This window comes from Polyangium sorediatum, from assembly GCF_029946465.1.
GTDB lineage: Bacteria > Myxococcota_A > Polyangia > Polyangiales > Polyangiaceae > Polyangium > Polyangium fumosum.
The window spans coordinates 115117-215360 of the sequence record NZ_JARZHI010000014.1; the positions used below are offsets into that span (position 1 = coordinate 115117).

The 100244-nt window shown below is 69.7% G+C and carries 70 protein-coding genes and 2 pseudogenes (1 of these 72 running past the window's edge); 34 read left to right on the plus strand and 38 right to left on the minus strand.

The window, feature by feature from the left end; all coding sequences use genetic code 11:
• On the minus strand, positions 1 to 864 hold the 5' portion of the coding sequence (locus QHF89_RS18200) for an iron-containing redox enzyme family protein (RefSeq protein ID WP_136970690.1). 579 nt of this gene lie to the left of the window's left edge; 864 of the gene's 1443 nt are visible here — the first part of the coding sequence; its start codon is at positions 862 to 864; its stop codon lies off the left edge, out of view.
• 30 nt (positions 865 to 894) lie between these two features.
• Complete coding sequence (locus QHF89_RS18205) at positions 895 to 2028, minus strand: 50S ribosomal protein L11 methyltransferase (RefSeq protein ID WP_136970689.1); 1134 nt, start codon at positions 2026 to 2028, stop codon at positions 895 to 897.
• 327 nt (positions 2029 to 2355) lie between these two features.
• Here QHF89_RS18205 and QHF89_RS18210 point away from each other — a divergent pair, with 327 nt between their 5' ends.
• From QHF89_RS18210 to QHF89_RS18245, 8 genes are all read left to right on the plus strand, one after another.
• Positions 2356 to 3636 carry an ATP-grasp domain-containing protein gene (locus tag QHF89_RS18210; RefSeq protein ID WP_136970688.1) on the plus strand — a complete coding sequence of 427 codons (1281 nt, stop codon included), beginning with the start codon at positions 2356 to 2358 and terminating at the stop codon, positions 3634 to 3636.
• A 1-nt stretch (position 3637) separates the two neighbouring features.
• The gene (locus QHF89_RS18215) at positions 3638 to 4960 is read left to right on the plus strand and encodes an MFS transporter (protein WP_136935436.1); all 1323 of its coding nucleotides are present in this window, start codon (positions 3638 to 3640) and stop codon (positions 4958 to 4960) included.
• Positions 4961 to 5908, plus strand: a complete 948-nt coding sequence (locus QHF89_RS18220) for an alpha/beta hydrolase (RefSeq protein ID WP_136970687.1) — start codon at positions 4961 to 4963, stop codon at positions 5906 to 5908. It abuts the gene before it with no gap.
• Positions 5895 to 7172, plus strand: a complete 1278-nt coding sequence (locus tag QHF89_RS18225) for an ATP-grasp domain-containing protein (protein ID WP_136970686.1) — start codon at positions 5895 to 5897, stop codon at positions 7170 to 7172. Before QHF89_RS18220 ends, QHF89_RS18225 begins: the two co-directional genes overlap by 14 nt.
• Positions 7169 to 8116: an alpha/beta fold hydrolase gene (locus tag QHF89_RS18230; protein WP_136970685.1), complete on the plus strand. Its 948-nt coding sequence runs from the start codon at positions 7169 to 7171 to the stop codon at positions 8114 to 8116. Before QHF89_RS18225 ends, QHF89_RS18230 begins: the two co-directional genes overlap by 4 nt.
• 190 nt (positions 8117 to 8306) lie before the next feature.
• The gene (locus QHF89_RS18235) at positions 8307 to 10283 is read left to right on the plus strand and encodes a patatin-like phospholipase family protein (RefSeq protein ID WP_136970684.1); all 1977 of its coding nucleotides are present in this window, start codon (positions 8307 to 8309) and stop codon (positions 10281 to 10283) included.
• Between the two features lie 46 nt (positions 10284 to 10329).
• Positions 10330 to 11052, plus strand: coding sequence for a hypothetical protein (locus QHF89_RS18240; RefSeq protein ID WP_136970683.1), 723 nt, complete (start codon positions 10330 to 10332; stop codon positions 11050 to 11052).
• The gene (locus QHF89_RS18245; RefSeq protein ID WP_136970682.1) at positions 11049 to 13616 is read left to right on the plus strand and encodes a cytochrome P450; all 2568 of its coding nucleotides are present in this window, start codon (positions 11049 to 11051) and stop codon (positions 13614 to 13616) included. The genes QHF89_RS18240 and QHF89_RS18245 overlap by 4 nt, the downstream gene beginning before the upstream one ends.
• A gap of 166 nt (positions 13617 to 13782) precedes the next feature.
• On the opposite strand, the gene QHF89_RS18250 is transcribed toward QHF89_RS18245, so the two are convergent.
• Positions 13783 to 17208, minus strand: coding sequence for a serine/threonine-protein kinase (locus QHF89_RS18250; RefSeq protein ID WP_136972672.1), 3426 nt, complete (start codon positions 17206 to 17208; stop codon positions 13783 to 13785).
• A 102-nt stretch (positions 17209 to 17310) separates the two neighbouring features.
• Complete coding sequence (locus QHF89_RS18255; protein WP_136972671.1) at positions 17311 to 18102, minus strand: hypothetical protein; 792 nt, start codon at positions 18100 to 18102, stop codon at positions 17311 to 17313.
• Between the two features lie 436 nt (positions 18103 to 18538).
• Between QHF89_RS18255 and QHF89_RS18260 the strand changes: the two genes are divergently transcribed.
• Positions 18539 to 19327 carry a sensor histidine kinase gene (locus QHF89_RS18260; RefSeq protein WP_284720643.1) on the plus strand — a complete coding sequence of 263 codons (789 nt, stop codon included), beginning with the start codon at positions 18539 to 18541 and terminating at the stop codon, positions 19325 to 19327.
• Here QHF89_RS18260 and QHF89_RS18265 read toward each other — a convergent pair.
• Positions 19236 to 21146: a sigma 54-interacting transcriptional regulator gene (locus QHF89_RS18265; protein WP_136972669.1), complete on the minus strand. Its 1911-nt coding sequence runs from the start codon at positions 21144 to 21146 to the stop codon at positions 19236 to 19238. The two genes, QHF89_RS18260 and QHF89_RS18265, sit on opposite strands and share 92 nt — an antisense overlap.
• 158 nt (positions 21147 to 21304) lie before the next feature.
• Here QHF89_RS18265 and QHF89_RS18270 point away from each other — a divergent pair, with 158 nt between their 5' ends.
• The 4 genes from QHF89_RS18270 (at position 21305) to QHF89_RS18285 (ending at position 28336) form a co-directional block, all read left to right on the plus strand.
• Entirely contained in the window at positions 21305 to 25078 is a 3774-nt protein-coding gene (locus QHF89_RS18270) for a serine/threonine-protein kinase (protein WP_136972668.1), read from the plus strand.
• An 82-nt stretch (positions 25079 to 25160) separates the two neighbouring features.
• On the plus strand, positions 25161 to 26702 hold the full coding sequence (locus QHF89_RS18275; protein WP_284720644.1) for an FG-GAP repeat domain-containing protein: 1542 nt from the start codon (positions 25161 to 25163) through the stop codon (positions 26700 to 26702).
• A gap of 36 nt (positions 26703 to 26738) precedes the next feature.
• Positions 26739 to 27311, plus strand: coding sequence for a hypothetical protein (locus tag QHF89_RS18280; RefSeq protein WP_136972666.1), 573 nt, complete (start codon positions 26739 to 26741; stop codon positions 27309 to 27311).
• Positions 27308 to 28336: a hypothetical protein gene (locus tag QHF89_RS18285; protein ID WP_136972665.1), complete on the plus strand. Its 1029-nt coding sequence runs from the start codon at positions 27308 to 27310 to the stop codon at positions 28334 to 28336. Before QHF89_RS18280 ends, QHF89_RS18285 begins: the two co-directional genes overlap by 4 nt.
• Before the next feature lie 889 nt (positions 28337 to 29225).
• On the opposite strand, the gene QHF89_RS18290 is transcribed toward QHF89_RS18285, so the two are convergent.
• Entirely contained in the window at positions 29226 to 30515 is a 1290-nt protein-coding gene (locus QHF89_RS18290; protein WP_136936472.1) for an Hsp70 family protein, read from the minus strand.
• A 105-nt stretch (positions 30516 to 30620) separates the two neighbouring features.
• On the opposite strand from QHF89_RS18290, the gene QHF89_RS18295 reads away from it, so the two are divergent.
• Complete coding sequence (locus tag QHF89_RS18295) at positions 30621 to 31643, plus strand: DUF2804 domain-containing protein (RefSeq protein ID WP_136972664.1); 1023 nt, start codon at positions 30621 to 30623, stop codon at positions 31641 to 31643.
• Between the two features lies 1 nt (position 31644).
• Here the strand turns inward: QHF89_RS18295 and QHF89_RS18300 are convergent, their stop codons facing one another.
• On the minus strand, positions 31645 to 33426 hold the full coding sequence (locus tag QHF89_RS18300) for a hypothetical protein (protein ID WP_136972663.1): 1782 nt from the start codon (positions 33424 to 33426) through the stop codon (positions 31645 to 31647).
• Positions 33427 to 33551: 125 nt separating this feature from the next.
• On the opposite strand from QHF89_RS18300, the gene QHF89_RS18305 reads away from it, so the two are divergent.
• On the plus strand, positions 33552 to 36917 hold the full coding sequence (locus QHF89_RS18305; RefSeq protein WP_284720645.1) for a hypothetical protein: 3366 nt from the start codon (positions 33552 to 33554) through the stop codon (positions 36915 to 36917).
• A gap of 10 nt (positions 36918 to 36927) precedes the next feature.
• Here QHF89_RS18305 and QHF89_RS18310 read toward each other — a convergent pair whose 3' ends face one another.
• Positions 36928 to 38556: a DUF4419 domain-containing protein gene (locus QHF89_RS18310; protein WP_284720646.1), complete on the minus strand. Its 1629-nt coding sequence runs from the start codon at positions 38554 to 38556 to the stop codon at positions 36928 to 36930.
• Positions 38557 to 38662: 106 nt separating this feature from the next.
• On the opposite strand from QHF89_RS18310, the gene QHF89_RS18315 reads away from it, so the two are divergent.
• Positions 38663 to 39676: a hypothetical protein gene (locus tag QHF89_RS18315; RefSeq protein ID WP_136972661.1), complete on the plus strand. Its 1014-nt coding sequence runs from the start codon at positions 38663 to 38665 to the stop codon at positions 39674 to 39676.
• Positions 39677 to 40194: 518 nt separating this feature from the next.
• On the plus strand, positions 40195 to 40956 hold the full coding sequence (locus tag QHF89_RS18320; RefSeq protein WP_284720647.1) for a hypothetical protein: 762 nt from the start codon (positions 40195 to 40197) through the stop codon (positions 40954 to 40956).
• 24 nt (positions 40957 to 40980) lie between these two features.
• Here QHF89_RS18320 and QHF89_RS18325 read toward each other — a convergent pair whose 3' ends face one another.
• The 4 genes from QHF89_RS18325 to QHF89_RS18340 form a co-directional block, all read right to left on the minus strand.
• Positions 40981 to 42411 (minus strand): hypothetical protein, encoded by a 1431-nt coding sequence (locus QHF89_RS18325; protein ID WP_136972659.1) that lies wholly within the window; start codon positions 42409 to 42411, stop codon positions 40981 to 40983.
• A 47-nt stretch (positions 42412 to 42458) separates the two neighbouring features.
• Positions 42459 to 44393 carry a tetratricopeptide repeat protein gene (locus QHF89_RS18330; RefSeq protein ID WP_284720648.1) on the minus strand — a complete coding sequence of 645 codons (1935 nt, stop codon included), beginning with the start codon at positions 44391 to 44393 and terminating at the stop codon, positions 42459 to 42461.
• A gap of 179 nt (positions 44394 to 44572) precedes the next feature.
• Positions 44573 to 45091: a tellurite resistance TerB family protein gene (locus QHF89_RS18335; RefSeq protein ID WP_136972657.1), complete on the minus strand. Its 519-nt coding sequence runs from the start codon at positions 45089 to 45091 to the stop codon at positions 44573 to 44575.
• A gap of 406 nt (positions 45092 to 45497) precedes the next feature.
• Positions 45498 to 46307, minus strand: coding sequence for a tRNA(His) guanylyltransferase Thg1 family protein (locus tag QHF89_RS18340; RefSeq protein WP_136972656.1), 810 nt, complete (start codon positions 46305 to 46307; stop codon positions 45498 to 45500).
• A gap of 416 nt (positions 46308 to 46723) precedes the next feature.
• On the opposite strand from QHF89_RS18340, the gene QHF89_RS18345 reads away from it, so the two are divergent.
• Positions 46724 to 47002 carry a hypothetical protein gene (locus QHF89_RS18345; RefSeq protein ID WP_136972655.1) on the plus strand — a complete coding sequence of 93 codons (279 nt, stop codon included), beginning with the start codon at positions 46724 to 46726 and terminating at the stop codon, positions 47000 to 47002.
• 2 nt (positions 47003 to 47004) lie between these two features.
• Here QHF89_RS18345 and QHF89_RS18350 read toward each other — a convergent pair whose 3' ends face one another.
• Positions 47005 to 48822, minus strand: coding sequence for a hypothetical protein (locus QHF89_RS18350; protein WP_136972654.1), 1818 nt, complete (start codon positions 48820 to 48822; stop codon positions 47005 to 47007).
• A 211-nt stretch (positions 48823 to 49033) separates the two neighbouring features.
• On the opposite strand from QHF89_RS18350, the gene QHF89_RS18355 reads away from it, so the two are divergent.
• Positions 49034 to 49720, plus strand: coding sequence for a hypothetical protein (locus tag QHF89_RS18355; RefSeq protein WP_136972653.1), 687 nt, complete (start codon positions 49034 to 49036; stop codon positions 49718 to 49720).
• Between the two features lie 6 nt (positions 49721 to 49726).
• On the opposite strand, the gene QHF89_RS18360 is transcribed toward QHF89_RS18355, so the two are convergent.
• From QHF89_RS18360 to QHF89_RS18375, 4 genes are all read right to left on the minus strand, one after another.
• Positions 49727 to 50218 carry an ATP-binding protein gene (locus QHF89_RS18360; RefSeq protein ID WP_136936441.1) on the minus strand — a complete coding sequence of 164 codons (492 nt, stop codon included), beginning with the start codon at positions 50216 to 50218 and terminating at the stop codon, positions 49727 to 49729.
• A gap of 17 nt (positions 50219 to 50235) precedes the next feature.
• Complete coding sequence (locus QHF89_RS18365; protein ID WP_136972652.1) at positions 50236 to 51144, minus strand: hypothetical protein; 909 nt, start codon at positions 51142 to 51144, stop codon at positions 50236 to 50238.
• Between the two features lie 4 nt (positions 51145 to 51148).
• On the minus strand, positions 51149 to 52009 hold the full coding sequence (locus tag QHF89_RS18370) for a hypothetical protein (RefSeq protein WP_136972651.1): 861 nt from the start codon (positions 52007 to 52009) through the stop codon (positions 51149 to 51151).
• A gap of 224 nt (positions 52010 to 52233) precedes the next feature.
• Positions 52234 to 52377 (minus strand): hypothetical protein, encoded by a 144-nt coding sequence (locus tag QHF89_RS18375; RefSeq protein ID WP_284720649.1) that lies wholly within the window; start codon positions 52375 to 52377, stop codon positions 52234 to 52236.
• Between the two features lie 75 nt (positions 52378 to 52452).
• Here QHF89_RS18375 and QHF89_RS18380 point away from each other — a divergent pair, with 75 nt between their 5' ends.
• The 4 genes from QHF89_RS18380 (at position 52453) to QHF89_RS18395 (ending at position 56337) form a co-directional block, all read left to right on the plus strand.
• On the plus strand, positions 52453 to 53046 hold the full coding sequence (locus tag QHF89_RS18380) for an SMI1/KNR4 family protein (RefSeq protein ID WP_284720650.1): 594 nt from the start codon (positions 52453 to 52455) through the stop codon (positions 53044 to 53046).
• Positions 53047 to 53105: 59 nt separating this feature from the next.
• A complete protein-coding gene (locus QHF89_RS18385) occupies positions 53106 to 54299 on the plus strand; it encodes a glutathionylspermidine synthase family protein (protein WP_284720651.1) in 1194 nt (397 codons plus the stop codon).
• Complete coding sequence (locus QHF89_RS18390) at positions 54296 to 55096, plus strand: hypothetical protein (protein WP_136972648.1); 801 nt, start codon at positions 54296 to 54298, stop codon at positions 55094 to 55096. The genes QHF89_RS18385 and QHF89_RS18390 overlap by 4 nt, the downstream gene beginning before the upstream one ends.
• 200 nt (positions 55097 to 55296) lie before the next feature.
• The gene (locus QHF89_RS18395) at positions 55297 to 56337 is read left to right on the plus strand and encodes an STAS domain-containing protein (protein ID WP_136972647.1); all 1041 of its coding nucleotides are present in this window, start codon (positions 55297 to 55299) and stop codon (positions 56335 to 56337) included.
• A 560-nt stretch (positions 56338 to 56897) separates the two neighbouring features.
• On the opposite strand, the gene QHF89_RS18400 is transcribed toward QHF89_RS18395, so the two are convergent.
• Positions 56898 to 57284 carry an MmcQ/YjbR family DNA-binding protein gene (locus QHF89_RS18400; protein ID WP_136972646.1) on the minus strand — a complete coding sequence of 129 codons (387 nt, stop codon included), beginning with the start codon at positions 57282 to 57284 and terminating at the stop codon, positions 56898 to 56900.
• A gap of 107 nt (positions 57285 to 57391) precedes the next feature.
• Between QHF89_RS18400 and QHF89_RS18405 the strand changes: the two genes are divergently transcribed.
• Entirely contained in the window at positions 57392 to 57832 is a 441-nt protein-coding gene (locus QHF89_RS18405; protein ID WP_136972645.1) for a DUF2267 domain-containing protein, read from the plus strand.
• 320 nt (positions 57833 to 58152) lie between these two features.
• Here QHF89_RS18405 and QHF89_RS18410 read toward each other — a convergent pair whose 3' ends face one another.
• The 3 genes from QHF89_RS18410 to QHF89_RS18420 form a co-directional block, all read right to left on the minus strand.
• Positions 58153 to 59580 carry a hypothetical protein gene (locus tag QHF89_RS18410; RefSeq protein WP_136973418.1) on the minus strand — a complete coding sequence of 476 codons (1428 nt, stop codon included), beginning with the start codon at positions 59578 to 59580 and terminating at the stop codon, positions 58153 to 58155.
• A gap of 216 nt (positions 59581 to 59796) precedes the next feature.
• Positions 59797 to 61701, minus strand: a complete 1905-nt coding sequence (locus QHF89_RS18415; protein ID WP_136972705.1) for a carboxypeptidase regulatory-like domain-containing protein — start codon at positions 61699 to 61701, stop codon at positions 59797 to 59799.
• A gap of 30 nt (positions 61702 to 61731) precedes the next feature.
• A complete protein-coding gene (locus QHF89_RS18420) occupies positions 61732 to 62697 on the minus strand; it encodes a D-2-hydroxyacid dehydrogenase family protein (protein ID WP_284720652.1) in 966 nt (321 codons plus the stop codon).
• Positions 62698 to 62873: 176 nt separating this feature from the next.
• Here QHF89_RS18420 and QHF89_RS18425 point away from each other — a divergent pair, with 176 nt between their 5' ends.
• From QHF89_RS18425 to QHF89_RS18440, 4 genes are all read left to right on the plus strand, one after another.
• On the plus strand, positions 62874 to 63839 hold the full coding sequence (locus QHF89_RS18425) for a hypothetical protein (protein ID WP_136972706.1): 966 nt from the start codon (positions 62874 to 62876) through the stop codon (positions 63837 to 63839).
• A 58-nt stretch (positions 63840 to 63897) separates the two neighbouring features.
• A complete protein-coding gene (locus QHF89_RS18430) occupies positions 63898 to 64473 on the plus strand; it encodes an RNA polymerase sigma factor (RefSeq protein ID WP_136972707.1) in 576 nt (191 codons plus the stop codon).
• Positions 64470 to 65336, plus strand: a complete 867-nt coding sequence (bamD, locus tag QHF89_RS18435; protein ID WP_136972708.1) for an outer membrane protein assembly factor BamD — start codon at positions 64470 to 64472, stop codon at positions 65334 to 65336. The genes QHF89_RS18430 and bamD overlap by 4 nt, the downstream gene beginning before the upstream one ends.
• A 112-nt stretch (positions 65337 to 65448) precedes the next feature.
• Entirely contained in the window at positions 65449 to 67257 is a 1809-nt protein-coding gene (locus QHF89_RS18440; protein ID WP_136972709.1) for a hypothetical protein, read from the plus strand.
• A gap of 19 nt (positions 67258 to 67276) precedes the next feature.
• Here the strand turns inward: QHF89_RS18440 and QHF89_RS18445 are convergent, their stop codons facing one another.
• The 7 genes from QHF89_RS18445 to QHF89_RS18475 form a co-directional block, all read right to left on the minus strand.
• On the minus strand, positions 67277 to 70033 hold the full coding sequence (locus QHF89_RS18445; RefSeq protein ID WP_136972710.1) for a PAS domain S-box protein: 2757 nt from the start codon (positions 70031 to 70033) through the stop codon (positions 67277 to 67279).
• 177 nt (positions 70034 to 70210) lie between these two features.
• Entirely contained in the window at positions 70211 to 72436 is a 2226-nt protein-coding gene (locus tag QHF89_RS18450; RefSeq protein WP_136972711.1) for a PAS domain-containing sensor histidine kinase, read from the minus strand.
• Between the two features lie 128 nt (positions 72437 to 72564).
• On the minus strand, positions 72565 to 73299 hold the full coding sequence (locus QHF89_RS18455) for a glutathione S-transferase (protein ID WP_136972712.1): 735 nt from the start codon (positions 73297 to 73299) through the stop codon (positions 72565 to 72567).
• 21 nt (positions 73300 to 73320) lie between these two features.
• Complete coding sequence (locus tag QHF89_RS18460; protein WP_136972713.1) at positions 73321 to 74754, minus strand: glutamate synthase subunit beta; 1434 nt, start codon at positions 74752 to 74754, stop codon at positions 73321 to 73323.
• A complete protein-coding gene (gene gltB / locus QHF89_RS18465) occupies positions 74747 to 79360 on the minus strand; it encodes a glutamate synthase large subunit (RefSeq protein ID WP_136972714.1) in 4614 nt (1537 codons plus the stop codon). The genes QHF89_RS18460 and gltB overlap by 8 nt, the downstream gene beginning before the upstream one ends.
• 156 nt (positions 79361 to 79516) lie before the next feature.
• Positions 79517 to 80305 carry a hypothetical protein gene (locus QHF89_RS18470; RefSeq protein WP_136972715.1) on the minus strand — a complete coding sequence of 263 codons (789 nt, stop codon included), beginning with the start codon at positions 80303 to 80305 and terminating at the stop codon, positions 79517 to 79519.
• 144 nt (positions 80306 to 80449) lie between these two features.
• Positions 80450 to 81046: a prolyl hydroxylase family protein gene (locus tag QHF89_RS18475; RefSeq protein ID WP_136972716.1), complete on the minus strand. Its 597-nt coding sequence runs from the start codon at positions 81044 to 81046 to the stop codon at positions 80450 to 80452.
• An 80-nt stretch (positions 81047 to 81126) separates the two neighbouring features.
• On the opposite strand from QHF89_RS18475, the gene QHF89_RS18480 reads away from it, so the two are divergent.
• Positions 81127 to 82089, plus strand: coding sequence for an NmrA/HSCARG family protein (locus QHF89_RS18480; RefSeq protein ID WP_284720653.1), 963 nt, complete (start codon positions 81127 to 81129; stop codon positions 82087 to 82089).
• A gap of 9 nt (positions 82090 to 82098) precedes the next feature.
• Here QHF89_RS18480 and QHF89_RS18485 read toward each other — a convergent pair whose 3' ends face one another.
• Positions 82099 to 82704, minus strand: coding sequence for a TetR/AcrR family transcriptional regulator (locus tag QHF89_RS18485; RefSeq protein ID WP_136972718.1), 606 nt, complete (start codon positions 82702 to 82704; stop codon positions 82099 to 82101).
• 160 nt (positions 82705 to 82864) lie between these two features.
• On the opposite strand from QHF89_RS18485, the gene QHF89_RS18490 reads away from it, so the two are divergent.
• The 3 genes from QHF89_RS18490 (at position 82865) to QHF89_RS18500 (ending at position 88097) form a co-directional block, all read left to right on the plus strand.
• Entirely contained in the window at positions 82865 to 84160 is a 1296-nt protein-coding gene (locus tag QHF89_RS18490; RefSeq protein WP_136972719.1) for a glycosyltransferase, read from the plus strand.
• Positions 84161 to 84164: 4 nt separating this feature from the next.
• A complete protein-coding gene (locus QHF89_RS18495; protein WP_136972720.1) occupies positions 84165 to 85904 on the plus strand; it encodes an MDR family MFS transporter in 1740 nt (579 codons plus the stop codon).
• A gap of 108 nt (positions 85905 to 86012) precedes the next feature.
• The gene (locus tag QHF89_RS18500; RefSeq protein ID WP_284720654.1) at positions 86013 to 88097 is read left to right on the plus strand and encodes a DUF2169 family type VI secretion system accessory protein; all 2085 of its coding nucleotides are present in this window, start codon (positions 86013 to 86015) and stop codon (positions 88095 to 88097) included.
• 949 nt (positions 88098 to 89046) lie between these two features.
• Here the strand turns inward: QHF89_RS18500 and QHF89_RS18505 are convergent.
• From QHF89_RS18505 to QHF89_RS18535, 8 genes and pseudogenes are all read right to left on the minus strand, one after another.
• Positions 89047 to 89604, minus strand: coding sequence for a DUF4123 domain-containing protein (locus QHF89_RS18505; RefSeq protein WP_284720655.1), 558 nt, complete (start codon positions 89602 to 89604; stop codon positions 89047 to 89049).
• Positions 89605 to 89622: 18 nt separating this feature from the next.
• Positions 89623 to 89892, minus strand: a pseudogene (locus QHF89_RS50195) (FHA domain-containing protein); the annotation flags it as partial.
• Positions 89893 to 89945: 53 nt separating this feature from the next.
• A pseudogene (locus QHF89_RS18510) lies at positions 89946 to 90212 on the minus strand (PAAR domain-containing protein); the annotation flags it as partial.
• A gap of 16 nt (positions 90213 to 90228) precedes the next feature.
• Positions 90229 to 92265 carry a type VI secretion system Vgr family protein gene (locus tag QHF89_RS18515; RefSeq protein ID WP_136972723.1) on the minus strand — a complete coding sequence of 679 codons (2037 nt, stop codon included), beginning with the start codon at positions 92263 to 92265 and terminating at the stop codon, positions 90229 to 90231.
• Position 92266: 1 nt separating this feature from the next.
• Positions 92267 to 92995: a hypothetical protein gene (locus QHF89_RS18520; RefSeq protein WP_136972724.1), complete on the minus strand. Its 729-nt coding sequence runs from the start codon at positions 92993 to 92995 to the stop codon at positions 92267 to 92269.
• Positions 92996 to 93004: 9 nt separating this feature from the next.
• A complete protein-coding gene (locus QHF89_RS18525; protein ID WP_136972725.1) occupies positions 93005 to 93775 on the minus strand; it encodes a tetratricopeptide repeat protein in 771 nt (256 codons plus the stop codon).
• Between the two features lie 13 nt (positions 93776 to 93788).
• Positions 93789 to 95096, minus strand: a complete 1308-nt coding sequence (locus tag QHF89_RS18530) for a serine/threonine-protein kinase (protein ID WP_136972726.1) — start codon at positions 95094 to 95096, stop codon at positions 93789 to 93791.
• A 198-nt stretch (positions 95097 to 95294) separates the two neighbouring features.
• Positions 95295 to 96221, minus strand: coding sequence for an AraC family transcriptional regulator (locus tag QHF89_RS18535; protein WP_232380119.1), 927 nt, complete (start codon positions 96219 to 96221; stop codon positions 95295 to 95297).
• A 109-nt stretch (positions 96222 to 96330) separates the two neighbouring features.
• Here QHF89_RS18535 and QHF89_RS18540 point away from each other — a divergent pair, with 109 nt between their 5' ends.
• A complete protein-coding gene (locus QHF89_RS18540) occupies positions 96331 to 97275 on the plus strand; it encodes an NmrA/HSCARG family protein (RefSeq protein WP_136972727.1) in 945 nt (314 codons plus the stop codon).
• 112 nt (positions 97276 to 97387) lie between these two features.
• On the opposite strand, the gene QHF89_RS18545 is transcribed toward QHF89_RS18540, so the two are convergent.
• Positions 97388 to 99268, minus strand: a complete 1881-nt coding sequence (locus tag QHF89_RS18545; RefSeq protein ID WP_284720656.1) for a 4-alpha-glucanotransferase — start codon at positions 99266 to 99268, stop codon at positions 97388 to 97390.
• A 271-nt stretch (positions 99269 to 99539) separates the two neighbouring features.
• Here QHF89_RS18545 and QHF89_RS18550 point away from each other — a divergent pair, with 271 nt between their 5' ends.
• Positions 99540 to 99779 (plus strand): hypothetical protein, encoded by a 240-nt coding sequence (locus QHF89_RS18550; protein ID WP_136972729.1) that lies wholly within the window; start codon positions 99540 to 99542, stop codon positions 99777 to 99779.
• Positions 99780 to 100244 lie beyond the last annotated feature (465 nt).

Consider the following 100244-nt stretch of genomic DNA (forward strand, 5'->3'; position numbering starts at 1 on the left):
GGCCTGGAAGAGCGCGCCGAGGTACCGGAAAAACCGGCCGTGGTTGCGGCAGACATAATTGTAGTAGTTGTTCAGGAGGAGCGACGATCCCAGGTAAAACTGCCAGTACGTGTGTGGCGTCGAGGCAAGGCCGACGCTCTCCAGGGCGCCTTCGTAGAGCGAGCTGTGCCGGGTCTGGTGGACGCCGTAGCCGAGCTCGTCGATGAGGATCTTGAACATCTCCGACTGGAGCGGCCCGTAATGGCCGCCCGCGTTCCGCCCCATCGCCGACGATTCGAGGAGGAAATCCCCCGCGAGCTGGAGGAGGCACGTCCGGGCCGCGTGCGCTGGGTCCGCGGAGGCGAGGAGGGTGCTCGCCATGGGACACTCGGTGCGCCGCCGCTCCTCGGCGAGGAAGCTCTCGAAGTATTCTTTCATCGAGGCGAGCGTCCAGCGCCCGGAGACCGAGATCGTGTCGTCCAGGAAGCTGAACAGATACGACTCGAGCCACGGCCGCACGACGGCGCCGAGGACCTGCGCGCGCCGCCCGTAAAACTCCTCGAGATCGGCGCGCTTCGAGGCGAGGTCGCGGCGCGGGAGCAGGACGAAGTCGCTCTCGTACAGGGTGAGCAGCGTGCGGCTCGCCGTCAGGCTCGTGTAGGTGAGCAGCTCCTCGCGGGTGAGCGGCTTTCGGAAGTCGAGGTACTTGAACACGTGCGGTCGCAGCGGGCGGCGGTACGGGTTGTCCTCGACGAGCCAGGTCTCGATGTCGGCGTAGAGGTCGCTCTCGCCGTACGCCTGCAGGCATTGGGCGAAAACGTCGTAATCTTCGACGACAGGGGATTTCGAGCGTTCGTCCAAGGGGATGTGTTTCTTGTGCTGCATCGTCACTCCGTGGGGAATCGGCTTTGGGTATCAAGAGAGCGAGAAGCGAAGGCTCGTGTCGTCGTGCCTGCACGTGACGTTCACGACCTCGGCGCGCTCGACGTCGATCGGCGCCTCGAAACATTGGACGGCCTGCATCCAGTGGCTCTGGGGGTTCGTCGGGGCGTTCGTCAGGACGACCCCGCCGCCGAGGTCGAGCTCGAACCAGAACGCGATGCCGTGGACGCGGCCGCGCCGGCTCGTCGTGACCGAGACCGCGCGGGTGCGCGGATCCAGGGGACCCCGCGCGAAGTCGAATTCGAAGGCCTCGGCGGCGGAGCTCAGGAAGACGTGCGGGTGCGCGCGCAGGCGCACCGGAAAATACGATTTCGTCGAGACCTGGTTGAACAGGCTCACGTCGAAGCCGCCCGCCTCGAAGGCGAAGTTGTTGCGGTGGACGGCGTCGCTTTCGAGGAGCTGGAAGCGGACCTTCGCCCGCCCCGGGATGATCGTCGCCCCGGGTCGCAAGAGCTTTTCCCGCGCATGGCGGACGATCGGAAGAATCCCTTCGCCGAGCAGCCCACAATCGACGGTCTCGGTCACCAGCACATCGGCGCGCCTCGGCATGTCCCGGCCGACGACGAGGTCGGTCGATGCCTTGGGGATGACCGAGATGTGAGGGTCGAGCTTGTTCTCCGTGATGATCCGCCGCGCGAGCCGCGCGATCGCCGCGACCGACTCGCAGGTGAACACGGCGCCTGCCCCCGCGCGTGCCGCCATCATGGAAAGGAGCCCCGTCCCGGAGCCCACGTCGAGCACCGTGCAATGCGAGTCTCCGATGGCGGTCCCGAGCGCTCGCTCGAAGGCCTGGTTGCGCTCGTGATCGTTCAGCATCGCGAAATGCCAGCGCGGAATGAGCTTGCGCTGGAGCCCGTTCATCGTCAGGAGGAGGGCCTCGTTGCCTTCGTCGAGCGTCGAGGCCTCCTCGAATCGTTCGAGGGCCCGCTCCAGTTGAAAACTCGCGGCGAGGCGGCGGCCCTCTTCGACGAGGGCGCTCGCGCGCGCTCGATCGGCCACGACGCGTAGCTTCGCGCGAGGCGCTCGCCGTTGCTCCCTGCTCGACTGCGGGCCGGCAGCGGACGCGGTCGGGTTTTCCTGCGCGCCCATTCCATTGTACAACTTCACGAGGTGTCCTCCTTTGGGGCAGTGTGCCGCGAGCCTCCCCACAGCATTCCGTGTGCCAGACACAACTCGCGGCGTTCCGGGCCGTGCGACGCGCCGCCGCCCGCGCCGCCACGCCGCGTGCCTGCCGAGCCCGAGCGTTCCGCGGCATTGCGTTCCCCTGCAGGGTTTTGCGTGACCGTGCAAGCAAGCCCCGTTCGTCCGACCGACAATCCCCGCGACAAATGCGCTGGATCCCGCGCCGCGAAGGGATCCGGGCCCGATGGCACGAGGCTTGAGGGAGCCGGCGCCGAGGGGCTCGACCCCACGACGAGAAACCAGGAGACCACGATGCCCACGACCCGCCCAAACGCAGACCCGAACGGCCGCCCCACCATCCTGCTCGTGAGCAGCGGCTATCACCTGTACCGCGAGTACCTTCTGCGAATGATCTCCGCGTCCGCGCGGGTCTTTCTTTTCCTCGACCGGGAACCCACGTGGGAACGGTCGTACATCGCGGATCACCAGATCGTCGACACGCTCGACGCGGAGGCCATGATCGCCGCCGCCCGCGAAGTCGCGGCGCGCATCGCGATCGACGGCGTGATCTGCTGGGACGAGATTCGCATGGTGCACGCGGCCCGCGTCGCGGAGGCGCTCGGCCTGCCGGGCACCTCGCCGGTCGCGGTCGGCCGGTGCCGTGACAAACATCAGACGCGCAGTGCGCTCGCCGCGGCCGGCGTGCCGCAGGCGATCTCCAAGCTGGTATCGTCCGTCGAGGAAGCGGCGAAGACGGCGTGGCAGATCGGGTATCCGGTCGTGGTCAAGCCACGAGCGCTCGGCGCGAGCATTGGCGTGAGCCGCGTCGAGAGCCCCGACGAGCTCGCCGCCGCCTATCACCACGCGAGGACGTCCACGGAGGACGGCGTACCCCATTACGATGCGAGCGTGCTGATCGAGGAATACCTCGAAGGGCCGGAGATCAGCGTCGACGCCGCGTGGGTGAACGGCCGTCTGGTCCCGCTCTTCATCGCGCGCAAGCTCCTCGGCTTCCCCCCGCATTTCGAGGAAATCGGGCACGTCGTGGACGCGCGGGATCCGCTGCTGCTCGACCCGGCGCTGCTCCGCGTGCTCGACGCGGCGCACCGCGCGGTCGGCTTCCGGACCGGGATCACGCATACCGAGCTGCGCCTCACCGAGGCCGGTCCCAAGGTGATCGAAATCAACGCCCGGCTGGGCGGCGACCTCATCCCCTACGTCGGCTGGGTCGCCACCGGCATCGATCCGGGGCAAGTCGCGGTGGACGTCGCTTGTGGACGCCCGCTGCGCATCACGCCGACCCGGCTGCGGGTCGCCTCGGTGCATTTCCTCTATCCGGCCGAGGACACGACGGTCTCCGCCGTCGAGGTGGACCAGAGCGCGCTCCCGGTGTCCGTGGACGTCGCGGCGACCCTCGCGGCGCCCGGGCAACACCTCGAGTTGCCGCCGGCCGGCCATGTCACGAGCCGGTATGCGTATGTGGTCCTGTCCGGAAAAACGGCCATGGAGTGTGCCGTCGGCGCCCAGGTGGCCGCGCACGCGATCAAGCTGCACGCCAAGGTGGCATCCAAGGCTGCGGGAGGAGGACAATGACATGACGACACAAACGAGCGACGCCGCCGCCTCGGCCCGGCGTGATTTCCGCGTGTTATGGGCCGGCCAGTCGCTGAACCTGCTCGGTGATCACTTCATGGTGCTCACGCTGCCGCTCTTGGCCGTCACGGTGATCGGCGCCTCGGCGGCGGAGGCGGCGCTGCTCCCCTTTGCCCTCTTCGTCCCCTTTTTGCTGTTCGGCCTGCCGGCCGGGGCCGTCGTCGATCGATTGCCGCGGCGCCGCACGATGATCCTCTGCGACGCCGCGCAAGCCGCGATCTTCTTGACGATCGCGGCGCTCGCCGCCACCTCCGTGCTCTCGCTGCCGTGGCTCCTCGTGCTCGTCGGCCTCGCCGGCACGGCGACGCTCTTTTTCCAGGTCGCGTACACGTCGTATCTGCCCGAGCTCTTCCCGGACGCGCGTGATTTGCAGCGGGGCAACGCGCGCCTGTTCTTCTCCGAATCCGTGTCGCGGACGCTCGGCCCCGTGCTGGCGGGGCCCGTCATCGCCGTCCTCGGGCCCGTCGTCGCGGTGGCGGCCAATGCAGGCTCGTTCGTGCTCTCCGTGCTCTCGGTCGCCGCGATCCGGCACCGCGAGCCGGCGCGCGCGCCGAGGGCCCGCAAGCCCGGCTGGATGCTCGACGACATCCGCGAGGGCCTCCGTTTCGTGTTCGGCCATTCCGAGCTCGAGCCCGTGATTCTGTGCGGCGCCGTCTACGTGCTCTTCCTCAGCATGATCGAGGCGAGCCTCGTGCTCTATTGCCGCCACGTGCTGGGCCTCGGCCCGACCGGCAGCGGCGTGGTCGTCGGCGCGGCGGCGCTCGGCTTCCCGATCGGAAACCTGCTCTCGTCCCGCCTCGTCGACCGGCTCGGCGTCGCCTCCACGCTCGTCGTCAGCGCTTGCGTGTCGGTCACGGGCCTCGTGCTCATCCCGGTCGCCGGGAGCGCGGGCTCGGCCGTCGCCCTCGTCGCGGCCAGCGTGCTGCATGGCACAGGCGAGGGCGCGTTCGGCCCGACCTCGCTCACATTGCGCCAGACGGCCACGCCTGCGCACCTGCTCGGCCGGATCAACGCGGTCCAGCGGTTCTTGTTATGGGGAACGATCCCGCTCGGCAGCCTGATCGCGTCCCTCGCCATCAAGCTCATCGGCCTCCGCGGCGCCGTTTGGATCGGCGGCCTCGGGACCTGCCTCTGCCTGCCGGTGCTGCTCCGCCGCGGCATTCGCGACGGCCTGGCCCAGCGCTGGGCCGCCGCGCGTGGCCGCGCCCTTTCGCCCTGCCCTTCGACCCCGACCGGCGCCCCGCGCGCCCCCGAGGAGGATTGAATGCACCTCGCCGACGGCCTCCAGACATTCATCGACCGATGCAACCGGGCCATGCCGCCCGACTTCTACACGCGCCCCCTCGCGGAGCAGCGCGCCCTCTATCTCGGGCTTACCCGGGAGTTCCCGTATGAAATTCCGCCGGACGTGACCCTCACCGACGACGTGGTCGCCCACGGGCGGCGGCGCGTGCGGGTACGCGTCTACCGCCCGCGTGCCCCGGTGGGCCGCGGCCTGCTCGTCTACCTTCGCGGCGGCGGGTTCGTGGTCGGCTCGCTGGAGACGCACGATACCGTCGTCGCCGAGCTTGCCAGCCGCTCAGGGCTCGTCACTGTCGCGCCCGACTTCCGGATGGCGCCCGAGCACCCGTTCCCGGCGGCCCTGGAGGATTGTTATGGCGCGCTCTCGGGCCTCGTCGTCGAGGCCGCGCGGCTCGGCGTCGATCCGGACCGCATCGTGATCGCCGGCGACAGCTCCGGCGCGAACATGGCCGTCGCCGTGGCCATGATGGCCCGGGACCGCGGCGGCCCCTCGCTCCGCGGCCAGGCCCTCATCAGCCCGGTCCTCGACTTCACCCGCTGGCGCCGCGGCGGCGCCGACGCGCCGCTGCTCACAGGTGGCGAAATGGAATACTACACAGCCTGCTACACCCCCGATTCCGCGCAGATCGAGCATCCATATGTATCTCCGCTCGTCCGCGGCGCCTTCCATGGCCTGCCGCCTGCGTACCTGATGGGCGCCGAGCTCGACTCGCTCTGCGTCGACGCGGAAAACTACGCCCGTCGCCTCCGCGAGAATGGCATCCCCGTCGACCTCGTGATCGAGCCCGGGCTCGTGCACTCGGCCGTCCGCGCGCGAGGGCTCTGCCCTGCGGTCGAGGACGCGTGGGCGAGGTTTTGCAGCCGGGCGGCGCGGCTCGCCTGCGTGGAGGGCGACCATGCCTCGAAGTGACCCGAATGGGCCGGCGGTGATCGTCGATCCCTACTCCTCGGGCGCCCTCTTTGCGCCCGCATTCAAAGCGGCCGGCGTCCCCGTGGTGGCGGTCGCGTCGAGCCCCGCGCCGCCGGCCGTCTACGCGGCCTCCTACCGGCCGGAGCACTTCCAGACGATCCTCACCGCGAGCGAGGACCTCGAGCCCCTCGTGGAGCGCCTGCGGGCCCTCGGCCCCCGGTGCGTGCTGCCGGGCTGCGAGTCCGGCGTGGAGCTCGCGGACGTGCTCGCGCCCCTCGTCGTCCCGGACGTCGCCAACGACCCCGAGAAGGCGAGCGCGCGCCGGCACAAGGGCGACATGGCGGCGGCCGTGGCCCGCGCCGGCCTCCCCATTCTCCGGCAGCTCTGCACGAGCGACGCCGACGAGGCCGAGGCGTGGCTGCGCCGCTCGAGCCTCGCCGGCCGGGATCTCGTGATCAAGCCGCCGAAGAGCGCCAGCACCGACGGCGTCACCCGCGTGCCCCGCGGCGAAGGGTGGCGGGACGTCTTCGATTCGATGCTGGGTCGTCCGAACCGCCTCGGCATCGTCAACGATCGGCTCCTCGTGCAGGAATACGTGACCGGCACCGAATACGTGGTGGACACGTTCAGCTACGAGGGAAAACACACCGTCACCGACGTGTGCCGCTACCACAAGGTGGACAACGGCCCGTACATGGCGGTCTACGAGCGCATGGAATGGTTGTCCCCGAAGACGCCGGGGATCGAACGCTTGATCGGCTACACGCGCGGCGTGCTCGACGCGGTCGGGATCCGGTTCGGCGCGGCGCACGTGGAGCTGATGCTCACCCGTGAGGGCCCGCGGCTCATCGAAATCGGCGCGCGCCCGCACGGCGGCGGCCAGCCGAGGTTCTGCCGCGTCGCGACCGGCGACAGCCAGGTGGACCGGACCGTGCGTTATTTCGCCCGGCTCGGGCACGTCCGGGAGGGGTTTGGCCTGCAAACCCACGTCCTCGTGGTGTTCCTGATCGTCCGGAGGCCGGGCATCGTGCGGAACGTCGAGGTCTTCGGCGAGGTCGAGTCGCTCGTGAGCCACCATTTCTCGGCCATCCGCTTCCGGAACGGCGATTGTCTCGAGCCCACGAGGGATCTCTTCGGCAGCCTGGACCTCGGCTTCGTGGTCCTCGCGCACGCGGACCGCTCCCAGGTGCACGCCGATTACCACAAGATCCGTGACATCGAGCGGCGGCTCTGGCTCGACGATTCCAAGGGAGCGCAAGCATGAATACGGACAAACCTGCCGCGCCCGTGGAGCCTCGATCGTTCGTTCACCCGGACGGGCGGCTCCACGACGTCGGCGGGCATCACCTCTGGGTGGAGCAGGCCGGCGCAGGCGAGACCGTGGTCTTGCTCTCCGGCCTCGGCCCCGCCGGGTCGCACGTGATCTTTCACCCGCATTTCGACGCGCTCGCCGCGGACCATCGGGTCGTGTACGTCGACCTTCATGGGCGTGGCCGTTCGGACGTCCCCGCCGATCTGCGGGCGATCACGTTCGAGAGCGACGTGGCCGACGTGGCCGCGTTGCTCCGGTCCCTCGACGTTGGTCCCGTACATTTGTACGGATTTTCGTACGGCGGCCTCCTCGCCCAGGCGCTCTCCCTCGACCACCCGGCCCTCGTACGCACGCTCGTGCTCGCCAACAGCCTGCACAGCCCGGAGATGTGGCAGCAAAACCATGCCAACATCAACCGGGAGCTCGCGAACCAATGCCCCGATGTTTGGGCGCGGATCGAGGCGATGCGCGCCGAGGGCATTGCCTCGACCGATCCGCGCATGCAGCGGGAGTTTGCCGTGGCCGCGCCGCTCGTGCGGTTCTTCAACCCCGAGAGCGCCCGCCGGCTCGCCACGGAGCCGGGCGCCCGCAACGCAGAGCTCTATCCGCTGTTTTGCGGGGACGACGTCGATTTCATCATCGGCGGCGAGGTCGCCCGCATTCCGGACTTCCGGCCGCGGCTCAAAGACGTGTCCGTCCCGATGCTCGTGCTCGCCGGCCGCTTCGACCGGGCGCTCTACCCTGCCCTGCAGCGCCAGTTCCTGACCTTCGCGCCCTCGGCCGAGTTTCGCGTGCTCGAGCGCAGCGGCTCGTTCGCGCACGTCGAGGAGCCGGACGAGGTGCTCCGGATCCTGCGCGCCTTCTGGGCGCGCGCCGAAGCGCCCCGCGTTGCCTGATCACGCAAGGTTCTGCCCACCCTTCTCCCGCCTCCCTCCCACGAACACCAGCCGAGCCGAGCGCCGCGAGATCGACGCGGGCGGGTGTTGTTTCGGTGCCCCTCGAACGAGCCGCGGCCGCCGGGGCGCTCGGCGGCGCGCGTGGCCTCATGGTTGCAACTTCGGCGTGAGGCGTGGGGGGGAACGCGGTATGTACGATCGAGCAAGCAGCGATTGCAATGAGGTCTACCGGCGCGTGCCGGACGACGACGACGCTCGGTGTGACCTCGTCATGAAGGGCGGCGTCACGAGCGGCGTCGTGTATCCGTCGGCCGTCCTCCGGCTCGCCAAGCAGCGCCGGTTCCGTTGCATTGGCGGCGCCTCGGCCGGAGCCATTGCGGCCGCGGCCGCCGCAGCGGCCGAGTATGGCCGCGCCGACGGAGGTGGCTTCGCCCGGTTCGAGCGCATGCAAGAAGACCTCGACCGCGAGGGCTTTTTGATGGGCCTCTTCCAGCCGACCGCGCGGGCGCGCCCGATCTTCGAAGTGCTCCTCCTCGCGAAGCGCCTGCGTGACCGGCAGCGGCGCGACGGAGCGCAAGGACGCATGCGCCGCCCCGTTCGGCGCCTCTTCGCGGAAATGCGAAAGGCCGAGCTCGATTCCATCTGCGCCGAAAGCCCCGGCGAAGGCTACACGCGGGGGCGGCGGTGGGGCGCGTGCGCCGGCGCGCTCGCCGCCCTCACCGTCGTGGCCCCGGCCGCTGCGCTCTTCACGTTCGTATTGCATGACGTCTCGACGGCGCGCGCGGCCGAGCTCTCGTGGCTCCCCCTGCTCCTAGGTTTGTCCCTCTGCGGGGTTTTCCTCGTCTCCGGCGCCTATCTCGGTGGAATCGCGGGGACGCTCCTCGCGAGCGCCCGGTACGTCCACGGCGACGAGGGCAAGAGCCTGTTTGGCCTGTGCACGGGATCCACCGAGGGAGACGTGATCTCCGGCCAGGTCCCGCTCACCGCATGGATGCACGAGGGCCTCCAGGAGATGGCCGGCCTGCCCCAAGACCGGCCCCTCACCGTGGGAATGCTTCATGCGAGAGGCATTCACTTCAAGGCGGTCACGTCCGACCTCAACGTCCGGCAGCCACGCGCGGTGCCCGAGGAGGAGCTCGACGGGACCATCAAAAAAGACCGCTCGTTCGTCTTCGCGGAGCACGAAATGCGCCGCCTCTTCCCCGAGAGCGTCGTCCGCTTCATGGTGGACACGGCGCCCGCGCCCGAGGGCGCAGCGCTCCCGCCCGGCTACCACGTCTTCCCGATGGACGAGCATTTGCCCGTGATCGTGGCGATGCGCATGAGCCTCAGCCTCCCCGTGCTCCTCTGCGCGGTGCCGCTCTACGCCGTCGAGGCGTCGGGCGAGCTCCGGCGCCATTGGTTCAGCGACGGCGGCATCGGCATCAACTTCCCGATCCACTTCTTCGATAGCTGGTTCCCCCGCTTTCCGACCTTCGGGATCAACCTGCGGGAGAAGGCGCCGCATTCGAAGGAGAGCCGCCACGCGGAGGACGAGGACGTGTCCTTGCCCGAGCCGCGGGACGGCCACACGTCGAGCCCATCGTTTCGCGAGATCACCGACATGAAGGATTTTTTATGGGCGGTCTTCGAGCTCGCGCAGAGCTTCCGGGACGACAGCCAGGCGGCGCTGCCCGGCTACCGCGAGCGTGTCGCCCACGTCTTCCTCGAAAAAAACGAAGGCGGGCTCAACCTGGACATGAACGTCGCGACCATCGCGAGGCTCGTCGAGAAGGGCGACACCGCGGGGCGCCTCTTCCTCGAGCGATTCGATTTCCCGCAGCATCGATGGGTGCGCACGTTGCTCCTGATGTCCCGCATGGAGGTCGAGCTCGGGCACCTCTGCAAGCGTTTCACCCCGCGTGGCCTCCGGCAGGAGCTCCACGAGCTCCTCGAAAAGGAGCAAGATGCGTATCGCAACGACCGACCGTGGTACGGCGCCGTGAGCCCCTCCGAGGAGGAATGGTTCCGCCAGGCCCGGGCGCGGATGGATGCGCTCGTCGATCTGATGGCCCGGTGGTCCGAGCTCCAGGAGACCTGGCGACAGCACCACCCGACCGAGGAGTTCTTCTTCGCCGAGCGAAGGCTCAGCCCGGCGGGGAAGCTGCGGTTCACGCCCGAAGTATGAGTGTTTCGGGGGGCATTCCGCCCGGACGAACGAACAAGGAGACGTCATGCGTGAAATGGAAACCCTCGCCTCGCCCCCGCGCGTGCGATCCCTCGTGCTCGTCACGCCAATCTTGCAGGGCTTCGTCCCCTCGCTCCCCGCGCTCCGGTACGTCGAGCGCCTCCAGGGCGTCCTGCATGGGCCCGCGGAGAGCAAGCAGGCGGGGCCGAGCGTGCTCGACATCATCGATTCCGTGCATTTCGCCCAGTGGTCCATCCTCGACGGTGGCCGGCGGCTTTTGTTCGTCTCGATGTTCGTGGGCGAGCTCGAGCCGTACCTGAAGGATTTTTCGGTTCGTATGGCCTGGGGCCTCGATCTCGTCTGGATGCATTGCGAGGGCTACCCGGGGGCCGCGCAGTTCGAGCCGTTCGTCGCCTGGGTGAAGCGACACATGGTGCAGGCCGACCGATTCCACGCGGCGAACCCGGACGTGACGGTCGTCGACGTCCGGTGGTGGAAGGCGCAGCATGCGCAATTCGAAGCATTCCGGCGCAAGGTCCGCTGCGGCGGCGACCTCGGCGCGCTCTTCGCCGAGCTCGAACGGGGGCTCGCGCGGCTCTCCGCCGTCGACGAGGAGGCCGAACGCAGCTTCCTCCTGTCGATTGAGGACAACATGCGCGCGAGCTTCCGGGATCTCCGGGAGAAGCGGCTCTTCTCGCCGGCCGAGATCGATCCCATCGAGCGCAATTTCGAGCAGGTGATGGCGAGCCTGTCAGGGGAACAAGCATGAGAACAAAAGACGAATCCAGGATCGAACTCGACGACGTGCAGGGCCACCTCCTGCTCTCCTATGGCAAGACGTTCGGCATGCGCCACGCGCGCTTCGTGTTCCTGCATTTCGAGGACGTCGCCGCCGGGCGGCGGTGGATCGCCGCGAAGATCCCTGACATCACGACGGCACGCACTGCGCCGCCGGGGCCTGCTTCCACGCTGAACCTCGCGTTCACGTTCGAGGGGCTCGAGGCGCTGGGGCTCGCCGCCGAGGAGCTCGACAGCTTCCCGGAAGAGTTTCGCGAGGGAATGGAGAAACGCGCGGCGTTCCTCGGCGACGTCGGCGAGGACGCGCCCGATCGCTGGGACCTCTTGCCGCGAGGCGCGCCGCCCCTGCACGCGATGGCCATCGTTTATGCGCGCAGCCAGGCCGAGGCGGACGCGCGTGCGAGCGAGCTTTGCGTCGAGATCGAGGCCGCGCGGACGCGCATCCTCCACGTGCAGACGGCGGCCGGGCTCGAAGGCGGGCGGGAACATTTTGGGTTTGCCGACGGCGGCAGCAACCCGAGCGTGGCCGGCGATGGGAGCGGCGCGCCGCCGGGCCGCGTGCTCGAACCCGGCGCGTTCCTGCTCGATCATCCCGACGATTTCGGCGCCGTCGCCTCCCGCCCGACCCCGAAGGAGCTGCGCCGCAATGGCACGTACCTCGCCTTGCGCAAGCTGCGCCAGGACGTGCCCGGGTTCCGCCGGTTCGTCGCGGAAAACGCGGCGATGCTGGGCATGGACGCGGAGCTCGTCGCCGCGAAGCTCATGGGGCGGTGGCGGAGCGGCGTGCCGCTGGTGCTCGCCCCCGAAAAGGACGAACCGAACATGCCCCCCGAGCGGCGCGACCATTTCGCCTACCGGACCGAGGATCCGCAGGGCCTCCGCTGCCCCTTCGGCGCGCACATCCGGCGCGCCAACCCGCGCGACGCCATGCCCGTCGCGAGGCGCACCGCGGTCCGCACGCACCGGCTCCTCCGACGCGGGATGGCGTACGGCCCGCCGCTGCCGGAGGGCCAGGACGAGGACCACGTGGATCGTGGGCTCATCTTCATCGCCTATTGCGCATCGCTCTCGCTCCAGTTCGAGATCGTGCAGCAATGGCTGAACAACGGGAACGTCAGCGGCGAGCCGAGCACGGTCCACGACCCCGTCGTCGGATCTTCGTTCTCCCAAGGGACGTTTACCGTGCCCGTGGCCGGCCCAAACGGCGAGCTTGCCTCCGTTCATACCCTCTGCGGGCTGCCGAGCTTCGTCCGGGCGCGGGGCGGCGCGTATTTCTTCGTGCCCGGCATCCACGCGCTCCGTTACCTCGTGAACGTGGCCCCACCCGAGACCCAGCCCATCGAAACGTTCCTCCAATCCTATGCGCTCGCGCAAAACGACGAGGACAAAAAGGATTCCGTCGAGGCCTGTCTGCTGGACCCTGTGACCGCGCGGCGGCCGTTCTGCGACACCGCGGAGAGCTGGCGCGCGCTGCGCAAGCAGGCGCCGATCTTCGAGACCCCGCACGGCGTGCTCGTGTCGCGCTTCCGGGACGTGCAGGAGGTCCTCGCCAAACCCGAGGTCTTCTCGGTCCAGGAATACGACGCCCGCATGGCGGCCACCGTGGGGCCGTTTCTCCTGGGCTTCGACGGCGAGCGCCACAAGCGCGAGGCCTCCCTCGCGCGCCTCGTCCTCCGGCCGCGGGATCTGCTGCGCGTGCTCGAACGCGCCCGCTTCGTCACGCACGTGCTCCTCGATCTCGCTCAAAAACGGGCGAAGGGCGAGCCGAACTTCGTTCCCCAGGTCGTCATTGCCTCGGTCGTGCGGACGGCGGGCGAATACTTCGGCGTCCCCGGACCTTCCGACGAGGATCTGTTCCTTTGGCTCAGCGTGGCGTCGGCCTACATCTTTTTCCCGCTCCCGAGCGACGAGCGCGCGGCCGCCGGCGCCGCCGCCGGCATTGCATTCCAGCAGTACCTCGACGAGCTCCTGCGCGCGCGGGAGGCCGCGATCGCCGCCGGAACCTCCGCGGAGGACGACGTGCTCGGCCGGCTCCTCGTGCTGCCCGCGGCGCACGGACTCGACCGCGCCGGCATTCGTCGAACCCTGGGCGGGCTCGTCTCCGGGACGATCGTACCGACCGCGATGACCCTCCTCCATGCCCTGGCGTACCTCCAAGGCGCGCGCGAGGCCGGCGAGCAAGCGCGCGAGGCCGCGACGAAGCGGGACATGGATCGGCTGAAAGACATCCTGCTCGAAGCCGCGCGGTTCGACCCCTATCCGTCGCTGCTCTACAGGACCGCCATGGCCGATTGTGAGCTCGCCGCGGGGACGCCCCGCGCGACCCGGATCGGAAAAGGCAGCCGGGTCATCGTCTCGCTCGGCTCGGCCATGGACGACGAGGAGGCCCTCGAACACCCCGAGGCCTTCCAGCCGGGCCGCCCGGACGAGCATTATCTCCTCTTCGGCCACGGATCCCACGCTTGTATCGGGCGATTCCTGGCCGGCCCATTGATGGCCGAAATCGCGGCCCCCCTGCTCACCCTCGGGGCCTGACACCCCTAGAGCGCCGAACGGTTCGGCGCTCTGCGAGATCGCGAAGCGAGCTCGCCTCGGGGGGTGAATCGGCCGGGCTCTGCCCGGACGAGAGGGGGACGCGAGGCGTCCCCCTCGGGACGAAAGAGGCCTAGAACATCGAACGGTTGTCAAACCGTTCGATGTTCTAGGCCGCGCGCGTGCTCCCCGGAAGGGCGATCGATTCGAGGATCGCGCGCGCCTCGCCGGCGAACCCGGCCATTCCCATGGCCTCGAACGCAGCGAGCGCCGCGGCTGCTTCCTCCTGCGCCGCGGCGGGCGTCCCTTCGTCGTGAAACACCCTCGCCGCGCAGAGGTGGGCGAGCGCCTCCTCGCGTGGTGATTTTTTCTGGCGCGCCGCATCGAGGGCCGCATCGAGGTGCTCACGCGCCACGTCCCCGCGCGTCACGAGCGCGAGCGCCCGGTGCGCGGTCGAAAGCCCGATGCGATCCCCCGCCTCGGCCCGCGCGAGCGCCGCGCGCGCATACGTCGCCGCCTCCTCGGCCCGCCCCGAGAGCGCGAGCGCCTCGGCCAGCGCGCCGTAGCTCCACGAGACGTTGAGCCGGGTCCCGGTGGCCTCGATCCATTGCACCGCTTCCCGCAGGAGCGCGAGCCCGTCCTCCCGCTTGCCCAGCGAAAAGAGGGAAAGGCCCTCGGCGGTGTTGCTCATGGCCGCGACGTACGGCGCGCCCAGGCTCTCGGCCAGCGTCCGCGCGCGCGTCGCCGTCGCCGCGCACGCCTCGAAGGCGCCTTGCCACCCCTCGACCATCGCGCGCTGCACGAGCACCGAGTCTTCGAGCGAGCGGCGCCCGAGCTCGGCGGTGATGGCGAGCGCCGTGTCGAGGGAGGCGTGCGCCTCCGCGAATTCGCCGCGGTCGCCGTGGATCATGCCCAGGTATCCGTAGCCGTACGCGCACCCCGCGGTCCGCCCGCCCCAGGGCGATTGCTCCTTCATCGAAATGCCCTGGCGGATGGACGCGAGGGCCTCGTCGTACGCCCCGCCCGCGGCGTAGTTCTGCCCCAGGTTCAGCACGAGCTGGTAGAGGAGCTTGTGATCGCCGAGCGCGCGCGCCTCGTCGATCGCTCGCTCCGAGATCCGGATGGCCCCCGCGTGATCACCGAGCGCATACGCGATCCAGCTCGCCCAGTAATCACAAAGCAGAACCCCGCCCGCGTCCCCGATCCTTGCCGCGATCTCCCGCGCCTCCGCGAGCACCTCGATCTGCCGGAGCGACGGCTCGTACAAGCACGCCTCCGCCCAGCGCACCGTGGCGCTCACGCGCCGCCGCGACACGTCCTCCGTCTGGGGGATTTTTTCGAGCCACACGAGCGCATCGCCGTACCGCCGCCGCGCGTCGTCGAGCGCGTATGCGCGTGCCGCCTTCGCCGCGGCCTCCTCGGCATAATGCGCCGCTCGCTCGATCTGCCCGCTCTCTCCATAATGGTACGCGAGCGCCTCGACGTGATCGATCCGCTGCTCGTCCGGATACACCTCCTCCAGCGCCCGCCCCACGCGCGCGTGCACGTCCCTCCGCTCGTCCTCGGGGATCTCGGCGTAGGCGCGCTCGCGGAGTTTTTCGTGAAGGAACCGGAGCCGCCCGCCGCCGCCGTCTTCGAGCACGTAGGCGCGGCGCAGGCTGCCGAGCGCGTCCATCAGCGTGGCCTCGGGCAATCCCGCGGCGCGGCGGAGCACCTCCTCGTCCACCTCGCGCCCGATCGTCGCGGAGAGCCGGGCGAGCCTTTGGCTCGGCGCGTCGAGCCCGGCGAGGTGCCGCTCGAGGAGGCCCGCGAGCGACCGCGGCAAACGGAGCGCCGCGCGCACGGCGCTCGGATCCTGTCCCCGCGCGGCGATACGGAACACGCCGCCGGCGTCCCGGTAGACGAGCCCCTCGGACAGGGCGGTGCGCAAGTATTCAGCCAGGAAAAACGGATTTCCGTCGGACGCGTCGGCCAAGAAATCGAGGAAGGCCTGGGGCATCTCGGGGAGCGCGAGCATGTCGCGGGCGACCTGCCGCGTGCTCGCCGGATCGAGGGCGCCGAGCTCGACGCGGCTCGCGCCGGGCGCCGCGAGCAGGCCCGCGAGCGCCTCGCCCACCTCGTCCGTGCGGTACGTCCCCACCACGAGCATACGCCGCCCCACGAGCGGCGTGAACACGAGGTCCCGCAAGAATCGCAGAGAGAGCTCGTCCGCCCATTGAAGATCGTCGATCGCCAGAAGCAGCGGCTCGGTCTCGGCGTAGGCGAGCAACGTCTCGGTCAGGCCGGCGACGACCCGCTGCCGGGCCGTCCGCGAGGGCAAGATCGACAGCGGCTCGGCCGCGGCCTTCGCGGGCGCGAGCGTGGCGAGCGTGGGCTCGTAGGCGGCGAGCATGGTCGCGCGCTCGCCCAGGATACGCGCCGTCTCGGCGGGGCCCGTGTGCCGGCAATGGTCGGCCATCGCGAGCAAGAGCGGTCGAAACGGATGGAGCGGCGCCGCGCCGGCCCCGTGCGCGCCGAACGCCACGCATTCCCCGGTCACCACCGTAAAACCCGCCCGCTGCGCGAGGCTCGCGAGCTGGGCGACGAGGCGCGTCTTGCCGATGCCGCTCTCGCCGCCGATGAACACGCTCCGCCCCTCCCCGCTTCGCGCGGCGCCGAGGTCCGCTTGCAGCTTCCAGACGACGTCGTGCCGGCCGATGAAGCTCGGCCGGTAGAGATAAGGCTCGGCCCAGCACCGGCGCGTGGGCTCGGCGGGCGCGAACGCCGCGAGCGCGGCCGCCACGTCCTCGGCATACCCCATTCGATCCTGCGGCCGTTTGGCGAGCAGCGCGAGGACCAGGCGATCGAGCGCCGCGGGAAGGCCGGGCACGCTCGCCGAGGGCGGCGCCGGAATCTCGCCGAGGTGTTTTCCGATCACGTCGCGGGGCGTGGGCCCCTCGAACGGCGGATGGCCGGTCAGGCATTCGTGCAGGATGCAGCCGAGCGCATACAGATCACTCCGCGCGTCCACCAGATCCCCGCGGATCTGCTCGGGCGACATATACGGCGGGCTGCCCGTCACGACGCCCGTTTCGAGCGCGTCGCGCCCGCTCGCTCCGGAGAACCTGGCGGCGATCCCGAAATCGACGAGCACCGGGGCGCCGTCGTCGCGAAGAAAGATGTTCTCCGGCTTGAGATCGCGGTGGACGAACTCGGCGCCGTGCAGGCACGACAGCGCCTCGCAGAGGCGGCGCAGGATGCCGCAGATCGTCGCGAGCTCCTCGTGCGACAGAGGCTCGCCCGGGCGCCGCGCCTCGATGAGCGCGCGCAAGGTGCGCCCGCGGAGCAGCTCCATGGCATACCACGGCCGCCCGTCGTCCACGCCCTGGGCGAGGATCTGCACGATGCCGGGGTGGCGGACGCGGCCGAGGGCGTGGATTTCGCGGCGAATGCTGGCGATCACCTGCCCAAAGGCCGCCTCGACGGTCTTGATGGCGACCTCTTGCCCCGTGTCCCGGTGCTCGCCCCAGTAGACGATCCCCATTCCCCCGCGCCCGAGGGTGCCTCGGACACGGTAGGGTCCGAACGCCGCGGACTCGTCCTGCCCTCTGGACATATCCGCAATATAATCCGCGCCTCGGTGGGGTCGAACCCGCGCCGGTCCAAGGACCCGCACGGCGCCCGGCCGCTCGAAGACGGAGCCGCCGAGCGGCCCACCTCAGCGTTTCAACGGAATCCCTACGATGACGCCGGCGCTGAACGTGCCGGCATCCACGCGCCCGGTCCCCGGCGTGTAGAACTGCGGCCCGCTGACGTGGGGCACGACGAAAAAGTGCTTGGCCCTGTACCGCAATGCAATGCCGAGCGGCACGACCGCCGGCGACTCTCCGAGCTGGTTCACGTCGAGCCCGCTTTCGATCCGCACCTCGACGCGGCGTGACAGCGGCACGTGGGCGCGGATCGGGAGGGACAATCCGAGGCGCGGCTCGGGGCCCGTGGAAATGGGCAGGTGGAGGCCCGCGTCGAACCAGAGCCGTTCCTCGGCGCCGGCCGCGGCCACGAGGCCGGGCTGGACCGTGGAGAGCACGGGGATGCGGCGGCTCGTGTCGAGCGACATCGAGAGGCTGCCGCCGAGCTCGAAGCGCCTCGTGTGCAGGAGCCCGCGCGTGATGACGAGGCGATGCGGCCCCTGCCCTTGCGCCGGGCCGAGGTGAATCGGCCCGAGGTGCGCCTCGATTTGCAGGTCGTCCGTGGCGCCCCACAAGACGCCGAGCCCGAGGTCGATCTGGCGCTCGCCCGAGGGAGCGCCGTCGATCGACGTGGAGGCATAAGGAACGACCATCCCGGGGGGAAAGAGCAGAAAACTCCCCGCAGAGGGCTTCTTGGAGGGCGCCGCGCGCTTGGCCTCGGAGGCCCTGCCCCGGTCCGCTTCGGCGGACGCTGCATGCGCATGGGTGGCGAGGGCGAGCACGGCGCCGAGCCGCACCCCGGTTCGGGATGAAAAACGCACGAAGGCTCCCTTCGCGTGAGGGCCCGCTCGGCGCGCATCACGCGTTCTGGTCGAGGGGCGCCCGAGCAAGGCGCGATCCATGCCCCGTGCGCTCGAGGATCGACGCGCTTCGCGGGGAATTCGAGGCCCGCTGCGGCGCGCACCGAGGCGACCGAGCGGCAGCGCGCCCCTTTTCTTGCCTGACCACGCAAGGGGCCAAGCGACCGAGCAGGCACGATCAAATGCGCGTTACGCGTGGATCCGGCCAAAGAAAGGGGCGCGGGCCGTGGCACGGTCGATGCTCAAGGGAAAACCGTCGAGGAGTCCAACCATGTGTGCTCGGCATCCCTCCCCAGTCCTCGCTGCCCGATCGGGCTCCCCCATCGAGGCACGACAACCCCCGCCTTGCACGCGGGCGCCGTGTGACGAGTTCATCTCGCTCGCCTCCCATGAGCTCTTGACCCCGGTCACCGCGCTCCGGCTTCAGGCGCAGCACATTCGCCGCCTCCTCTCGCAGCACCCGGAAGAGGTGCCCGCGCGCATTCCGAGCATGGTGGAGACCTTCGACCGCCAGCTCGGGCGGCTGGCCCTCCTCTGCGACGAGCTCCTGCACGCCACGCAAATCGTGGCGAGCGAGCTCCCGCTCGCGTGCGAGGACGTCGACCTCGCCACGCTCGTCGGCGAGATCGTCGACCGCGTGGAGCCGCGCCCGGACGTCCGCGCGCTCGTCACGATCAAGGTCTCCGGCGCGCCGCGGGGGCAATGGGACCGCATGCTCGTCGAGCAGCTCGTCCTGCACCTCGTCCGCAATGCGATCGTGTATGGCGAGGGCAGGCCCGTGGCCATCGACGTCGCGCAGGTGGAAGGCGGAGCCCGGCTCCTCGTGAAGGATCACGGCATTGGCATCGCAGAGGAGGACCAGGCCCGCATCTTCGAGCGATTCGAACGAGCGGTCTCTCCTTCACGGTTCGGCGGCCTCGGCCTCGGCCTCTACATCGCGCGCGCGGCCGCAGAGGCGCACGGCGGCTCGATTCGCGTCGAGAGCACGCCGGGCGAGGGCGCGACGTTCGTCGTCGAGCTCCCGACCGAGCCCGGCGTGGCGCGGCGGGCGCGGGAGCAGGCCCTCCTCCCCCACGCCGCGCACGCGATCGGGTTCACACGGGAAGGTCGTCGTCGCTCCCACCCTCGTCGTCGGACGGGGGCGGTTGCGCGGGCGGCTCGGGCGTCCCGAATCCGAGCTTTTTGATGCCGAGCACCTTCATGCGGTGGACCAGCGTCCGGAGCGGCATGTCGAGCCGGCGCGCCGCCTCCGTCTGGTTCCACTGCGACGCCCGGAGCGCCTCCACGATGACCTGCGCCTCGTAATTCTGCATTCGCGTGCGGAGCCCGCCTGCATCGTTCGCCGGGGCGGGCTCCGCAGACGCGACGAGGACCTCTTTGGCGTGGTGCGCGTTGAGCCGCCCCGCCGCGCGGACGCGCTCGGGCAGGTCGTGCACCGAGATGGAATCCCCCTCCGCGATGACCACGGCCCGCTCGATCGCATTGCGCAGCTCCCTCACGTTGCCCGACCACCCATACCCTCGAAGGAGGGCGAGCGCGTCGGGCTGGATGCGCTGGATCCGACGCTCGTTCGCCTGGTTGGCGAGCTGCAAGAAGCGCATCGCGAGCGGCTCGATCTCCTCCATGCGCTCCCGGAGCGGCGGGATGTCCAGCGTCATCGTGTTCAGGCGAAACAGGAGATCCAATCGAAAGCTGCCGGACGTTGCCATTGCTTCGAGGTCCCGGTGCGTCGCCGCGATGAGCCGCACGTCGACGTCGATCTCCTTCGTCGAGCCCACCCGCGCCACGCGCCGCGTCTCGAGCACGCGCAGGAGCGCCGCCTGCGCCGCGAGCGGCAGCTCTCCGACCTCGTCGAGGAACACCGTGCCACCCTCCGCGGCCTCGAAAATGCCCTTTTGCTGCTGCAGCGCCCCGGTGAACGCGCCGCGCTCGTACCCGAACAGCGTGCTCTCGACGAGCTGCTGCGGGATCGCGCCGCAGTTCACGCATATCATCGGCCGGGCGTGCCGTGGGCTCTGCTCGTGCAGCGCCCGCGCGATCACCTCCTTGCCCGTCCCCGTCTCGCCCTGCAAAAGGACCGGGATCGACGAGCGAGCGAGCCGCGCGACCGTCAGGAAGACCTGACGCATGGCCGCGCTCTCCACCACGGGCTGCTCGCCTGCATTGGATTGCCCAGACGGACCTCCTCCGGTCCACGGGCCGCCCTGCATCGCATGCACGGGCCGCCCGGGCGCTGCGCGCTGCAGGGCCGCGCGGCAGCCTTCGAGGAGTTTTTCGGCGGACGTCGCGGTCTCGGGCGAGGCGGCCACGCCGACGAGCAACGTCGGGCCTCCCTCCTTCGGCTCGCTGATCCGCTGCGCGATGTCGCAGGCGGCGCTGAGCGTCGCTTCCGGCAGGAGGACGGCCACGGCGTCGAGGCTATAGAGGCCCACCTTGTCGATGGGGCGCAGCTCCGTTTCCACGCGCGCGAGCCATCGACTCACGTGTGCGCCCTCGCGACCGCCCGCCCGCACCATCAGGATCGCGGCGCTGCGCCCGAAGAACCGCGCCCGGACGACCTCTTCTTCGAGCGTGCTCCGCAGCCGCTCGTAGCTCGAGAGACCGGGCAAGAGGCTCGCCTCCGGCGCGCGCTCCTCGATCGTGATGATCACGCGTCCGAGCATCACCTCGTCGCCGCACCGCGCCACGCCGTCCGTCACCCGCTCGCCCTGCACCCACGTGCCGTTCAGCGAGCCGAGATCCTCGACGCGCACCCCCCCATTTTCGAGGAGCGTGAAACGAGCGTGCTGACGCGACAGACTATCGTCGTCGATTTGCACGTCGGAAGGGGACGTCCGCCCGATGACCTGCCGGGCGCCCGGCCGGAGCTCGACGAGCTCCGTTCCATCCCGATGATAGACGAGCAAGGTCGGCCAGGTACGCGCCTGCCGGAGGGGCGCGCCCACCTCGCGTCCGCCCGGCGGGAGAGGGATGGTTTCCGTGATCTGCGCTGCGCGTGATCCCATGTTGTTATCCAACAATCTTGTCGATCGCCACGCGCGGGTCGATGGGCGAAGTTCGGGCGCCGGGCCGGCCGACGTGGCCGCGTGAATTCGCGGGGCTCGCCGGATGCGGAACGGCCTCCCCGGCTCCATGAGGCCGGACGCGTTCTATCGCGGACATCATGGGCGTTCCACGCAAAGAGAACGAATCGAGCGAACGATTCTCGATCCTGCGCCGCCTCGGCGCCGGCGGGTTCGGCGTCGTGTACGAGGCGATCGACCTCCGGTACGGCGCGCGCGTCGCCCTCAAGGTCCTTTACCAGGACGACGCGGCGGCGCTGCTCCGCTTCAAGCAGGAGTTCCGCGTGCTCGCGGACATCACGCACCCGAACCTCGTGATGCTCCACGAGCTCATCTATGACGAGGGCCGCTGGCTGCTCTCGATGGAGTTCGTCGAAGGCGAACATTTGCTGAGCAGCTTCGTCCCGGGCCGCACGGGCGACCTCTCCGCGTCGTTCGTGCGGCGCAAGCCTGCCCGCGACGTCGAAGAGCGCGTTGCCCTGCGCGCGGCGATGCGCCCGCTCGACGTGGGGCGGCTCCGCTTCGTGTTCTCCCGCCTCGTTCGTGGCGTGCGCGCGCTCCACGCCGCCGACGTCTTGCACCTCGATCTGAAGCCGTCGAATGTGCTCCTCACGAAGGCGGGCCGGGTCGTGATCCTCGATTTCGGGCTCGCGCGGGAGCTCTCGCCTTTGCCGTCCGGTGATCTCTCGGCCTTGCACGAGGGCATCGTCGGCACGCCTGCGTACATGGCGCCCGAGCAGATCCTGGGCGAGCCGGGGAGCCGCGCCAGCGATTGGTACAGCGTCGGCGTGATGCTTTACGAGGCGCTCTCCGGGCATCTCCCGTTCGAGGGCAGCGTGGAGGATGTCCTCTGCGGCAAGCTCACGACCCGCCCGATGCCCCCGTCGCTCGTCGCCGAGCACGTGCCCGAGGATCTCGAAGCGCTCTGCCTCGCGCTCTTGCGCAGCGATCCCCGCATGCGGCCGTCGGACGAGGAGATCGCCGCTCGGCTCCAGGGGGCGGAGGGGCCTGCCGAGGTCGCGCCCCCTCGGCTCGTCGAGATCCGGCAAAGGCACGCGCTCGTCGGGCGCGAGCACGAAATGGCGGCGCTCCTCGAGGCCTTCCGGGAGAGCACGGCCGGCCGCGCCGTGCTCGTCCGCCTCTCGGGCGCGTCCGGCGTGGGAAAAAGCGCGCTCGCGTCGACGTTCCTCGCGGCCCTCCGGCGCTGGGAGGGCGTCCTCGTCCTCCGGGGTCGTTGCCACGACCGCGAATCGGTGCCGTACAAGGCGCTTGATAGCCTCGTCGACGTGCTCGCGCGTCACGTCAAACGTCTCCCGCCGGAGGAAGCGGGGGCCTTGATCCCCCCGAATCTGCACGACCTCGAGCGAATCTTCCCCGTGCTCGGGCTCATCGACCCCGCCCCGCCCGAGGAGCGCGCGGAGGCCCTCGATCCGCCGCGGGCGCGTCTTCGCGCTTTTCAGGCGCTCAAGGACCTCCTCCGGCGCCTCGCCGCGCGTGGCCCGCTCGTGCTCTGCATTGACGACCTGCAATGGGGCGACGTCGACAGCGCCGAGCTCCTCTTCGAGCTCCTCTCGCCTCCCGACGCGCCGCCGATGCTCTTGCTCGCCTGCCACCGCAGCGACGACGACGTCGAGCGGAGCGTCTTCGTGGCCCGCTTCGGGCAGCTCGTCGCCGCTGCGGGAGGCAGGATTCGCCTCCACGACGTCGACCTCGGGCCCTTGCCGCAGGATCTCTCGCTCGCGCTCGCGCGGGATCACCTCGGGCCCTCGGCGGACGAGGCGACGGCGGGCGCGATCGTGCGTGAATCCGAGGGCAATCCTTTCTCGATCGAGGAGCTCGCGCGGCACGTCCGCGCGGCGGGCCCACGCGCCGCGCCGCGGGTCGATTTGCGCGAGGCGATGCGCGCGCGGCTCAACGCGGCCCCGGCGCCGTCGCGGCGGCTGCTCGAAATCGTGGCCGTCGCCGGGCGCCCGCTCGAACAGGACATCGCGTTCGCGGCGGCCGAGCTCGCCGACGAGGCGCTCGCTTCGCTGACGCCGTTACGCTCGGCGGGGTTGCTCAGGGTATGCAGCGTGCATGAGCGCCCGGGCTGCGAGGTCTCCCACGAACGTCTCCGCGATGCGATCCTCGCCGCGCTCGACGTCGAGGCGCTCGCCGCGCGACATGAGCGCCTGGCTTCCGTGCTGGAGACGTCGCCCGAGGTCGAACCGGAGGAGCTCGCGATGCATTTCCAGAGTGCCGGAGAGAGATACAAGGCGGCGCATTACGCGATCGCCGCGGCCGACCGGGCGAGCGGCGCGCTGGCCTTCGCCCACGCGGCCGAGCTTTACGCGCTCGCGATCGACTGGGGGCGCGGCGGGCCCGCAGATACCCCGGAGACGACCCACGAGATCAAGGTCCGACGGGCCCACGCCCTGGCGAATGCGGGCCGGTGCCGGGAAGCGGCGGAGCTCTACCTGGAATGCGCCGACGGCGCCTCGCCCGAGGAGGCGCTCGACCTACGACGTCGCGCAATCGAGCAACTCTTCGTCGGCGGGCACCTCGACGAGGGCAACCGTGTCCTCGCGACGTTCCTCTCCGGGCTTGGCCTGCGTCCGCCCAGGACGACGGCCAGTGTTGCCATGATGGCGCTCAAGGGCATTCTTCGCATCCGGCGCCGCGGCACGCATTTCCAGCCTCGCGCGGCCGCCGACATCGATCCGGCTGTGCTCGCCCGGATCGACGTTTGCATGGCGGTGAGCATGGCCCTGACGGACGTCGATCCGCTGCGATCGTGCGCGTTTTTGATACGCGGACTCGGTCTCGCGCTCGACGCCGGCGAACCTTCGCGGATTGCCCAGGCGCTCGGCACGTATGCGCAATTGTCACTCTTGCAGGGCGGGCCGTCCGCGGTGGCCGAGGGGGCGCGCCTCCTCGCGCGGGCGGCGGAAATCGCGAGCGGCGCAGGCGATCCGGACCTCATGGAGACCGTCACCATGTACGGCGCCGCGACCACCATGATCGAGGGACGCTGGCGAGAGGCCTTGGATCGTTACGACGCCATCGGCCGCCATCTCCGCAGCCGGAGGATCGACCTCGCGAAATACCAGAACATGGCGCACATCGTCGCCGTCATCGCCCTCGACGCCATGGGACGCCTGCACGAGCTCGCGGAGCGCACGGCGGCCTGGCATCACGAGGCCACGTCGCTCGGCAATCTCTTCGCGGCCATCAGCGCTTCCAGCGCGTCCGCGGTGACGAGGATCGCCGCGGACGACGTCGAGGAGGCGCGCCGCCGTGTGCGCGAGGGCGTCGCGTCCTGGACCCGCGGCGGTATGCACGTGCAGCACATGTACGCGCTCCGCATCGAGGCCTATGCGGATCTCTACGAAGGCCACGCGACCCTGGCACGGACACGCGTCCTCCACGCGTGGGGGGCGATTGTCCGCTCGCAACAGCTCCGCGTGCAACCTTCCCGGATCGATATGCTCTTCCTCCGCGCGCGCACCGCGATCGCCACCGCGGCGGAGGCTCCCCCGCGCCTTCGCGCGCGGCTCGCGCGGGAAGCCGAGCGCATCGCGTCGCGGCTCGAACGTGAGATTCGCGCCGACGCGCCTCCCTCCGCGGCCTTGCTCCGGGCCGCCGTGGCGCGGCTCCGCGGGCAGGACGACGAGGCCCTCGCCTACCTCGACGCCGCCATTCGTGGCTTCGACGGGGCCGAGATGGTGCTCCACGCGGCTTGCGCGCGCCGCCGCAAGGGCGAGCTCTCCGGCGGCGAATCCGGAGGCGCGCTCGTGGCCGTCGCCGACACGGTCATGGCGCAACGAGGTGTACGGCGGCCCGATCGCTGGGCCGCGATCTTCGCGCCCGGCCTTGGCATCGAACCACCGCAATGAGGGAGCGACAGCGATGGGATGGGGCACCGCGACCAGGATCGGGGTAGGATTGGTGTGCTTCTCGCTCGTCGGAGTGCTCTTCGTGACGGCGCCTTCCGAGCCACCGCCTGGCGGCGACGTCACGCAGGCACCTCCGCGGGCCACGCCTCCTTATCCGACGGAGCCGGGGTATCGCTCCGCCGACACGACCATGAACTCGCTCGGGGCTGCCCTCGCGGACATCGACGGCGACGGGTTCAAGGATCTCGTCGTCGCCAATGGAAACGACCTGAATCAGCGCCCGGTGACCGTGTATCGCAACGACGGTCGGGGCAACTTCCCGAACGAGCCGAGCTGGTCCTCCGACGACACAGATTACCACGCCGGCGTCGCCGTGGGGGACATCGATCTCGACGGGTTCGTCGACGTCGCGGTCACAGTGGGCCCCTGGATCGACGCGAAGACGCTGGGGTACACGAAGGTCTATTTCAATCGCGGCGGCGCCCTCGAACGGTGGCCCAGCTTTCGCACCACGGACAGGTATTCGAGCTTCGGCGCTGCGCTCGGCGATTACGATGGCGACGGCGACCTCGATCTCGCCGTCGGCGTGGCCTTCGAGCTCGACACCGAGCGCGACACCGAGCCCAAACCCAAACCCGGGCGCGTGCGGATCTATAAGAACGACGGAGGCAAGCTGTCGCGCACGCCTGCATGGACCTCCAGCGCGCGCATGCACGCCCTCACCCCGAAATTCGCGGACATCGACGGCGACGGATTCCTCGATCTCCTCGTCGCCGCGCGGGGGCTCCCGTTGTATCGGGGGGCGCTCGGCGAGGACGGCGAGGTCCACCTCGACACGTCCGCCGCCTGGACCGCGCGCGTCGAGCGCGGCATTCCGCTCTTCGTCGACGTGGGGACGATCGGCGGCCGCCGGGGGATCGTCACGTTCTACAACGACCATTACAAGGACATCGTGCCTCCCGACGATCTCGCGCCCGCGCGTCCGCCGGAGACGCCCCCCGCCTATGTGGGCAACCTCTACCCGAGCCCGCCCCCGCCCGCGAGCTGCGCGAGCGGCATCGGCAGCGATTCGCGCCTGATGGCTTACTGGCCCTTTTCCAGCGCCGATCCCATCTGGACGTCGGAGACGTCGGGCTGGGGCGCGGGCGTCCGCCTCGCGGACGTGAATGGCGACGGCGCGCAAGACCTCCTCGCGAGCCGGTGGGGCCCGCAGTTTTACGGATACGGAGCGCCGCTCGTGATGTTCCTGGGGACGTCGCGCGCCTTCGAGGCGACCCCCGCGTGGTCCTCCAGCACGTGCGGCGTCGGCGAGGCGATCGCCCTGGCCGATCTCGATCGGAGCGGGTTCACCGAGGCCGTCGAGTCCTTCGCCATCGAAAAGCCGCAAGCGGGCTTGACGCTCTCGGCGCAGCTCGTCGAGGAGATCCTCGAAATCCGCCGCGACGGCGCCCTCCTCGGCCGCGGCGCGTACGTCATGGTCCCCGGGGACAACTGGATCTCCTTCGCGCGGCGCCTCGCGCCCGGGGAGCGGATCCGCGTCCGCTACACGCATTCGCCGGCGCCGGACATCGCGCTCGCGAGCACCATGGATTCCAATGACGTCTTTTACCATCACGCGCGCTGACGGTTCGCTTCTTCGATAGCAGAGGGGGAGGCACACATGCTGCTCGCGTTCATCATGAGCCTGGCGCAGGACCCGGACATCCAGGAGGCCTACCGGCGGGATCCGGTCGCGGTCGTCTCCCAGCGGCGGGATCTCTCGTCGGAGGAGAAGGAGATCCTGCTCTCGGGGGATCGGCGTCGGATCCTCGAAGCCTTGTCCGACGAGGCGATCCGGGGGGGACCCCGCGTGATGATGCTCGCGCCGACGCCCTTGCCCTGGGTCTACGGTCGACAAACGGTGACCGGCTTCTTCTGGGAGCCCGGAGACGGCGAGCTTCTCCTCACCCTGTTCGGAACCAAGCTCGAAGGCGCGTTCACGCGATGCGAGCTGCGGCAAGGAGAGACCCACATTCGAGGGGAGATCGGGCAAGTGGTGAAGACCGCGCCCGGTCGAGAAAAGGTCACCTTGCGGTTCGCCCTCCCTCCGGACGCGCCCCAGGGCGTGTACTGGGCCTTCTCCAATCCCCGGCGAGACGGGGAGGAACCGCGCGCGATCGTCGCGCCGCGGGACCTTCAGAACCTCCATCTCGGCATCGAGCTCCGTGGTGTGTCGAAAGGAGGCAAGCCATGATCGTCGCGCCCGACGCGACGCTCGACCTCGTCGCGCCCCTCGTCCCCGAGGCACTGCTCGTCCCCGCCGCCCGGCGCGCGCTCCACGCCGTCACGCGAGGGCTGCCCAAAGCCGCCTCCGGCATCGCCCTCGAATGCCGTCTCGACGAATCCACGCGTGTCGATTTCCTGATGTATCTGCTCGCGCGCGCGGATGGACATCGGGCCCTGCTACGCGACGCGCCCGCCCGGGGCACGCCGGCCTGGCGCGGCATCCTCGATTTCTGCCGAGAATGGGCCGCATCCACGTCCCTGCTCCACGCCGAGGTGCCTGCCCTGTGGCTCGAATTCGACGTAAAAGGAGAGCCCAGCGCCGCGCCGCCGCCGCTCCCCTTCCCCTGCATCGAGCGGCACATCAACGACGAGCAACCGCCGGAGGAGCAAGACGAGCGAGGGCGCGCCGTCCGTCTCGACCTCCTCGACCGCGCGACCTCCCTCCTCCTCGGGCACCCGCTCCCATGCGCCACCTTCGACACAGCCGTCCGTGTCATCAAACGATTGCCCCGCCGAGGCCGCGTCCTCCACGTCGCGCCCCTCGATTCCCGCGGCCTCGACGCGCTCCGTCTCGTCACGACGATCCCCCGCGACGAGCTCCCAGCCTACCTCGACCAGATCGAATGGCCCGGCGATCGAGCGCAGCTCGATTCGCTGCTCGCCGCCCTGGTCCCCGAAGCCACGCAGCTCGGCTTTCACCTGGACGTCAGCGCCGGCGTCCTGCCAACGCTCGGCCTCGAACTGCATCATCTCCCCGGAGATCCCCGCTGGCGCCCCCTCCTCGACGATCTCGTCGCCCGAGGAGCATGCACGCCGGCCAAACACGACGCCCTCCTCGAATTCCCCCCCTTCGCGCGTCTCGCCCTCCCCAGCCACCGCATCGCGAGCCCGGTGTCGACCACGCTCGGGATCAAGCTCGTCCTCGCGCCAGGCGAACCCTTGGCGGCGAAGGCTTACCTCGGGTTCGTTCCGCTCCATCCGCTCTTTGGCTGAGCTGCGTAGGGGCGCCGTGCTGGGGCTTTGCCCCAGGCCCCACCCGGGGCTGTCCGCCCCGGGACCCGGACCAGCGAGGCGCTGGACCCAGGACGATGAACTGCGCGATGCGCAGTTCATCGAACAGCCAGGGTCAAGACCAGCGGCGACCCTGCCAGCCAAGGTCGCGGCGCGCCCTCCAGCGCCGCAGGATGGAGGGCCCAGAGCGCGTTCGGGGACCTGCGGCGCCGCAGAACGGGAGGCGGCCTCGCAAAAGGAGACCTGCAGCGCCGCAGGTCAGCGTCTCCAGAGCGGAGTGTGGGAGCTGCAGCGCCGCAGGTCAGCGTCTCCAGAGCGGAGTGTTGAAGCTGCGGCGCCACCTGTCAGGTCGGATGAGCGCGTCCTCCGCCCTGCAGCGCCGCAGAGCAGAGGACGCGCCCAGGGAGCGGCGGCTGACGGCACTGAAGGTCGGCGGACGCGCAGACGGGGACCGCGTTGCGGAGCCGCAGGAGGCCCTCCGCGGGGAGTGCTCACGATCTACGGGGGGCTGAGAGCATGGGTCTCTTCGTGAAGCCGTTTTGCTGGGGCTTTGCCCCAAGCCCCAGCAGGGGCTGTCCGCCCCTGCACCCGGACCAACCAGGGGCTGGACCCAGGCTCGATGAACTGCGCTCCGCGCAGTTCATCGAACAGGCCCGGTGAAGACCAGCAACGGCGTTGCCCACCGAGACAGCCGCGCTGCTGGTTCGGCTGGCACCCCCGCTTCTTCGTCGGCCCGTTTGAAAAACTGCGCACCGCGCAGTTTTTCAATCACCGGTCCAGGCCGTGCCTGGTCCGGGGTCGAGGGGGCGGACAGCCCCCCGCGGGGTCCGGGGCAGCGCCCCGGCGCAACGCCTCACGAACAGCTGATGCCTCAATCGAGCCCACGCGCGATCCTCCGTGCCCGCTCGGCGAGCCCCTGCACGACGGAGTGAAAGCTCCGCAGCTTGCGGAGCTTCCCTGCTCCGAATCGTTCTTCGAGGGCGCGGGCGAGCCGTGGGACACGCGCTGTTCCGCCGGTGCAACAGACCACGTCGATGGCCTCGAATCCGAGTCCTGCGGATTCGAGTGTTCGGTCGAGGGACCGCAGGATGGCGTCGACGGAGCGCTCGGCGCCTGCTTCGAATTCGTCGCGGGTGATCCATTCGTGGATGTTCATCGTTGGGTAGTCGAAGACGAATTGGGTCTTCGTTGCCTCCGAGAGCGCGCATTTGCTGTGCTCGATGGCCTCGAACACCTGGAAGGCGAGGGCGTCTTCGACCAGACAGAGGAGCTGGTCCATCCGTTTCTGGTCGTCTCCCCCGAGCGACCAGGCTTGCACGTCTCGCAGGAATGCGAGCATGTCTCGGTGCTGGAGAACGGCCATGTCTGCTGGCGAGCAGAGTTTTTCCATGATCCCGCGGGGCATTGTGAGCAGGTTCTTGCCGAGGGGCACCTGGTAGGTGACTTCTGCGCCGAAATGGCGCGCGATTTTGTGGCGCATCAGGCTCCCGTCGAGCGCGTCGCCGGCCACGGAGACGCCTCCGAGCGAGAGGACGTCCGATGCGGCGAAGCCTTCTGGCCGCATCCGTACGACGGTGTAGTCCGAGGTCCCGCCGCCGAAATCGGCGACGAGGACGGTCATGGGACGATCGAGCCCGAGCTCGAAATCGTGGGCTGCGGCGACGGGCTCGGGGCAGAAGGTGACCTCGGAGAACCCTGCGCTTTGTGCGGCGCGTTCGAGCCGGTCCTGGGCGAGCTGGTCTTCCACGGGATCGAGCGAGAACATGGCTGGCCTCCCCAGCACCACGCGATCGACCTCGGCGTCGAAATGGCGGTTCGCGTGGTCGCGCATGATTCGTAGGAAGCGGCCGATCAGATCCTCGATGGTGACGACGCGGTGGCCGATCTGCGTGCCGGAGAAGCCGCGGTCGGGGAGGAATTTCTTGATCGAGCGGATGAGCCGGCCCTGCATGCCGCTTGCGACGAAGTCGCGGATGGCCACGGCGCCGCAGGAGAACTGGTTCTGCCCGAAAAAGAGCAGGCTGCGCAGGATGGTCGGGTCGGATGCGGCGTCGTCGAGGGGGATCGGGGGACACGTGGACGTCGCGTTCGCTGCGGCGAGCAGCGAGTTGGTGGTGCCGAAATCGATGGCATAAACCTCGGGCCTGAATTGTGATGACATGGACTGACCTTCCGGGTGGATGCCTGACGGCCGGGGGATATGGCCACCTCGCGTGCCTCTTTACAAGCTAGAAAATACATGGGAAAATCCGTGGAGGCTCTCCGGATGGGCGGAAATTCTCGTGAGCTCGACGGCGCCGTGGCCCTCTGCACGCTGGGGGGGCGGCTGAACCCCGACGCGAAGGGCTGGTCGCGCAGGCCCCTGCATCGATGTGAGCTGCGCGGCCCGTGGGGGCGCCGGAAGCGCTGGGAGTACTGGTGTGTCACCTGGAACGGCGGCGCCCTTGCGCTCACGTATGCCGACTTCGACTACCTCGGCATGGCGAGCGCGCTGCTGCTCGATCGGGAGACGGGCCGCGAGCTCGAAAAGGTTGTCCCGGTCCCGCTCGCGCTCGGGTTTTCCCTGCCCGACACGGTCGGCGGGGCCGATATCGTGTTCGAAAGGCTCGGGCTCCGGCTCGCGTTTCGCGAGGAGCGCGGCGGCACGCGCCTCGTCACCCGGTTTCGGAGCCGCGGGCGTTTGGTCGAGGCCGACGTGCTCGTGGCGCGGCCGCCCGGGCACGAGACGCTCAATGTCGTGGTGCCGTGGAGCGAGGCGTTGTTCCAGTTCACCTCGAAGCAAAACACGCTCCCGGCGACTGGGACCATCCGCGTGGACGGCGTCGCGCAGACGATGGGCCCGGAGGAGCAGGCCTTCGGCTGCCTCGATTTTGGTCGCGGCGTCTGGCCCGCGCGCACGGTCTGGAACTGGGCTTCGGCGTCGGGGGTCGTCGAGGGGCGGGTCGTCGGCTTGCAATTTGGCGGGAAGTGGACCGACGGGACGGGGGCGACCGAAAACGGCGTCTGCCTCGACGGCCGGCTCCACAAGATCCACGAGGATGTCCGGTTCGAGTACGACCGCCGCGATGTTCGCAGGCCCTGGCGGATCACCTCGAAAGGCTCCGATCGGGTGCGGCTCGACTTCCTGCCGACGCACGAGAAACGGACGAAGGTGCCGCTCGTCGTGGCCGGCGCGGAGATCCACCAGTGTTTCGGTCGTTTCTCTGGCGACGTGCGTGACGACAGCGGCGAGCGCGTGCGCGTCGACGGCCTCTACGGCTGGGCCGAGGAGCTACGCGCTCGCTGGTAGATCACCCGCCCATCGCCGTCTGGTACGGCACCACCGGGAGCTCGCGCGTCTCGCCGACCTTCGGCACCTCGAACGGCACGAAGCGGGTCTTTTCCCAGACGACCCACACCATCGACGGATCGTCTAGCGACCGATCGAAATGAAAATCGATCTGCGCAGGCAATTTGCCGTCCGGCGTCAGCGTCACGACCTCCGCCACCATGGTCCCGACATCGACCCGATCCCCGACGCGCAGCGGCGCCTTCTCCGGATCACGGAACACGGTCGCTGTCGGCTCCATGAAATGGCCGTCCGAGAGCGTCACCGACAGCGTGCGCGCGTCCACGCGGCCGACCTTCAGCGTCCCGCGCTGCACCGTCGAGAGCACCCGAAGCGGCGAAGGCATCGCCTCATTCGCGTTGATCCGCGCCGCGATGGCGGTGTTCGCGATGATGCTGTCGGGCGAGCTCACCACCACGAGCGTCTGCGGCGCGGTCGCATCGAACTTCGGCATGCTCGTGATTGCCCGCTCCGTGTACCCGTGGAGCATCTCGCCCGTCGACCACGCCCGCAGCGGCAGCAAGAGGGGCGCGAGCACGAGGTGGAAGAGCACGAGGACCCCGGCCACGGCGCCCACGTACACACGCGCCGCCCGCCCGAGGTGCTCGCGCGAGGCCACGAGCATCGACGCGACGAGCCCCGAGCCCCCGATCCCCGCGAAGAGCAAGAGCCGATCACCCGGCCAAACCGCGCAGGTCGGGAGCAAAGAGAGCGTCATGCCGACGGCGAAAAATCCGGCATTCCGATCGCGGCGCAGCACGGCGAAGATCCCGCCCCCCAGGGCGAGCAGCACGAGGAGGCAAATCGAGACGAGGCTCCGGGTCTCGCTCTGCGGCCAGAGCATCCACACGTCGGCGGGCGGCGCGGCCATCTGCCCGGCGAGGAGCACGGGCAGCCGTGTCGCGACGGCGCGGAGGAATTCCCCCGATTGCGTCAGCGGGTCGATGTAAAACACGCCGCCCGCCGCGCCATACTTGCCGAGCTTGTACGCGGCGAACCAGAGGAGCGCGACGCCGGCGTGCGGGACGAGCGCGGCCGCGCGGGCGCGCAGCGGCGCTCGATCGAGGAAGAGGGCGTAGGCGAAGAGATACGCGAGCGCGCCGAGCCCGCTCTCGCCGGAGAACATGGCCCCGAACAGCGCGAGCGGCGCGAGGTAGACGCCCGGCTTCCAGCCGTCCCGGCGGGCGCGATCGTGCGCGAGCAGCGTGAGCACGGCGAAGAGGGTCGAGAGGATCGCGTGGCGATTGGCGATCCACGCGACGACCATCGCATGCGTGTCGTCGACCGCGAAGATCAGCGCGGCGAGGCCCGCGGCGACCGTGGCGCCGAAGAGCCTTCGATAGAGGTGCGCGGCGAAAAAGGCCGTCGCCGCGAAGACGAGGATGCTCTCGGCGTGCATGAACCAGTACGCGTTCGGCCAAACGCGGTAATCGAGCGCGTGCCAGAGCGACGGGAGCGGGCGGAGGAACGCGAGCTTCGAGCCGGCGACGGCCCACCAGGGCCATATCCCGCTCTCCTGGAGGGAGCGGAACGCGACGGGATCGTCTTCGAGGAAGCGGAAGAGATCCCAGTCCCCGCGGGGCCCCCCGGGCCGCGTGAACGTCGGATGGTACGCCATCCGGTGCGCGTGATCGTCCATGATCGCCCCGGCCCCGAGCGTGGGCAGGAGCAGGAGGATCGCGAGGAGCGCGACGAGCAGCGGGGCGCGCCTATCCGCGAGCCATCCCTTGACGCGGGTCAGCATGGCGACCCTCTATAGGGGATCACGTGCGCGTGGACCAGAGGCGCCGTGGCGCCGGACGATTTCGCGCGTGTGGCGGTCCGGGGAATCTTGGCGCCTCCAGGGAATTCCGTATCATCGCCGCCACGATGTCGCTGACGAAAGCCACGCTCCTCGCCGAGATCGAGCCCCTCACCCACAACGAGCGCATCCGCCGGGTCATCGAGGTCGGACGGAAGGCGGCCCAGGGGGACACGGACGCCCGAACGACGCTCGACGAGCTGCACCAGAGCCCCGAGATCTACGAGCGTGTCCTCGGACTTTGGTCCGTGTTCGGGAGCCGCGACGCGGCCCGGGTCGTCGCCGGCCTCTCCGACGCCTCGCGCACCGTCCGCCGCCGGGCGAGCTGCATGGTGGGCGTCTTTTGCGATGATACGCTTGTCACGCGTGCCCTCGACGTGATCGTCGAGAAGCGGATCCTCTACCGCACCCTCGCCGGGCTCGTCCAAAAGAGGCGAAGCGCGCCCGTCGACGCGTTTCTCGGGGCCCACCTGAAAGAGGGCGAGGAGCGGCTCGTCATCGACCTCCTGCCGCTCGGCACGGAGACCTTCGTCTCGGGCCTCATGAAACGCCTCGTCGACGGCGGCGGTCCCGTCGCCTGGAGGCGCCTCTGCTCGCGGCACGCGCGTTTCGCCGCGGCCTGGTTCCTCGCGGATCTGGAGCGCAGCCAAACCGTCGACCCGCGGCAGCGCCATCGCCTCTTCGCCGAGCTCCCGGGCCTCGCGCGGCGCGCGCCGGACACCACGCTGAAGCTCATGCAGGCGCTCTTCGACCGCGGCGAGCAGCCGAGCCAACTCGCGCAGGCGCTCGGCGCCCTCGTCCGCGCGCGCCCGCGGGAGACCTTCGACCTCTTGAAGGCGCGCCACGAGAGCGGCCGGCCGACCCACGCGCCGGGCGCGTTCGGCGTCGTCCGTTTCGACAAGGTCGCGAAACACCTCGGCGCCGAGCGCCTTGATTACCTCCTCCGCCACGCGTGGAGCACGCTCGGCGATGGCAAGCAGGGCCTTCGCTGGTTCCTCCGGCTCTCCACCGACGATCAAAAGGCCGTCCTCCGCGCGTTCCTCCAGGGAGGCCGCGGCGCGTTCGGCGCATTTCTGTTTCGGTATTTCAAGGCCGAGTCCGCGGAGGAGGAAAAGGTCCGCGAGAAGGCGTTCGATCGCTGGTCGCGCGCCGCGCAGGCGTCGAACGGGACGATCCCCGTGCAGGTCCTCGATTGGCTCCCGCGGGATCTGCGCGAGCGCGAGGCGAAGCGCCACCTCGAGTGGTGCCCGGCGCTCACCTCGAAGCCCGAGCAACGGATCGTTTACGCCGGCTTGCTCTCCTTTGCCGAGGCGAAGCAGGTGCTCGCCCCGTGGCTCGGCCATCCGGAGGGCGAAGAACGCGCGCGGGCGCAATCGATCCTCCTTTCGAGCATCCGCCACGACAAGCCCGCGCTCGGCGACGCGATCGCGAACATCAAGGCGCGCAAGTTCGAGCAGGACCCGGTCCGGAGGAGCATGCTCGAAGCGCTCGGCGCGCTCCGTGTTGCCACGTTTGGCCCCGAGCACCTCGACGCGGTCGGCGCCGTCTTGCAGGATGCCCTCGACGCCGCGGATCTCTCGCCGGCCACCGCCTCCGCCGTCGAGCGCCTCGTCGTTCTCCTCTTTCGCGTCGACGGCGAATGGGGCGCGCAATGGCTCACGCGGCTCTTCGCCGCGCGTGGTTCGGTCTCCACGTGGGGGCTCGGGACCGGGCTCACCCGAGAGGACGCCGAGCGGCTCTCCCCTGCCCTCGCGCAGCTCGCCGCGGCCTGGGCCACGCAGGAGCGCGCGGGCGCCATCATCTCCCTCGCGCAAAGCCTCGGCGTGCGGCTCGGCGCCGTGACTCCGCTGCTCGACGCATTGGAGAAGCTCGCGCGCGAGCTTCCGTTCGCGGGCGTCTCCGCCGCGGCCCTGGGATTGCTCGACGAGCACGACCGACGCCGCTTCACGCGCCTCGTCCCCGAGCTCCTCCGCGACGACGAGAGTTTTGTGCTCCTTCCCGCGGTCGCCCGGTATGTGAGCCTTCGCAGGCAGGATCTGTTGAGCCCCGCGCTGCTCTCGGCGCAGCCGATGAAAGGCCGCTTCGCCACGGGCCGCACGAGCTGGCTCATTCCCTTCGAGGTCGGCCATGGGCGGTGGACGGCGAACCAGCAGCGCACGTATGCAGACGCGCTCGTGTCGATCCTGAAGGACGAGGCGCGTGACGTCCCGACGCTGCGGTTCGCCCTCGGCGCGCTCGTGCGCCTCGCATTCGCGGACGCGACGTCGATCCTCCCGTTCGCCTCGGATCCTCGCCAGCCGGTGCGCGAAATGGCGATTCGTGGGCTCCCGTGGCTCGACGCGCGGCAGGGCGTGCCCGTGCTCATCGAGGCGCTCGGCGACGCTCGGGCGCGCTGGGCGATTTATGCGCTCCGCAAGTTTTTTTCGGAGCTGCGGCGCGAAGAGGTCCTCGCCGAGCTTCGTGCGGTCCCCACGAACAAGGTCACGGTCGCGAAGGAGGTCGTCCGCCTGCTCGGCGAATTGGGCGGCGACGACGCGTATCAAGAACTCCTGCGCCTCGACAAGCCTGGGACGCACCGAGACGTGCGGATCGCGCTCCTCCGGGCGTTGTGGGATCACCTCGAAAAGGCGGAGACCTGGGCCATCTTCGAGAAGGCCGTGCAGGACCCGGACTGGATCGTCGCGTCGAAGCTCGCCGATATCCCGCTCGGCCGCCTCTCGACCGAGGCGGAGGAGCGGGTCGTCGCGCTTTTGTCGACGATCCTCGGCCGCGCGGAGCCGGAGGCGCGGATCGACCTCTTGAAGCGCGCCGCCTATTTGCCGCTGCGTGATTCGCAGCGCTCGCTCTTCCAGCGCTTGCTCGTGCACCTCGGCGCGGCGTCACACGACGAGGCGGCGCACGCGCTCGCGGCGGTCTTGCAGCGGATGACGACGTCCGAGGTGAGCGCTGTCTCGGGTCGATTGAAGGAGCTCTTGCCGCTCGGCCAGCACCTCCTCGCCTTCCTGCCCGTGATCAGGTCGCACCTCGGCGCGTATGCGCCTGCGATGCACGTGCGGGTCGCGACCGAGCTCGTCGCTGCGCTCGCGGAAAACCCCTGGACGGCGCCGCACTACATTTCGCTCGGCGCGCGCCTGTGGGACGCGAAGGAGCTCAGCGCTGCGCTGATCGAGCTTTCGAAGAAGGATTGGCTCTACCACGAGGTGCTGGAGGCCGCCTTCGACGTGGTGCGCGGGAGCGTGCATCCGGGCCGCGTGGAGGTGGCGCTGCGGGAGCAATCCGACGGGAGGCTCCGCAGGATCGCGCTCGCCGCGCTCGTCCAGGCCGCGTCCCCCAAGAATGGCTGGACGGACGAGTGCCGCGCGCGGCTCGGGGAGTACCAGAAGGACCCCGCGCCCGGCGTCGCGGGGCCCGCGCATTTCGTGTTTCCGCCCTGAAGGCCTCGGGCTAACGCCGCCCCGGTTTCTTGCGCTCCCGGGGCGGCGGCGGGGGCTCGAAGTACCACTCCGCGAGCACGTCGCGCAATCGACCGTCCTCGGGCAGATCCGTGGCGCCGCCGCTGTCGAGCGCGCGGAGCAAGACCTCCGCGAGCGGCCGGCGAAGGATCGTCACCTCTTCGAACGGCTGGCTCGATCGTCGCTGCCGCGGAAGCGTCTCGATGGATTCGGGGTCATATGTGTCTCCCTTCGCCTTGGCCGGAGGCGGCGGCTCGACGGCGTCGATCCGGCCACGTACCAGGACCGAATTTCGACCGCTCGTCATCGCGAGGAACGTGCCGTCGGGCAGGTCGAGGAAGCGCAGAACGGCCGTCGTGTGATCGTACGGCAAGGAAACCACGACGTTGTGCTGCTCTACGGGCCGGAGGAACCGCCAGGGGCTCGTCTCGGCGAACAAGGTCGCCTCCTCGAATGCATGGTAAATGGCCACGAAATCGGCGGGGCCGTTGAAGCTGTACCAGAAGCGGTCGTCGCGCTTCGGCGCGGGGACGAACCGATGTCCGGCGCGGATGCGTTCGAGGACCTCGCCGATGGCGGGGCTGCTGCGACGCAAGGCCCAGCCGGAGATGGGGGTGAGGCGGCCCTCCGCGTCCTGCGAGACCGCGGTCACGCCGCCGTCGAGGGCGACGATATGGCGCTCGCTCGTGACCATGTCGACGACGTGAATCCGCACGGTCGAAGGGCTGCCGAGCACGTCCCCGGTTCGAATGCCCGGGCCCCGGTACCAATCCTCCTCGTCGCCACCCCGTGGTTCGTCGAGGGGCAACCCCAGCAGCGGATTCCGTTGGGTCACGCGACCCTCCTCCATGAGGTACGGATAAAGCCGCGCGATCCAGCCGGTGATCACATCCCCGCCGTAGGCGTCCACGGGTTTGTAAATGCGGCGCCAGACGTCGAGGTCCGGCTGCCCCGAGGCCGCGCGCACGAGCTCGTCGCAGATCGGCGCGAGGGAGTGGGTCCAGAAATCGAGATCGAGCTCCGCGATCACGTCGATGCGCTCGCGAAGTCGCTTCCAGTCGGCGGGCGTGCCGAGCAGCGTGATCTCCGGGATGCCGCAGATGCAGGCGAGGTAATAATCGAAATAGGGCGCGTACGCGTCGAGGAGGACGACCTGGCTCGCGATACGATCGACCTCGGTGCTCGTGGAAAAGTCGCATTCGAAGAGCCGCGCGCGTCCGGCGCCGACCTGGTCCGCGACGTGGTCCCGGAAGGAGCCGACGATCGAGGCCCAGGACACCGCGTCGGTCGGCATCGGGCCCTCCACCGGGACCTCGATCCGCGCCGTACCCGTGTGCCGGACGAGCCGCGACCGGAGCTGTTCCGCGTGGAGGCGGACGTGCTGCGCGACACCCTGCGCGATCGTCAACCACACGGCGTCGGGCGAGAGCACGAGCGGCCGGTGCTCGGCGAACGCGAGGTGGACGGCGCCGAGCAGCGCGTGCGTCGAGCCGTGGTCGACCACGGGGAGGTCCGCGTCCCCGCCGAACGTCAGCGCGTCGCCGTGGGTCTCGGCGAGCCGGCGCGTGGGGAGAGGCGTGGTCGCGCGGGGGACGTCGTCGACGAGGAAGGTGACGCTCATGGCGGGCATTCTGGCACGAAAGGGGCGACGCGCGTGACGACCTGTCGTCGCGTCGGCCCGAAAGAAAGGTCTCCCCGCCCAACCCCACCGCGGCTACCTTCCCCGCATGGCCCTCGGTTCCATCTCGGCGCGTGTCGGGTCTCGCGCGGCCGCGCTGCTCGCGTGTTTTCTGGCCGCCTGCACGCCCCCGCCGTCCCCGCCGTCCGTGACGACCGCTCCTCCGGTCCCCGCCGCGCCCCGGACCGCCGCGGCTCCGTCGGCCTCTGCGAGCGCTGTAGCGACGGCCGCGCCTTCCCCGTCCCCCCCGCCGCCCCCCGAGGCGCCCATGCCCTCCGCGTGGACCACGGAGCTTCCGGCAGGGTTCACCGATATCGACATGGATGGCGAGACAGCCTGCGGCGCCTTTCGGGTCGCGAACCTACACGTCGCGGGCCTGGGGAGCCTCGGGTTCGTCCGGATCCACGGCCCGAACGGCAAGGTCGTCTACGAGGCCCACGGGCGCACCGACAGGGTCGGCCCCGACACCTTCAAGCAGACCCTCGGCGCCGACTATTGCGGCGATCTCACGGGCGACGGCGTCCCCGAGGTCGTGATGACCGAGAGCTCGATGGGCGCGCATTGCTGCTACACCCATTACGTCATCAGCCTCGTCTCCCCGCCCCGGCGGATCCTCATGTGGGAAAAAGGCGACGCAGCCACCGCATTCGTCCCCGTAAAATACCGCCCCGGCCCAGAATGGCAGCTCCAGGGGTATTCCGTCTTCTGGCCGTCCTTCGACCCCGACGCAGGCGATCCAGCCCTCTCGTACCCCGCCGCGCCCATCGTCCCCACCGTGCTCTCGCTGGTGAACGGCGCCTATGCCCGCACCTCCCTCTCGTTCCCGGAGGCCTATCGCAGGGACCGCGACGAGACACGGACGCGGTGCAACAACCCGAGCGAAGAAATGCCGCAGGATCTCTGTGACATCTTCACCTGGGTGGACGCCGTGGCCCTCGGAGACTGGGACGCAGAGCGCGACAAGGTCAAGGACCCCGAGCTACGAAAAGCCCTCGATCGGCGCGCAGCGGAGACACGCAAGAAGCTGCTGAAGGAGCTAGGATCCCTCGAAAGCCCGCGGTGAGGCGCCAGGGACGGGTCTCATGGGAGGCGTCGCGCCGGGGCGCTGCCCGGGGCGCTGCCCCGGACCCCGCGGGGGGCTGTCCGCCCCCTCGACCCCGGACCAGGCACGGCCTGGACCGAAGGTGGAAGAACTGCGCAATGCGCAGTTCTTCCAACGGGCCGGTGGCAAGACCAGGGAGGTGGGTCTCAACGGGCGACGGGTACGTTGCCGGTTGAACCTGCAACGCTACCGCCTTGATGGGCAGGCCCGTCGCTGGTCTTGACCCTGGCTGTTCGATGAACTGCGCATCGCGCAGTTCATCGACCCCGGGTCCAGCGCCTCGCTGGTCCGGGTCCAGGGGTGGACAACCCCTGGTCGGGGTCCGGGGTGAAACCCCGGCGCCGCGCCATCGCGCGAGACCTCAGGCTTTGGTCGGCTCGCCGCCGGAGATCATTGGGGGCTTGAAGCGCGGCGCGGGCACCCCCATCATCGCGTTCGTGCGCCGCATGCAACTCGTTGAGCTCGAGGATCTCCCCTGGATGCCTGCCGCCATCCGCGACGGCGGCACGGATCTCCTCGACTTTGGCTTCGATCGCCTGGAGTTTTACCGCGGGGTCGTGCCGAAGCTCGGGGCGCTGCTCGATCAAACCGGCTGCACACAGGTGATCGACGTGTGCTCGGGTGGCGGCGGCGGCGCGCTCTATGCGATGCGGGCGCTGCGTGATGAGGGGCGGAGGGATGTGCGGTTCGTCTTGACGGATCGGTACCCGAACGAGGCGGGCCGGGCGCGTGTCGCGGAGCGGAAGGATCCTGGGCTCGTGTACCGCGAAGAACCTGTGGATGCCCTCGCGGTCCCGCCTGAGCTCGACGGCGTGCGTACGATGTGGAGCGCGCTGCACCACTTCCCGCCCGAGGCTGTCGCGGCGCTCGTGGCGTCGACTGTCCGTGATGGCAAGCCGCTCGCGTTTTTTGATGTCGCGGCCTCGCCTGCGCTGCGGCGGCTGCCGGGTGTACTTGCGCCGCTGGCGCTGGGCGTGAACATGACCATGCTCTTCGTCGGCTCGTTCGTCCTGGTGCCGTTCGTGCGCCCGCTGCGGGCGTCGCGCTGGGCGCTCACGTATCTCCTCCCGCTGATTCCGACGCTCGTGGCGTGGGACGGCATGGTCTCCGCGCTCCGCGCCTACACGCCCGACGAGCTGCTCGCGATCGCGCGCGCCGTGCCTGGCGGTGACGCCTATGCGTGGGACGCGGGGGTCGCGGGGTCGGCGCTTTATCTCACGGGATGTCCGCGCGCGTCGTGACGCGGCGGCGCCCTGGGACGGGCTTTACTTCTTCGCCTTGATCTCGATGACCCGGGGCCCCTTCGGGGCGTAGCAGATGAGCTCGGGTTGCTCGTCCTTCATGTTCGCCTTCACGTGGGCGATCACGGCCTCGCCTTGCTCCTTGCTCTTCACGGTGACGCCGAGGCGCCGCCCGTCGTCGTAATACTCGACGAGCCCGAGGTCGGCGACCTCGGGGAACGTGGAGAGCGCCTTCGTGGTCGTGGGGAAGGTGAATTTCGCGTCGTTCCTCCACGACACCTCGTAGAGGTAGACGAACGGCGTCTTGCAGCCTTCTTCCTCCACGTCGGCGTTCTGCGTTTCGCGCAGCCGGGAGACGCCGCTGTGCGAGACCCAGATCGTCTCCTTGTCATCCATGACGACCGCGCTGAACCGCATGGGACGGGCGAGATTCGCGAGGACGGTCCACGTGCCCTCGTCGAAACGGACGATTGACCGGCCCGAGATGCCGTGGAGCTTGCCGTTCGGCGAGACGAAGAGGTCCCGGATCGGTTTGTCGAGCGTCGGCAAGAGATCGAATTTCCCGCCGTTGTAATGCAGCACCGGCGTGGTCTCGACCCAGAGGTCGTCGCCCTTGCCCCGGAGCATCTTGGGGAAGTAGGCGAACTCCTTCACCAGGGCGCCGAGCGGGACGATGCGTGATTTGCCGGGCTTTTCCCAGACCTCCGCGGCTGGGCTCTTCGCCCGGTCGCAGAGGTTTCCGATCGTCACGAGCGTGCCGGATTCGGTCGCGGCCACGGCGCTGGGCGGGAGCGCGATCCCCTTGTCGTTGTCGTCGCCCCAGACGTTCTTTACCTCGCCCTTCTTGCAGCCGCCCTTCTCGGCCTCGATGGGCTTCAGCACGAGCGTCGGCCCCCGGACGGTGTCGAACCGGTGGCCATCATTCACGTCGTACCCCACCACGAGCGTCGTCTTGCCGAGCTGGGCCGTGCCATGGATCCACCCGAGGGAGCCTCCCGGGCCGAACGTGCGCGACACGCCCTTGCCCGTGAGCGGGAAGTACGTGGGCATCGGCGCGCGGCCCATGTTCATGGAAAGCACGTCGACGCTGTCCGGCCAGGAGCCGTGGACGGAGGAGACCCGGGTGGGGCCGAGGGACAGGTTGGTCTCGGGGACGCTGCCGATCCACTCGACGCGCTCCTCGACGATCCGGCCGACGCGCAGGCCCTCGGCCACGAGGAGCGCGCCCTCGATGCCGAAGAGCTCCACGGAGAGCCCCTTCGTGCCCTCGAAGGGCTCGGGCGCGAGCGTGGGGATCGTCTTCTTCGGCGGCTCGCGCTCGGCCGACGCGGCGCTCGCGCTCGGGGCGAGGGGCGCGGCGCTCGGCGCGACGGTCGCCTCTTTTTCGGGCGTCGGGGTCGACTTGGCGCAGGAGAGGGCGAGGGCGCAAAGGGCGGCGAGCGAAAGGTTTTTCATACGAATCGATCGGAAAGAGGGGCGAGCGATCATGGTTCGTCGGAGCTTCAGGGGTCCTGGCAGAACCTGTTGATGGCGTCGACGAGCGGGTCCTCTTGCTTGACCGCCTTGTCGAGGTCGGCTTGCGCGGCGTGGATCGCGGCGACGTCCTTCGCGTCCGCCGCCTTTGCCATGGCGCGCGCGGCCTTCACGACGGCGAGGGCCATCCCGCGATAGTCGGCGCCGAACTGGACGAGCTCGGGCACCGTGAGGCGGACGCCCGCCGCCTTTTGCGCCACGTGGTCCATCACGTCGGCCATCCTGCGAAGCTCGCGCGCGCCCGTCGGATCGGCGTCGGGGTCCGGGCCCGGCACCTTGTTGAGGTCCTCGATGCCCGTGTTGATGACCTCGATGAGCGCATTGCACTCGTCGACCTTCACGCGGCTCTTTGCGCGCAGCGTGACGCGGTCGGCAGGCTTCGCCGCGAGGAGCTTGCAGCCGAGCTCGTTCTCGCCGTCGCATGCCTTCCGGAGCAGCTCGGTCGACGCGGCCTCGTCGCGCGGCCCGCCGCGGCCCTCGGCGCGGAACATGCCGAGCTCGAGGCACGCGTCCTCCTGCCGCCCCTCGCACGCGCGGTGGTAGAGGTCGGCGGCGCGCGCGTCGTCCCGCGCCGTGCCCTTCCCCTCGGCGTAGGCGATCGCCGCCTGCCCGCAGCCGATCACCGCGCCCGCCTCGCAGCTCTCCAGGAAAAGCGCGAGCGCGCGCGCCGGATCCGGTGCGGCCGTCGTTCCCTTGCTGAGGAGCTTGCCGAGCACCGCGCAGGCGTCGGGCAGGCGCGCGTCACACGCCGTGGCGACGAGCGCGAAGCCGCCCCGCTTGTCCTGGGCCACGCTGTCGCCCCGCACCATGACGAGCCCGAGCGCCGTGCAGGACGTCACGTCGCCCGCGGCGCACGCGCGCCGGAAGAGCGCGGCGGCTTTTTGTTTGTCCTTGGGCACGCCCGCGCCCTTTTCGTACGCCGCGCCGAGGTGGACGCAGGCCGAGGGCTCGGCCTCGCAGCCGCGCCGCGCGGCCGAGGCCCCTTCGACGGGATCCTTCGCGCCGCCCACGCCCTCGCCGAGGAGGGAGCCGAGGGTGGCGCAGCCGTAGGGGCTGCCCTCCTCGCAGCTCTGCGCGGCGAGGGTGCGCGCGCGCGTCCCGTCGCGAGGGACGCCGAGGCCGTAGGCATAGGCCCCGCTCAGCCATTCGCACCCGTCGGCGAGCCCCGCCACGCAGGCGCGCTGGAAGATCGCCGCGGCGCGCACCTGGTCCCGTCGCACGCCGCGCCCGAGGGCGAGCGCCTTGCCGAGCGCGAGACAGGCGCGCGGATCCTCGGCGGCGCAGCCCTTTTCGCTCACCTTGGCGGCCTTGACGAAGAGCGCCTGCGCGCGCTCGGGATCCGGCGTGACGGCGAGGCCGAAGAGGAGCGCGATGCCGAGCACGTCGCAGCTCGTGCCGTCGCCCGCGTCGCAGGCGTTCGCGAGCAGCGGGGCGCCGCGTTGATCGTCGAGGTCGGCGCCGACGCCGTGGAGGAACATCCGCCCGAGATCGCCGCATCCAGCGGGATCCCCGCCGTCGCAGGCGCGGCGCGCGAGGGTGACGGCCTGCGTCGGGTCGGCGGCGAGCGCCCCGGGAAAACCGTGCAGCATGAGCCGCGAGAGCTTCTGGCAGCCGCGCGCGTGGCCGCCGCTGCACGCCTTGCCGAGCGCCTCCGCGGCGGCGAGCGCGCGCGAAGGCCCGCGGTCGCGATCTCGCAGCACGAGGTCGCCCAGGCGCTCGCAGCAGGCCGCGTTCCCGCCTTCGCACGCTGCCCGGCAAGCGTTCTCCGTGGTGCCTTCGCAGGCGCCCGCGGCGGTGCGCGTGGCCACCTGGGGCGCCGGCGCCTGCGGGGCGGCCCCTCCACATGCAGCAGGCGCGAAGAGCGCGAGGCCCAGGAGCAGGCGCCGAGCGGCCGAGCGATCCATGCGTGTCATCGGACCGTCGAGCGCGCCAGGCTGTCAAGCAAGATGCACGGGAGGTCCAGGGCGGTGCCCTGGTTCGGGTCCAGGGGCGAAGAGCCCCTGGTCGGGACCGGGGTAAAACCCCGGCGAGACGCGGTGAACCCCCCTCTCCGCGTCACGCCGGGGTTTTCACGCCGGGGTTTTCACGCCGGGTCCGACGAGGCGGCGTCCGCGCGCAGCGTCGGAGGTGTCCCCGCCGGATACACGAGCTTCACCCGTCGCTCCCACAGCCGGGCTTCTTCGAGGGCGATTTCTTCGATTTGGCGGATCAAATCCTCGGCAATTCCGAGCTTCGATCCCATCTTGCGCACCGTGGCCCTCTCCCGGTCGTTGTATTCTCCATCGGCGCTGCAGGCTCGAATCGCGTCGTAAATGAGGACGCGCCGGGAAGCATCCGCCTGAGGGCTCATGGCGAGCAGCTTCTCGATATCCTCGTCGGCCTTGTAGGTCTTGAGCTCCTCCAGCAACGAGTCCAGCGCGCCCACGGCAGACCCATGGCCGAGCACCCACTCTCTTTCTGCGGGCGTCAGGTTGCCGTCTCCGTTGGCACAAGTGAGGATCGCCTTCAGGTAGCCCTCGAACGCTTCGAGCGTCGGCAATCGATCCACGTTGCACTTCTGCTTGAGCGACCACAAAAAGCCCAGCTCTCGATTCGTCGTCATATTCACCTCGGGGTTATCGTCGTTGGATGCGATGACTCTGTGCCGCTGTTCGGGGCGATGCCCATCTCGTCACGAGACGCGGCGCCCTCCGGAGCCAGCATTCCTGCCGCTCCGGGCCACCCTTCCGGGCCGTCGCACGCGCGCCGTCGAATTGCGCGTGGCCTCCGCGGTGCGCCGTGCGCTCCCACGCGCGCCGTGCACTTCCATGGGAATATAAAATCGCTTGCTCGGACCGTCGTAACGTTACGTCGCCTTTGACGCTTGGCAGTACAGCAGCAGGCTGCGTACTTAGCTCCCAGCGCGCAGAAAATCCAGATTTATATCGGCCTTCTTTAGGAAGGCACGACCATCACCTTGGCCATGGGCGCCTGCGGGGCGCCCATCACGAAAATACGCTTCGGCGTCGTCACGCGTCGGAACGCTCCTCGCCCCCCGGGACCGGCTTCGGCGGCGGCGTCGCCTCCTCGATCCGCTGACGAACGAACGTGGTGTACGCCATCCCCAGCGGCAACTCGAACTCCACATGGAGCCTACGCCGCGTCGTGACGACGGCGCTTCCATCCCGCCCATCCCTGCCGACGTGCTCGACATCGCGGTAATGCAGGCCCACGCCGCGTTTTTGCCAGGCCGGCAGATCGTTGAACTGGATCCCGTGCTGGAACAATAGCTCGTTCCGATCCGCCACCGACTGCCCTTCGAGCTGCCGCGTGGCCGCGCGATCCGTGAGCCCCTGGGATCGGAGGAGCCAGTAACAATGCCCGCCGAGCGCATTCCGATGGGCGTCCTCGTGCCGCCAGCGGAAATAATCAATCACGTCCTTCTCGGTGGGGAGCTGCGAGATCCGGGCGTCGAAGGCCGCGTGATCGTCGAGGAGACGGGCGAACTTGGCGCTCGCCTCCCCGGCCAGGATCGACTCGTACTTGCGCAGCTTGCGACCGAACACGTCCGTGTCGCGGCGAAACAGGAGCGAGATCTCGTCGCTCTGTGTGTAGCCATAGACCACGGGAAATCCGCAGTCCATGAGGTGCTTCGTCGTCTCCACCATCATGTCGCGGACGCGGACGTCGAATGGCGCCTCGAACGGCTTGCGCTCGCGCACGAGCTTGGTGAAGCCACGCCCGTCGAGCCGCGCGACCATGTAGATCCCCGGCAGGACGTGGTGATCGTGCGCCGTCTCGAAGACCCGCATCTTCGTTTCGAGATCATCGAACTTCATGGCGCGGCCAGGGTAGCCTGTGTGGGTCTCGTCCTGGGGCCATTTCGCTGGGGCTTTGCCCCAGGCCCCAGCAGGGGCTGTCCGCCCCTGCACCTGGACCAGCCAGGGGCTGGACCCAAGCTCGATGAACTGCGCGGCGCGCAGCTCATCGAACAGGCCCGGTCAAGACCATCAGCGACGTTGCCCACCGAGACAGCCGCGCTGCGGGTTCTGCTGGCAACCTGGGTTCTTCGTCGGCCCGTTTGAAAAACTGCGCGGGGCGCAGTTTTTCAACCCTCGGTCCAGGCTGTGCCTGGTCCGGGGTCGAGGGGGCGGACAGCCCCCCGTGGGGTCCGGGGCAGCGCCCCGGCGCGACGGCCCCAGAAGAGACCCATGCTCCGTTGACGGCGCGTCGTTGCTCGCCTCTACTCGCCAGGATGAAACGCAAGAAAGCACCGCGGCTCGCGGCGGCGTTCGTGGTCACGATCTCCGCGGGGTGTGGCGGCGCGACGCAGGAGCCCGCCAAGCCGGATCCGCAGACCTCCGGGCCGGAGAACCAGGATTGGGTACCGAATCTCGGGAGCGTGCAGGAAGGCTTCCGGCGGAATGAAGACGGGACGTGCACCATCACGCATGCCGCGAATCCGCCGTGGGTCGAGCCCGTGGATTGCGAGACGCAAAAGCCGCTGAAGAAGCCCGAGGAGCCGTCGCCTTAGACTCAGGGGAGATCGATGCCGAGCTTCTCCTCGAGGAAGGCGGAGAGCGCGGCTTGATCGGGCTCCGAGAGCGATGAGAACGTCGCGGTGTGGTTGCCGTTCGTCACGGTGAAGCGGACGTTGCCGCTCCCCGCGTCCGGGGTGACGGCGCCGGCAACCCACGGGTCGTGGTCCGAGTAGACGAAGGCGATGCCGTCTCCGAGGCGCGCGAACTCTGCGAGCGAGCTGTTCTCGGCGGCGTCGAACTCCGGCGCGGTCACGCCTTCGGGCACGAGCCCGCGCTCCATGTCGACGAGGTCTTCGGGGATGAGGCCCTCTGCGACGAGCGCGGCGCGCGGCAGGGCGGGCCAGCCGCTGCTCCGCTGCACCTCGTAGAAGTAGGCGCCGAAGAACGACAGGTACCCGTCGGACATCGGGTAGGTGCCGAAGATGCTGGTGACGCTGAAGAACGCCGTCGTCAGTTCCTCTGCCGTCGCCGTCGCCGGATCGGGCAGCGCGGTGCAGTCGTCGGGGGTGCCGAAGTATTGCCAGAACAGCCACGGGTAGGAGAGCGCGGCGGCCTCGAAGGCGCGCGCGGGCTCGACGCGGGTGAAGGTGTCGCCGAGATCGGCGGCGGCCAAGGCGTGCACCGCGGGCTCCACGGCCGTGCGCTGGGCGCCGAGCGCGGCGTGCTGGATGGCTTCGAGGCGGTCCTGGCAGGTGGCGTCGACGGTGTCGAAGAACGAGAGGAAGCGCGTGTCGTCGGGCACCATGAACGGGGCGCCGAAGGCGACGGTGGCGTCGACGTCGTTCGGGTAATGCTGGCGGAAGCTCACCATGTCGACGCCGCCGTTGCTGAAGCCCGAGCCGATCCATGCGCTCTTGTACAGGTCGTGCAGGCGCACCACGACGTCGTGGGCGTCGTCGGCGACCTGCTTGCGCGAGAAGTGGGCGTAGTCGTCGCCGTTGCCGTTGTGGAAGCGCTTGTCCAAGACGAGCTGGTTTCCGCCGAGGAGCGTCGTCAGCTCATCCTGATCGAACCCGAGGTAATTGCTGTACCCCGTGGAGATCAGGTTCATGGGCCGGTCGAAGCCGCGGTGGATGAGCGTGAGGTATTGCTCGTGCGTGCCCGACGTCGCGTCCTGGTGATCGTTTTGCTGCAGGAGCGTGAGGTCGTAGAGCTCGGCGCCGTCGTCGGTCTTGCCGGCCGGGGTGACGAGGAAGCCGGCCGCCTCGAGCGTCGCGGTCACGCTGATGCACGACTGTGCTTTGCCGTCGACGCCGAAGCAGGCGTCGCAGGCGGGGTTGTCGACGCCGGTGCCCGGGTCGGCCGAGCCGGCGCCGTCGCAGTCCGGATCGGGCGCGCCGCAGCCGCAGTCGCAGCCGTCGGAGCCGTTCCAGCGCAGGGCGTTGCACGTCCACTCCGGCGGCGGCGGCACGGGGGTCTCGCCGCTGTAGCAGGCGAAGCCACCGAGGGAGAGCTGGGCGACGTCGGCCGCGATCTCGGCCGCGCACACCGGCGGATCGGCCACCTGGGTGGCGGTGTTGAACGTCTCGCAGTCCTCGACCTTCGCCAGGCAACCATACATGGCGAGGTCGGCTTCGATGAGGGCATCACAGACCTCGTGTTTCACGCCGAGCGCGGCTTTGATGCCGGCCATGCCTTCGGCCTCGCAGGCTTGCTGCTCCAGGCCCTGGCAGATCACGAGGCGCTCGCACAGCGCGGAAAGCTCCGCGGGGACTTCGCTTTTGACTTCGCCCTCTCCTTTGACGTCGCCGCCGGAGCAGGCGGTGGCGAGGGGGAGAAGAAGCAGCGGTACCAGCCCTAGAATCGATTTCATGTGCATGTGTCCTTCGGAAGACAAGAGTTCCACCACGCGCACGGCTCACACCATGGCGAACGTTGGTGTCTGAATACGGCGAACCGTACCCACGCGCGCGTCCTGCGCGAGTAGCGTTCCCGCGCTTGGGACTCGCAAATCTGCGAAGGCTCCGACGCGCCGGGATGTACCTGTCGCCCAGGCCCTCGCCTGCGGTAGGCTCTCCCGCGCCATGCACCCTCTGCCGCTTCGTGTCCGGCTCGTCGGCGGGCTCCTCTGCGCCGTGGCGCTCGCGCTCACCGTGCACTGGGTCGCGACCGGAACGGGTCCCTACGCGTTCTTCCTCGCGGCCGAGCTTGGCGAGGATCCTGCCACGCATCCGCTCGCCGCGGCCGGCCTCACGTTCATCGTGACCGAGGTCCCGGCGCTCGCCGCGACGCTCGCCCTCGGCGTGTTCGCCCTGCGCCGCGAGGGGCGTGATCCGCGCGAGATCACCGACGCTGCGCGCGCGCAGATCCGCGGCGCCATCGACGGCGAAGGCACGGACCCCGAGAGCATGCGCGCGGCCAGGAATTTCGGCATTGCCGCCGGCGGAGGCGTGGCCGGCGCTGCGATTCGCGCGGGCTGGTTCGAGATGTGGTTCGGGGATCCCGGCGCGCTCGCCCCGGCCGTCATCGTGGCTGCTCTGTTCGGGCTCGTCGCGGGGCTCCTGCAGGGCCGGACGGCGCTCGCGCGCCTCGGCTTTTGCGTGGCGCTCGTGACGGTTGCGCTCGGCTCGCTCCCGGCGGTCGCGTGGTACCTCGAACGCAGGCCCGAACCCTTCACGTTCGAGTTTTTGCTGCCGATCTGCGTGGGAGGTCTGCCAGGCACGCTCCTCTTCTGGGGCATGACGGTCTGGCTCCGGCGTGCACGCCGCTGAGCCGAATCAGCGATACGCCTCCACGATCCACGTCCCGTCCACCCCGCGCACGAAATGGAGCTCGTCGAACCCCTCCTCGCGCGAGGGAAGCTCCATCCTCGATCGCATTCCGAGCACCGCCGCGTCCGGCACGCGCTCGTGCGGCGGGCGCTTCGCGTTGCGATCGAGACAGAGGTCCTTGCGGCTCTCGAAGAAATACCCGTGCACCCCAAAGCCCGCTTCATGCGCGGCCTCGATGTACCTCGCTCGTTCCGCGCGCGAGACGTTCGTCTTGTCGACGACGAAGCTCGTCCCGCCTTGCAGGCACGCCTCGACGAGCAGCCGCTCCCGGGCCGCCGTGCGCAGCATGTCGCCGTTGATGCGGATGTGCGTGTCGACGAACCGCGCGCGGAAATAGGTCGACTTTCCCGCCGCGGGCAGCCCGATGAAGAGCACACACACAGGCACGCGCTCGCCCCATCGCTTGCGTCGTTCGATCCGCTCGGCCTCGTTCCGCATGCGTGAGTCTGGCACCGTCAGGGCGCGATGACGACCTTCGTCGCGGCCGTCGCGGCGTCCCCGGTCGGGTCCGTCAGGGTGAAGGTCACGTCGAGCGGTTGGCCGCGGACAGCGTCGACCGCGATGCCCCGGTCCACCTGGAAACGAATCCCGTACAGCTCGCAATGGTCGCCCGCTTTGCGGAGCGTGACCTGCGAGGAGAACGGAGACAGCTTGAAGTCGAGGTCCGGGTAAAACCCGTTTACCTTGAGCGTCGATCCCATCTGGCGCAGCCCCGTCACCTGGAGCGCGAGCCACACGTGGTGGCCGCCTTGGGGGCCCGGCTCGATGTCCACCACCTCGCCCTCCGCGAGCGAGGCGAATGCCATTTGCCCTTTGCCGACCACGAGGGCCGGAGCCCCCGACGACGCCGTCTTGCACGCGTCCTCGGCCGATTCGATCCACGTCGGGTCGTAGGCTGGGAGGGACGACGGGTCGAGGAAGGGATCAACACACGCGCCGCTCACGCACGTCGCATTCGCCGCGCACGACACGGAGGCGCACGCCGCCTCCAGGGAGACGGGCAGGAGCAACGATCGCCCGTCCCTTGCGCGCGTCGCGGCCGTTCGCGTCACGAGGGGAACGTGCTCGCCGATGCGGAGCGCCGCGAGGGACAGCTCGATCGTGGCGCCGTCCTCGGCGGCCTGCGTTGGAAGCTCCATCGGCAGGCGCAGATTGCCCGCGCCATACGAGACGAGCTCGCTCTGCGTGACGACGCCGTTGACCTTCAGCGTCCGCTCGAGCTCATAAAAGTCGAATCCCACGGCCATATCGGTCGTGAGGCCGACCACCACATCCGTGCTCGTATCCTCATTGTCATGGCTGCAACCAGCGAGGACGAGCCCGAGCCACACGACACACGAAAGGGAGGTCGGCCGTACGATCATGGGATCACCGCTCCACGCGCGAATCGCGCTTGCGCCGACGTGCGAGCCAGCCGGCCGTGGCCGCGGCGAAGAGGGCGAAGGGCCCGACGACGGCGGCCCTGTCGCCCGGGCTGTAGGAGCAGATGCCCGCGGCGAGGTTGCCATTGATGCCGTCGGGTCCGATGGTCACGCTCCCCTCGGCCTTCACCTCGATGCCCTGCGCGGCGAGCGCCTTCAGGCAGTTCGGGACCTGCGAGCCGGCGATGATGTACTTGCCGTCGCAGAAGAGCGCGCCGTCGCCGGTGCACGAGGCCTCGCAGTTCGCGCGGAACTCCTGCTCGCACTCCTCGAACTCGACGTCCTGGCACGAGTACTGGCAGTCCATGTTCGCGTCGGCCGAGCACGAGCCGCCGCAGCACTCCACGCAATGCTGATAACAGCCGCCGTCCACCGTCACGCACTTGGCGTCGCATTCGTTGTCGCAGTTCGCGTCCCAGGTCGCGGCGCACTGGGCCGGGTCGGGCTTGGACGCGCAGTCCATGTCGCGCCTCGTCGTGCATTCCTCGAAGCAGTTGTGGGAGCAGATGACGTTGACGCCGTTGTCGCAGTCCGACTTGCACTGCACCGTGCAGTTGTCCGTGCAGGTCGGCATCGCCGAGAGCGTGCATTGGTCGCCGCAGACCTGCGTGAGCTTCGTCGCGCACGCCGTCTTGTAGATGCCGAACTCGCTGCAGCCCGCCGTGCACTGGGCTGTGACGCGCACCTCGCAGTTCGAGAGCCCCTGGAACCGGATGTTGCCGCACTCTTCGACACCGGCGCTCGCCGGGAGCGCCGTCGTGAGCCCAATGGCGAGGCCCAAGAGCCCGAGAATACCGCTTTTACGCATGAGAGTCTCCTTTGCCGAGGAAGGCAAGCCGAGCAGCCTAAGCAAAGCGCCTGCCACGGGGAAGGTTTCTCTTCGCGCGCGGCGCTCCGGCGCCACGCCTCCCTCCCAGCCCGCGTCGCTCGTTCGTTGTGTGAACGACGCCCGGTGTGGTTCACGTGAACGCGCGGCGACAGCCCGCCGCACGTGGGCAATGGGCTTACCAGCCAAAGCCATGGCGGGGCGCGTCAATACGTCGTTTCGTCGCAGCGCACGTCCTCGTCGAGGCCCTCGTAGGGGACGTCCAAATATTCAACGGAATCGACATCACGCCCTTCGAGCACGTAGGCGTGCTCCGTCGGCATGAAGGTGGGCTCGACGCTGCCGCGCAAGATGGACCCACGGCCCGCCCAAACCAAGCCCCGATGCACTTGTCACTGCCGCGGAGTTGTCGTACGACGCCGCCGATGACTGCTCCCCAAAATTCTGACCGTCCCCAGCGTGCCGCGGCGGCGACGCGGCGGATCTCGGCCTGGCTGCAAAAGAACGTCGACGCCGACGCGCTTGACCCGCCGGCTGAGGAGGCCTCCGTGCAGGCCCTCGCGAATGCCCTCGGCAAGCCGCTCCCGCCCGAGCTCGTGGCGATGTGGCAGGTGCATGACGGCCTGCGGATATTCGAGTATGAGGGCCTCGGCCCGGCCGCGTCGAAGAAGACCCGCGACGGGCTCGAATCCCTGCGCAAGAAGGGGACGTTCGACGATCACGAGGTCTTCGAGCAGAGCACCCCGCGCGTACAACCAGTGAAGTGGCACGAGGCCTGGATTCCCATCGCCAAGGACAGCTGCGGCAATCTCTACTGCATCGACCTCGCGCCCGGCCCCGCGGGCCTCGTCGGACAGGTCATCAAGTGGGAGGTCGCGGGCGGGCCCTTCACGACCGGCAGCGCCGACCTCGTCACGGTGCTCGAAAGGTACGCGGACGCGCTCGAAAGCGGCGACTTCACGTATCTCGTCGATTCGGGCATCTACGACGGCCCTTACCTCGATCTCCTCGGCGATTGATGCGGCGCGCGGCGCAGGCCGAAGACCCTCCGCGTTGCGTTCCCCTCCGTGCCGGCCCCGTGCTCGAACGCGCGGCCTTTCACGAGCTCCGTCGCACGATGGAGCTCTCTTGCTTCAAATGGGACGTGCAGGTCGGCGACACCACGGCCCTCGCGCCCTTCCCGCTGCTCCTCGACGCGGCCACGTGGGCCCACCTCGCCGACCTCGCCGAGCGCCTGACACATGAAACCCTGGCGGCCGAGCGGGAGATCCTCCACCGTCCCGCGCTCCAGCGTCGGATCTCCCTTCCCCGCGCGCTCCAGCGCCTCTTCCGCCCTGGCGCGCCCCCGACGCCGGCCGCGGCGCGGGTGATGCGGTTCGATTTTCATTTCACCACGGAGGGATGGCGCGTCTCCGAGGTCAACAGCGACGTGCCGGGCGGCTACACCGAGGCGACCCATTTGCCCGCCCTCATGGCGGGCTTTTTCCCGGGTACACGCGCGGCCGGTGATCCCACGAAGCACCTCGTCGATGCGCTCCTCGGCGCGGCGCAAGACCTGGGATCCCTCGCGCTCCTTTCGGCGCCCGGGTTCATGGAGGACCACCAGGTGATAGCCCACCTCGCGCGAGAGCTCCGCGATCGCGGGGCCGCGGCTGTTTGTGCTTCGCCGGATCACATTCGATTCCACGACGGGCGGGCGCACCTCGTATCGACGCAGCAGGGCGGGCCCCTCGGGGCCATCGTGCGGTTTTACCAGGCGGAGTGGTTCCCTCGCCTGCCGAGCGCCGTGGATTGGGCGCCGCTCTTCGTCGGCGGGCGGACGCCCGTGTGCAATCCGGGAATCGCGGCGCTCAGCGAGAGCAAGCGGCTCCCGCTCGTCTGGGACGAGCTCGGCGCGCGCCTCGATACATGGCGGCGCCTGCTCCCCGAGACCCGGGATCCCCGGGACGCGCCCTGGGCGCGCGACGACGGATGGATCCTCAAATCGGCTTACTGCAACACGGGCGACACGGTATCCATGCGCCCGCACATGACGCCGCTGCAATGGGCCACCCTCGCGCTCCGCGTCTCCCTCGCGCCGTCCGGCTGGGTGGCGCAACGCCGGTTCGTGACGGTCCCGCTCGAAACGCCGATCGGCCCGAGGCTGCCGTGCATCGGCGTCTACACCGTCGACGGCCGCGCCGCGGGCGTGTATGGCCGTGTCACGGAAAAACCCTTTATCGACGGCGCGGCGACCGACGCCGCCGTGCTCATCACGGAGACCGACGCATGAAACGCGAGGACGTGCACCACCTGTGGGCGCCCCGGGACGCGACCTTCAGCCCGTGGGTCAAGCCTGTCCTTTTCGCGCACCTCGGCGAGGAGGTCGCGCCGAAGCCGCCGCCGGCGCCGCCCCCGTGGGTCGAGGAGCGAATCGTCGCGCCGCTCCACGCGCACGTGCAGGCCACGCCGGCCGGAGAGCACCCTTACCGCAGCGCGCCGCGCGGGCTGGACACGGCCTTGATCTTGGACCTGCCGGGCGCCGCGGGGGTGCGTGTCGGCGCGGCGCTCGGCCGGCACGGGTTCCGGCCCGTGCCCTTGTACAATGCCATTCCCGCGCCGGAGGGCGTCATCGATCACGCGGAGGTGATGGAGGCGCTGGTGGACGCGGCCGAAAGCCTCGCTGGGATTTCGCCGGACGCGCCGCCAGCCTTCCTGCTCGACCAGCGGCGAATGGGGACAGGCTTGCTCCTCAAAGCGGGCCGATTCGACAATCGCTCGGTCGTCTTCGCGGGTGATTTCCCCTCGGCGAAGACACTCTCGCGCGCGGGCGTCCGCCGCGCCGCGCTGGTGCAGCGCGAATCGGCTCGGCCGGCCGGAGACCTCCTGCCGATCCTCGTGTCGTGGCAGGAGCACGGGATCGAGATCCTGCACGTGCGCACCGACGTGAACGGCCCGGCCGAAGTGCTCCGGGTGGCGCGACCTGCGCTCTTCGAAGCGATCGGCGCGTGGTTCGATCGAATGGGGCTTCATCGTCGGCGCGACGGCACGTTCGGCGGCGTGATTCCCGAGAGCCCGAGCGGCGGCTAGAACATGGGCTGCTTGTCGATTGTGACACGTGGGTGAACCCGTCCCCACGCTCAGCGCAGGATGCTGCCACACGTGATAAGTCCAGAATCCGCGCGGGCTCGGACCTGACACGTGTGGCAGGTGCGAAAAGTGCACGGATTGCGTTCTCGGACACGCGGGGGCGAGTTGATTCACGGGGACGGTTGGGGCAACTTGGCACGATGACCGACGTCCAAGCAGCGGCTTACGCGGCCGCAGTCGCGAAATTGCTCCATGCCCACGGTCCTGCACCGCGCGAGCGGCTGCTCGCTGGATGCTTGGCGTTCGGACTTTCGGAGGAGCAAGCAAACGCGATCGTGGATCGTGGGCTCGCGCTTTCGTTGTACGTCGTCGATCCCGCGACCGGTCACCTGCGCGCACCCCAGTTGTTGCGCCGCGAGCCCACCGCCTTCCTCGGCGACGGGATCATCGATGCGCGAAAGGATCCAGACGTCGCGCGGCGCCTGGCCATCCTGCGCGTGCTCCTGTCGACGGCGCCGGTGGCCATGTGGGCCGTCGATCAGGCAGGCTACATCATCTATTACGAAGGCAAAGCACTCGAAGGGCTGGGGCTCCAGGACGGGCAGTTCGTCGGGCAGAGCTTCCACGAGGTCTTCGGCGAGCACGCATGCGCGCCCTACGTCGCGCGCGCGTTCAACGGCGAGATCGTGGAGGTCTCCTGGGAATACGGAGGCATCATCTGGCAGAACTGGTGCTTTCCGCTGAAAAACGCAGCCGGCGAGGTCGAGCTCGTCTCGCTCGTGTCGATGGACGTCACCGAGGCCCGGCACGCCGAGCAGGAGCTGCGCGAGAGGCTGACGACGATCGAACGTCAGCAGCGCGTGATCAGCGAGCTGTCGACGCCCATCATCGAGGTCTGGGACAAGGTGCTGGCGCTGCCGCTGCTCGGCGTGGTCGATTCGACACGCGCAGCCATGGTGATGACGAACCTGCTCGGCGAGGTGGTGAACAAAGCTTCGCAGTTCGTGCTCCTGGATCTGACGGGCGTCGAGGCCGTGGATACGGCGACGGCCGGCTACATGCTGGACCTGCTCCGCGCCGTGCGGCTGCTCGGCGCAGAGGGCATCATCACGGGCATCCGCCCCAGCGTCGCGCAGACGATGGTGATGCTCGGCGTGGACCTCGGCGGCATCGTGACGCACGCAACCCTGCGTCAAGGCCTCCAGCATTGCCTGCGCGGGCTCCGGCAGGGAAAAGCGTAGCGCCCCGCGCGACCACGTCGTCGTATTCTGACGCGACGTCCTCAGCATTCCAAGCGCCACGCCTCCGTACCACCCAGCGACGGGGCCGTAGGTCATCGGCTACACCCTCGTCACCCTCCCCCGATTCGCGCGTCCGTCGACCGGACGAGCTCGCCTCCTCTCCGCCTCCCCTCCGCCTCCCGCCGACCCTCCCGCCTCCTCTCCCACGCCACGCCCTCGTGTCTCCGGAGACTCGGCCCCGCCTCGTCCACCCCTCGCCTCCATCCCCCCGCGCACGCGTCCCCGTCGCCTTCTTGCTCGGCCTCTGCGCTCGAAGACACGACCTCCTCCCACCCGCGCGTAGCCATGATGCCGCGCGACAGGACAGCCCTAGGCCCCTCGCATGCGGGGAGGTGTCTTTCCATCTTCGATCCCAAGCATCCCAAGCCGAACGACCAGGTCTTCGACCTCTCGGACCTCACGCGCGTCGACCTCACGTCCGACCCCATCCGCCGTCGGAGCAAGCTGCGCGACGGGTATCGCGTGGCTGTCGAGAGGGTCGTCACCGCCTCGCCCCTCGCTCAGCCGGCCTTCACCTTCGCCTTTGCCTTCGTGGCCGCCGTCGGCTTCGCCGGTGCGTCGAATGCTTTGAGCAAAGCTTTGGGCGCCTTGAGGCGCCACGCCCGCTCGAGCCGCAGCCGACACTCGGCCACCGTGAGCTTCGGGAGCCGCGCCAGCACGGCCGCATAACCGCGGTAATGGTCGGTGATGAAATAGATGTCGGGACGATTCTCGATCAAAAATGCCTGTTCGTCGACGCTCTCCGTGAGGAACACGATCACATCCCCCTCCTCGCGCAGCCGACAAAATCCTTTGCCGCGGACCTTCATGGCAGGCGTCCGGAACCAGATGTCCTCCACGACCTCGGGCAGCTCGCGCGCGAGCTTGCTGACTTGCTCCCACTTCATGCGGCCATGATACACCGATCGAAGCGGCTCAGCGCTCGGGTCCGCGACGCCGGGCACCCCATTTGCCCTTTTGCCGCCCCGACGTGCAGCGAGAAGGGAGGAGCCACATGGCAAACCAGGGAGCTCAGGGCGGCGCGCGGATCGATCCCGTGTCGCGGCGCATCGTCGAGCACATCGAGCAGGTCGGCGGGCTGCCGCAAAAGGTCCGCACGCCCGAGGCCGCCGCGGCCGTGCTCTGCGTCCTTTCGCGCAGGCTGAGCAAGGGCCAGGCGCAAGACTTCGCGCGCTCCCTGCCCGAGGCCCTGCAAACCCTCGTGCATCCGTGCGCGGCCCACCGCGGGCTCGCGAGTGACGTGTTCGATCGCGGGGAGTTCTTGCGCCTGCTCGCCGAGCACCTGAAGATCGAGCCGGGCGAGGCCGAGCGGGTCGCGCGCGCGGTGTTGCAAGGCGTGCACGCCTTGTTGCCCCAGGTGGAAATCGAGCACCTGCGCAGCCAGCTCCCCTCGGAGTTATGGGAGTTATGGGGGCCCCGCCGCGTCGCCGCCTGAAGCGCGGAGCTGGGGCTTTGCCCCAGGCCCCAGGAGGGGCTGTCCGCCCCCTCCACCCCGGACCAGCCAGGGGCTGGACCCAAGCTCGATGAACTGCGCGATGCGCAGTTCATCGAACAGGCCCGGTCAAGACCAGCAGCGGCGTTGCCTACCGAGACAGCCGCGTGGTTGGTTCGGCTGGCCCCCCGGCTTCTTCGTCGGCCTGTTTGAAAAACTGCGCACCGCGCAGTTTTTCAACCCTGGGTCCAGCGCCTCGCTGGTCCGGGGTCGAGGGGGCGGACAGCCCCCCGCGGGGTCCGGGGCAGCGCCCCGGGCTCAGGTCACTCGTGGCGGCGCAGGAAGATCCGCGTCCCCTGCGAATACGGCGAGAACGATTCGTCGAGGTGGACGAGTGGCCCCTCGACGCCGGCGATCACCCGCGCGCCGTCCTTGCTCCGCGCCATTGCCAGGGCGAGATCGTCCGCCGCGGCGCCGAACGTCGTGACGGTGTTCGCCGCGTCGTCCCATTCGAGGTGCACGTCGAAGCCGTCGAGCCCGCCCTTCGAGCCGGCCATGGTCTTTCCGTGCAGGAGGAGCGTGTCCTCGAACCAACCGACGGCCCGGATGCCGCCGTTGTCGTCGGGGGCGACAGCGGCGACCATGGCGGTCGCGTCGCCCGTGATCGAGGCGCCGAGCACGGGCTCGCCCTTCGAATCGATTCGGCCCACGAACGCCGGGCTGTATGTGCCAATGCCGTTGAAGACGAGCGCCCCCTCCCCGCCAAAGACCACGCCGCCGTCGTCCGTCGTCGCCACGCTGCCCCCGAAGCCGGCCAGGATGGACTCTGCGAAGAGCTTGCTCCAAACGACGTCGCCGCTCGGCGAGAACTTTTTCACATACAAACCTTGCGGCTCCCCGGCGGCCTCCGGGAGGCTGAGTTGTGTGTAGACGAGGACGGTGTCGCCGCCTGGCGTCACGTCGAGGCCCGCCGGCGATTCCATGGCGTCGCCGCCAAACTTCTTGGCCCACACGAGGCCCCCCTGTGCGTCGTAGCGGGCGACGAACACATCGGGCTTGTAGTTGATGAAGGCGGGGTCCCACGCCTGGGGCACGCTCGTCAACGTGACGCCGCCGAAATCGAGGTCGCCGACGAACCTGCCCGTGATCACGAAGTTGCCCTCGGCGTCGAACGCGACGCCCTCCACGACACGCGCGAAGCCGCCGCTGTAATCCACGTCGTCCGGCAGGTTTCCAGGGAGGCGGCGGCTCGCGAGATGATTGCCGTCCGCGTCGAGCCGCAGCAAAAACGGGTGGTTCGCGCGGACGTATTGCCCGCCGAGCGAGCCGCCCCCGAGGTCCACGTCCGCGCGCAAGCTGCCGGCGAGCAGGATCGAGCCCTCACCGTCCACCGCGAGCACGTCCTTCCCCTCGAACGTCGCGCCCAGCGGGAGCGCGCGGCTCCAGAGGTGTTTGCCGCCGGCGTCGAGCTTCGCCACGAAGGCAAACGGCGCGTCCGCCGTGCCGACGAGCCCGCCGCCGAAATCGATCGGCCCTTGGGTCGTGCCGGCGAGGATGATGTTGCAAGCGGCGTCGACGGCGACCGAGAGCCCCGTGACGTTCGTTCGTGAGTCCGCCGTGCCGAACGTGAGGTCGAGCGGCTCAGCGCACGCGGCTGTCGGCGCAGGCTGAGGCGCGGGGATTTCGGAGGGGCTCTCCCCGCAGCCGAGGACGAAGAGCGGAGCGGCAAGGAAGATTCGAAGGTTCCTCATGCGCCCATCGTAGCGCACCTGCCGCCTGCAGATGTAGGAGCGTCGTTCCCACGAATGCTAGAGCGCCGAACAGTTCGGCGCTCTGCGAGATCGCGAAGCGAGATCGCCTCGGGGGGTGAATCGACCGGGCTTTGCCCGGGCGAGAGGGGGACGCGAGGCGTCCCCCTCGGGACAAAAGAGCTAGAACATCGAGCGGTTGTCAAACCGCTCGATGTTCTAGCTGCGGACACGCGTACGCCGCACGGCGATATCGGTGGGGTCGCCCGTGCCGCCGCGGCGTACGGAGAGGCGGACGAGGCTGCCCTCGGGGCCGCGGATGCGCTGGACGGCGCCTTCGAAGCCGAGATCGAGGACCGGCGCGCCGTCGATGGCGACAATGGCGTCGCCCGGGCCGAGTCCTGCATTCGCGGCGCCGCCGCCGGGGAGGACTTGGCCAATCACGAGCGCGTCGCCTTTGGCGGACAGGACGGCGCCGATGCCCGTCATCTCCATGCGGGGCTCTTCGCCTTCCTTCAGCTTGGCGAGGGAAATGGTGACGGGGCCGAGTTCACCGCCTTCGGCGACGACGAGGCCGGAGAGGATGCGGCCGTGGTGGCCCGGCGCGGTGGCTGCGATGGAGCGCGCGCCTTCGGCGAGACCGACGAGGGAGAAGCGGCCGGAGGCGTCGGTGGTGACGTCGGCGACGACGGGGACGGGGCCGGCGCCCGCGCCGAGGAGGCCTTCGATGGTGATGCGCGCGCCTTCGATGGGCTGGTTCGTGCCTTCTTCGACGACGGCGCCGTGGACGCGGCCCCCGGCGCGGAGGACGAGGTCGGCGGTGGCTTCGCCGCCGGCGGGGACGGTGACGGTCACGGTCGTCGAGGGGGCGTGGCCGAGGGCGGCGGCGGTGACGGCGTAGGTGCCGGGCAGGAGGTCGCTGATCTCATAGGCGCCGGTCGCGTCGAAGAACGAGATCGAGGCAGAGGACTCGCGCTCCAGGGGGCCGCGGTGGCGCGCGGCGACGACGGAAAAGGAAGCGACGGGGGCGCCGGGGCTCCCGCTGCGGACCGTGCCGCGAATGCGGCCGGCGGCGGCGAGGCGGAGGGTGACGCCCTCGGCGCCGGCGGCGACGCCCTCGGCGCGGGCGATACGCGCGCCTTCGCGGGCCGTGAGCTCGTAGGTGCCCGGGTCGAGCCCCTCCAGGGTGAAGGCGCCGCGCTCGTCGGTGGTGGCCGCGGCGCCGGGGTGGAGGTCGTCGTCGTGCGCCGCTAGATCGCGGCGAAAGCGAGCGCTGACGCCGGCGAAGGAGACCGGCGCGCCGGCCGCGTCGACCACCACGCCGGTGATGGACGCGGCCACGACGGCCTCGCCTTTGGGCCGGAGCCGGAGCGTCACGCGGCCGCCCGCTTGTGCGCGCAGGTCGAGGCGGGCGCGGGCCGGCGCGTGGTCCGGATGCGTCGCTTCGAGCAGGGCGTCGTCGGGCGCGCTGAAGGTGAACACGCCCTTGTCGTCGGCGACGAACCGCCCGCCGGCGCTCGCCTCGCCGCCGGGGGCTTCGAGGATCCGCACCTCGGCTTGGGGGGCGGGCTCGCCGGTGGGCGTGAGGACCACGCCTTGGTAGCGTCGTTCGGACTCCAGGGTGATGGTCAGGCCGCGGACGATCTCGCCGGCGCGGGCGAGGAGCGTGAGGGGGCTCTCGCCCCACGCCGGGGCGAACGGGTGAAACCCCTTGGCGGCGACCAGGGCGAGCGTGTAGACGCCCGGCGCCGGGGGCTCGAAGAGGAAGGCGCCGTCCGCGCCCGAGGTGACGGCGCGGGCGACGCCGTCGTGGTCGAAGGTGAGCGTGGCGCCTTCGATGGGCGCGCCGGTGCGGGCGGCGATCACACGGCCGGAGAAGGCCCCGGCGCGGCGCGTCTCGTCGACGGCGACCTCGCCGCCCGGCAGGCGCAGGGGGCCGGAGCGCTCGGCGGCGACGGCGCGGGGCGCGCGGGCGCGTGGTGCGGGCGTGGGGGTCGTGCTCGAAGCGGGGGACGGCGCAGGCCGCTCGGCGTCGCCGCCGCCGAGGCGCGAGAGCAAGAGCGCGACGAGCGCGATGACGATGACGATCAGGATCGGGCGCACGAGCCGGCTCGGCTGCGACATGCGCCTATCCTACGCGTTTGGCGAGCGGTGTCAGGTGAGGAGTCGGACGGGCGCGCCTCTGTGCCAGGCGAGGATGTCGTCCAGGGCGTCCTGGTAAAACACGGCGAAGTTTTCCCGCGTCACGTACCCGAGGTGCGGCGTCAGGACGACGTGGGGCAAGGCGCAGAGCGGATGGCTCGCCGGCAAGGGTTCTTCCGGGAACACGTCGAGCCCGGCGCCGGCGATGCGGCGGGCTTGCAGCGCGGCGAGCAGCGCGTCCATGTCCACGAGGCCCGCGCGCGAGGTGTTGACGAAAAACGCCGAGGGTTTCATGGCGGAGAGCTCGTCGGCGCCGACGATCCCGCGCGTCCGCTCGCCGAGCACGAGGTGCAAGCTGACGACGTCCGAGGTCGCGAAGAGCTCGGCCTTGTCCACGCGCCTCGCCCCGGCGGCCGCGGCGCGCGTGTCGTCGAGGTTCTGGCTGAAGGCCACGACCTCCATCCCGAACGCGAGCCCCACACGCGCGACCTGGGTGCCGAGTTTTCCGAGCCCCACGAGGCCGAGGCGCTTGCCGGCGATCCCCTCGGTCAGCCCCGTCTGCCAGGTCCCCGCGCGGAGGGCCCGGTCCTCTGCCGGAATGCGCTTCACGAGCGCCAGGATCAGGCCCCAGGTGAGCTCGGCCGTCGGCGTGCCGACCCCGCCCGTGCCCGAGACGGGGATCTCACGCGCGCGGCAGGCCGCGAGGTCGATCGCCGCGTTGCGACCGCCCGTCGTCACCAGAAGGCGCAGGTTCGGGAGCGCTTCGATCAGCGCGGCCGGGAACGGCGTGCGCTCCCGCATGAGGACGACGACGTCGAAGGGGCGCAGCGCGGCGAGGAGCGCGTCCCGATCGGGGATGGGTCGGTCGAACACGACGAGCTCGCTGCCGGGCGGCAAGCGGCTCCAGTCGGCGAGCTTCTCCGCCACGCGCAGGTAGTCGTCGAGGATGGCGATCTTCAGCGGTGCCCTCGCGGTCATGGCGCGCAGGGTAGGCTCCCTTTGCCTCCGCGCACAGCCCCGGCCCGGATTCTTGCGCGCGGGCTGACCCGTCGCGGATTTCGTCTACCATGGCGCCCGCCTTGGGCCCGCCCACGTCCCCCTCGCGTCGCTGCTCGCCTTCCCTGCCCCTGGCGTTCGCCTTCCTCGCAACGCTCGTGGCTGTCTCTCGCGCCTCCGCGGCTTCGTTGCCACGCCTCGTGGTCGACCGTACGCCCGAAGCGGCGGATTGCCCCGACGCGGCCGCCCTCGCCGCGGCCGTCGAGCACCAGATGCAGCGCCCCGCGCTCGACCCGGCAGGCGAAGACGCGTCGGCCCCGGTCTACGAGGTGCGGGTGCTCCGCTCGGACGACGGCTACGTCGCGACGCTCGAGGCCGGCGACCTCACGAGGCAGCTCTCCGACCCGGGCTCCACCTGCGCCGAGCTGGCCGACGCGCTTGCGCTGACCCTGGCCATCCTGCTCGACAGCGATCCGGCGGCGGCGGCGCCGCCACCGCCGCCACCGCCACCGCCACCGCCACCGCCACCGCCACCGCCGCCACCACCGCCGCCGCCACCGCCACCGCCGCCGCGTCCTGCCCCCTGGGACGTCTCTTTGGATCTCGGCGTCGCCACGACGGCTGGATTCCTCACCCCTGCCTCTCCGGCCGTCAGCGGCGAGGTCGCTCTCCGCCTCCGCGTCGCCTCCTTCGGCCTCGGCGTCCTCGGCCTCCCCGGGACCACCCTCGACGTCGCGCCCGGCCAGGTCCACCTCTGGCTCGTCGTGGCCACCGCGCGGGGCTGCGGCGCCGTCCTGGGCCCGCGGGGCGGCGTGCGCCTCTCCCTGTGCGCCCAGTCCTTCGTCGGCGCCGTCCATGGCGAAGGCCGCGGCTTCGAGGTCAACCGCGAGGGCACCCGCCCGTGGATCGCCCTCGGCGGCACCGGGCTCGTCGAAGGTCCCATCGTCGGCCGCCTCGGCTGGTCCGTCCGCCTCGGCGTGGCCGTCCCGCTCCTCTCCCAGGCGTTTACGGTGGATGTGCCCACCGGCGCGGGCGCCTCCGCCCCGACGACCCCCGTCACCGTCTTCCGGCCAGCGCGCGTGGGCGGGTTTCTCGGCGCCGGGCTCCGCTTTGCGATTCCGTGATGGCAAACGGCCCCTGCCTCCACCCAGCCAGGGCCATGACCGCGGACGCGCTCCCTTCATGAACTTCCGGCAGCTCTACGACGAGCATTTTCCGTTCGTCTGGCGCTCCCTCCGCCGCCTCGGGATCCGGGAGAGCGACCTGCCCGACGCCGTGCAGGACGTGTTTCTCGTGGTCCATCGGCGGCTGCCGGAGTTCGAGGGACGATCGAAGGTGAGCACCTGGATCTTCGGCATCTGCTTCCGTGTGGCCGGCGATCGGCGCAAGGCGGCCCGCGTCGCCGCCCGGCGCGACGGCGGCGATGCGCCCTTGCTCGACGCGCCCGACGAGCGCGCCGACGTCGCCGCGGAGGCCGAGCGCCGGCAAGGGCTGGCGCAACTCGAAGCGCTGCTCGACGAGATGCCGCTCGATCAACGCGCGGTGTTCACGCTCTTCGAGCTCGAAGGGATGACGGGCGAGGACATCGCGCAGACGCTCGATCTGCCGCTCGGCACCGTGTACTCGCGCCTGCGGCTCGCCCGCGAGGCGTTCCGGCGCGGAGCCGCGCGCACCCAGGCGCGGGACCGGTTTTACGTGACCACCCCCCCGACGATCCCGGCCAGCGCCCTCACGAGCCAGGCAGGAGGGAAGCGATGAGCGACCCCAAGCGATGGATGGAGGAAGGCGCGGACGCCGCGCCCCACGAGCGCGCGCTGCTTCGCGCCGGGCTCGACATGAAGCCGCCGGCCGGCGCCGAGGACGCGATCTGGGCTGCGCTGAGCGCCCAGATCGGTCCGGGCGGAGGGGGCGGAGACGGCGGCGGAGGCGACGGCGGTTCTGTTGGTGGCACGGGCGCGCCTATGGGCGCACCGGCCCCGGCGGCGACGGCGAGCGCGTCGACGGCGAGCGCGACGGGGGTGGTCGGCGCCACGAAAGCGATCGTCGTCGGCCTCCTGGGCACGACGATCGTCGCGGGCGCCCTCGCCGTGATCGTCCCGGCGAAGGAGCCGCCGCCGGCCGCGCCGAGGGCGAATCCGACGGCGGAAGCCGCGATCGAGGCGCCCCGCGCGCCGGAGCTGGACGTGCCGCCGGCCTCGTCCACGCCGACGCCGGCCCCCGTCGCCGTGGACGAGGCGCCGAAGAGCCCCGCGCCGCGCCGCGTGTCGAGCGCCCTCCCCGCGGCGAGCGTGTCCCCGAAAGCGCCCCCGGCCCCTTCGGCGAGCGTCGAGCCGGAGGCCACGCGCGCCGAGCGGGCCAGCCGCCTCCGCGAGGAGCGCACGGCGCTCGGCGATGCACGCGCGGCGCTCCGCTCCGGCGACACGGCCGGCGCCTTCCAGAAGCTCGAAGCCATGGGCGATCGTTTCCCGAGCGGCACCCTCGCGCAGGAGCGCGAGGCGCTGGCCATCGAGGCCCTCGCCCGCGCCGGCCAGAGCGCCGCCGCCTCGGAGCGCGCCGCCGCGTTCCTCCGCGCCCACCCGACGAGCCCCCACGCCACGAAGATTCGCGGCTTTCTCCGATAAAAACACGAGGCGCGTCTTTTTTGAAATGGCGCCCGGCGCCACGCGCCACCCACCTCGCAACGAACCTGGTGCCGGCCGGTGTCCGGCGGCGCCGCGTGCAAAGGAGAATGCAATGAGCCAGCGATCCTCGATGGCGTGGGTTTCGTGTGTCCTCGGCCTCGGCGCGACGGTCGTCGCGTGCCAAGGCGTCATCAACGTGGGCGGCGGCGATGGCAGCGGCGGCAGCGGCGGCAGCGGCGGCAGCGCGCCGCTCCTCAAAGCGGACAAACTCGACATCCTGCTCGTCGTGGACAACTCGCGGTCGATGGCCGACAAGCAGGAGATCCTCTCGCGCGCGACGCAGGACCTCGTGCAATCGCTGGCGAACCCGCCCTGCGTCGACGAGAACGGCGTCATCGGAACGACGCCGTCGAGCCCGCTCGATCCCTGCCCTGCGGGCCTCGCGCGCCGGCACGTGCCCGTCACCGACATCCACGTCGGCGTGATCAGCTCGAGCCTCGGCGGCCACGGCTCCGACGCTTGCCCGGATGTCGAGACCAGCGACGCGACGTGCGCCCCGAGCCCCAATGTGACGAACAACGACAAGGGCCACCTGCTCGAGCGCATCGATCAATGCGGGGGCGCGGTTGTGCCGACCTATGAGGACAAAGGGTTCCTCGCCTGGGATCCCACGGGCGCGCTCTCGCCGCCGGGGACGAGTGATCCGAACGATCTCGCGAAAAACCTCTCCGATCTGATCCTCGGCGCCGGGCAGATCGGCTGCGGATACGAGTCGCAGCTCGAGAGCTGGTATCGGTTCCTCGTCGACCCCGAGCCTTCCCAGACGATCAGCATCGTCGATGGGCATGCCACGCCCCAGGGCATCGACGTGGCGTTGCTTGCGCAGCGCCGCGATTTCCTCCGGCCCGATTCGATGCTCGTGATCCTGACGCTCACCGACGAGAACGACTGCTCCATCCAGGAGAGGAGCCAGTACTACCTCGCCGCGCAGCACCAGATGGCGGGCGGGACCCTGCTGCGTCTGCCGCGGCCGCGCAGCGAATGCGCGACCGACCCGAACGACGTATGCTGCAAGTCGTGCGGCCAGGAGCTCGGCGGCTGCCCCCCCGATCCGACCTGCTCCGATCCCTCGGGGCAGATCGCCTTGCTGAGCCAGGTGGACGACCAGCCCAACCTGCGTTGCTTCGACCAGAAGCGCCGCTTCGGGATCGATTTCCTTTACCCGGTGGATCGATACATCAACGCCCTGACCCAGCCCACGGTCACGACGCGCGCGGGGGATGTCGTCCCGAATCCCCTCTTCTCCGACCTCGATCCGAGCGACGGAATCACGAACGTCCGCGATCCGGGGCTCGTCTTCGTGGCCGGCATCGTCGGCGTGCCCTGGCAGGACCTCGCGCGGGATCCGTCGAACCCCGCGGCCGGCTACAAGAACGCGGCGGAGCTCGCGCAGAGCGGGACCTGGGACGCCCTCCTGGGGGATCCCGCGACGAACACGGCGCCGACGAACCCGTACATGATCGAGTCCGTCGAGAAGCGCGCGGGGGTCGCGGCTGGCAACGCCATCAACGGGGGTGATCGCACCATCCAGGACAAGGACGACCTGCAATACGCCTGCACCTTCCCCCTGCCCACGCCACGCGATTGCAGCGATCCGTCACTGACCGCGTGTGATTGCAGCGAACCGAACAACGACAACCCCCTCTGCGCGCCGAACCCGAACAACGGCGGCGCGCGCACGATGCAAGTCGCGGCCAAGGCCTACCCGAGCCCCCGCACGATGCGTGTCATCGAGGGCGTGGGCAACCAAGGCGTGCTCACCTCGATCTGCCCGACCCAGATCACGGATCCGACCTCGCCGGATTACGCGTATCGGCCGGTCGTCCAGGCGCTCGTCGAGCGAATGGCCAGCCGGCTCTGAGGGGGATTGGCGGCGCCCCTCAGCCCACCTCCGCACCCTCGGGCCACGTCGGGACAGGCAGGGAAAACGAGAATGTCGTGGTCTCGCCGGGCACGCTCTCGGCGACGACCCGCCCCCCGTGCGCCTCCACGAGCCCCCGCACGATGTAAAGCCCGAGCCCGAGCCCCTTGATCGCGCCGCCGTGCGCGCGCCCTCGCTGAAACCGCTCGAACAAGGCCCGCATGTCCTCGGCCGTGATCCCCGGCCCCTGGTTGCGCACCGCCACCACGACCTCCCCGCCGCGCGCCTGCGCGCTGATCTCGATCGGCGTCCCGGGCGCGCCGTATTTGAATGCATTCGAGAGGAGGTTTTCCACGACCTGCTCGATCCGCTGCGCATCGATGGAGACCGCGGGCAGCTCGCCGCGGATCGAGAGCGTGACGCGCTCGCGGGCCTCGTTCGCCTCGATGACGTGCGCGAGCAGCGCCGAGACGTCCGTCGGCGCGCGCACGAGCGAAAGCCGGCGGGCCTCGATCCGGGAGAGATCGAGCAGGTCGCCGATCATCCGCCCGAGCCGCTCCGCGCTGTCGACGATCCGTGTGGCGCGGTAGCGCGCCGTGGGGTCGGCCGAGGAGCGCGTGACCATCCCCGCGAGGGTCTTGATGGTCGTGACGGGGTGGCGCAGGTCGTGGGCCACCATGCTCGTCCATTCCTGCTGCAATCGTTCGAGCTCCTTCAGGGACGTGATGTCCTCGTAGGTCACGACGGCCCCGAGCGTTTGGCCCCCCTCGCTGCGAATGGGAGACGCGCTCGTCAAGATCGACACGTCGGGTTTGCCCGGGACCCGGAGGAGCAGCTCCCGTCCGGTCACCATCTGGCCGCGCAGGCCCCGCTCGATCGAGAGGTCCTCATGGGGCACCTTCGAGCCGTCCGGCAGGTGGACCCGCTGCCGCATCAGGCCAAGCACGTCCTCGATCGGCCCGGTCACGCCGAGCAGTTCCTCGGCCCTCCGGTTCATCACGAACCGCTCCCCCTTTTCCAGCTCGCAGAGAACGATTCCGATGGGCGAGCGGTCGATCACCGCCCGGAGCCAGCGTCGCTCCGTCGAGAGGGCATCAACGAGCCGTTCACGCTCCGCTTCGAGCCGCCGCTGCTCGGTCACGTCGTCGTTGATGACGAACGCCCCGAGGACCCGTCCCTGCGGATCTCGCACCGGCGCCGCCGAGTTCAGGACGAGCCTGTGGCGGCCGCCTCCGGCCTCGATCTCGAGGAGATCGTTCAGCGTGGCCTCGCCGCTCCGTATCGCGCGGTGGAGCGCCCATTCGTCGGGCTTGACCTCCTCGCCCGTCGCGACCCACCACGCCTTGTGTTCTTCGCCGAACGGCTCCGGCCCGACGAGCCGTGCCCCGCCCCAGATACGTCGTCCGGCGGGGTTGACCAGGACGAGCTGGCCGCGTTCGTCGGAGACCCATACCCCGACCGGCAAGGTCTCGAGCACCTGCCGGAAGAGGAGCTCGCTTTTCTGGAGCGCCCTCTCCGCGCGACGCTGCTCGGTCACGTCCCGCACGGTCGCGCAGAGCCGGATCGGGTGCCCCGCTTCGTCGCGGATCACGTCGCCATCCGCGTGCACGATTTGCTCCCGCCCGTCGTGCGCGAGGGTGCGGTGATGGATCGAAAACGAGAGCGACCCGCCGAGGGCGCGCCGGACGGCCTCGTCCACCTCCGTGTGATCGTCCGGGTGCACGAACGAGAAAAACTGCTCGTAGGTCATCTTGCCGGCGCCGGGGGGCAGGCCAAAGAGACGGTCGCATTCGTCCGACCAGGCGACCTCGTTCGTGTCGATGTCCCATTCCCAGCTCCCGATGCGGGCGATCCGCTGGGCGCGGGCGAGGCGCTCCTCGCTCCGGCGAAGCGCCTCCTCGGATTGCTTGCGCGCCGTGACGTCCCGGAGGATCCCCATGTGCCTGCCCGGAATGAAATGGGCCTGCGCGGTGACCTCCCCGACGAACGTCGTGCCGTCGGCGCGCCGGAACGGTCCTTCGGCGTTCCAGCGCCCTACCAGGAGGAATTGGGACCAGTTCGCCCGGACCTGGGACGCGAGCTCGGGGGGCTTGAGATCCACCCAGGTTCGCCGCAAGAGCTCGGCCCGCGAGGCGCGGAGCAGCTCGCACGTGCGCGGATTGACGTCGACCAGGCGCCCTTCGTCGTCCGTGACGATGATGCCGTCGAGCGCGTGCTCGAAGAGCTTCCGGTACCTCCGATCGTGCCCCAGGGTCGCCTGGGTCGCGGCCGAGAGCGAGGCCGCGATCAAACCGGTGAGCGCCGAGAGCATGGGCAAGGCTCGATCCCGGCCGCTCTCGGCCCGCGGCGTGAAGCAAACCAGCACGCCGAGCAGACGCTCCTCGGATACGAGCGGCGCCGCCAGGGCTCGCTGGCCGCAGCCGAGCTCGGCGGCCACGCGCAGGTCCACGAGGACGTCCTTGGCTGCGATATCGACGTCCGCAGCCTTCCGCGCGCGCGCCACCCGGGCTGCCAGGCTCGCCGATTCGAGCGGGAGCGAGCCGATGCGGGCGAGCAGCGCTTCGGGGGCGCCGCGATGCGCCGAGACGGCGAGCATCCGCTCGTCCCCGCCGAGGCCGTAGACGAGCGTCACGTCTGCGTCGAGCGCCGATGCCACGAGCTCGACCGCGAGCCGGTGCGCGTCGCGTGGCTCGATCTCGCTGCTCAGAAGGCCCGCTGCGAGTTTGGCAAATGCACCTGCGTGATCGGAAAAGACGACATCGTTGGCCCCCACCATAATTTCCCCAATGCGCTCCGCCGCGCGCGGATGAGCGCCTGTATCTCATACAGTAAGACATGCCCACGGCAGTCTGTCACGCTACCAATGCCATTCGAATGGGAGGGTTCGTCCCACGTCGCGCCCTCGGGCTCGCTCGGCTGACCGCTTGATCCCGGAGACGAGGACGCGCGCGATTCAGTCCGTCTGCGCGCCCTCGGGTCTCGCGGTGATGGGCAAGGAAAACGAAAAGGTCGTGGTCTCGCCGGGCACGCTCTCGGCCTCGACCCGCCCCCCGTGCGCCTCCACGAGGCCCCGCACGATGTAAAGCCCGAGCCCGAGCCCTTTGATCGTGCTGCCGCGCGCGTGCCCCCGCTGGAACCGCTCGAACAAGGCCCGCATGTCCTCGGCCGTGATCCCCGGCCCTTGGTTGCGCACCGTCACCACGATCTCGCCGCCGCGCACCTCCGCGACGACCTCGATCGGCGTCCCCGGCGCGCCGTATTTGAGCGCATTCGACAGGAGGTTTTCCGCGACCTGCTCGATCCGCTGCGCATCGACCGACACGGCGGGCAGCTCGCCGCAAATCGAGAGCGTCACGCGCTCGCAGGCCTCGCTCGCCTCGATGACGTGCGCGAGCAGCGCCGGGACATCCGTCGGCGCGCGCACGAGCGTGAGCCGGTGGGCCTCGATCCGCGAGAGATCGAGCAGATCGCCGATCATCCGTTCGAGCCGCTCCGTGCTCGCGACGATCCGCTCGGCGCGCCGGCGCGCCGTGGGATCGGGCAGGCGCGCGAGCATCGACGCGAGGGTCATGATGGTCGTGACCGGCTGGCGCAGGTCGTGCGCCACCACGCTCGTCCATTCCTGCCGCAATCGTTCGAGCTCCTTCAGGGACGTGATGTCCTCGTAGGTCACGACGGCCCCGAGGATCCGGCCCTCCTCGCTGCGAATGGGCGACGCATTCGTCAAGATCGGCACGTCGGGTTTGTCGGGGATACGGACCACGAGCTCGCGACCGGTCACCACGTCGCCGCGCAGGCCCCGCTCGATCGACAAGTCCCCGTGCGACACGCGCGAGCCGTCCGGGTGGTGGAGCCGCTCGCGGAGCAGGCCGAGCACGTCCTCGATGGGCCCGGTCACGCCGAGCAGCTCTTCGGCCCGCCGGTTCAGGATGAAGCGCGGCGCCTCGGTCAGCTCGCAGAGCACGATTCCGATCGGCGAACCGTCGATCACCGTCCGGAGCCAGCGCCGCTCGGTCGAGAGGGTGCGGACGAGCGCCTCGCGCTCCGCTTCGAGCTGCCGCTGCTCGGTCACGTCGTCGTTGATGGCGAAGGCCCCGAGGATACGCCCCTCCGCGTCACGCACCGGCGCCGCCGAGTTCAGGATGAGCCTGTGGCGGCCATCGAAGGCCTCGATCTCGACGAGATCGTTCTGCGTGCTCTCCCCCGTCCGCACCGCGCGGGTGAGCGCCCATTCGTCGGGCTTCACCTCCTCGCCCGTCGCGGCCCACCACGCCTTGTATTCGCCGAGCCGCTCGGGGCCGACGAGCCCACCCCAGATACGTCGCGTCGCGGGGTTCGCCAGGACGAACGTGCCGTGCTCGTCAGAGACCCACACCCCGACCGGCAAGGTCTCGAGCACCTGCCGGAAGAGAAGCTCGCTCTTCTGCAGCGCCATGTCCGCCCGCCGCTGCACGGTCACGTCCTGCATCGTCCCGGTCATGCCGAGCGTGCGCCCCGCCTCGTCGCGGACCACGTCGCCCTCCGCGTGCACGATCCGCTCGACCCCGTCGGCGGCGAAGATGCGGTGATCGATCGAATAGGTCGCGAGCCCTTGGAGGGCCCGTTGCACCGCGTCGTCCACGCGCGCGCGGTCGTCCGGGTGCACGAACGCGAGGAACTCGCCGTAGGGTTTTTTTTCGTCCGAGGGGGGGAGGCCGAAGAGGCGGAAAATCTCGTCCGACCAGGTCGTCTCGTCCGTCGCGGCCACCCACTCCCAGCTCCCGATCTGGGCGATCCGCTGGGCGCGGGCGAGGCGCTGCTCGCTCAGGCGCAGCGCCTCCTCGGATTGCGCGCGCGCGCTGACGTCGCGGAGGGACACGAGGTGTCTGCCCGGCATGAAATGCGCCTGCGCCACGAATTCGCCGAGGAACGTGGTCCCGTCGGCGCGCCGGAACGGCCCCTCGGCCTTGAAGCGTCCTGCTTCGAGGAACACCGGCCACGCCTCGCGGAGCTCTGCCGCGAGCTCGGGGGGCCGGAGATCGAACACGGTCGCTTGCAAGAGCTCGTCGCGAAGGGCGCGCAAAAGCTCACAGGCGCGCGGGTTCACGTCGAGGAGGCGCCCCTCGTCGTCCGCGACGAGGATCCCGTCGAACGCGTGCTCGAAGATGCTCCGGTAGAGCCGCTCGAACTCCGTGGCCATCCCCCGTCCTGCCCCCGCTGCTCACCCCAAGGCTTCCCGTTCGGCTCCTCGCCGCGCCAGCGTCTTCTAGCCCACCACCGATCGCCCGGCAAAACAAGCGCTGTCTTCGGCGCTCGCTCGCGCACGCCTCACCGCTTCGCGTCGAGCTCCGGGTAATGACGGAAAATATCCTCTTCGCTCCAGGGCAGCCGCCGCGGGGACGCGAGATACGCGGCGATCCGGGGGCGCGTGGCCACGGCGCCCGCGAGCGCCACGAGGTTTGGCGCGTGCCGCTCGGCGTGCGCCATGGCATTCGGAAACGCGTACCGCAGGCCCTCGATCACCTGGAAGATCGAGAGGTCGACGTACGAGATCGAAGCGCCCATGAAGTGCGCGCCGCCGCTCCTTTCGAGCGCCTGCTCGAAATAGCGCAGGAACTTGGGCAGCCGCTCCTTTCGGAAGAGGGCCGCGCGTTTCTTCGCCGCAGCTCGCTGGTCCTCATAATAGAGGCTCGACGCGATCGGGTGGTGCGTGTCGTGGATCTCGGCGACGAAATCGGTGACCGAGAGCTGGAGCTGATGCGCGGCAAGGCGGCTCTCCTCGTCGTCGGGGACGAGCCCGAGCCGCGGGCCGAGGTAAAGCAGGATGTTCGCCGTGTGCCCGAGCAAAACATCGCCGACCTTGAGGAACGGCGGCGCGAACGGCGCGAGCCCGGGCCCTGCGCCTTCGAGGAGCTTCCTCATCGCGCGGACGCCCCCGCCCTGCTTCACGGGCAGGCGGGCGACGTCGACGTACGGGACGCCCGCCTCCTCGAACGCGAGCCGGACGAACTCCCCTCGCCCCTGGATCGACGGCCAGTAATACAGCTCGTAACGCGCCTTCATCCGGCGCAAGGTATCACGGCGTCACGACCCGTTCGAATGGCCCCGCAAATGGGCGTCCACCGCCCGCGCTGCGTCGCGCCCCTCGCGGATCGCCCACACCACCAGCGATTGACCACGACGCATGTCCCCCGCGGCAAACACCTTCGGGTTCGAGGTCCGGTAACTCCGCATATCGGCCTTCACGTTTCCGCGCCCGTCGAGGGCCACGCCGAGCTCCTCCAGCATCCCTTTGCGTACCGGGTGCACGTATCCGAGCGCGAGCAGCACCAGATCCGCCGGGACGTCGAACGCCGAGCCCGGGACCTCCTCGGCCCGGAGCGCGCCGCTCGGGTCCTTGTTCCAGTCGATCCGCACGGCGTGGAGCACGCCGACCTTGCCGTTCGTGCCGGAAAACCCCTTCGTCGCGATGGCGAAATCGCGGGTGCAGCCCTCCGCGTGCGAGCTCGACGTGCGCAGCTTCATCGGCCAGTACGGCCACGTGAGCGGTTTGTCCTCATGGGCCGGCGGTTCGGGCATGAGCTCGAAGTTCGTGACGGATCGCGCGCCCTGCCGCACCGCGGTGCCGATGCAATCCGACCCGGTGTCGCCGCCGCCCAGCACGACCACGTGTTTGTCCGTCGCCACGATCTGCGCGTGCACCTCGTCCCCGGCGATGCGCTTGTTCTGCTGGGTCAGGTACTCCATCGCGTAATGGATCCCGTCGAAGTCGCGCCCCGGCACCTCGAGCGGCCGCGGCGCCTCCGAGCCGCCCGCGAGCACGACCGCGTCGAACCCGTCGAGCAGCTCCTTCGCCGGCAGGCTCACGCCCACGTGCACGCCCGTCCGGAACACCACGCCTTCGGCCTGCATCTGATCGAGCCTGCGATCGACGTGCCGCTTCTCCAGCTTGAAATCGGGGATCCCGTACCGGAGCAATCCCCCGACCCGATCGTTCTTCTCGAACACCGTGACCTCGTGCCCGGCGCGCGCGAGCTCCTGCGCGCACGCGAGCCCCGCCGGCCCCGAGCCCACCACCGCGACACGCTTGCCCGACTTGCGCGCGGCGGGCTGCGGCACGATCCAGCCCTCTTCCCAGCCCCGATCGACGATCGATTGCTCGATCGTCTTGATGGTGACGGCCTGATCGTTGATGTTCAGCGTGCAGGCCGCCTCGCACGGCGCGGGACACACGCGCCCCGTGAACTCGGGGAAATTGTTCGTCGAATGCAGCACGTCGAGCGCGTGCCGCCATTTTCCGCGGTAGACGAGGTCGTTCCAGTCGGGGATGACGTTGTTCACGGGACACCCGTTGTGGCAAAACGGGATGCCGCAATCCATGCAACGCGCGCCCTGCCGGCTCACCTCGACGGGCGCCATCGGCAGGACGAGCTCTTCATATCGCTGGATACGCGTGTGCACCGGCACGAGCTCCGGGTCCTTGCGCTGGATTTCCAGGAAGCCTTTCACCTTACCCATGGGCCACGACCTCCGTCACCACCGCGGGAGCGGCCTTCGCGGCCTCCTCGGCCGCGTGCTCGGCGAGCGCGCGGCGGTATTCGTGGGGCATCACCTTCACGAAATGGGACCGGTACGCGGCGAAATCGTCCAGGATCGCCCGCGCCCGCGCGCTGCCCGTGTAGAAAAAGTGTTTTTCGAGCAGGCCCTGGACGATCTCCGTGTCCGCGCGCCCGAGGTGTCGGACGCCGCCCGGCGGCAGGTGCTCGGCGCCTTGCACCGGTTCCAGGGCCACCATCGAGAGGTTGCATCGCAATCGAAAATCCCCGGTCATGTCGAGCACGTACGCCACGCCGCCGCTCATGCCGGCCCCGAAGTTGCGCCCGGTCTTGCCGAGCACGACCACGGTGCCGCCGGTCATGTATTCACACCCGTGATCGCCGATCCCCTCGACGACCGCCGTCGCACCGGAGTTTCGCACGGCGAACCGCTCGCCCGCGACGCCGCGGAAATACACCTCGCCGCAGATCGCGCCGTAGAGCACGGTATTGCCGACGATGATGTTCTCCTCCGGCACGATGGGGCAATCGCGCGGCGGATACGCGATGATCCGGCCGCCCGACAGGCCTTTGCCGACGTAATCGTTCGCCTGCCCTTCGAGCTCCAGCGTGATCCCCTTCGCGAGGAACGCGCCGAAGCTGCCGCCGGCCGTCCCGCGGGCGCGGATCCGGATCGTGTCGTCCGCGAGCCCCGCGTGCCCGTACCGCCGCGCGACCTCGCCGGAGAGCATCGCCCCGGCCGCGCGGTGAATGTTGCGGATCGGCACGTCGAACGCGACGGGCACCTGGTTGACGAGCGCCGGCTGCGCCTCGTCGATGAGCCGGTGATCCAGCACGTGCTCGAGGCTGTGATCCTGCCGCTCCGTCCAGCGGATCGAGACGCCGACAGGCGCCTCGGGCCGATAAAACACGCGCGAAAAATCGAGCCCCTTCGCCTTCCAGTGCGCGATCCCGCGCCGCGTGTCGAGTTTGTCCGATCGGCCGACCATCTCGGCGAAGGTGCGGAAGCCCATCCGGGCCATGTACCCGCGCACCTCCTCGGCCACGAAAAAGAAGTAATTGACCACGTGCTCGGGTTGCCCCGCGAAGCGCTTCACGAGCTCCGGATCCTGCGTGGCGATGCCGACGGGGCACGTATTCAGGTGGCATTTGCGCATCATGATGCAGCCCTCCACCACGAGCGGCGCCGTCGCGAAGCCCATCTCGTCCGCGCCGAGCAGGGCCGCGATCACCACGTCCCGGCCCGTCTTCATCTGCCCGTCGGCCTGCACGGCGATGCGCCCGCGCAGCCGGTTCAGGACGAGCGTCTGTTGCGTCTCGGCGAGCCCGAGCTCCCACGGCCCGCCCGCGTGCTTGACCGACGAGAGCGGCGAGGCGCCCGTGCCGCCGTCGTGCCCCGAGATCGTCACGTGATCCGCATGCGCCTTGGCCACGCCCGCGGCCACCGTGCCGACGCCGATCTCCGACACGAGCTTCACGCTGATGCGCGCCCGCGGATTCACGTTCTTGAGGTCGTGAATGAGCTGGGCGAGATCCTCGATCGAGTAGATGTCGTGGTGCGGCGGCGGCGAGATCAGCCCCACGCCCGGCACGGAGTGCCGGATCTGCGCGATGTACTTCGAGACCTTGTGCCCCGGGAGCTGCCCGCCTTCGCCGGGTTTGGCGCCCTGGGCCATCTTGATCTGGATGTCGTCGGCGTTGACGAGGTACTCCGTGGTCACGCCGAAGCGACCCGCCGCCACCTGCTTGATCGCCGAGCGCATCGAGTCGCCGTTCGGCAAGGGCACGTAGCGCGCGGGATCCTCGCCGCCCTCGCCCGTGTTCGACTTGCCGCCGATGCGGTTCATCGCGATCGCCAGCGTCGTGTGCGCCGCCTGCGAGATCGACCCGAGCGACATCGCGCCCGTGGAGAAACGCTTCACGATCTCGGCCGCAGGCTCCACCTCGGCGAGCGGGATCGGCGGATCCGCTTCTTTGATCTCGAAGAGTCCGCGGAGCGTCATCAGCCGCTCGCTCTGGTCGTTCACGAGCCGCGCGTATTCCTCGTACGTCGCGGGATTTTTCGTGCGCGTCGCGTGCTGGAGCTTGGCGATCGCGTCGGGCGTCCACATGTGCGCCTCGCCGCGGACGCGGTAGGCGTAGTCGCCGCCGGCGTCGAGCGTGTTCCCGTAGGGCGGCGCGTCGCCGAACGCGAGCCGGTGCAGCCGCACGGTCTCCTCGGCGATCTCCTGCAAACCGACGCCCTCGATGGCCGTCGCCGTCCCCGTGAAATAACGGTCCACGAAGGCCGAGGCGAGCCCGACCGCCTCGAAGATCTGCGCGCCGCAATAGGACTGGTAGGTCGAGATGCCCATCTTGGACATGACCTTGAGCAGCCCCTTCGCGATCGCCTTGATGTACTTCGCGCAGGCATCCTGGTGGGACATCCCCGCCGGCAAGAGATCACCGAGCGTCGCCAGCGTGGCGAACGCGAGGTTCGGGTGGATCGCCTCGGCGCCGTAGCCCGCGAGCAGCGCGAAATGGTGCACCTCGCGCACCGAGCCCGTCTCGACCACGAGCCCCGTCCGCGTCCGCAGGCCCGCGCGCACGAGGTGCTGGTGCACGTCGCTCACCGCGAGCAGCGCCGGGATCGCGATGTGATCCGGCCCGACGTCCCGATCCGACAGGATCAGGATGTTCACGCCGCCGCCCCGCACCACGTCCTCGGCGTCCGCGCAGAGCTTTCCGAGGGCCGCTTCCATCCCGTCGGCGCCCCACGCGGCCGGATAACAGATCGACAGCACCACCGACCGGAAATGCCCCTTCGTGAGCTCCTCGGCGCGGTGCAGCTTCTCCATGTCCTCGAACGTGAGAATGGGCAGGTGCACTTCGAGCCGCATGTTCGGCCCGCTCTCGTCGAGGGCGAGGATGTTCGGCCGCGGCCCGATGAACGAGACGAGCGACATCACGGTCTCTTCGCGGATCGGATCGATCGGCGGGTTCGTCACCTGCGCGAAGAGCTGCCGGAAGTAACCGAAGAGCGGCTTTGGCCGATCGGAGAGCACGGCGAGCGGCGTGTCGTCGCCCATCGAGCCGATGGCCTCCTCGCCGGTCGCCGCCATCGGCGCCATCACGAGCCGGAGATCCTCCTGCGTGTAGCCGAACGCCTGCTGCCGATCGAGCAGCTTGTCGCTGTCGGGCACGGGCACGTAGTCCGGCATCGGGATGTTCTCCAGGCGGAGCTGCGTGCGATCGAGCCACTTCTGGTAGGGCCTGTGCTTCGCGAGCTTCGTCTTGAGCTCCTGATCGTCGATGATGCGCCCCTCGACGAGGTCGATGAGCAACATCTTCCCCGGCTGCAGGCGCCATTTCTTGACGATCTTGCGCTCCGGGATGTCGAGCACGCCCGCCTCGGAGGCGAGGATCACGTAGTCGTCGTCCGTGAGCAGGTACCGCGCGGGCCGGAGGCCGTTCCGATCGAGCGTGGCGCCGATCTGCCGCCCGTCCGTGAACGCGATCGCCGCGGGCCCGTCCCACGGCTCCATCAGCGCCGCGTGGTACTCGTAGAACGCGCGCCGGCGCTCGTCCATCAGCGGGTTCGTGGCCCACGCCTCCGGGATCATCAGCATCATCGCGTGCGCCAGCGAGTAGCCGCCGAAGTAGAGCAGCTCGAGCGCGTTGTCGAACGAGGCCGAGTCCGACTGGCCGTCGTAGATGAGCGGCCAGATCTTCTGCAAGCCGTCGCCGAGCAGCTTCGAGGCGATGTTCTGCTGGCGCGCGCGGATCCAGTTCACGTTGCCGCGCAGCGTGTTGATCTCGCCGTTGTGCGCGATGAGCCGGAACGGATGCGCGAGATCCCACGAGGGGAACGTGTTCGTCGAGAAGCGCTGGTGCACCATCGCGAGCGCGGACTCGACCGCCTTGTCCTTCAGGTCCACGTAGAACTCGCCGACCTGGTGCGCGAGCAGCATGCCCTTATACACGATCGTCCGCGCTGAAAACGAAGGCACGTAGAACTGCCCCGCGCGCGAGATCCCGAGCGCGCGGATCGCGTGGCCTGCGCGCTTGCGGATGATGTAGAGCTTGCGCTCGAAGGCCTCGACGTCCGGCGTGGAGAGGCCACGCCCGACGAAGACCTGCCGGATGACGGGCTCGCTCGCTTTGACGCCCTCGCCGAGGCCGTGGTTGTTCACCGGCACGTCGCGCCAGCCGAGGACCTCCTGCCCTTCGGCGACGATGGCGCGCACCACCTCGTGCTCGCAGGCCGCGCGCGCGCCGGGATCTTGCGGCAGGAACATCATGCCCACGCCGTACTCGCCGGGCTCGGGCAACGTGATGCCGGCGAGCGCGCACTCGCGCACGAAGAAGGCGTGCGGGATCTGCAGCAGGATGCCCGCGCCGTCGCCTTGCAGAGGGTCTGCGCCGGTGGCGCCGCGGTGGGTCAGGTTCTTCAGGATCTCGAGGCCTTGCGCGACGATCGCGTGGCTCTTTTTGTCCTTGATGTGGGCGATGAACCCGAGCCCGCACGCGTCGTGCTCGTTGCGCGGGTCGTAGAGGCCCTGGCGGGGCGGCGGCGCCTGATGCTTCACAGCCTACGATCGTACGGCGATCGACGTCCGAAGCACAGTCCATCTTGCTGCGATGCAGCAATTTCTTCCTTGCCTGGTGCGTCGCGGTACGGGTTCGACCCGGTGCGGCAATCCGTCCGCACCCGACCGATCATTGCTGGGAGCCCGAGGAATCCATCAATTTCCGAGCAGGATCCCGAGGCCGGCGGTCGCGCCGAGCCGGACGGTGAAGCTCTGGTCGTCGGTCGAAAGTATCGCGGCGGATGTGGTCCCGCCGGAGCGAGAGGCCGCGACGACGAGGCTGGGCGCGGCGCGGAGGTACACGTAGCGATGGATCCGCGCGACGAGGCCGAGCTCGGCGATGCCGCGGATGCTGCGATTGGACGATAGGAAGGCGGCATCGGGCGTCTCCCCCTCGTATTCGGTGTCGCCGCCGCCGTAGGCGAGCGTGAGGCGCGGCCAGAGCGCGAACGACGCGCCGAGCGGGACCACGTATCCGACGCGCGGCGCGATCGCGAAGCCGAATCCGCTCCCCTCCGAGCGCAGCGTCCGCCCGTCGAACTTGACCACCTCCTGCGACCCGCGCGCGTAGGAGGCGGCGACCGTGCCGCCGATCGAGAAATGGCTCCCGACGAAGACGTCGAGCGAAGGCGCGAGCCACACCATGTCGGTTGTGCTCTCGTTGCCGCCCGGCTGCCCCGGGGTGCGGCTCGTGGTCGAGCGCGTATACCCGGCGATGCCGCTGTACCCGAGCCCGAAGCTCCCGCTCCCGCTGCCGAGAGGCAACACCAGCGGGTAGCCGAGGGGGCTGCCGCCGGCGCTGAGCGACACGATGTCGTCGAGCGCGACCTGGCCGCGCGATCCGAAAGGCCTCGTGGGCTCCTCGGCGCGCGTCGTGGAGGGGGCGAGCAGCGCGGCGAGCGCGGGGAGGAAAGACAGGACGAACAGGACGTGGTGTCCGGGCATGGCAGCTCCTTACGTGTTTCGGTGTTCGCTTCCGAGCGCGGGCCCTGTCGGGCTCGCAGGAAGAACACGGGCGGCGGAGCGTCCCTGCCGGTCGTGAAATTGCTCGTCAATTTGTCGGGATTTGCGGCCCTTCGTGCCTTTTGATCAAGGGACCGGTCGATAGAGCACGTCGGAGCGGAGGACGAATTTCGTGCCGTCGGTGACGGGATTTCCCGCGTGGAGGAGCATGTGCTGGAAGAGCAGCGCGTCGCCGGTTTTCGGGACGATGATGCGCTCTTGCTCGGGAAATTCGGTCGCGCCGCCGGCAAACCCCTCGTTCAGATACACCATCAGCGTGAGCAGGCTCCGCGTCCCGCCCTCGCCCGCGTAGGATTGATCCTGGTGCAGGCCGAAATGCTGCCCCACCTCGTACCGGTAGATCCGGAGCGGGAGAAAGATCCCCGCGAGGTGCATGGCGACGCGGCCGCGCGCGCCGAGCTCGGTGGTCATGCGCTCGGGCACGTGGGGTTTCACCCGGCGAAAGAGTTCGTCCGCGAGCGCGGGATCACGCAGGACCGCCGTGGTGCTCGATCGAATGCGGGGATCGACGACACGCCCCTCCTCGGCGTTGACCGTCGCCGGCAGCCAGGCCCCGCCCTGCGCGCCGTCGAGGATCGACGCGCATTCCTCCGGGGAAAACAGCGCGGGGACCGTCCACAACAGTTGCGCGGTGAAATCGAAATGGCCAACGTAAAGCCCCATACGAAGAGCGTACCATGCCGAAGACTTTCGGGGCAGGACGAAGCGTGCCAGAGTGCGCGCCGAGGAAAGAGGAGGGAGTCTTGAGCTCAACGAAACGCGTCATTGCCGTCGTCGGCGCCACGGGCGCGCAGGGCGGAGGTCTGGTCCGCGCCATCACCGCCCATCCGAGTGGCGCCTTTCGCGCCCGCGCCCTCACGCGGAACGTCGATTCGCCCGCCGCGAAGGAGCTCCGTGGCCTCGGCGCCGAGGTCGTCGCCGCCGACCTCGACGACGAGGCGAGCCTGCGCCGCGCGTTCGAGGGCGCGCACGGCGCGTACTGCGTCACGTTTTTTTGGGACCACGCTTCCCCGGAAAAAGAGACCGAACAAGCACGCGCGATGGCCCGGGCGGCGCTGCACGCGCGCGTCGAGCACGTGATCTGGTCGACGATCGAGGACACGCGCAGGTGGGTGCCGCTCGCGGACGGCCGCATCCCGACGCTGCGCGGAAAATACAAGGTCCCGCACATGGACGCGAAGGGCGAAGCCGACACGACCTTCCTCGATCTCGGCGTCCCGACGACGTTCTTTCACACCGCGTTTTACTGGGAAAACTTCATTCACCTCGGCATGGGCCCGCAGCGCGGCGAGGACGGCCGCCTCGCGCTCACCATGCCCTTGGGCCCGGCCAGGCTGCCGGGCATCGCGACGGAGGACATCGGGCGCGCGGCGTACCGCATCTTCGAGCGCGGCGCCGATTTCATCGGGCAACGCCTCGGCGTCGCGAGCGACCACCTCACCGGGAGCGAACTCGCGGCCGCGTTCTCGGCCATCGCCGGCGAGGAGGTCCGCTACAACGCCATCGATCTGGACGTCTACCGCCGCCTCGATATCCCCGGCGTGGACGACCTCGCGAACATGTTCCAGTTCAAGCGTGATTTCGAGGCCGACTATTGCGGCCTCCGGGACGTCGCGCGGACACGCGTGCTGAACCCGAACCTCCGCTCCTTCGCCGCGTGGCTCGCGGAGAACCAGCGCCGGATCGCCCTCCCGCCGCGCGCCTGAGCCGCGCGTCTACACCCGTTTGTCCGGGGCGAGGGCGCCGACGAGCAAGAGCTCGACGAGCCCTGCGAGAAACCCCTCGTCGATCGGCCGGCGCTCGAGCCCGAGCCGGTGGTGAATGGTCGCCGCGAGCGAGCGGAATATCAGGGTCGCGTCAATGCCGGGGGCGAGCTCGCCCCGCGCCTCGGCCGCTTCGATCACCGGGCGCGGCAACGCCTCCATCGATTCGTGGATCGACTGCGCGATGGCCACGAGATCGGCGTCCCGATCCTCGGCGAAGAGCAGCCGCCGCAGGCCCAAGAGCTCGGGCGAGCTCGCCTGCGTGGCGATGTGCCGCGCGATCACGATCAGATCGCCGCGCAGCGAGCCCGTGTCCGGCGTGACGGCGCGATCGACCGTGATCGATTGGAACGCCGCGCGGACGAGGTCCTGCTTCGTCGGCCAGCGCCGATACACCGTCGTCTTGTTCACCCCGGCGCGTGTGGCCACGTCCTCGATCCGCAGCGCCTCGTAGCCGACCTCGGCCAGCTCCTCCAGCGTCGCCGTGAGGACCCCTCGCACGACCGGCTCCCCCCGCACCAGCGCCCGCCGCTCGGAAGAACTCAGCTTCTCCTTCATGACCTGTCCACGCCCGCCGATCGCATCACAAGCGCCCAGTGAAGCCAACTTCCCCGGACTTGTCGAACCCAATCGCAACTCCTAGTTGCCATGGTGATGTTGCCTGCTACATCATCGCAACTGCCAGTTGCGGTTACGCCGCGGGGAGAGGAGCAGGGCGATGCGCGACGATGCACCGAGGACCGGGACGTTTTTGCTGACCAGCTCGACGGCGTCGGGCCACCTGCTTCGTGTCCTCGACCTGGCCGAGCAGCTCACCTCGCGGGGCCATCGGGTGCTCTTCAAGACGAAGGCCGACCGGGCGGCCGAGGTGAAGGCGGCCGGCGCCGAGCTCGTCCCCTACGAGCAAATCGTCGATGTGCAGGATTTCTCCGCGCACACGCCGCACCTCGGCCTGCCTGCGTGGATGCCGCGGCTCTTGCATTTCCCGTTCATGCGAGGTTTTTTCCAGGCGAGGAACGTCCTGCTCGCGCAAGAGCTCGCGCCCGTCTTGCGCCGCGAGCGCGTCGATTGCGTCGTGTACGACTTCTTCGATTACGGCGCGGCCTTCGCCGCCGAGCGCGCGGGGATCCCCTGGGCGAGCGCCGGCAACATGGGCACGGTCCTCACGCGGGACGAATTGCCCCTGGTGTTCCAGGCGTCGTCGAAGCTACGCCCCCTCGGCAAGCTCCCCGCCGTGCAACACGCCCTCTTGAACGGCCTCGTCTCCTTCCGCGCCGACCGCGAAAAGCTCGGCCTTCCTCCGTATGCCCGCGGCGCTTCGGACCTCGTCTCCGCCATGGCCTCGCCGCACCTGCACATCATCATGGCGCACCGCGGCCTCGCCGGGGACGTCGCGCTCCGCGACCACCAGAGCTTCGTCGGCCCCACGACCTTCAATGTCGTCTCGGGATCTCGCAAGGAAGCGCCGCGCGTCGAGCCCGGCACGGTCGTCGTCAGCACCACGACCACGGGCAAGGACAATGGCCTGTTCCGGCGCGTGCTCGAAGCCGTCGCGCCGCTCCACGTCCCCGTCCTCGGCACGGCGGCGAGCGCGGCCGACGTCCCCGAGGGCCTCGGCAAACACATTCGCATCGAGCGCTACGTCCCGCACGACGTCGTGTTCCCAGAGGCGCGCGCGCTCGTCACGCACGGCGGCTGGGGCACGGTGGGGCGGGCATTGCTCCATGGATTGCCCATGCTCGTCGTTCCGCTCTTCGGCGATCAGATCCTCAATGCGTCGCTCGTCGAGCGCGCGGGGCTCGGCCGCCATTTGCCCCTCGACAAAGCCACGCCCGAGACGATCCGCGACGAGCTCGTGGCGCTCCTCGCGGACGAACCGCTCCGGGCCCGCGCCCGCCGCGCCTCCGCCGAGATCCAGAAGCTCAAACACGACAAGGTCGCGGCCCGTGCGCTCGAAGCGCTCGTGTTCCAGGGCGACCTCGGCGGCGTGACCTCGGTCACCCGCGCTGCGTGACGCCATGGCCCTTTCTGCTACCACCACCCCCTCCATGCCTGACGGCGAGCGCATCGATTACGCGAGCACGCTCGCGCCCCGCACGAAGGCCCTCGTGCTCGTGGGCGTGATGATGGCGCTTTTCCTCGCGGCGCTCGATCAAACCATCGTCGCCACGGCCTTGCCGCGTATCGTCGGTGAGCTCCGGGGCATGGAGTATTATGCCTGGACCTCGACGGCCTACCTGCTCGCCAGCACCACGATGGTGCCCATTTACGGCAAGCTCTCGGACAGCCTCGGTCGGAAAACGATCCTCCTCACCGGGATTGCCATCTTCCTCGTGGGCTCGGTCCTTTGTGGCCTCTCGCCCTCCATGCTCGCGCTCGTCGTCTCCCGGGGCGTCCAGGGCCTCGGGGCCGCGGCGATCACCTCCACGGCGTTCGCGGTTCCGGCCGACATCTTCGCCCCTGCGGACAGGCCGCGGTATCAGGGCATCTTCGGCGCCGTTTTCGCGCTCGCGAGCATCATCGGCCCCGTCCTCGGCGGCGCGCTCACGGACGGCGTCGGCTGGCGCTGGGTCTTTTTCATCAACCTGCCGCTCGGCGCCCTGGCCGTCACGTTCATCCTCGCCAAGATGCCGCGCCTGCACAGCGGCCTCGAAAGCAAGGTCGACTGGCTCGGCGCGCTTTTCCTGGTCGTCGCCACGGTCCCGCTCCTGCTCACGTTACGCGGGGATCGACCGCTCGCGGCCTGGCTCGCGCCCGGGGTGCTCGGGATGCTCGGCCTCTCGCTCGTGGGCCTCGTCCTGTTCATCCTCGTCGAGCGGAAGAACCCCCACGCGATCATCCCGTTCGCGCTCTTCCGCAATCGTATCTTCGTCCTCGTGACGCTCACCTCGATTTGCGTCGGCGCCGCGTTCTTCGCGGCCCTCTTGTTCATCTCCGTGCTCGCCGTCAATTCGCTCGGCGCGACGGCGCGGGCCGCAGGCATGGCCATGCTGCCGCTCACGGCCGCCATCGTTCCGACCTCCATCTTGAGCGCGCGCTTCGTCCACCGCACCGGCCGCTACAAGAGCGTGATCGTGTGCGGCCTCGTGCTCACGTGCGTCGGCCTCTTCCTCCTGCGCACGCTCAGCGCAGACAGCACGCTCCGGACCATCGGCCTCTGCGTCTTCGTCTTCGGCTGCGGCATGGGCCCCGCGATGCCGATGCTCACGTTGTCGATCCAGAACGCCGTCCCCTCCAACCACGTCGGCACGGCCACCGCGGGACGGCAGTTTTTCCAGCAGCTCGGGCAGGTCGTGGGCAGCGCGATTTTTGGCATCGTCCTCGCGACCACGCTCGCGCACGGGCTCGTCGATACACTCGGCCCGGTGCGCGCGGACGTCCCGGCCGCGGTGCGTCCCCCGTTCGACGCCGTCTTCGACGTGGATCGATTGCGCAAAGGCGGCATGGTCGAGGAGGGCGCCGGCGAGGTCCCCCGGTCTGCGCAGGATCGCTTCGCGGACGAGGTCCATACGACGTACGACGCCCTCCGCCGCGAGCCCTCCGCCGACGCCGAGGCCCTCGCGCGCGAAGAAGCGCGGGCCCTCGAGCTCGGCCGCGCGGGAGACCGCGCCGTGCGCGTCTCCTTCGCGCGGGCCGTCACGCGTGTCTTCGACGGGGCGTTCCCGCTCGGGCTCATCGCGCTCGTCCTCGCGATCTTCACCCGCGAGATCCCACTCCGCAAGGCGGGTCCGCGGCCGCCGGCCATCGCGAGCGAATAAACCAAAACGTTCCGCGCGGAACTCCCTTGCCCGGGACACAATTCACATGTCGCGCGCGGCATTTTTGCGGCCGGGGGCGGCGCGCGTGTCTTCGTGATACGCTCGTTCATGCTTGTTGATGGGGTGGCCGCCATTTCGCCCCTCCCGGGCGCCGAGGCGGGGATCATTGCATTTCGTACGGGCGGCGTCTTGCACGCCACCGTCATCACCAAGGCGACATTCGCCTTCGCGCCCGACGCGCCCATGCCGCGCGTCCCGCCGCAGCCCCTCCTGCGGGACGAAGTCCACCACGGCGACAACCCCGCGCGGAGCGTGCGTTTCACGAGTGATCTCGTCCCCTACCTGGCGCGCGCCGACGTGCTCTTCACGGGGCACGGCCATGCGACGGCCGCGCGGCTCCAGGTGCACGCGGGCGAGCGCGTGCTGCTCGACAAGACGCTCCTCCTCAAGGATTCGCGGGGCGCCCAACGAATTCCGATCGTCTATGAGCGCGCGTATGGCGGACCGGATGTCCCGGACAACCCCCTCGGGATCGGCGCGGGGAGCGACGAGGGCGAACCGACGATCTTGACCCCGGGCGACCCGCGGCGCCCCGCGGGCTTCGGGCCCATCGCGCGCGCTTGGCCCGCGCGCAAGCGTTTGCTCGGGGCGACGCCGCGGAGCGCGCTCGAAGGCCGGATCGTCGAGATCCCGCCCGGCTTCGACGGCGCCTATTTCCAGGCCGCGCCCCTCGACCAGCAGACCGATCTTCTCCGGGGCGACGAGCACATCGTGCTCGAAGGCCTCCACCCTTCCCTGCCCCGGCTCGTGACGCGATTGCCCGGCCTGCGCGGGGTCGCGCGGATCCATGGCCTCGCGGCCTTCGGGGTCCCGGACGGCCAGCCCATGGACCTCTGCCTGGACACGCTGCGCATCGACGGCGACGAGCAGCGGTGCACGGTGGTGTTCCGGCGCTGGATGAACCTCCCACACGAACAGGCCCTCGAAGCGCTGCGCGTCGTGGCCGGCGTGGAAGTGGCGGGCGAGCCGCTCGCCTGGTTCGATCCGCCGCAGCGCGCGGCCGCCCCGCCGCCCTCCTCGGGCAAACGTCGGCCGCTGCCCACCTCGACGCTGGCCCTCCCGCCCGAGATGCAGGAAGCGCCGCCGCCGCGACCCGCGCTCCCCTTCCGCGCGGGATTCCTACCCGCGCGGCAACCCGAAATCGCGACGCCGCCGCCCTCGCCCATCGCGCCGCCGCCCTCGCCCATTGCGCCGCCCCCGCCCATTGCTCCGCCGCCCCTCCTCTCCGGCATGCCCCTCGCGCCGCCGAGCGCGCTCTCCGCCTCGAACGCCGCAGCCGAGGTCGATCCGTTGCCCGAGATGCAGGAGGCGCTCCCCGCGCGAACCCAGCAGCCCGTGCCCGCGCGGGTCTTCGACCTGTTGTGGTTCGATCCGCGGAGCTTGCCGCGCATCCGCCGGCAGCCGGCATGGCGGACGATCCTGGAGGCCCTCGCAGACAAGCCGCTCGATCCAGACATCGACGATCCGGAGCTCGGCTTCGAGCCCGCCGACATGGAGGAGCGGCGCGAGATCTTCGAAGTCCTCGCGCACGGCTCGGCGCAGGGCGAGGAGGCGATCCGAGAAGCAGTGCGGTCTGCCATTCGCAAAGACGGCCGGTTCGTCGCGCCGCTCGTCCTCGTCGAAGGAGAAGTGTGCCTTTGGTTCGACGAAATCGAATCGCTACAAGCGCTCGTGGCGGTGGTAGCGCCGACCGCGGGCGGAGACGAGCGCGTGAAGGAGGCCGTCACCGCCGCACGCGACTACCTGAGCGCCGCAGATTCCCTTCGAGATCCGGTGGCGGCGCGGGAGCTAGGAGCGGCGATCGAGGCAGCATACGCACAAGCGAAGAAGCGCATCGTGACGCCGGCAGAGGTCTCCCTACGAACGGAGCGGCTGCTCCTCGAACACCGTCGTTATCAACGGCAAGCCGTCTTCGGAGGAAAACATCTGCGAGGCATCGTGCAGATCCCCGGAGAGGAACGCGAAATACCCGTCTACCTCCCAGAGGCGCTCGTGGAGGTCTTGCCAATGTCCACGAGGTTCTCGGCGCGCCTGGTGGCGGAGGCGCACCTCGCAGCAGACGCGCAGGCCGCAGGCCCGGTGGCGCTGCGGGGCGTAGGAATCACGCGAATCGGGTCCACGGACGGATGGTGACGGAGGAGGCTCCGTCGCGCCGGGGCGCTGCCCCGGACCCCGCGGGGGGCTGTCCGCCCCCTCGACCCCGGACCAGCGAGGCGCTGGACCCAGGGTTGAAAAACTGCGCGGTGCGCAGTTTTTCAAACAGGCCGACGAAGATGCCGGGGGGACAGCAGAAGCCGTAGCGCGGCTGTCTTGGTGGGGGAACGCCGCCGTCGGTCAAGGCCAGGGATGATGTTGCCTACCAAAGGCCGCAGCGTTGACAGGTCGGCGGCCAACGTCTCGTCGCATGACGTCGTGGCGTGACGCGGTGACCTCACGTTCCAAACAGCACGGCTCCGTCTCTCCACGCGATGGGGCCGTAGGTCTTCGGGCGATGCGCCCATGGTCTCCTGCATCGCGGCCATCTCTCGACGCCACGAGCCCGCCGCTCCTTCCATCGCCCCCGTTCCTCCAAGGCACGGCCTCGTACCCCCGGAGGCTCGACGACACGTCCCAGAGACACGTCCCCGTCCCTCCAAGGCACGGCCTCGTATCTCCGGAGGCTCGACGGCACGTCCCAGAGACACGTCCCCGTCCCTCCAAGGCACGTCCTCGTGTCTCCGGAGGCTCGACGTCGTCTCTTCGGACACATGCCCCCATCCCTCGCACACACGTGCCCGTCGCTTTTGGGCTCGGCCTCCAAGCTTGAAGACACGGCCTCATCGATGAACTGCGCATCGCGCAGCTCATCGAACCAACGCCAGCGAACCTCCTCATGGTCTTGCCACCGGCCCGCTGGACGGCCGCGCGCCTGTCTCGGCTGGCAACCCCGCTACCGGTCTTGACCGGGCCTGTTCGATGAACTGCGCATCGCGCAGTTCATCGACCCTGGGTCCAGCCCCTGGCTGGTCCGGGTGCAGGGGCGGACAGCCCCTGCTGGGGCCTGGGGCAACGCCCCAGCTCTGCGGCTCCCAGCGAAGCAGCGTCATGGCGCCACCGGGGCATGAGAAGCGCGGAGGACTTCTCCCTGCTCTCCCTCCATCAGGAAGGCTTCGAGGATCACGCCGAACATTTCTGCTCGCTGGCGCAGGTTGCTCATCACCAGAAAGCGCCGGAGCACCCGCGGGTCCTGAAAGCGGAAATAGAGACGTTTTGCTTCTCCCTCAGCATCCACCATCGTGAGCCGCCGCAGATGCCGCCGCACCTCTGGGAGGGGACGCTCGCTGGTGAGATAGACGCCCCAGCTCTGTCCCCATCCCTCGTCGACGAGCTTTTCAAAGAGATCGCTCTCCGGCGATAGGCGCACGAGATACGGCGCCACCTCGCCGAGTGCGTCGCCTTGCACGCCTTCGTACAGCGAGCGGTGCTCGTCTATCGATTCTCGCAGGAGTTCTCGTATTCGCGGGGCGCGCGCTCCGTCGAGCAGTGCGAACAGCGGCGTCGTTTCTGCGAGCAGCGCGTCGCGTGCTTTCTCCTTTTGCGAGGCCACCTCCGGCGCGTCCGCGGGGCGCGGGTGCGAGGTCGCTCCCTCGAAGAAGACCATGAACACCGTATCGCCTGCGCGGATCCACGACGTGTTCCGCGCCTCCCCCTCGCGCACCTCTTGCCCGTCGAGCCACGTCCCTGTGGCGCTCCCGAGATCTCGCACGACACAACGCGCCCCGTCCCACGACACCTCGAAATGCACCCCTGACATCTGCCGATCGTGGGGGATCACGACGTCGGAGAGCTCGGTCCGCCCCACGCGCAGCGATCCGCCGGGCGTGAGCACCGCCCTTTGCGACGCGAGCTTTCCCCATTGCACTTCGAGGATCACGCGCATGGCTCGCATAACGGCGTCCCCTCCTGCGCCGCGCGTTCGAGCGTCCGCGCCTGCGCGCTCTTGCCGATCAGCACGTTCGGACACCCTATCGTGATGACCCCCCCGTACGCTGTTGGATCCCCGAGCCGCGCCGCTGGCCGATAGCCGATCAGCACCGTCGGTTCTCCCCCGATGATCACATCCGGCCCCGCGCACGTCGTCGCGTCGCCCATACGCGCCGCGGGCATGTACCCGATGAGCACCCGCGGCTCACAAGGCGGAAGGATCGGCCCCCCCGTGGGCATGACAGGACATACGTGCAGATCGGTCAAACGCGCTGCAGGCGGCATCGTCCCCCTCCTCGATTCATGGCGTGCCCGCGCCGGGCAGCTCCACCACGGCTTCGAGCGCGTCTTCGGGGGCGTCCGGGGCTGCCCCGCTCCCCGCGCCGGCCGCGCCCCCGCTGTTGATTCGCACCAGGTTGCCCACGATGGACACTCCGCTCGGATCGATTCGAATGAACCCGCCGGGCCCCTTCAGCGTGAGATCCAGCGCGCCTTCGATCACGACCGACGTTCCGGCCGCGAGGTGAATCTCCTGCCCGGCGGAAAGGGCGTGGCTCCGCTGCACCTTTTCGTGACGGCTCCCGCCCACCGTGATCGACGCTTTGCCGTCCACCTGCCGGCGCTCGTCCCCGCCCACGTGTAGATCACTCCGCCCGACGACGAGCTCCTTTTTCTCGGCCTTGATCACGATGTCCTGCCGCTTGCCGACCAGCATCCGGTGATCGCCTTGAATCTGCTCGTGCTCGTCGCCGAGCACCTGCGCGTGGAGGTCGCGCTGCGCGTGCACGTACACGAGCTCCTTTCCCCGCGCGTCCTCGAACAAGAGCTCGTTCGAGCCGCCCCCGCCGGGCGATGACGCGCTCTTCAGCGTGCTCCGCGTCTTGTGCTCGGGCAGCTTGTACGGCACGAGGTTCTTCCCATTGAAGACCCGCCCGACCACGACCGGCTGGTCCGGATCGCCGCCGAGGAACCCCACCAGCACCTCCTGCCCCACACGTGGAATCGTGATCGATCCCATGCCCGTCCCCGCCCACCCCTGGCTCACGCGGATCCAGCACGAGCTGTCGTCGTCGTGTTTTCCTTCCCGGTCCCAGGGGAATTGCACGCGGATCCGGCCGAACTCGTCGGTATGGATCTCCTGGCCCCGCGGCCCCACCACCACCGCGCTCTCCATTCCGAGCGCCCGCGGCTTCGGCGTCACCATCGGCGGCCGGTACGGATCGGCCGCGAACACGGCCCGGCCGCTCATCTCCCACTCCGACACGACGCTGCCCGAGAGGCAAAGCTCGGTCACGAGCAAGCGCTGCTGGACGAGGCCCTGGTGCGGGTGGTCCTGGATCACGAAAATCACCCCGGGCGCGAGGATCATCGAGTTCGTCGTATACGTGACGACCCGCTTCTCGTGGCGCTCCGCCTGGAGGCTCTGCGTCGCGCGGGTGACGCCAAACGCTTCGTCGTGCCGCGCCATCCCCTTGTCGTCCGCGACCGGCGTGGCGCCGGCGCCTTTCGTCGTCTCGACGAGCAGCGCGCCCGGGTGGTAATGGTACTGCTCGTAGCGGAACTCGGGGTCGATCGCCTTCGGGGCTTCGGCCTGGCTCGGGAAATCGGGGCGGCGGAAGTCGTGGTCGCGCACCACGTACGCGCCGGGCCGCACGCGGTGGCTCATTTGCACGGCCGTCACGTATTCCTTCGGCGCGGTGCGGTTCGGCGCGTCGTCGAACGTGAGCGGCGAGTGCGGATGGGGCTTGCCCGCCGCGAGCGCGTCGGAGAACTGGAGCATGGTGCCGGCGCCGTCCTCGTCGGGGAACGAATAGGCAATGCCCGCCTCCTCCAGCAGGCGCGACAGGAACGCGAGCTCGCTCTCGCCGTGCTGGACCCGGTATTCGAGCCGGGGATATGCGCCCCGATCGATGGCCCACTTGTGCTGGATTTTCCATTCCCCGAGCAGCTTGTCCACGATGTCCGGGATGGAGAGGTGCTGAAACACCCGGTAGCCGAGCCGTTGCCCGAGCAGCCACACCTTGGGCAGGATCGTCAGCGTGTAGGTGGACTCGCCGGTCTCCGAATCCTCGACGCGGATCTGCTCGATGTGCGTGCAGATGCCCTCCCAGCGGCGCCGCGCCTGGCCGATGGAAAAATGCTCGCCGCGATCCATGACGAACGCCGCGGGCTTGCCCACGATGGATTCGAGATCGATGCTGGCGTCGTGGGAGCGCGCCATGATCGAGACCTCGAACGGCTCGGAGATCGTCTCGCGCACCGAAAAGGTGCGCACGGACAGATCCTCCCGCGGGGATTTCGGCCGGAACGATTCGAAGATCAAGCGTAAGCCGCGCATCTCACTCCTCCGAGCCGGACCGGGCCCACGGGCACGCGAGCGAGAGCTCCGCGCAGCCGAGGCCCAGCGCGTCGACGAGCAATCCCGAGCGCCCCTGGATCGCCCGGGCGACCTGGTTCTCGGGACAAGGAACGGGATCGAATGTGTCGCCCGCATCTTCCGCGCCGCCCAGGGAGGGCGTGCTCGTGGTCTCTCCGAGCGAGATCGACGCCGCTTCGTGCGGGCCCTCGATGACAAGGGGCGCGCACACGAGCGCGACGCGCCAGAGGATGGGCCGCGGGGCGTTGGGGTCGTAAAGGGTGGTGCTCCCGCTGAAGCCCACGACCATTTCGTTCGGCGGGCAGCGCCGCGACTCCGGCTCCTCCGAGGACATCACCCCCCGCACGGTCGGCATTGCCTCGCCGGCCGTGACCGTGATCTCGACCGGGGACGCCTCCGAGATCCGCACCGCCCCGCAAATGCCGCTGATCCCGGAGAGGATGGGACCATTGACGCCGCCCTGCAGGCCCACGAGCACCTCGCCCTCCGGGCACGCGTCGTGGAATGCGCTCCCGCCGTCGCTGCCGATCTCTTCCGTCACGGTCATGCTGGAATAACTGGGCGCGCACGGCTCGAAGCGCAGCGCGTCGACCCCCGTGATCGTATTGCACCCGAGCGCCCCCTGCAGTCCGATCGCCCCGAGGAGCGCGCCGAGCCCCCGGCGCGCCGAGGCCGTTGAAAACACGTGCATGGCCGTCCCTCAATAACGAAATTCGACATCCGCCCGGCCGATCCCCACGGAGACGCGGAGAACCTTCACGGCGCCCGTGGTGGCGCCCGCCTTGCCCCCCGGACGGAGGACGAGCAAAAGCACGCCCGCCGCCGCCGCCGCGCCGCCCACGACGAACGCCGCCGTGGAGGCGTGGCCGAGGGTCCGGGCCTGATCGGCCAGGGCGCGATCGGCCGGGGCGCAATGGTCGGCCTGGCATCGGCTGCGAAGGTCGGACACCTTCGCCATCGACATCGCCCCGGTCGCGACCCCGACGCCGAGGCCCACCGCGGAGGCCCCCAGCGTGATGACGCCGGGGAGGATGGATCCCCGGGATGGCACGGGCGCGGGGCGCTCGGTGGCCTTGGATTCTGCGGCGAGCTTGGCCTCCATTTCGGCGAGCTCGCTCTCGGCATTGTGGCGCGCCTCCACGAACGGGGGCGGGGCGTTTTCGGGCAAGCCTTGCGCGAGCACTTCTTCATAAAGCGCCCTCGCCTCGACGACCTTGCCGAGCCTGCGCTGGCAACGCGCCATGTGCACGAGCAAGGTGGGCGCCGGAAAAAGCGCCTGGGCCTCGCGAAAATGCTCGTAAGCCTCCTCGAAGCGCCCGGCGCGGTAGGCATCGAGCCCCTGGTGCGCGTGCTCCAGGGCGAGGGCGCGTTTGTCCTGCGCGCTCGCCGGTCTTGACTCCGTGGCGCGGGCCGGGGGCGCGAGCGTGAGGAAAAGGGCGGGGACGAGGGGGACAAGCCAACGAAGGCGCATACGTTCTCCCGATTCAAAAGCCGAAGGTCGGGTCGCGCGTGGGCACGGGCGGTGCGGGCGAAGGGCGCTTCGACGAGGCGCGGGGCGCGGGGGCCTTGCGCGACGTCCGGGGCACGCCCGGGGGCGGCGCGGCGGAGGGCACCGCATGCGGAAGCGTGACCGTCTCCGGAGGCGCGGCCGTCGCGGACGCGCTCACCGTGGGCGCGGGGGTGTCGGGCGGGCGTGTCACGATGGGCTCCGCCGGCGCCGCTCCCGCCGGCTCCAGGGGCTCCTCGGGCGACGAGAAACCATAGACGGCGAGCGCGCCGAGCCCGAGGACGATGGGCGCGACGATCCCGAGCGCGAGCAGGGCGGCCCGCGGGCGGCTCCTGCCCATCGTGGTGGTGGCGATGCCGGGCGCCGTGGGCGTCAAGGTGGGCGGCGGCGTCTGGGACGAGGAGACCTCGGGCGCCGCGGGATCCCGTCCCATTCCGCGGGGCAGCCCGAGCGTGAGGTTCGGCATCCCGCCGCGGAGCGAATCGAGGGCGTCGGCGAAGGCCTCCGCGCTCTGGAATCGTTCCTCCGGGTTTCGCGCGAGCGCCCGCGCGAAAAAAGAATCCACGACGGCCGGGAGATCGGGCGCGAACGTGGTGGGCGGGGCGATCGGCTCGGTGCAAACCTCGAGGAGCAGCTCGCCGAGCGCCTGGGATCCGAACGGCGTCCGGCCGGTCAGGCATTCGTAAAGGACGACGGCGAGCGACCAGAGGTCGCTGCGCGGATCCACGTGCCGGCCGCGCGCCTGTTCGGGGCTCATGTAGCTCGGCGAGCCGAGCAAGACCCCCGTGCGCGTGGTCTGGCCGGACGAATCGTGCGTGATCCGCGCGACGCCGAAATCGAGGATTTTTATGATCACGTCCTCGCCCTGGCGCGCGAGGAACACATTGCTCGGCTTGATGTCGCGATGAATGATCCCGAGCTCGTGCGCGCGCCGGAGCCCCTTGCAGACGGGCAGGATCACGGCAATGGCGGCGGGGAGCGAGAGGCGGCCCTCCCGCGCGAGGCAACCTTGCAGATCTTCGCCCTGGAGCAGCTCCATCACGAGGAACGGCACGCCGTCTGCGACGCCGTAATCGTGGACGGCCACGACATTCGGGTGCTGGATCTGCGCGCAGGCCCTCGCTTCGCGCTGAAATCTGTCGCGGGCGAACGAGGTATCGGCGTGCTCGGGCGCCATGACTTTCAGGGCGACGTGCACATCGAGCTCGACGTGCCGCGCCACCCACACCGCCCCCATCCCGCCTTTCGCCAGCGGGCGCTCGAGGATGTATCTCGAAGCGATCATGTCCCCGCTGTTCAAGGCAATGCCCCTCCCGGCAATCCGCGACAGGGTACGATCCGAGAGGGAGCCGGCAACCTGATTCGGCCGCGGGTTCCTGCTGCGGGAGGGACGAATTCCGTCCTGGAACGTTATGAGAGCGGTGCGATTGATGAATTTCGGGGCTTGCTCGAAGAGCCTGGCGTCGTGCGTTTTCCCTGACAGCTAGCCCTGCATGGTGCGGTGAAGGGTCGGGCTCCTGCCTTGCCAGCGTTTGAATGCCTTGCTGAAGGACGGGACACTCTCGTAGCCGACACGCGCGGCGATCTGGGCGATGGTGTCGTCGGTCTCGCGCAGAAGCTCGGCGGCGCGGGCCATCCGCCAGCGGGCGAGGTACTGGAGGGGCGGATCACCGACGACCTGGGTGAAGCGTAAGGCGAAGCCGGAGCGGGAGAGGCCGACGAGCGCGGCGAGCCGGGCGACGGTCCAGGGCTCGTTCACGCGGGTGTGCATGAGGTTCAAGGCGTGGTGCACGGGCGGGTCGGAGAGGGCCTCGGAAAGGCCGCTGCCCTCGTGGGTGGGGAGGTTGCGGAGCACCTGGACGAAGAGGACGTCGGCGAGGCGCTGAAGGACGAGGGTGCTGGCGGGGCCGGGACAGGCGATCTCGGCGAGCATGAGGTCGATGGTGGCGGCGCTCCACGGACGCGGCGTATCGCCGGAGGGGGACAGGACCACGGCCTGGGGGACACGCGCGAGCAGGAGGGGCTTTACGCCGCCGGTGTAGGCGAAGAAGCCCGCGAGCAGGGTGGTGAGGGCTCCATCGCCGCCGATGCGGGCGGGGCCGGAGGCGGCGCAAGCCGGGCCGTCATGGACCACGAACAGGTGGCGGGCCGCTTCGTCGCGGAGGGTGTGCGCCGTGCCGTGCGGGACGAAGACGACGTCGCCGGGGGAGAGGCTGCGCGGAGGCTCGCCGTCGACCTCCAGGAGGGCCTGGCCGCGCGCGATCAGGTAGAAGACGGCGCGGTCGCGGGTCGGGACGCGCAGGCCCCAGGGGGACCGGGCCTCGATGCACTTGAAGAGGGCGTTCGGGAGCAGGGACACGCTGAGCACGTCGGCGAGGACGTCGCCGCGGGGGTCCTGAAGGTCCAGCAACTCTGGCGTCTTGGATACGAGGTTTGGACGGCGAGGCATTGATCGTCCATACCGCAGGGCGTATGACCTGCCAATGACGATTGCAACGACATCCGATCCGATTCTCGCAATGGGGGCGACTTCGTCCGACCCGGTCCTCGTGACGGGCGCGACGGGCAGGCAGGGGGGCGCGGTCGCGCGGGCGCTGCTCGCGCGCGGGGCGCCGGTGCGCGTGCTGGTGCGCGACGTGGAGGCGCAAGGGGCGCGGGCGCTCGGCGCGCTCGGCGCGACGCTCGTGCGCGGCGATCTCGACGAGCCGGCCTCGCTGCGGGCTGCCTGCGCCGGGGCGCGGGGGGTGTTCTCGGTGCAGATGCCGAACCTGAAGAACCTCGAAGGCGACGACGAGCGGCGGCAGGGCAAGAACATCGTGGAGGCGGCGCGGGCGGTGGGCGTGCCGCAATTCGTGCATACGTCGGTCTCGGGCGCGGGGGAGTATCAGCGGCGGCAGCCGGGGTGGGGCTCGCCGGCGTCGGGCGTCCATTACTGGGAGAGCAAGGCGTACATCGAGGATCTCGTGCGCGGCGCGGGGTTCCGCTCGTTCACGTTGCTGAAGCCGTCGTTCTTCATGGAGAACTTCGTGCGGCCGTCGTTTCTGTTCGCGAATGGGGTGGAGGACCGGCTCCTGACGGTGCTCGCGCCGGACACGGTGCTCTCGCTGGTGGCGCTGCAGGACATCGGGGCGGCGGCGGCGGCGGCCTTCACGGACCCGGTGGCCTGGAAGGGGGTCGAACTGGAGCTCGCGGGAGACAGGCGGTCGATGCGGGAGATCGCGGCGGTCCTCTCGGAGGTGCTCGGCACGCCGATCGAGGCGCCGTCGCTCACGGCGGAGGAGGCGCTCGCCCAGGGGCTCTGGAGGGCTTTCGTCACCTCGCAGGAGCGGATGAACGTCGTCGACAGCCCCGCCCGGCCGGAGTACGCGCGGGCGCGCGGGATTGCGACCACGGATTTCAGGACGTGGGCGAAGGCGCATCTGGGGCGGCCGGAGGCTGCGAAGCCAGCGGGCGCGAAGGCGTAACAGCCTGACGCTCCGACCTCCCGCGCCCGGCTGGCACACGTCACCCCCCGCCTTCCTGAGTAGGTGTCCGACCTGGCACGAGTGTGGGCCCCGGACCGACCTCAGGCGCCGTTCAAGGCAAGGCCGAGAGCCGCGCCGCGAGCGTTTCGAGGTCGCCCGTCGCCCCGGCCGCCCGCGCCCGCAGCGCGAGCGCGAGCGCCCGCCGCAGGTCGAGCGCCTCGCCCCGGCGTCGCGCCTCGAAGTAGCCCGTCTCCCACCCCGCGGGCACGCGCAAGGACCAGTTGTCGTCGCTGATCGTGCCAGGCACGTTGTACCGCTCCCGCAGCCCGAACAGGTCCGCGAAGAAGATCATCGCGCTCCGGGCGTTGCTGGCCAGAGCATCGGCGAGCTTCGCCGCGACGAGCAGGCCCGCGTCGCGGACGAGATCCGCCGCGAGCCCCGGCGCCCCGAGCCGCCGCGCAAGGTACGCGGCCTGCGCCGCGCGTGTGTCCTCGGCCCGCCACGACGCCGCGAGCTCCCACATCGAGGGCGTGTCGTGCGTGCCCATCATGATCCAGTCGGCGGGCTCGGCATTCTCGCTGCGGTAGACGTCGCGCGGGTCGTCGAGGTTCGCCTTTTGCGTCACGCGGAACCGGCCGAGCCCATGCCGCGCGAGCACCGCCGCGACCGGCGCGGGCAGCGTGCTCAGGACCTCGCAAAAGAGCGTATCGGCGGCGCGTCCCCTCGCCTGCGCGGCTTCGACCAGCGCGTCGAACAGGGTGCCGTACGCGTCCCCCTGCGCGGCGTCGAGCGCGCGCACCCAGCCGTCGGCGTACCGAGGGAGGTCGCGATCGATCTGCGACGGACGCGGAATGGCAAACGCGGCGAGGCGCGGGTGATCGGGCAGGTCCGGCGAGGAGCGCAGGCGCGCGCCGCGCTGGACGGCCGCGAGCGGGTCCGCCGCGGTGGCGTCGTACACCCAGGGGTCGACGAGGCCATGGGGATGATCGATGCGCACGCCGTCGTAGGCCTCGAACATGGCCGTCATGCGAGCGCGGAGGAAGGTCCGCGCAGCGCCGCGCGCGCACGCGGGATCGAGGACAGGATACCCCCAAGGTTGTCCCTCGGGGTTCGTGCGGCTCGGCGGGGCGCCCATGCGGTAGCCCGAGAGCAGGATCGAGAGGTTCGACCATTCGTCCTGCGGGGCGAAGCCAATGGCGAGGTCGCCGTAGAGGACGAGGTCGAGCGAATGAAGAACCACGCGCAAGGCGGCGTGTTGTTCGCGCGCGAGGAGCTGGCGGAACGCGTGGGCCTCGATGGCCTGCGCGTCGCGTGACCGGAGCGCCGCGAGGCGCGCAGCCGCCGCAGCCTCGTCCCCGGGCAAGGGCGCGAAGAGGCGCGCGTCGAGGGCGGGCCAGTCCTTGAAATGGCCGCTGCCGTGTTCCCTCGCGAGCCGCTCGTACAGCGCGTCCCGCTCGATCCAGTCGATGTTCCGCGCGCGCCACGGTTCGAGCCGCTCGGCGAACGAGGCGAGCGCGGGCGCCAAGGTGCCGCGCCGACGTTTTTCTCGAAAGGACGCGAAGGCCTCGTCGAGCGCGCAGCGCACAGCCGCGGAGGCGTAACGGTGATGCGCGCGGCCAGCCGGGCCGAGAGGGCGATCGGCGACGAGGGACGCGAGCGTCTCCGGGCGGAGGAGACCCTCCCAGGCGGAATCCCGGACGAGGGGCGCGAGCGCAATGGAGACGGTGGCGCGCGAAAAGCAAGCGCCATCGTACGGCGAGGCGTTGCCTTCGGAGAGATCCCCTTGCGGGCCGAGGAGAATCGCGCTGAAGCCGAGGTCCCGGGCAAAACGGAAGAATCGGGCCGCAGCGTAGCCATACGGCGATCCGCGCCCGATGTCCTCGTCGGGATCCGCAGGGAAGCTCGGGTCGTGCAGCGCGAGCGCAAAGCGGTCGACGTCGAGGAGGCGCAGGGCCTCGCGGATGAGCTCACGTTCCTCGGCGCGTGTGGTCATGTGGGCGCAGAGCGTACCGCACGGCAGGCCGGCGTCACGCAGGCGGGCTCTGCCGTTCCCTCGTGGACATTCAATGTCCGATCGAATGCCCGATTTTCCTCCATTTCGAGCCACCTTGCGATAAAGTGTGCGCCGGTCGACGGACGATGAAAGAGCCGCTCTTTTCAAGCGGCGGTGGACCATCGGACGGACATCGAGGGGGGCTCGAAGATCGGCGCAGAGAGCGTCGCGGGCCGCCCGTTTCGGGTCCGTCCCTTTCGCGGAGGTGTTCGTGACGCTCGAGATGAATCATGTCGATGGCGTTCGAATTCGCATGCCCATGGCGACGGCGATCGTCGCTGCAATCGTACTCGTCGGTGTCGTCCTGCTCGCGCTCGCCTCATGGATCGTCGAGACGAACAGGACCTCCACACCAGAAGGCGCGCGGACATCACGCGTGATCGCGCCTTCGGACGCGCCAGACTCAGCGCGGCTGCTCGAAGACCGCGGGCGGCCCGGGCGCAGGTTCTAGTCGGACAGACCTCGCTCTGCGACGCTTCCTTAGCTTTGCTTTTCTTTCTTGGAGGCGCCGCGCCGGGGTTTCACCCCGGGCCCCGACCAGGGGTTGTCCACCCCTGGACCCGGACCAGCGAGGCGCTGGACCCAAGCTCGATGAACTGCGCGATGCGCAGTTCATCGAACAGCCAGGGTCAAGACCGGCGACGATCCTGCCAACGCAAAGCGCGGCGCTGCTGGCTCAACGGGCAACGCATACGTCGCCGGCTTGACACCCACCTCCATGGTCTTGCCACCGGCCCGTTGGAAGAACTGCGCACCGCGCAGTTCTTCCAGCCTCGGTCCAGGCCGTGCCCTGAGCACTGGTCTCATCTCACAAGCCCATTCTCCCTGAGGACCCGCAGCATCTCTGCTGCGGGTGCCAGGCGTTCCAGGCCGCGGCTGATGGTGACGGAGCCGGGGGGACCTCCCGAAGACTTGC

Coding starts and splice junctions, on each gene's coding strand:
- QHF89_RS18330 (WP_284720648.1), bottom strand. CDS start 44,393: ATGGATCGCTCGGCCGCTCGGCGCCTGCTCCTGGGCCTCGCGCTCTTC.
- QHF89_RS18300 (WP_136972663.1), bottom strand. CDS start 33,426: ATGCTGACCCGCGTCAAGGGATGGCTCGCGGATAGGCGCGCCCCGCTG.
- QHF89_RS18505 (WP_284720655.1), bottom strand. CDS start 89,604: ATGGTCTTCTTCGAGGGAGCGACCTCGCACCCGCGCCCCGCGGACGCG.
- QHF89_RS18325 (WP_136972659.1), bottom strand. CDS start 42,411: ATGAAAAACCTTTCGCTCGCCGCCCTTTGCGCCCTCGCCCTCTCCTGC.
- QHF89_RS18395 (WP_136972647.1), top strand. CDS start 55,297: ATGACCGACGTCCAAGCAGCGGCTTACGCGGCCGCAGTCGCGAAATTG.
- QHF89_RS18230 (WP_136970685.1), top strand. CDS start 7,169: ATGAATACGGACAAACCTGCCGCGCCCGTGGAGCCTCGATCGTTCGTT.
- QHF89_RS18370 (WP_136972651.1), bottom strand. CDS start 52,009: ATGCGTAAAAGCGGTATTCTCGGGCTCTTGGGCCTCGCCATTGGGCTC.
- QHF89_RS18450 (WP_136972711.1), bottom strand. CDS start 72,436: ATGGCCACGGAGTTCGAGCGGCTCTACCGGAGCATCTTCGAGCACGCG.
- QHF89_RS18475 (WP_136972716.1), bottom strand. CDS start 81,046: ATGGGGCTTTACGTTGGCCATTTCGATTTCACCGCGCAACTGTTGTGG.
- QHF89_RS18440 (WP_136972709.1), top strand. CDS start 65,449: ATGAGCCAGCGATCCTCGATGGCGTGGGTTTCGTGTGTCCTCGGCCTC.
- QHF89_RS18225 (WP_136970686.1), top strand. CDS start 5,895: ATGCCTCGAAGTGACCCGAATGGGCCGGCGGTGATCGTCGATCCCTAC.
- QHF89_RS18210 (WP_136970688.1), top strand. CDS start 2,356: ATGCCCACGACCCGCCCAAACGCAGACCCGAACGGCCGCCCCACCATC.
- QHF89_RS18350 (WP_136972654.1), bottom strand. CDS start 48,822: ATGAAATCGATTCTAGGGCTGGTACCGCTGCTTCTTCTCCCCCTCGCC.
- QHF89_RS18345 (WP_136972655.1), top strand. CDS start 46,724: ATGAAACGCAAGAAAGCACCGCGGCTCGCGGCGGCGTTCGTGGTCACG.
- QHF89_RS18420 (WP_284720652.1), bottom strand. CDS start 62,697: ATGACCGCGAGGGCACCGCTGAAGATCGCCATCCTCGACGACTACCTG.
- bamD (WP_136972708.1), top strand. CDS start 64,470: ATGAGCGACCCCAAGCGATGGATGGAGGAAGGCGCGGACGCCGCGCCC.
- QHF89_RS18405 (WP_136972645.1), top strand. CDS start 57,392: ATGGCAAACCAGGGAGCTCAGGGCGGCGCGCGGATCGATCCCGTGTCG.
- QHF89_RS18315 (WP_136972661.1), top strand. CDS start 38,663: ATGGCCCTCGGTTCCATCTCGGCGCGTGTCGGGTCTCGCGCGGCCGCG.
- QHF89_RS18290 (WP_136936472.1), bottom strand. CDS start 30,515: ATGTCATCACAATTCAGGCCCGAGGTTTATGCCATCGATTTCGGCACC.
- QHF89_RS18500 (WP_284720654.1), top strand. CDS start 86,013: ATGCTTGTTGATGGGGTGGCCGCCATTTCGCCCCTCCCGGGCGCCGAG.
- QHF89_RS18545 (WP_284720656.1), bottom strand. CDS start 99,268: ATGACCACACGCGCCGAGGAACGTGAGCTCATCCGCGAGGCCCTGCGC.
- QHF89_RS18400 (WP_136972646.1), bottom strand. CDS start 57,284: ATGAAGTGGGAGCAAGTCAGCAAGCTCGCGCGCGAGCTGCCCGAGGTC.
- QHF89_RS18240 (WP_136970683.1), top strand. CDS start 10,330: ATGCGTGAAATGGAAACCCTCGCCTCGCCCCCGCGCGTGCGATCCCTC.
- QHF89_RS18530 (WP_136972726.1), bottom strand. CDS start 95,096: ATGATCGCTTCGAGATACATCCTCGAGCGCCCGCTGGCGAAAGGCGGG.
- QHF89_RS18235 (WP_136970684.1), top strand. CDS start 8,307: ATGTACGATCGAGCAAGCAGCGATTGCAATGAGGTCTACCGGCGCGTG.
- QHF89_RS18285 (WP_136972665.1), top strand. CDS start 27,308: ATGATCGTCGCGCCCGACGCGACGCTCGACCTCGTCGCGCCCCTCGTC.
- QHF89_RS18520 (WP_136972724.1), bottom strand. CDS start 92,995: ATGCACGTGTTTTCAACGGCCTCGGCGCGCCGGGGGCTCGGCGCGCTC.
- QHF89_RS18490 (WP_136972719.1), top strand. CDS start 82,865: ATGCGCGACGATGCACCGAGGACCGGGACGTTTTTGCTGACCAGCTCG.
- QHF89_RS18525 (WP_136972725.1), bottom strand. CDS start 93,775: ATGCGCCTTCGTTGGCTTGTCCCCCTCGTCCCCGCCCTTTTCCTCACG.
- QHF89_RS18270 (WP_136972668.1), top strand. CDS start 21,305: ATGGGCGTTCCACGCAAAGAGAACGAATCGAGCGAACGATTCTCGATC.
- QHF89_RS18410 (WP_136973418.1), bottom strand. CDS start 59,580: ATGAGGAACCTTCGAATCTTCCTTGCCGCTCCGCTCTTCGTCCTCGGC.
- QHF89_RS18540 (WP_136972727.1), top strand. CDS start 96,331: ATGGGGGCGACTTCGTCCGACCCGGTCCTCGTGACGGGCGCGACGGGC.
- QHF89_RS18430 (WP_136972707.1), top strand. CDS start 63,898: ATGAACTTCCGGCAGCTCTACGACGAGCATTTTCCGTTCGTCTGGCGC.
- QHF89_RS18310 (WP_284720646.1), bottom strand. CDS start 38,556: ATGAGCGTCACCTTCCTCGTCGACGACGTCCCCCGCGCGACCACGCCT.
- QHF89_RS18495 (WP_136972720.1), top strand. CDS start 84,165: ATGGCCCTTTCTGCTACCACCACCCCCTCCATGCCTGACGGCGAGCGC.
- QHF89_RS18295 (WP_136972664.1), top strand. CDS start 30,621: ATGGGCGGAAATTCTCGTGAGCTCGACGGCGCCGTGGCCCTCTGCACG.
- QHF89_RS18365 (WP_136972652.1), bottom strand. CDS start 51,144: ATGATCGTACGGCCGACCTCCCTTTCGTGTGTCGTGTGGCTCGGGCTC.
- QHF89_RS18455 (WP_136972712.1), bottom strand. CDS start 73,299: ATGAAGGCGCGTTACGAGCTGTATTACTGGCCGTCGATCCAGGGGCGA.
- QHF89_RS18220 (WP_136970687.1), top strand. CDS start 4,961: ATGCACCTCGCCGACGGCCTCCAGACATTCATCGACCGATGCAACCGG.
- QHF89_RS18415 (WP_136972705.1), bottom strand. CDS start 61,701: ATGTCGCAGCCGAGCCGGCTCGTGCGCCCGATCCTGATCGTCATCGTC.
- QHF89_RS18360 (WP_136936441.1), bottom strand. CDS start 50,218: ATGCGGAACGAGGCCGAGCGGATCGAACGACGCAAGCGATGGGGCGAG.
- QHF89_RS18245 (WP_136970682.1), top strand. CDS start 11,049: ATGAGAACAAAAGACGAATCCAGGATCGAACTCGACGACGTGCAGGGC.
- QHF89_RS18390 (WP_136972648.1), top strand. CDS start 54,296: ATGAAACGCGAGGACGTGCACCACCTGTGGGCGCCCCGGGACGCGACC.
- QHF89_RS18460 (WP_136972713.1), bottom strand. CDS start 74,754: ATGGGTAAGGTGAAAGGCTTCCTGGAAATCCAGCGCAAGGACCCGGAG.
- QHF89_RS18250 (WP_136972672.1), bottom strand. CDS start 17,208: ATGTCCAGAGGGCAGGACGAGTCCGCGGCGTTCGGACCCTACCGTGTC.
- QHF89_RS18355 (WP_136972653.1), top strand. CDS start 49,034: ATGCACCCTCTGCCGCTTCGTGTCCGGCTCGTCGGCGGGCTCCTCTGC.
- QHF89_RS18305 (WP_284720645.1), top strand. CDS start 33,552: ATGTCGCTGACGAAAGCCACGCTCCTCGCCGAGATCGAGCCCCTCACC.
- QHF89_RS18485 (WP_136972718.1), bottom strand. CDS start 82,704: ATGAAGGAGAAGCTGAGTTCTTCCGAGCGGCGGGCGCTGGTGCGGGGG.
- QHF89_RS18280 (WP_136972666.1), top strand. CDS start 26,739: ATGCTGCTCGCGTTCATCATGAGCCTGGCGCAGGACCCGGACATCCAG.
- QHF89_RS18470 (WP_136972715.1), bottom strand. CDS start 80,305: ATGCCCGGACACCACGTCCTGTTCGTCCTGTCTTTCCTCCCCGCGCTC.
- QHF89_RS18320 (WP_284720647.1), top strand. CDS start 40,195: ATGCCTGCCGCCATCCGCGACGGCGGCACGGATCTCCTCGACTTTGGC.
- QHF89_RS18215 (WP_136935436.1), top strand. CDS start 3,638: ATGACGACACAAACGAGCGACGCCGCCGCCTCGGCCCGGCGTGATTTC.
- QHF89_RS18335 (WP_136972657.1), bottom strand. CDS start 45,091: ATGACGACGAATCGAGAGCTGGGCTTTTTGTGGTCGCTCAAGCAGAAG.
- QHF89_RS18265 (WP_136972669.1), bottom strand. CDS start 21,146: ATGGGATCACGCGCAGCGCAGATCACGGAAACCATCCCTCTCCCGCCG.
- QHF89_RS18380 (WP_284720650.1), top strand. CDS start 52,453: ATGACTGCTCCCCAAAATTCTGACCGTCCCCAGCGTGCCGCGGCGGCG.
- QHF89_RS18445 (WP_136972710.1), bottom strand. CDS start 70,033: ATGGTGGGGGCCAACGATGTCGTCTTTTCCGATCACGCAGGTGCATTT.
- QHF89_RS18515 (WP_136972723.1), bottom strand. CDS start 92,265: ATGCGCGGCTTACGCTTGATCTTCGAATCGTTCCGGCCGAAATCCCCG.
- QHF89_RS18340 (WP_136972656.1), bottom strand. CDS start 46,307: ATGAAGTTCGATGATCTCGAAACGAAGATGCGGGTCTTCGAGACGGCG.